The following is a 115,343-nucleotide window of genomic DNA, read 5'->3' on the forward strand; positions in this document are numbered from 1 at the left end:
GGAAGCAAATATCTTTTTTCCGTTACCTCTGACAGTTTACCCAGTTCAAAACCACCTTTCCCAAACGGATAGGTATCCAAAGAGCATTTCTTTTCCTTTATAGCCTTATTTAGTATCACACTTAAAGGTTTCAAATAAATCCTTCGGGTATTGCCACAACACCCCCGTTTTTCCAATGCCGCATTAAAAGCACTGACATACTTAAAGTCTATTTCTGCACATGTCCGTTCTTTAATTTTCTTATCATACTTTTCCAGCATCCTAAGAGTACCCTCAAACCTTTTGGCATTTCCTATATGATTGGTACTTTTCAGGAGCTCTATATGTTCAATTATAATATCATATAATTTATTTTCCCTATTTTTACAACAGAACGTTTCTTCAAATTGAATTAATGACCAATTTTGCTGTTTTTCCGCAAACATCAACAAAATTTTCCCCGCACGCTCCTCGCAGGAGTTCAGAAACAAATTATCCCTCTCATAATTGGGACATACACGCTTATCTTTCTTAAAACGGTCGGCATCGTCATTCCACTGCACCCCTTGCGCTGATAGCCCCAAACTGATATATTTCCGTTTTCCATCCTTAGAAATACGCAAACACACAGGGTAACTTCCGTCTCTCTTTTGGTTGCTCTTATAGAGCATAATTTTCATATTTTTCATATTCTATTTTTATTTAGTTATGTAGTATATACGCACATTGCAAAAGTGAACTCGTGCATTTTTGACGATTTTCGACGACTAAATTTACATTTTTCGCACCACCCCACAATGAAAAGTAATCATATTTCTTATATTAAGAAAGTTTAACTATTAATTACCAAGACATACAGCACTACTTCATCGATTACATAATCATTACTTATTCATTACACGTTTTATCCAAATTACTACAACCAAAAGCAAATTATAGAGGTAAATAAATACTAATAGAAATTATAAGGGTGGGGAAACACTCTCTCTTCCAGCCCCATTATCGGAATAATAAAGCACAAATAATCATACACGCACTTCACTATAAATCAAACGATTAGTAAAACAATCCATTTAATAAGGAAACAAATTTCACACTATTTATTTGCTAATTAAAAATTAATCTGTACTTTTGCATCCGCAATTCGGGGTGTAGCTCAGCCCGGTTAGAGTACGCGTCTGGGGGGCGTGTGGTCGCTGGTTCGAATCCAGTCACCCCGACTGGTTAAAGAGGTTAGAAACCGAATGGGTTCTAACCTCTTTTTATTTTAGAAAACAATGAAAGAAGATCCTAGACATATCCATATCAGTGAATACAGTTATCCTCTTTTGGATGAACGTATTGCTAAATTCCCGTTGCCTACCCGCGACCAGTCCAAACTCTTAATATACCGTCGTGGAGAAGTTAGTGAAGATGTTTTCACGTCTTTGCCGGAATATCTGCCGCAAGGCAGCCTGATGATATTCAATAATACAAAAGTCATTCAGGCACGCCTCCATTTTCGAAAAGAGACGGGAGCACTGATCGAAGTGTTTTGTCTTGAACCGATTCAGCCAAACGATTATGTCTTGAATTTCCAACAGACAGTACATGCCGCCTGGCTTTGCATGATCGGCAATCTGAAGAAATGGAAAGACGGACAGTTGAAACGCGAAATGACCGTCAAAGGATTCCCTATTACCCTGACCGCTACCCGAGGAAAATGTAAAGGAACCAGCCATTGGGTAGATTTTGCATGGGATAATCCAGAAGTGACGTTTGCCGATATCCTTGAAGTATTCGGAGAACTTCCTATTCCTCCTTACTTAAACCGGGATACGGAAGAAAGTGACAAGGAGACTTATCAGACTGTTTATTCTAAGATTAAAGGTTCGGTAGCTGCGCCTACGGCGGGATTACATTTTACTCCACGAGTATTGGATGCACTTCAAGAGAAAGGGATTGATCTTGAAGAATTAACTCTACATGTAGGAGCAGGCACATTCAAACCTGTAAAAAGTGAAGAAATCGAAGGTCACGAGATGCACACGGAATATATATCGGTCAATCGGAGTACCATCAAAAAACTGATTGACCACGACGGTTGTGCTATTGCAGTAGGGACTACTTCTGTACGGACTCTGGAAAGCCTGTATCACATTGGAGTTACATTGGCTGAAAATCCGTATGCTACGGAAGAAGAACTACGTGTCAAACAATGGCAGCCTTATGAAAAGTACGACCAGATTCCTCCCGTTGTTGCGCTGCAAAAGATATTAGGATATCTCGACAGGAATGGTTTGGAAACCCTTCACACCAGTACACAGATTATCATAGCACCGGGATACAATTATAAAATAGTGAAAGCGATGGTTACTAATTTCCATCAGCCGCAAAGTACCTTGCTGCTTTTGGTTTCAGCTTTTGTAAAAGGGAATTGGCGCACTATTTATGATTATGCACTGGCGCATGATTTCCGGTTCCTAAGTTATGGAGATTCTTCTTTATTAATACCATAAGATATTCTCCTCTCCGAAAGATTTTACGCAATATAAAAGACACTATGCCAAGCGATAATAACCAAGAAATGTTCCCTATCGTAGACGAACAGGGAAATATCACCGGAGCCGCCACTCGCGGAGAATGTCACAGCGGTAGCAAACTGCTTCATCCGGTAGTTCACCTTCACGTATTCAATGCCCAAGGAGACATCTATTTACAGAAACGCCCCGAATGGAAAGACATTCAACCGGGAAAATGGGATACGGCTGTGGGCGGACATATTGATTTGGGCGAAAGCGTAGAAATCGCCCTAAAGAGAGAAGTCCGTGAAGAATTAGGCATCACAGACTTCACTCCGGAGCTTCTCACCAGTTATATTTTTGAATCCAGCCGTGAAAAAGAGCTTGTTTTTGTCCACAAAACCGTTTATGAGGAAGAAATCCATCCCAGCGACGAACTGGACGGTGGACGATTTTGGAAGATCGAAGAAATAAAAGAAAATCTGGGTAAAGGAATCTTCACTCCCAACTTCGAAGAAGAGCTGAAAAAAGTCTCTCTTATTCCTTCTCTATCCAAGTAATAATCTTTTCAGAGAACGGACTTTCTTTCGGAGACACAACTCCCGCCCAATGTCCGTTCTCATCAATCATAAACTTCTGAAAGTTCCACTGAACCGGTGCACTTTCTTTTCCATTCTGTTTTTTCTCCGTCAACCATTGGTAAAGAGGAGCCATATCTTTTCCTTTAACGGAAATCTTAGCCATCATCGGAAAAGTAACATCATAGTTCAAAGAACAGAACTTGGCTATTTCCTCATTACTACCCGGTTCTTGTCCCATAAAGTTATTCGCCGGAAAACCGATAACAACAAAGTCTTTTTCTTTATATTTCTCATATAGTTTCTCCAGTTGAGCATACTGGGGCGTCAGCCCACACTTAGATGCCACGTTGACTACCAGCACTTTCTTACCTTTCAGTGAAGAAAGAGGAAAGTCCTTACCATCAATTGTTTTCACTGTAAAATCATAAAAAGACTTGTTTTGCGCTTCCGAAGAAATTGCAAACAACAGGCTTACCATCATCAAGACGAATGTTTTCATGCTGAATATACATTTAGTTTGTTTTTATATTAAACGAGTAAACTGAAAGAAATGTTTGTTCAGCAGTGAAACAAGAACTATGATTTTACATCTTTCAATTCCCCAATCCGTCACTTCACCCCACAATCTTTCCGCTTCATTTATTCTTAGTGATAACGGATGAAGATAGGCAGTAATTTTGTACTGTGAAATAATAATACAACGAAAATCATGTTTACAGCTATTGTACGTTTTTCAATCAAGAAGAAACTATTTGTAGGACTCACTACTCTCTTCCTGTTTATCGGAGGTATCTATGCGATGCTGACACTACCTATCGATGCCGTGCCCGACATTACCAATAATCAGGTACAAATAGTGACCGTATCCCCTACACTCGCACCACAAGAGGTGGAACAACTCATTACTATGCCTATCGAAATAGCGATGAGCAATATTATGAATGTCGAAGATATCCGTTCTGTCAGCCGCTTCGGGCTATCGGTCGTAACGGTCGTTTTTAAAGAAAGTGTCCCCACACTCGATGCACGGCAGCTGATAAATGAACAAATACAAAGCGTAACAAGCGAAATTCCCTCCGAGCTCGGAACACCGGAGATGATGCCCATCACTACCGGTCTGGGAGAGATTTACCAGTATATATTGAAGGTAGCTCCCGGATATGAGAAGAAATATGACGCAATGGAGCTCCGCACCATTCAAGATTGGATGGTGAAACGTCAGTTGTCCGGTATACCCGGTATAGTAGAAATCAATAGTTTCGGCGGTTACTTGAAACAATATGAAGTAGCCGTCGATCCGGACGCCCTGTTCTCTTTGAATATCACTATCGGCGAGGTGTTCGAAGCACTTAGCAGCAACAACCAAAATACCGGCGGAAGCTACATTGAGAAGATAAAGAACGCCTACTATATCCGGTCTGAAGGTATGATTACCCGCATCAAGGATATTGAACAGATTGTAGTGACCAACCGGAATGGGATTCCGGTACATATCAGTGATGTAGGAGTTGTCCGCTTCGGTTCTCCAAAGCGTTTCGGTGCCATGACAAAGGATGGTGAGGGCGAGTGTGTCGGCGGAATTGCCATGATGCTGAAAGGTGCCAACGCAAATGTAGTGACTCAAGAACTCGAAAAACGGGTAGAAAAAATACAGCAGCTATTACCCGAAGGAGTCAGTATAGAACCTTACTTGAACCGTTCGGAACTGGTAAACCGGAACATCTCTACGGTTGTCAACAACCTGATTGAAGGAGCGGTTATCGTCTTCCTTGTACTCATCCTCTTCCTCGGCAACCTCCGTGCCGGACTGATTGTCGCATCCGTCATCCCGCTGGCAATGCTTTTCGCTTTTATCATGATGCGTGTATTCAATGTCACCGCCAATCTAATGAGTCTCGGTGCCATTGACTTTGGTATTGTAGTAGATGGCTCTATCGTTATATTGGAAGGTATCCTCGCCCACATTTACGGAAAACAATTCCGAGGCCGCACACTGACCCGCAAAGAGATGGACAAAGAAGTGGAAAAAGGAGCTTCCGGCGTTGCACGTTCGGCCACTTTTGCAGTGTTGATTATCCTTATCGTCTTCTTCCCCATCCTTACATTGAACGGGATTGAAGGGAAATACTTCACCCCCATGGCCAAAACACTTGTGTTCTGCATTATCGGAGCCTTAATTCTTTCACTGACTTATGTTCCTATGATGGCCTCCCTCTTTCTGAAGCATACCATTGTTGTGAAACCCACCCTTGCCGACCGCTTCTTCGAGAAACTGAACAAGATCTACCAGCACACCCTGCGCGCCTGTCTTCGTTACAAATGGCGTACCGTCATCATAGCCTTCTCCGCGCTGATCGGTTCACTTTTTCTCTTTACCCGCCTGGGAGCAGAGTTCATTCCCACTTTGGACGAAGGTGATTTTGCCATGCAAATGACACTACCCGCAGGAAGTTCGCTGACCGAAAGTATCGAAGTATCCCGCTTAGCAGAGAAAGCATTAATGGATAAATTCCCTGAAATCAAACATGTTGTAGCCAAAATAGGAACGGCGGAAGTTCCCACTGACCCGATGGCGGTGGAAGACGCCGATGTGATGATTATCATGAAACCATTCAAAGAATGGACAAGTGCCGGAAGCCGTGCAGAAATGGTGGATAAAATGAAAGATGCACTTGCTCCGCTCTCCGAACGTGCCGAATTCAACTTCTCGCAACCGATACAGCTTCGCTTCAACGAGCTGATGACGGGAGCGAAAGCAGATATTGCCATCAAATTATATGGAGAAGACACGCACGAATTATATGAAAGAGCCAAAGAAGCAGCTACTTTTGTAGAAAAAGTGCCGGGAGCAGCAGATGTCATCGTTGAGCAGACGATGGGATTACCTCAATTGGTAGTGAAATACAACCGTGGCAAAATAGCCCGTTACGGCATCAACATACAAGAGCTTAACACCATTATCCGAACTGCCTATGCCGGAGAGTCAACAGGTGTAATCTTTGAAAACGAACGGAGATTCGATCTCGTGGTCCGGCTTGACCAAGAGAAAGTGGCCGACTTGAATCTTGATAAGTTGTTTGTACGCACTTCGGAAGGAATTCAAATCCCTGTTGGAGAGGTAGCAAGCATCGACCTTGTCAGTGGGCCACTGCAAATCAACCGGGATGCAACCAAACGGCGCATCGTCATCGGTGTCAATGTGCGTGACGCAGATATCCAGCAAGTTGTCGCCAATATTCAAGAGACACTGAACAAGAACATCAAACTGAAGCCGGGATATTACTTCGAATACGGCGGCCAGTTCGAGAACTTGCAAAATGCCATCAATACCTTACTGGTAGTCATCCCCGTGGCATTAATGCTCATTCTATTGATTCTGTTCTTCGCATTCAAGAACATCACCTATACCCTGATGGTATTCTCAACCGTCCCCCTATCGCTCATCGGTGGTATCGCCGCACTTTGGCTACGCGGACTTCCGTTTAGCATATCGGCCGGAGTAGGATTCATCGCTTTGTTCGGGGTAGCAGTATTGAATGGTATCCTGATGGTAAATCACTTCAACGAACTTCGTAAACAAAATACCTATTCCATGACTACAAACCAGATTATCAAAAGAGGGACTCCACACTTGCTCCGTCCTGTATTCCTGACAGGACTGGTTGCATCTTTGGGATTCGTCCCGATGGCAATAGCCACTTCAGCCGGCGCAGAAGTACAACGTCCGTTGGCAACAGTGGTCATCGGTGGCTTGATTATTTCTACCGTACTGACTTTACTCATCATTCCGGTGTTTTACAAAATTGTAAATTCATTTGCTACTTGGAGACGTCCGGGAATCAAACTACGCTGGCCTTTCGGGGGATTGTGTCTCCTGTTCTTGTTTCTTCCCGCGTTCGTTTCCGCTCAACAGACACAAACAGTCAGTCTCGAACAGGCGATAGAAATAGCCAAACAAAATCATCCTCGCCTGAAAATAGCCAATAATGCTATTCAACAAGCCAAAGCCACTCGCGGAGAAGTGATAGAAGCAACGCCTACCTCGTTCAGCTATTCCTGGGGTCAACTTAACGGAGAAAACAAAAAAGACAAGGAACTGGCTTTCGAGCAAAGCCTGGGCTCTCTTCTAACGCCATTCTACAAGAATGCGTTAGTCAACCGTCAGGTAAAAACGAACACCTATTATCGGCAGATGGTAGAGAAAGAAATCACAGCAGAAGTGAAAAGGGCGTGGGCCTACTACCAATATGCCACTAATCTCTGTTCAATGTATCGGGATCAGGATAAAATGGCAGAAGAACTGCAGCGCATCGGAGAATTACGATACCAACAAGGAGAGATTACCTTGCTAGAGAAAAATATGATGACCACCATAGCTGCCGATCTGCATAACCGCTGGTTCCAAGCAAAAGAAGAAGAGAAAATGGCATTGGCAGGTTTCCAATGGAGTTGCTACTCCAACGATCCCATTGTTCCGGCGGATTCCACTTTATCCTTATTCTATACCGGCATTTTGGATGGAAACCTGTCGGGAGCACATACTGCCTACTTTCAAAGCCAGGCAGATGAAGCGAAAGCAATGCTCCGTGTAGAGCAGAGCCATTTCTTTCCTGAAATCAGTGTGGGGTATACACGTCAGGACATTCTCCCACTTAAGAATCTGAATGCCTGGATGATCGGGGTTTCTTTCCCCATCTACTTCCTGCCACAAAAGAGCAAAGTGAAGCAGGCACGGCTAACTGCCACTTCAGCGCAAATACAGGCAGATGCCAACATCCGGGAGTTAAGAAATAAAACACTCGAACTGGAAGCATCCCTCCGCAGAAATAATGAGAGTTTACGATATTATACCTCTTCTGCCCTGAAAGAAGCGGACGAACTGACAAAGGCAGCCAACCTGCAATTGCAGCAGAGCGAAACAGGCATTGCCGAATATATACAGTCGATTACCACCGCCAGAGAGATCCGCAGAGGCTATATTGAAACAGTCTACCAATACAATATTGCTGCACTGGAATATGAACTTTTCAAGTAGGTGGAAAATCGAGACATTGAATGACATACATCACCCAGAATAATTATTATAAAACATAAGATATGAAAAAGATAGTTTATCCCATCCTTTTACTAGTTCTAACGGCTTGCAAAGGAAACCAGCAAACTACAAATAACGAATTCGCCGCAATTCCCGTTGCCGAAACGATAGCAGATACCATCGCACAACCCGAAGTGGATGCCATCACTTCAGCTACCTCAAAGCCTAATCAGGTTTCGTTCAACGGACGAATCGTTCTTCCTCCTCAACGTCAGGCAACCATTGCTTTGACCATGGGAGGCATTGTAAAAAAGGCTTCTCTGCTCCCAGGGCAATGGGTGGCTGCAAACAGTGTAATCGCCACGTTAGAGAATCCGGAGTTCATCACCCTGCAACAAACTTATCTGGACAGTCACGCACAGACCGAATATCTCTTAGCTGAATACGAACGGCAAAAAAATCTGTCTGCCGAACAAGCAGCTTCTCAAAAGAAATTCCAGCAAAGTAAAGCGGACTTTCTCTCCATGAAGAGTCGCCAGGACGCCGCTGCTGCACAACTTTCTCTTTTAGGCGTTCAAACGGAGGCATTACTTAAGAACGGAATACAACCGCTACTGGAAGTCAAAGCCCCCATTAGTGGTTATGCCGCTAATGTAGCGATAAATATCGGCAAATATATCAATCCGGGAGAAGCACTTTGCGAACTTATCGATAAAAGCAGCCCGATGCTTTGCCTGACTACTTACGAGAAAGATCTTGCAGACATACAAGTCGGCAGCCCGGTACAGTTTCGTGTAAACGGAATGGGGACACAAACCTTTCACGGTATCGTGATTTCCATCGGACAAAAAGTAGACGAAACCAATCGTTCGCTCGAGGTATATGCTTCCATCAAGGAGGAAAATGTACAATTCCGCCCCGGTATGTATGTCACGGCACACATTCAGAAATAATAATTGACCAACTGTGACAACAGCATTGACATTTTATAACCGGTAACTCATAATTTACCACTATCTTTGTTGTATGATAGCCAAAGCAATAAAAAAAGATAAATATATACTTTCCACAGTCATCATCTCCTTTGCGGTTGCTGTACTGATTCATTTTCCTGAATCAGTATCTCTTTTCGACCGTTTCGAAAGTCATTCCTTATTCCCAGGGATGAAGTTTATAGATGTGGCAAACGAAATACTGTTTACCTTTCTGTCGCTATTGTTACTTTTTGCCATCAATACCCGTTTGTTTCATTTCAACTAGGCTTCCATTAAAATTACAGGGACAAAGATTTTGCTTTCCTTTATCGTGACATGGATATTGAGTAACTTGTCAGGACAGTTTTTTGTTTTCCTTCACAGAACGTTTGATATTCCGGCCATCGATGCCATGGTACATCATTATTTGCATCCATTGCGGGATTTTATTGTGGCATGTCTCGTCACCAGTAGTTGCTGTATCATTCATCTTATATTCAAGCAGCAACTGGTACTTATTGAGAACGAACAGCTTCAGGCAGAGAATCTCCGCAATCAGTATGAAGTACTGAAGAATCAGCTGAACCCACACATGCTGTTCAACTCGCTGAATACCCTGCGTTCGCTGGTACGCGAAAATCAGGATAAAGCGCAGGATTACATTCAGGAACTCTCCCGGGTACTAAGGTATACTTTGCAAAGTAATGAGTCACAATGTGTCAGTCTCCGGGAAGAAATGGAATTTGTTTCCGCTTATATATTTCTATTAAAGATGCGTTTTGAGAACAATCTACAATTCGACATACAGATAAGCAATGCCTACGAAGAATATCTCCTCCCTCCAATGGCGGTGCAAGTGTTGATTGAGAATGCAGTAAAGCACAACGAAATCAGCAACCGGAAGCCGTTGACCATTCATATCACGACGGACGATAACGGCAATTTGTCTATCAGCAACGACATTCAGCCCAAATGGACTGCAACTTCCGGAACCGGTATCGGACTTGCCAACCTTGCCAAGCGATACAGGCTCTTGTTTAAACGGGATATACAAATAACGGAGGACAAAGAGTTTACTGTTTGTATTCCTTTGATTGAAAAATCACAACTAGAACAATAATCACCATGAAGATTGTCATTATAGAAGACGAAAAAGCAGCAGTACGAAACCTGACTTCACTGCTTAATGAGATAAAACCGAATGGAGAAATCGTGACCATACTGGATAGTATCAGTTCCACTATCGAATGGTTCAGTTCTCATCCGATGCCGGAACTGGTATTCATGGATATTCACCTGGCAGATGGTTCCGCCTTCGAGATATTCAATCATATCAATATTACTTGTCCGATTATCTTTACAACTGCCTATGATGAATATGCATTACGCGCATTTAAAGTAAACAGCATCGACTACTTATTAAAACCCATCGGTAAGGAAGACATAGAACACGCTTTCGATAAGCTGCAAAGTTTACAGGATGCTGCTGACAAACACCAGTTTCCTTTTCCACAACAGGAGAATGAGCTACTGAAACTGATACATTCACTCCAAAAGCAGGAAAACTATAAAAGTCATTTCCTTATTCCTAGCAAAGGAGACAAACTATTGCCCGTTTCTGTAGATATGATACAATTGTTTTATATTAAGGACTGTCAGGTCAAAGTAGTCTTAACCGATGAAACCGAATACTGTTTTTCTCAAACATTAGATGAACTTACGGAGTGTCTCAATCCTTCTCTTTTCTTTCGGGCTAACCGCCAATATCTTATTTCGCGAGAAGCTATTAAAGATATTGATTTATGGTTCAACAGCCGCCTGTCCATTAACTTGTATTATTCAGGAATCAAAGAAAAAATACTTGTCAGTAAAGCCCGAGTAGCAGAGTTTAAAGAGTGGTTCTCTAAGAGAAAACGTTGATTCCGAAGCATTGCCTTCTTAGAACAAATAGCAAAACAAAGTGTTTCGTACCGTGAAACGATTGGTTTCAACGCTTGAAACAAACAGTTTCAAGCGGTAAAACACTTTGTTTCAAGCCGTGAAACCAAAAGTATCCCCTGTTGAAACTTCTATTTACATACCAGTTTATGTTTATATGCAGGCATGTTCATTTCAGACGGTGATAGATGAATGATTAGGTGATAGGTGGAGAACAATCTATCACCGCCCTGAAAGCTCGATGAACAAGGTGTTTCAGAAGGATGGTGATAGATTGAAAGATGATTTCCATTTTTATGTATGGAAAGTTAGAATATGTGCCATCATTCAATGACAGCTGCAAAGCCACCGTTTCTAACCATCTTTATAGTTAGCTGCTCCCCGGCTTTCACCTGGGATGACTTGCAACGATAATCCATCGCCTGACGTCCTGCGTTGATACCATCCTCAAAAGATGTCATTTGATAAGAACGATCTTTATTCAAGAAATCTAACTTTATGGTAAACTCACGTTCCTTTTCACCATTGTTAGTCATTCCTCCTATAAACCACTTATCGCCTTTCCGTTTTGCTACAATGACGTATTCACCCGCTTTAGCTTCCAATGCCACAGTCTCGTCCCATGTTACGGGAACTTGTGTAATGAAACGGGTACAATCTTCATTACGATAATAAAGAGTAGGATTATCCGCCAACATCTGCAGACCACTCTCAAAAACCACAAAGAGTGCCAACTGATAAGCACGTGTTCCGATACTTGCAGCATTAGGACGTTCCGACCGATACACATTAGGCTGCATACTAATCATCGCTCCGGGAGTATAATCCATCGGACCGACAGCATTACGCATAAATGGTAAATACAAACTATTATCCGGATAACAACCGCCCATTTGTTCCATGCCACGCACTCCTTCGTAAGACAGTACATTCGGATATTTATATTCCAGCCCAGCAGGTTTGAAAGAACCATGAAAATCGACAAACAAATGATGTTTGGCTGCTTCCCGGGCTACCCGTTCGTAATAGTTGACCATCCACTGATCGCTTCTGTCCATAAAATCAATCTTTAGTCCTTTTACTCCCCATTCATTGAAAGTCTTAAAGAGATCAAAATTGTTTTCTACAGTCAACCATGTCAACCAAAGCACAATCCCTACATTTTTTTCTTTGCCATAACGAATCAACTCGTGCAAGTCTACTTTGGGATTAGGCGTATAAGGATCACGCGTACTTTTAGCCCAGCCTTCATCCATAATGATATATGGAATACCAAATTTAGAAGCAAAATCAATGTAATACTTATAAGTATCCAAGTTATAACCGGAAACAAAATCCACATCCGGTCCGTAAGGAGAAGCGTCATTCCACCATTCCCAGCTTACCTGTCCCGGCTTAATCCATGAAACATCCTGCAGTTGATTCTTTTCAGCCAGTTTATAAGTCATTGTGTTCTCAATCAACTGCTTATCATTTTTACTTATCACAAAGTAACGCCAAGGATAATTTCTCGTACCTTTTGTTTTAGCAATGTAATCAGCTTCTTGAGTAATCTTCACACTACGATCACTGTTTTCGGCAAACGCAAGCGGAGCTTTAGGAAAAACAGAAATTGCTCCGTTCGTGCCCGTTCCTTTGAGAAACATACATGGATAATCAGCCAAATCCGACTCGCTGATTAATATTTTATAGTCTTTTTGTGTGTCAATCAATACCGGCAAAACAGCTATCCGTTCTTCAGGCTTCCACGCATTACTTTGAACATGTGTGTAAGGTTCCTCATAAGCTGTATGGAAACTTCCCGGTTGTTGCAAGTGAAGAAGATAATCCGACGGGAAGTTGATAGCAAACTCTTCGTTCATTACTTCAACATCACCTTTTTGTGAGGTAATAAACCGGTAAGCAACTCCATCGTCAAAAGCACGGAATTCTACTGAATAATCTTTAAAGGTCAGTAGCAATTGATTATAACGATTATTGACTTTCGAATATTTCAAAGGAACAATAGGAGTTAATTGCTCGTCGACACTCCATTGCTTCTGACGACGCAACTTAGGGTTCTGTCCCAACACTTGATTTTTCAGAACCAACAAAAGAGAATTGTCTTTCAACAATACATCTCCGTTATAATCTATACTATAATAGATTTTATCCGAGAGATTCAAGGACACTTTCAGCTCTCCATTGGGAGAAACCAACTCTAACCGGTTCTGCGCATGAAGTAGTGAAACTAAGCACAAACACACAACTAACAGAATATATCTTCTCATGATTTAGATATTTAATTAATAATCGTTTTACATTGGCAAATGTAATAAAAACATCACTTCGTACTATCAAGCGGACTGGGTAATACTCCTTCAAAAGTCATTTTCACTGGTTTAATATACCCGTTTTCATCAAAATACATTCGATCAATACAAGTTGCACGACTATTTGCTGCTGTTTCACCTAACGGACGACGATGATAAACAATATACCATTCATCTTCTCCGGCTCCTTTTATCACCGAATGATGTCCTGCTCCGGTAGCTACCGAAAGATCCTGTTCCAGGATTTTACCAACCCTTTTGAACGGACCAAAGGGAGAATCTGAAATGGAATATGCTACACTATAGTTCGGGAGTCCCCAGCCACCTTCCGACCACATGAAATAATATTTTCCATTACGTTTCAACATAAATGGTCCTTCTACATAGTTTTCCGGAGTGACTTCCTTATACATCGTTCCGTCCTCAAAAGGAACAATACTCAATAAGTCAGGAGCCATTTTCACCATATTACAATGTCCCCAGCCACCATAATACATGTAATATTGCCCGTCATCATCCTTGAATACAAACTGATCGATAGGTTGAGCCCCATGAACGATCTTATCAATCAGCGGCTTACCCAAAGCATCCTTAAAAGGTCCGGCAGGACTATCTGACGTAGCAACACCAATCCCTCCTACTTCATTATTATTCTGAATATCATTAGCTCCGAAAAACAAATAATACTTATCATTCGCTGAAAGCACCGCTGGCGCCCAAAGAGCACGACGAAGCCAACTGATATTCTCTTTTGATATGACTTTCGGATGCTTTGTCCAGTTCACCAAGTCTTTAGACGAAAAGGCATCCATAAAGGTTTGTTCATCATAAGGTGCCGAATACGTAGGATAGATCCAATATTCATCTCCAAACACGACTCCTTCGGGATCGGCATACCAACCTTTAAAAACAGGATTACCACTCTTTTTCTTTTCTGAAAAATTTGCCTGATATTTCATTGTCTTTCCAGGCAACGACAAAGAAGGAGCTACCGCTTCATCCGATACCGCACGCTTATAGTTCGGTTTACTGCTCATGACAAAACGTAGTTTCACGCCATCACGTATATCCTCATATTTCAAATAAGACTTGTCATACTTCTTGCCGTTCACATACAATTCCTTTACATACACATTCTTCGGCGACCAATTATCTGCTACCATTTCAATCACCTTTCCGTTACTCATCCGAACAGTTATTGCCTCAACGCAAGGAGAACCGATGTTATACATATTGCTTGAAGGAGCCACCGGGTAAAAGCCTATGCAATTGAACATATACCAAGCCGACATCTGTCCGCAATCGTCATTGCCACTTAATGCATCCGGAGTATCGCCATAGAAACGGTCAGCAATCGTCCGTACCCACTTCTGACATTTCCAAGGTTCTTTCAAGTAATTATAAAGATACGCTACATGATGGCAAGGTTCATTTCCATGCCAATAGGCTCCGATACGGCCTTGAATATCATGTGCTCCCGGAATGTCATCCGGCAACTCTACTGTGAACAGTTCGTCCAACCGGTTGCGGAACCAGTTTTCGCCAGCTTCGTTGATATATCCTTGTACATCTTGTGGTACGTACCAGGTATATTGTACAGTAAAGCCTTCCGTAATATCCCCCCATCCATTTACAGATCCGGGGCCCTGATAAGCTACCGGAGTAAACGGTGTACGCCAGTTTCCCTGACTGTCCTTGCCACGCATATACTTCGTTTCCGGATCAATCAAAGTCTGATAAGAGAGTGCACGATTCAAGAAATAACGATAATCATCCTCTTTACCCAAAGCCTTGGCAGCCTGTGCCATACAATAATCATCATACGCATATTCCAATGTTTTAGATACTGATTCCGCCTCTTTATCGAAAGGCACATATCCCATCATACGATACTCCGGCAAACAGTCATAATTCGGATTCATCGCCGTGGTCTTCATAGCCTCATACGCACGTTCGTAATCGAACCCTTTTACTCCCTTCACAATCATGTCAGCCAATACGGAAACTGCATGATAACCAATCATACACCAAGTCTCATTTCCATAAAACGACCAGACAGGCAGCATTTTCTCCACACTTTTATCATAATGAGCCAACATGGAATTGGCAATATCGACATTCACTTCCTGCTGCACCAGATTGAACCAGGGATGCAAAGCCCGGTAGGTATCCCAAAGAGAGAATACCGTATAGTTGGTAAATCCTTCGGCTTTCTCTATATTTTTATCTAATCCTCGAAACTGCCCGTCTACATCCTGAAAGATGAACGGATGCAAAGCCGCATGATAAGCCGACGTATAGAATGTTCTTTTCGTTTTACGGTCGGCAGTAAGGGTATATTTTCCAAGTTCTTTTTCCCACAGTGCTTCTCCTTTAGCTTTCAGTTCATCGAAAGCGAGTCCGGCAAGTTCCGCCATATTGTTCTTTGCCCCGTTTGTGCTGACCGATGAAATAGCAGTTTTTACAATCACTTCCTCTCCGGCTTTCGTATCAAAAGAGATGCAAGCCATCAAATTCTTTCCCCAGGCTTCATAGCTGCTACGAAACCGGGAGGTATTGTAAATCACCGGTTTCTTATTCTGCATAAAGCGCAAACCAGTCAACTTTTTAGAGAAAGTAGCCGTGAAATAAATATGCCGTTCCGGTCCCCAGCCTTTTACCAGTTTATATCCGGTGATGGTGGAATCATTTTCCATGCGCAGATTCGCCCATTCACAAGATTGCCATAAAGTATGGTTCATATCGATCATAATAAAAGCTTTATCCGATTGAGGATAGGTGAAGCGAAACATACCACTACGTACTCCTGACGTCATTTCAGCCTTTACTCCATAATCTGACAGCTCCACCGCATAATAATTAGGTGATGCCCATTCCTTCTCATGAGAATAACGTGAACGGTATCCCTTTTCCGGCTCCTCACGTGTCCCTGGATCCAGTTTCATCTCTCCTGTTCCGGGAATAAACAGAAAGTCTCCCAAATCAGGTATACCAGTCCCGCTTAAATGAGTCAGGCTGAATCCCAACAAGGTGGAATGATTATATTTATAACCAGAAGCCGCATCATAGTATTTACTATCTGTGTCCGGACTCATCTGAATTCCTCCGAAAGGAATCTGCGCACCCGGATACACATTACCATAACCATCTGTTCCCACAAATGGATTCACATAATCAATCAGTTTCTCGGTTTGAGCCATGCCCGGCAAAATACTCACCAGACACGACCAAACCAAAAACAATCTCTTTTTACCCAATCTACTAGCCATATTTATTCTTATTGTGCTTGTACATCTCCTACCGCAACTTGATATTCGTGCCACAGTTCATCAATATTATATTCATTCCCTAAAATATGTTTGATAGCACCATCAAACGACCAAGGCACCACCTCCAACGTACTGCGATTGAACTTACGCAAGAATTCAGGGTCTTTGTTATCACGCAGCCAGACAAAGAAATAACCGGCCGTACGATAACCGTCCATATAGTTCCCACCTTTTGGACGGGCATTAGGACCATCGAAACCACCGTTTGCCACACGTACAGCATCGGCCATACCTTCAATAAATGCCCAGAAAACACGGTTAGTCCCATAAGAACCAATTCCTTGCGGTTCCAGCTGATAGGCATGTGTCAGTTCGTGCAGCAATACTCCGCGCGTTTCGAAAAACAGCTTTGCCGTATCATTCTTCGCAAATGATTTCTCAATATGCCGCGTGCTATAGAAGATTGTGACATCACCATTACCGCCACCTTTAGCTGAAACTCCTTCAATATCTTCCAACGTATAATGTATCTTGTTCACTGTCGGAATACTATCATCCGGAGAATTATAAAGGGTGGCCAATACCTCACGTGCCTGGGCCTTGATATACGATTCCGCATCGGGAATAATCCGGTGATAGACATCAGAACCTTTCGTTTCCGGTGCTTTATCTTCAAACAGGATAGTGCCCACATTATATTTTCCCCATGTGTCAGTCACAACTTCAGCCTGATTCTTTGAAGTTGCAGAACAAGCTCCCATAGCGATTAGCATACAGGTAACATAGATCAAGTTTCTCTTTTTCATATCTTTATTTTATTATTTATTGATTCCGTCGGTTAACGAGTAAGGTTTGTCTTCTTTCGTCAGGCCACGACGCTTGTTGGGCGATGCTGACATCTTAAACTCCAATACTCCACCTTTCAATATATCCTCATGCGTAATATACATCTTATCATATACTTTCCCGTTCAGTTTCAGAGACTGAACATAACGCTTCTTGTCACTGACGCCCGGTGCTTTGATTTCCAATGTATTGCCATTGAGAAGTTTCAGCTTCAGATAAGGCAAATACGGGGCTCCCAGTACATACTCGTCTGTTCCGGGACAAACCGGATAGAAACCCATTACGGAGAAAAGATACCAAGCAGACATCTGTCCGCAGTCGTCATTGCCACCCAGTCCGTTGATGTCATTACGATACATCTTATTCAGGATTTCACGCAACCAGTACTGTGTTTTCCAAGGTTCAGAGGTCCATGCATAGAGATAAGGAATATGATGGCTGGGTTCATTGCCATGCACATATCCGCCAACCAGGCATTCTTCCGTTATATCCTCGTTGTGTTCATAGTACTTTTCCGGCAGATGCATAGAGAACAGCTTATCCAGTTTGTCTACAAACACTCTCTCCCCTCCCATCAGGTCCATCATGCCAAATACGTCATGAGGCACATGGAAAGAGAAGTTCCAGGAATTTCCCTCAATGAACCCCTCACCATAGGTCTGCAACACATCAAAGTCCTTCTTGAATGAACCGTCACTAAATCGGGGACGGGCAAAACCAATCATCGTGTCATAGATATTACGGTAGTTCAAAGCACGCTTCCGATACGTTTCGGCAATCTCTTTCTTTCCGGATTTTAAGGCAGTCTGATAGATGGTCCAGTCATCATACGCATATTCCAACGTGGAGGAAGCTGCCGTACCGCTTTTGTCCAACGGGATATAGCCCAGTTTCATATAGTCCGCCACTCCTTCGTAATAAGGTACAGTAGAAGTACTGACCATTGCGTCCAAAGCCTCGTCTACATTGGAAAAAATTCCTTTAGTTATGGCATCCGCCAACACCGATACGGCATGGTAGCCACTCATACACCAGTTCTCATTACCCATCAGACTCCAGACAGGCAACATCCTGTGCACACTTTGCTGTTCATGCTTAATCATTGACTCCACCATGTCCACACTACGTTCCGGCTTCACTAGATTCAGGAACGGATGTTCCGCACGGTAGGTATCCCAGAGTGAAAATATCGTGTAGTTGGTGAAGCCTTTTGCCTGATGGATATTGTGATCCAAGCCACGATAAGATCCGTCTACGTCCATATAGACCGATGGATTAATCATCGTATGATAAAGCGAAGTGTAGAGCATTGCTTTCTGGTCTGCAGTTCCTTCCGCCTCAAAATGATCGAGTTCATTGTTCCAGTCCGTTCGGGCGGCTTCTGCCAGTTCTTCAAAGCTTTTTCTGGAAGCTTCGGCATGTAGATTCTTGATAGCTCCCTCGGTACTGACAGCCGACAATGCCACCTTTACGACCAGTTCGGATTCTTTGACTGTATCAAAGTTGAAGTAAGCCACAATCTTGCGTCCTGTAATCTCCGGAAAATTCTTTTCCATATTGAAACGACGCCAGAAGCCATTATAACGCACTTTTTCTTTGTCCTTATACCCATATTCCCTTATAGGTTGTGAAAGAGAAATTGCAAAATAAGTATAGTTGGTTCTTGCCCATCCGTTTGTTATGCGATAGCCCGTAAGCAAGGTATCATTTTCAACCCGCAGGTTTGCCCATAGTACCTTACCGTCATAATTATAGATACCATGTACCAAGTCCAGAATCAGATGACCGTCTTTTCCTTTCGGGAAGGTATATTTATGTATACCCACACGTTGCGTTGCAGTCAACTGCGCCTTAATGCCATAATCATCCAGCATCACTTCATAATATCCGGGAGCAGCTTTTTCCGTGGCATGGCTGAAACGGGAACGGTATCCTTCGTCCGGGTAATCCGCCCTGCCGGGATTCAGTTTCAGTTCACCTACGGCAGGCATCAGTAAAATATCGCCCAGGTCCGAATGTCCGGTTCCGCTAAGGTGTGTATGGCTAAAACCCACAATTGTCTTATCACGATATTGATAACCGGCGCAATACTCATAGGCGTTCTTCTGATAGGCTCCGTTTACGTTATGTGGAATTGTGTCTGTATCCGGGCTCAACTGTACCCATCCGAAAGGTGTGCAAGCACCGGGAAAGGTATGCCCCATACCATTAGTACCAATTATCGGATTCACATAATCCACTGGTTGTTGAGCCATGGCGGACGATACTGTAACCGCCGCCATAGCCATTATCCCTAATCTCTTCTTTATACCCATATCCAGTTAGTTTTAGTCGCGAGAGAAAGAATACGGATAATCTGATTCATTCACACCTCTTCCCATATTGGGTTTATTATCCATATTAAATAGCAGTCGCCCGCCCTTTAATAAATCAAAATGGTTCAAATAGTTCTTCGTATAGTTCTTGCCATTATAGTTCAATGAACGGATATAACGGTTTTCATCACTGTTCTTGGGAGCAGAGATTTCCAGCTTCTTCCCGTTTTCCAATGTAATAGTTGTCTTTTTGAAATAGGGAGCTCCCAGCACATATTCATTGCTGCCCGGACATACCGGATAGAAACCTAATGCCGTAAAGACATACCAGGCTGAAGTCTGTCCGTTATCCTCATCACCGCAATAACCATCCGGGGTAGCAAAGTACAGGCGAGTCATAACCTCACGCAACCAGTATTGTGCTTTCCAAGGTTCACCGGCATAATTATACAGGTAAATCATGTGTTGGATCGGTTGATTACCATGCGCGTAATTCCCCATATTGGCAATTTCCATTTCGCGGATTTCATGGATGACTCCACCGTAGTAACTGTCATCGAATACCGGTGGAAGACTGAATACGGAATCAAGCATACTGACAAACACCTTCTTGCCCCCCATCAGGTCGACCAATCCTTGTACGTCATGGAACACCGACCAGGTATAGTGCCAGCTATTTCCTTCGGTAAAAGCATCTCCCCATTTAAAGGGATTAAAAGGAGACTGGAACGTACCGTCGGCATTCTTTCCACGCATCAGTTTCGTTTCCGGATCAAACAGGTTGCGATAGTTCTGACTTCTTTTTTTATAAACGTCCAGTTCCTCGGCAGGACGTCCCAGTTTCTCGCCCATACGATAGATACACCAGTCATCATAAGCATATTCCAGCGTACGTGCAGCACTCTCATTGATCTTTACATCGTATGGTACGTAACCCATTTTATTATAATATTCATATCCACGACGTCCGGTAGTGGAAACTCGCGGATGTACACTGTTGGCACCTTTCAGTAAGCCTTCGTACATTTTTTCTGCATCCGCTTTGGTTACATTCTTCATAAAGGCATCCGCCACTACTGAAGCAGAGTTGTTGCCAACCATACACCCTCTGTGTCCCGGACTAGCCCATTCGGGAAAAAAGCCGCTTTCCTGATAAGTATTCAACAAACCTTCCTGCATTTTTTCTCCCATGGAAGGATATACAAGGTTCACAAACGGAAACAGGCAACGGAAGGTATCCCAGAATCCGGTATCGGTAAACATATAGCCCGGACGGACTTCGCCGTTGTAAGGACTGTAATGAACTGTTTCGCCCTGCGCATTTACTTCATAGAACATACGGGGGAAAAGCACGGAACGATACAGACAGGAGTAGAATGTACGCATACGGTTTTCATCATTGTCTTCTATCTTGATGCGTCCCAGCACGTCGTTCCAAGCCTTACGCCCTGCTTCCTTCGTCTGCTCGAAGGTTTTCTTGCCGATTTCCTTCAAGTTCAGTTCTGCCTGTTCGGGGCTGATGAACGAGGAAGCGACCTTGGCATGCACCTGTTCGCCTTTCTTCGTGGAAAAACCGATAGCTGCTCCCACATGATTGGACTGCAACTCCAGATGTTTTTCTACCGTATGATAGTCTGCCCAGACTTTATTGAACGTGAAAGGTTTGTCGAACTCTATCACGAAATAGTTCTTAAAGTTCCGTGGAACGCCGCCGCTGTTGCGTGTCGTATATCCCACGATTTTGTTTTCTTCGGGGATCACCTTCACATACGAACCGCGATCAAAAGCATCTATCACGATATACGCATCTTTCGTTTCGGGAAAAGTGAACCGGAAATAAGCACAACGTTCTGTCGGAGCAATTTCCGTTGTCAGATTATATTCTGACAAATAAACACTATAATAATAAGGAGTTGCCTTCTCTGCCTTATGCGAGAACCAGCAGGCACGCTGCTCCTGATCAATTCTCAATCGTCCCGTCATTGGCATGATTGAAAACTGTCCGTAGTCATTGATCCAGGGACTAGGCTGGTGGGTTTGCTTGAAGCCACGGATTTTATCCGAAGCGTAAGTATATGCCCAGCCATCACCCATTTTGCCAGTCTGCGGCATCCAGAAATTCATCCCCCACGGCAATGCGATAGCAGGATATGTATTCCCATTGGATAACGAGATTTTAGAGTCGGTTCCCATCAAAGGATTCACGTAGTCGACAGGTTGTTTCTGCGCGAAAAGGAAATAAGTGCCCAATAACAGGGCACCTCCGAGAGACAAGAGTTTCTTTTTATTCATGGTTTGTGAATTAAGTATAATATTATATATTACTTTATTCGGTGATATTCATAAGCGAGCACGAAAAGAAATCTATTTATTGTTCATATTTAATCAACTGTAAGAACCATTTCACCTCATCCTCATTTAGTTTTTGAACATCTTTCAACAGGGCAGGCAAGTTTTTATAACTCTTCCAAAACTCAGCAGACAAATCATCCAAATTCTCTGGTGTGTAACGTATAGCCTCCTTGATGCTGCCCAATTTGCAAAAGTCCGGTTGAAAAACAATATAAGAATTACGATATTTCAATTTCTCCATCGCCTTAGCTACACGTTTGGCAGCACCAAATAATCCATCCAAATTGACTTCGGAAACAGGATATTCAATTGCAACCACTTTTTCTCTATTACAATCTTTCTGCGGAATATCTACCAACAGAGCGAATTCTTCATTCAGGTAAACGAAATCTTGTTTCTGTCCGTCTACTGTCACACTTTCAGGTATAGCCGAAGCAAGAACCTTTACCTGATAAGAACGTTGTGCAGGCATTTCCTTATAAGAACCTTTACGCGGACTAATAGTTAGCGTCAGTTTTGAGCCCGTCTTTTCAGAGTGAATAGCAGTCGTAGCAAATTCCTTCTGATAATTTTTATCATCGCCATTGTCCTCGTACAATGTAAATTCAGAAGAAGTCTTACCCGGAATAACATTCAAAACAATCGTTTCATCCTTACCGTTCAGATTCATCACTTTATCGTTGTACATCGGCAGTACCGCACCTGCTTTAATATAAATGGGGTATTCGTCAAGAGCGAAATAACGAGTCAATACTTGTCCCCCTTGCAACGTCTTTCCGGAAGCAAATTCATACCATTGTCCCTCCGGAAGCCATACTTTCACTTCGGTATAACCATCCTTCATAGGTGAAGTTGCAGGAGCTACCATTACATCATTACCAAACATATATTGATTGCGGTAATCATAAGCTTCTTGCGTTTCCGGATAATCATAATACATTGGGCGACAGAGTGACAGTCCTGTTTCATAAGCCTCACGAGCCATTGTGTAAATATAAGGTACCATATTATAACGCTGGCGAATGATGCCACGCAAAATATCAGATACCTCATTACTAAATACCCAAGGCTCTTTTGTCAAACCAGCAATCTTCGTACTATGTGAACGTAAAATAGGACTAAAAGCGCCAAATTGCATCCAACGAACATACAATTCCGGATCAATATGGTCTACACCCTGGTGACCTCCTATATCATGACTCCAATAACCATAAAGTACATTACTGGCAGTAGAGTTGAAGTAAGTCTGGTAATCGAGACTAGCCCAGGAAATAAATGTATCACCCGAAAAGCCCACCTGATAACGATGATTTCCAAGTCCTCCCCAACGATGATAAATCAATGGACGCGTCTGACGTTCACGCTCCATTTGGGAGAAAAATATATAATTCAGCCACCAAGTATTACTTAGATTTTTCACTTCTTTATCAAATGGTTCCTGCTGCCAATCCAGCCACCAAAAATCTATTCCGGCATTGTTCATAGGCATTAGAACATTCTTGAACATACTTTTTATGAAACTCTTTTTTGAAGATATCCAAGGTATTTCCTGTTTAGTAGCCGGATCCACTCCATTATCACGCGCCACAGCTTCATATTGTTCTTCGTAACTACGGACTCCTTCTGCAGGATGCAGGTTAAGGGTAACACGTAGTCCATTGTCAGCTTTCAAATCTTTAAGGAGTTTACGATAATCAGGAAACAACTCTTTGTTCCATGTCCATCCGGTCCAACTCCCCCGTCCCTTATCTGTATAATGCCAGTCCATATCTATTACAAGCACATCCAAAGGAATATTATAGTTTTCAAAATTCTTGCATAATTCTCGCAATTCATGATCACTATACATCCAATAACGACTCCACCAATAACCGAAAGCATAACGGGGAGGAAGAGGCATACGGCCGGCAAAAAGAGTATAGTCTTTCAATGCAGCTTTATAATCATGTCCATAAGCCATAAAATACCAGTCTTGAGCCCCCTCAACATGTTCACGAGTCTTCACCCAATTCCAGTTATCCGCATCACCATCGAAAAGAAAATTGTTGGAGTCATCTAAGCAAGTCCACCCGTCTTTAGCAAGAAGCCCATCTTCCAAATCCGCTTTGTGCCCCCAACACTTATCCCCGTCCCATCCGTCAAGTGTACGAGTCGTGCCTTTCAGATTATACTGTTGCTTCATACCTGGCTTCCAAACGAAAGCAGGTGTCAACCCTTTCATCGAAGAAATCTGAAGATTCTCGGCAGTGAAAGCACCACTATTTTTTTTATAACGCAGTTTCATTTTAGAGGTAGAAAGCTCAATCCATGCACCTTTCTTTAGTTTGAATTTAACTGCCGGATAATTACGTTCTACAGCCAAGAAAGAGTGTTGATTAATGAATTTACCATCAGGAGCATACTCCATACGAATTGTACCGTCAGAAATGACTGTAAAACGTACATTCGTATCCTCATAGGCAACGTTATTCGATTTTTCTTGTGCACCCAAGGAAATTGAAAAGAAAGTTATCAAAAAGAACAAGTAAAAGTTCTTCATCTGCTTGAATTTTGAATAATGAATAATTGGTTTGGTTTAGAATATTAAGGCATCTCTTCCACTTTTCATGCAAAAATACAAAAAAAGAAAGAAGAGATGTTTGAATTTACACAGAATCAATCTCTGGTAACATGAATGACAGCCGTTTTCACACTGCCTTCTTCGGCTAAAGCAGTAGAAATAGACAGATCAATAGGAGTTGCAGTGATGCTAATAACAACATCATAGGTACCTGTTTGTGTAAAGCCAGCTTTTGTCAAGTAGTCTTTTAATTGAACTTTACTTATGGTCATACTCAACACATTAAGTTCTTCTTCAACTGTCACCTCGTTGTTCAAGACTTCTGTGACAATATTCTCTGTATCAGAATCACTGGCTTTAGTAAATGCTACCGTATAAGTGGCATTACCTACATCTACCCAACGGAAAGCTATAAATTGAGGAGTGGTAAGATCTGTCATGTCCAACGTATACTCATCGGCCTCTATAATTAAACTTTTAGGTGAAGGAACACCGGCCCCATCTTCGTCAACGCAAGACTGAAAGCCCACAAATAGTAGTAAAGATACTACCAAACGATATAAATGTTTCATTGTAATCAAGATTTATAGTATTCAAGTTTTGAAGCCGGAATTCTTCCGGCTTCCATTCTTTTATTAGTTTGCAGGAACAAACTCTGTATGCATATCTTTCACATCCAAACAGAAAGTAAACTTGTAACGACCACTTACAGTAGGAACCCACTTGAGGTCACCGCCATCTTTTTCCAGACGATACTTTGTCAAGTCATGATTTGTTAACGGATCGGTAGCGGCCTCCGGAGCAAAGAAGAACGGATCTTCACCCCAACTTGAACCTCCAAGACTGATTTTTATTTCACCGCCAGCATTGAACTCACCTGTCCAAGAATACAGGTGTGGATTACGAGCATTCTCTATTTTGAAAAGACCATCACCACTATTAAGAGTCCAACCAACAGAACAACCATTACCTACCATATACATTGTTTCAGGAACAGGTAGTTCTAAAATTTCCATCATACGGCAATCATTATAATCGTTATTAGTGTCCACAATGAAAGTGCGACGTCCTGTTTCTGTATTAGTAAATTCTGTAATTTCACCCTCATTCAAATAGACCATATGAAGACCATCTCCACTATTACCGTAGGCAGGATAATCTCCACCTGCTACTGTAATAAAATGATACGCACAAGGAGTCACATCAAATGTACCCTCATAAATACCGGTTCCCATGTTGCGTTGTCCTAGCCGTTGAGTTGAGACTTTACCCTCATTATCTGTCATGTGAATGTAAATATAAGTAGGATACTTCTCATAACCCGACACAGTAAATTCTACCGTGGACGATTCCGGCTTTATGTATTTGTCCGCATTATGAACGGTACAAACGACTTGTGCAGTAACTTTAACCTCTTGCCCCGGCAACACCCAAGTACCAATAATAGCATTAAGTTCATCATGCGTGAAACTCTTTTTCCGATCAGTATCCAATTCATAAAAATCGGTATTATTTGCACTTTTATTTGCCGTAGCATACAAACGTAACGAGTAGGTCACTAAGTCAGTCTCATTGACCGGACTACTAGCGGCATCCCAAGTAAAGGTTATCGCAGTTTCGTCTTCCTTTCCTTTATCCAACACCAGCTTATCGGTAGAAGCTACAATATGCATCTCGTCAGGCTGTTCGTCCAGCGTGAAGTACTCTGGATCTTCATTACAGGCTGTCGCCACTCCTAATATGCTGCACAACCCCATTATTTGATAGAATATCTTCTTCATAATTTTTTACTTCATTAAATAATTGATTGTTATTCACTATTCGAGCCAGAACGGAGTTTGCACCAAATTCGGGTTCTTCTCATATTCATCAATAAAGACTGGCATCCAATAGTAACATCTTTTCCATACACGAGTCTGATAAACGGTACGTTTGAAGAAAGTCTCATTGGTAGTTCCCTCTGAATTCATACCATAATCATCACCAATCATTTCCGGTGTATTTTCCACATCTTTCCAACGACGAAGATCGTACCAGCGATTGTTCTCCAAACAAAGTTCTACACGACGTTCAGCTTTGACAACTTTACGCACAGCTGCTTGCGTGTTCTCTATATGTATAAAATTCTCATCCAAGTCAGAGACAGCGTCAAATGTGTACTGACGCACACCTGCCCGTTCTCTTACCTTATTTAAATATTTTAAGCACAATTCACGGGCAGCACTTGTATCATAGGCCTCATTATTAGCTTCGGCATAATCCAAATAAGTGAAAGCCAACCGATAAGTGAAACCTTGACGACTAGTATATACACCTGTTTTTTTGTTATCGGTCATACAAAGACTCTTACGAACCAAATAACCATTTTGAGGAGCATCATGAGGCGAGCTGGTACGAATATTGTCTTTTCCGTTGTAGAAGAAGTCATACGGACGCTTCGCACATTCTTGCCAAGATCCATGGAAAGAAACAGCATTATAAAAACGAGGTTCGCGGTTGCAATACATCTTATAGATTCCGGCAGCAGTTATTTCTCCCTCTTTACCGGTACCATAAGACCAGCTAGTATTACGTTTATCTACATTTTCCGAGAATCCCTTTTCTGAATAAGATTCATCCTCAAGAATAGGTAATCCCCTTCTTGTGAAAAATGCATCAACCAATCCTTGATAGACTCCTTGACCACCACCGCCACTGAATTCACGTGTGGAAGCTCCATAAAGGAAAAAATCAAAGTAACCGTTTCCTTTTGTTACCGGGAAAGTAATTTCTCGGTTTCCTTCACTCCATTTCTTGATATGGACATTATAGGTAGACATGAATGGATCGTTCTCACCGGTAGGACCTGTTTCAACATACAGTTTGTATCCTGCTTTTTCCGCTTCATCAATACAAAGCTTGCAAGCCTCGGCTGCTTTTACCCATTTGTTGGGATCGTAAGTCGGATTGAATACCAGTTCCCCCGCTTTATTACGATAATCTTTGTACCATTCATTACCATTAACCAGAGGGCTAGCAGCAAACAATAACATACGAGAACGAACAGTCAGTGCCATAATCTTATTGATACGACCATATTTAGAAGGATCATCGTAGATAGCAGGCAGTGCATTTGCGGCCTCCAACATTTGTTGATCACAATAATCTACTACTTCATCAAAAGGACTTTGTCCAATCATCAAATCAGACAAGGTGAAATCACTAGGGGTGATATAATCCGGTTTAAAAGGAATAGCACCATAGTTTTCAGCCAACTGCCACCAAGCATAAGCAGTTAGGAACTTAACTTCCATCTTCATATTATCTATTTCACTCTGTGGCAAATCACTATCCGGCAAAGCATAGGCACGTTGTTGAAAAATATATCCGTGACGGATATATTGCGGCATCATACGCCAAAAATCGCCATCCCATGTCGAATTGACAGTCCATTCACCAAAGATTTTAGGAATGGTGGTTTTACCATCCCATTGCTCCCAGCGCTTTGAAGGAGTCAGGTCATCAGCAAACACTTCGTAACCATCTTTCCAGATACGCCATTTATCAGGCTCATGAATTGTGTTGTACACAAAAGCCAACCATTGATACACCTTATCTCTATTGGAAAACACCATTTCGATGTCCAGTTCCGTGTCAGGTTCTTTATCAAGATAATCTGCACACGAAGTATTTGTCGTAAGCAGCGAAGCCGCCATAAGACCCGCTACCATATATTTTGAAAAATTGAGATGTCTCATAAAATTGTTTTTGAGGTTTAGTTTAGAAATTAATATCAATACCAAACAAAATAGAACGGTTCATCGGATATTTCAAACCATTATTAGTACCAAGTTCCGGATCCCACAATTTGAAAGGAGAGAAACATAAGAGGTTGTTACCGCTGACAAATACGCGCGCCCCCTTAGAGTAAATTTTTTCCATCCATTTCTTCGGGAAAGTATATCCGATTTCTACAGTTTTCAAACGTAAGAAACTCATATCCTTCTTCCACCAAGTAGAAGCACGATAGTTGTTCTTGTTAGGACCATATGTAAGGCGAGGCCAAAAAGCATACGGATCTTGATTATCATCCGTCCAACGATCATCCAGATTTTCAGAATAAGCATTCCCCTGCACAGTTGTACCACTACCTGGCAAGAAGATGGTTGAATTACCAATCACACGATGAGCGTCGGCAGTACCTTGAAAGAAGAAATTAAAATCTATGTTCTTATAAGCTATAACACCGCCAAAACCGTAAACGATACGCGGATCTTCCGTTCCGCCAATATAACCTTCGTCTTCTTCAGTAATTTTACCGTCTCCATTCATATCAACATATTTAATGTCACCCGGATAAAGTTTGTCAGCACCCACCTCTTGTTTTGGAATACCGAATTTCAATGAACCATCAGACTCAAAATCGTCTGCAGTGAACAAACGTTCAGCGGTAAGCCCCCAAAGTTCATTCATAGAGCGCCCTGTCTGTCCGCGATAAGTACCAATTTTAGAAGGAGCCTCGTCATACTCGTCTACACGATTCTTGGCAAAAGTAAAATTCCCATAGAAAGATGTAAACCAGTCTTTATTAAGTTGCTTGTGCAAATTAATCGAAACCTCCATACCGCCATTCGTTACTTTTCCATAGTTAGCCCAAGGATTTGTGATAAAACCTGTTTGTGTAGGAATAATACGACGTTGCATAAAGATATTCTTACGTTTTTCACGGAAAACATCTACTGTAATATCCAACGCGTTCCACAAACCAACTTCCAGACCAAGATTTGATTTAGTAGCTGTTTCCCAAGTCAGATTTGTCACACCAATCTCGCCTTCTGTAATACCTTTATCGTAGTTCTTTTGTCCTGTAGTCCCCCAAGTATATCCGCTGGCATCTGTTTTTAGTGTAGTCAAATAAGCAAAACGACGACCACCAATATTATCGTTACCTGCTTGTCCCATACTAGCACGGAATTTAATCTTATCAAAAGTGTTTTTCAAAGGCTCCATCCACGGTTCTTCACTCATCAACCAACCTAATGCTACGGAAGGAAAGAAACCGAAACGATGACCTTTGGCGAAATTTTCCGAACCATTATAACCGAAGTTGAATTCAGCTACATAACGGCTATCGTATGTATAAGACAAACGTCCTGCAAACCCTTGTTTACGATAATCCTGAATAGAACCGTCGTCATAAGCCTGTTGATTATAAAGAAGCAAAGCATCAATATCGTTCTTTCCGAACTTACGGCTATAATTCAAGTTAAACTCAAAATAAACATTGGTATTACCATATTCAGTGCCGGTTTCACTACCCATTGATTCATCGCCCACATCATACGACGTATACACCAAATTACCTTCTGCATCACGCCCTGTCGCCGGATGTACGGTAGGAGTATTGCTGGTACGCGACCTCCTGCTACTGTTCCAACGGTCGAAACTGAAGATACCTTTAGCTTTCAATCCCGGCGTAATCTGTCTCAAGTCTTGTTCTACAGAAAATAAAGTCTGAATCTTGGACGAGGTAGTGAAGTCATACCCTCCCTGCGTCGCAGTCCTCCACGGGTTAGCTCTATTCATTTCACGAGGAATGGAACCGTCGCTATAACGTGCCGGGTGCACAAAAGGTAAAGTCTCGAAAGCTTCGGAAAAAGCTTGGTCTGTGCTGCAACGTTGTTTCCTGAAACGATTCAGAAAACCACCAATATTTACACGCATCAAGGTAGTTTTGGTTACGTTCATATCAATATTCGAACGCATATTGAACTGATTATTGTCCGTAGAATTATCTACCGGCAATGTTTTATCTTGTTGCAGAATACCCGACTCATTAAAATATGAAGCTACGATACAGTAACGCAAGAAATCAGAACCACCACTTACCTCCAAATTACCTTTGGTTGTGTAAGCATAATCTTTTGTAATTGCATCAATCCAGTTTACGTTCGGATAAAGATCGGGATCATATCCGCTACGGGTACGATCAATACGCGTTTGATCAAAAGGTAATATCGCTCCATCCTGTGCAGCCAGTTGGTTGAGTAACGTCATATAATCCGGTGCATCCAAAAAATCTGGGAATTTGGTAGGTTGATTAATAGAATGTTCTACGTGTACTCTTACCTGGGGTGCACCAATTTGACCGTGTTTCGTTGTGATGACGATTACACCATTAGCACCACGTACACCATACATGGCACTAGCCGACGCATCTTTCAAAATAGAAAAACTTTCAATCTCGGCTACATCTACGTTATTAAGATCTCGTGCAATACCATCCACCAAGATCAATGGAGAATTACTGCCCGAAAAAGAACTAATACCACGAATCCAGAAGTTAGAATCATCATACCCCGGTTCACCACTACGCTGAATAGCAATTACACCACTTAACTTACCCGCTAAGTTGTTACTTAATGTACGACTTGTACCAAATTGCAGTTGCTGTGGTTGAATCGTCTCAATAGAACCGATGATAGACGCTTTCTTCTGGCTACCATAACCGGTAATTACAACTTCCTCCAACTCCGAAGCGTCTTCCTCCAGAACTACATTGAGTAACTTCGATCCATTTAACGAAACAGATTTCTTCTTAAATCCAATATAAGAAAACTCCAATGTAGAATTTTTGGCCGGAACGGTTATTTGAAACAAACCGTCAACATCTGTCACTGCCCCCGAAGGGTTTGCAACATTAGCTACAACAATCGTTACTCCCGGCAATGGATTCTTATCCTTATCAGTAACCATTCCCGTTACACGAACTCCTTTCTGCTGTTGCACTTCCAAAGTACTCTCTACGGAAGCTTCCCGCAAAGATGCAGCCATACCATCAGTTGGCAAACTCCAAACCGGGACAGCTAGAGAAGCAAAAAAGAATGTTCCCAAAATGCTTTGAATTACATTTTTCATACTTTAATGTATAATTAAGGTTAATATTAATTTTAAGTTTAACATATAAATAAGATCTTTTGAGTCCTGCGTTTTACAGGATATGAGTATATTCAAATATTAAATCAAACTACCTTCCAGTTCTTAATAAATGAGGAGCGATGCGCATTGGCATCGGAGTATAAGAAGGCGGTGTATAAGGAGATAAATTTCCTCCTACTCCAAATTCTTCTGCTGCTCCCGGTTCCATTATACGGAGATCGATAAGCGGCGGAACCGTATTATCATCCTTGATGAACAACATGCCGTCGCCCGTCCCGTCATGTCCACCACTAATAGTAGGCACTGCACCCCATGGATTACGCATGACGAAAAGCATCGTATCATCCACAGGCAAAGACACGGTATAAGCATGTGCAGAAACAGTTTTATACTTACCGTCGACAGGAACATCGCTTTTAGTGAATCCTCCTACCACCAGTTTTCCTCTCTTCAGTGAAACCGACACGGCACGTTGCAGCTCGGCAGGAGTTAATTTTTCCGGAGCAAAAGCAAAACTGGAGCCATTACCGGTGATGATAGCTGCTGCATATTCCGAACCGATACCGCCAATGTCCGACGTGTTTCTAAACGCTTGAAACCACTTGATGACTGCCTTTTCAAGAACTGTAGACCATGTGGGCTGACCGCTCTTGCCGGAACTTGCGCCCAAACTTCCACTCGTACCCACGAACAGATTACTTACTCCGACTTCGATCTGCTGTCCTTTCGGATCGTACAGCTTCACCGTAAATGTCTGGTTGCCATTATTCTTAATAATATTCTTGATAAATCCCGGATAAACGTAAGACAAAGAACCCATCACCGCACACAAACAGCAGTCACCAATGGAATGTTGGTTTACATCTGCCGGACAAGGTTCGCCAAAAGGATAAAGATTGGAGACTTGGAAACCAGCCCAACTCAATCCGGCAAAAGGATCCGGTTCTTTATTCGGATCTTTCAACCACAGCAATTTTTCCTGCGTAACGGACAAATCCGACTCGGCATGCTGAGTACCCATCACATTATCCGGACTATACGTACTTCCGGAAGATTTCGACATCAAATCATCAATGTCTCCAACGAAAGCAGATGCTGCCAATGACAACTCTGCGAGTTGAGTAGAACTTGCCCCATGATTACTTTGTATGCTCAATCTATAATATCTATATTCTTCTTCATTTTCTACAGCATACGTTTTCGTCTGTTTTCGTTCTGCGAAAGTCTGATCTTTCTGAGTGTCCAGTACTACCCATTTTTGATTGTCAGAAGAACCGGATAATGTCCACGATTTCGGATCTGCTTCCGGAGAATCAGCTGCCGATGTAAGTGAATAGGATTTTACTGAGACACTACTGTTTCCATTCCAATTTATATTCACATTACTATGATAAGTAACGTACTTTGTGTCTAAATCATTATCTACTAACTTTCCAACTTCCGACCCAACAGGTGCATCCGAATATTGAGTCCAAAGAGTTCCGCCACAAGGCATACTGGAATTATTGGCATCTAATGCCCAATAAGTCTGAAAGAAAGCTCTTCCTTTTCCTTGTTCATCATCATCTGAACAGCTAGCAGCACAAAACGACAATAATAAAATTGAAAATAGAAATCCACTCTTCATAAGAAAAGAATCGGTGTTCATCTTCCACCGCAACGATTTCGCGTGATGTTTTTTCATTCTAAATACATTCATTTTACTTGTTTATTAAGGTTACTAAATACATTTGTATTCTTAACTATGCATATATTTTTCTTGTTAACGAAAGCAAAATAAGTTCTTTTTCACCTATTACATATACTCTGGCGTGACAAAATGAAGACAAAATTTCGTTGACAAAGAAGCGCACAACAAGCACAATAAGAGCACAAAATAAAGTCCTCATATTCAACACATTAAGCACCACTAAGCAGAATAAGAGAACAATAAGAGAACACAAGAGAAAAGTATTAATTCAAATCTGTATTCTCTTTTCAAACCCGAACAAAATGGGGTAAGGTACCGACTCCACTATTAATAGACGTAAAAAGACTAGCTATAATAATAAACGACTTGCCTAAGAATATATAACTTGCCGGCAGATATTTTTCCAAATACCTGCCGACGAGAAAATCAATTCTGTTTTTTTTCCCATACAGCTAAACGAGCATACAGTTCTACAAGTGCACCCTGATGTAGAATCTGCCATTTATTGCCACCGTCTTCTGTCGGAATATCTCCACTTAAACCACTCAAATCCTCATTATTAATCAATCCATTATTATGATGTGCTTTGCCAAACCAGGCGTGTAACATCGTACTATGTATATCTTCCAAATACAATGAGTTCTTGTCAATGGAGTAGAGTTCGAAAAATCCACGACACATAATAGTATTAAACCATGCGTGTCCGGGCGACAGGACTTTAAAATCACGTTTCAAAATATCCGAATGAAACTGTTTAAACCACTTATTGTGACAAGCTTCCGCTATTTGTTTTGCTAAATTCAAATAAGAATTCTCTTGCGTTATTTTATAAAGAAGACAAGCCAACTGCAAAGGCTGACCAGAATTATAAGAATACTTATTCTTCTCTATGTTACCTACCTGAGTGGGATCATCATCTTTAGGAGAAGCGTTATCATAATACAAATGATCACTAGGATCATACATATAAGTCTGCAACCAGTTAAAACACTCTTTTGCTTTATCCAAATAAATTTGTTTGTTAGTTAACTGATATAAAATACAACTCAATACCCCTGTCGGAGCTGTAGAACAAGTATTCTTCGACCTACTAGGTTCGTTCAATTCTCTCCAATGTACTCCGCCACCACAAGTTTCATCCCACCCATACTGTGCCAAATAATTCCACACAGCCTCAGCCTGAGTCAAATAACGTTTATCTCTAGTAATAATATACCATTCCGCCATATCAAGTCCAATCCATACATTATCATCATAAAAACGCTCGTTGCCAGCTGCCGGATACACACTATATGCAGTACGTCCACGATCTGCTATCCAAAAAGCCTGAATACCACTGAACATATCATTGTCCAAAGACTCATAGTGCCGTTCCTGCCCCGTACCAAGAGAAGCTTCTCTCATTGCCACAAACGCAGACAATCCACTACCTTGTCCCCATACAAGTGCGTCTCCATCCCAATAACCGTCAGCCTTAGGATACCATGTCTGCCAACACGTCCGAGGCCCCTTGTGATAATAATACTCTATAACCTTTGTCATCAAGGTATGAGCACAATCAAACATTTTCATTTGTGCATATTCAAAGGTTGCCGCTTCCTGACTTTTACTCTCCGACCGCAAACCATTGACTCCCACTAAAGTGACCGCTACCTCATACGTTCCCTCTGAAGGTACTTGTAGCAAATAATTTGCTCCGTTTTTGTATTTGACATCATTACCATTTAATAAAACAATGCTCCATTCCTGCGTCTTTCCGGTGTCTATCCTCCGATAAGCTATTTCTATCTGGAGATCTTTCACATAGGTTTTCCTCACAAAATTCACAACCAGCTCTTTCTCCCTATTTGTATTCAACACTTCCAGTTGCTCCACCGGATCAATTTTTTGGAGAAAGTTTTCCTCTTCTTTACTATCTTCACTACACGACTGCATGGTAGTCCCAACCACAAATAGAACTATCAATATACCAATTATCTTTTCCATATATTTTTTCATTTATTATTTCCCAACGAGGTGGTAGCCTGTTTACAATCCGACTTCAATACCTTCTGTCAGATTACCACTAGCCAGTCGAATACCTTGTTTAGTTATCACCTTGACAATTGCCATCCCTTTATTCTCCAGTTCTCTTTTTCCTGTTTTTCCAACCAGTTTCACCATGACTTTGTTACCATTACGTTCTGCTGTAAACTGTTGTAAACTATAATCACCTTTTTGGTATGACCAGCCGTCTCCAGCATCCCAATACATACTTCCGGAAGCCTTGCCTTGCTCATCCAAACAGACCAAAAGCATCAAAGGATCCAGTGAATTTTCAGTGGTATTCTGTATTATCTTGCCGGTAGGAATGATAGAACCACCACGAATCTTTAATTTTGCCTGATATTTACCATCCTTATCCCCGTCTACTAGTGACAAATCCTCCCATATTCCTTTAGGAAGCGCCGTTTTTTTAGCAAATGAAGGGATTACCAACAGGTCATCACCAACCAGAAATGCTTTTTCTTCCGCTCTTAACGAAAGATCTTTTGGATCAGCAAAGAATATCGGACGCATGATAGGCATACCTGTTGTGGAAGCCTCATGCAAAAGAGTATAATAATAAGGTAGCAAAATATATCTGCGTTCCAAAGCAATACGGGAAACCTCTTCTATTTCTTTTCCAAAAGCCCAAGGCTCTTTATTGTTGGTTCCGGCACAAGCATGACCGCGAGAAAAAGGGTAAAAAGCTCCCAGTGCAATCCAATTCCCAAACAAATCGGCATCTGCATGGAACAAGAAGCCACCAATGTCAGCGCCACTCATAGGTTGTCCCGACAGTCCCAATGTTAACGACATAGGTACAGACATCTCCATATGCTCGCGACTGGAACCATTGTCACCTGTCCATGTTGCGGCATAACGCTGCCCTCCCAAAAAATTAGAACGAGTCAGAATAAAAGGACGTTTCTTAGGTTGCGCGGCTAACATTCCTTCTCTTGATGACTTAACCATTAAGAACCCGTAAACATTATGATATTGCAAATGAGTTCCGGCAGGAATTCCATTTCCACCTCTATGCAAATTATCTTCCGGCATCGTTCCGGTAGGTGTATTACTCACTTGCGGTTCGTTCACATCGTTCCAAACCCCATCTACGCCTTGCGCCATAAAGTCTTTATAAAGTCCGCCCCACCACTGGCAAACTTTAGGATCTGTGAAATCCGGCCATGCCACTTTCCCCGGCCATGCATCACCGTTATATTCTTTTCCATCTACAGTTTTTACCCAAACATCATTTGCTGTTCCCGAATCATAGACAGAATAACCTGTTTCAGCTTTAGCTCCCGGATCAATCATCCATACCGAATGGAACCCACGCAGATGCAAGTCTCGATTTACAGCTTTTGGATCAGGAAAACCTTGCGGGTTAAATGTGAATATACGATAACCATCCATATAATCAATGTCCATCCAAATTGCATCACACGGAATACGCTTGTAACGAAGCGTATCGGCTATTTCTATTACACGACTGTCAGGCGTATAAGAAAAACGGCATTGCTGATAGCCTAAAGCCCAGCGCGGAACCATCGGCATAGTACCGGTTAGTTCGGATAATCCTCGAACAACAGCCTGCGGTGATTCTCTGTCAATGATAAATACACGAAAAAGCTCCCCTTCACTTCTTAACTCTATTTTCTCATCTGTACTGCTTAATTCAGCTTTCCAAGTAGTATCAAACAAAATACCAAAGGCGGTTCCATCCTTCCTGACTCCCATCATCCATGGATGTGACTGATACAAACGCGTTCCATTATCAACTCCGTATGCTCCGGAATCGGTATTCCACAGTTTTATGGTTTTTCCGTTTCTTAAAAGAGATCCGGTAACTTCTCCGCCTCCGTAGATACTCGTACCTTCCGGTATGATTAATGATGCATTCGCTTTACCGTCAGTCAGTGAAAAATCGGGAACCAGCTCCCACCCGGAAGAAAGCGCTCCCTGTTCGCGAGGTTCTTTTTCAATTGCAAAAGAAGGTACTTTCTTGGCATCAAAGCCATCAGGTACAAATTTGGCAATTCCATTTCCTACCATAACGCTACGCGCGACATTTACCTTCCTCGTAGAGGCATTAGTTGACAAAGACAATGTTACGAGCAAACTAATTGCTACAGTTTTAATGCAGTTTTGTTTCATGATTTCTTAATTAATGATTCTGTTGAATACTTATCCTTCAATGGCTAAGTACAAAGCGAATTAAACACTTTTTCACTCATTAATCATCCTCTGAAATGACAAAATGCTGGCAAAATCACATTGGTCAAAAGACACATAACATGTACAATGGGAGCACATTATAAACAAGACATTTACAATGTGTTACAATATATTGTGTATAATGAGCGCACAATATAAAGTACAAGAAAACTACGGATTCTTATGCTGTTCTCGATAATCCTTAGGTGTCATACCGAATTTTCTAGCAAATTCTTTGTAAAAATAGGAACGACTTGATATCCCCACATCAGCAATAACGTCCTGAATAGAAAGATCTTCCTCTCTTAAAAGGCGCGCAGCTTTCTCCATCCGATAGTTTTTAATCAGATCGCTAGGAGCAATGGGAGATATTTCCTTAAACTTACGATAAAACTGGCGCGGACTCATTGCCATACGATCGGCTATCAATGTTGAACCCAATTCTTCCTCTTCAAGATTCTGTTCAATCACTTGTAAAAGTTTACGGATAAAATCAGCCTGTTCTGCTGTAGTACACACTATTTGCCCTGCCAATTCACCCAAATCTTCCAAATAAATTTGTTTGGCTTCCCGCTTACCATAAATAGCTTTATGAACATCTTCTTTCAGAAAGAGAATATCATAGGGTAGTACAATATAGGAATCGGACCATTTAATCAATTCGCGTTGAATAACCGAACTTGCTTTCCATGTCAGCAAAGGAATAAAAGCTGTTTTCGATAAAGCCGAGCGATTCTTTCCAACATATTCCATAAACGTACTTTCCTCTTCCGCATACATAGCCATATCAACTAAAAAAACAGCAGGAACCGAACGATGAATTTCCTCAAATGCCACCTGTACACTTTTCACCGAATGTATCAAATATTCTTCAGAAAGTAATCCTGTTATCAACCAAACCATTTCTTCACGATCTTCTAATAAAAGAATCGTTTTCTTTTCACTCGATTGATTTTCAATTAATGTGGCGGGATCGAAAGTAAGCATCAGGCTATGTTGGCCACTGTCAGATTCTACATAACGAACAACTGTATGAAGTTGCTCTAAAGCTGATTGCACAAAACAAAGCATCAACTGAATACCGAAAAACCGATCAATATCTTCTTTATTAAACACAGAGGAAGGAGTTCCGGTCAGTTGTTGTTGTAGTTCTTTAAGCACCTCAACCGTACCAGATATTATTAACGACATCTTGCCGTTTTCTTCCTGCACACTAACCGTAATTCTGCCTGACGATGTTTTCTGACAAACAAACTGATAACAATAATAAAGAATACAACGTAAAGCATTTTTATAGACCGGAAAAGTAAAATTCGCAGGAATCAGAGATTGTACCAAAGTAACATCTACTCCTTCTGACTTCAACGTGCGAAGTACTTCCATAGATAACTCCTGTATACACATACGGGCAGACAAAACAAAGGTAGTAGGATAAAAATGCTTCAGTTTCTCTGAATAAAGCGTCTCTGGCCGGAAAAGAGCACTCATCGCTGTTTCACGTATTAACTCCACTTGCTTACGACGTTGTTCATAAGAGGTGTTTTCTGCACGTAGCTGATCGCAAGCATGGTAAATGAGGGTAAAACTATCCAATAAGTCACGATTATAACTACTACTTTCCAGCACCTTTTTATTATTTTCCGTATTGAGCAACCGTTTCAGTATACGTTCATGAAGGATATATTTACGAAGTAAATGAAACAAATAAACCACAAAGAGCACTATTAATAAAATATAAAGGAGATAAGCCCATAGCGACTGATACCACGGTGGAAGAATATGTATGGGAATGGAAAAGAATTTATACTCCGTATCGAACACGTCTTTCTTATAACGGACTTTAAAAATATAATCACCCGCAGGCACATCAGTATATGAAGCCTCATTGATGCTGCTGAATGAAGTCCATTGGTTATCATATCCTTCCAGGATGAATGAATATTCCACTTCTTTCCCGGTCAAATAATCAGGTACGGTAAAAGAAAGAGAGAAAGAAGTTTCCGCTCCTTCCAATTGCAGACTTTTTCCATCTTCCGTATAATAATCACCTAAATTTACTGCTGTCCGCCCAAGCCACAACCGACGTAACACAATATCCGGATAAAACTCAGGGGCAGCCGCCACTTTACGATCCAGATAAAGCAGTCCATCAATTCCTCCAAAGAAAAGACTGCCTGTATAAGGACACTGATAATAGGCATCATCACTAAACTCTCCTATTTGCACACCGGCACTGTAATAATAATCATGCGACGAGCCATTTTTCGGATTATATTTGATGAGTCCGCGATTGGTACCCAGCCAAAGGAAGCCATTGCCATCTTCCTGTATACCATGTATCATATCATTAAGAAGTCCCTGCTCCCTACCGATATAAGTAGCTTCTATCTTCTTTCCACAAAATGAAAGACAAACCAAACCAGAAGTTGTTCCTACATACATTTTACCATCTTCAGTGCGGTACAAACTTAATATATCGTCTACCGACTTGCGCAGCTTTTCTTTCAAAGAGATGACTTGATATTCTTCCGTTCGTTTATCGAAACGAACAAGTCCTTTTTCACGACTACCTAACCATAAGATAGAATCCCCTTCCGCCAACATGGGATAAAACATCATAATCTCCCGTTGCTCATGAAAAAAATGATAACGTTTTTGCTGACGTACATTAATAGTCCCTCCTTTCTTTTCAAGCACCATTTTATAAAAACCATCCACCGCCGTTACAGCATATAACACACTATCATTTTCTTCATAAATATCATGTATCTCAATAACAGGTCGACCGGAAGAATATTCTACCGAATGCACAGCATCATCTCTGAATGAATAATAAAATAATCCCGGATTTCCTGCCCCTATCCAGAAGCCATCCATATAGCGACTTTGGGCCAGTTTATAAACGTGAAACTCATGATTCCATTTAATATATGATGACATTACCTGTTTCTCTCCAGGAGAATAAACCATAGCCCTCCCAAGAGGATTTCCTACTGCTTCATGATAATCAGGCAAATGTAAAAGCCCATCTCCCTTTGTTCCAAACCATAATCCTCCATATTCATCTGTCAGTATCGAACGTACTTGTCTACTCAAATTAGGTGACATACGATTCAACATCAAATTGGTAGCGATCGAATATTTTTTGGCGTACATCACAGCTCCCTGCCCGTCCGATGCAATCCAAAGCAACCCTTGACGCGGTTCCCTATAAATTCCATAGATTCGGATATTACGATTGACGATCTCTTCTTCATACTTTTTAGAAGTACGTAAACGAATCAATCCATTAGCACGAAATCCAATGATAATATCTTCATAAAAGGGAACAATCCCTGTTATTACTCCATATTTCTGAACGAGTGATGAAAGATTACGAATATAAATCTTGGATTTACGAGAGATATCATACATATATAAATCTCTGTCACAATCTACGAAACAAAAAATACCATTCTGATAGAAAATATCTTCAATTGCTTTCGAATGGAACTTGTTTGTTGAGATAGATAATTTCACCGACAAACTATCCGTATCAAACCTATTGAGTGAGTAATTAAGAATTTGTCCCGTACTAGGTGGAAATACCCAAAGCCCCCCATCATCGGTCACAAATGCACGTCGTTCCATACTATCCACTGGTAAAACAGAAGTTTGTACCCGGATAAAACGTTGATGATGCGTATTATAATAGTAAATTCCGTCTCCGGTAAGTATCCAAGTGTTTCCCTGATTATTAGAATGAACATAATAATCACCTGAAAAATCATAGTTGGCTACCACTTGCCTCGCCTTTTGCGAGAAGCGGTTTACTCCCAAATGGGTAGAAATCCATAAGCAACTGTTATCTGCCTGCGAAATGGAATGAATCACGTTATTGCTCAACGTTTTGCTTTCTGAAAAATCAGAGCGAAACACTTCCATCGTCTTTCCATCCCAACAGTTCACTCCATCATACGTGCCAAACCACATCAGCCCCACATTATCTTGAAAAAGACAAAGCACTGCACTATTGGATAAGCCTTGTTGATAATCTACTTTTGAAAAGAAATAAGTATCATTGTCAGCTATAGCAGCCAATGATCTCATCATTATAAATAATGCTATCAGTTTTATTTTCATGTCGTACGTTTATCAATAAGCTGTTCAAAACCTGTTAGGCCTCTTGCTGATACTGTTACGGACATTAGTAACATTACTGGCAACACTTGTACCGTTTGCATGTTTTTCAATTTGTTAGTTCCTTCCTAGTCTCAACAGAAGTGTATACACAAAAGAAGCGCGAGACCGCTAAACTTATATCCAAGTGCAGGTTCTGGACTACCTCTGTGTTGAATACAAGCAAAAACAGCTCACGCCCTTGACTGTATATCAGCACCTAGGTGCAACATACAAACCAAAGGGAGAACGTTTTGTTTATTTCCTCAACACAGCTCGAATTGTCCAGATTCGCACTTGAGAAAAAGCACTAAACGCTTCCTTATAATAAAAACGTCCTAAAGGACAGTACAAATATACTACAATTTTCCTTTAATTATCCTTTTCACATATCAAATCTACATATATAAGCCGTTTATTTATCATTGATTATAAGATCTATAAACCTTTGTATATCACTAACCTCCTTATACTATATCTATTCTAACGAAGTAGAGAAGTAAGCTATATAGATTAGTTTCCTCTCAATACTGCTTACTTCTCATGTAATCTATTAATAGAAAAGTTGCTCTTGATTAAGTCCAAACTTTCTTTTTATTAACAGTAAAGTTGCTTTTCATCCCTTCCAATCTATAAATGCAAGCTTCATTTATAAAAACAAAGGTTCCGTTTTTAAAAACAAAACTTGCATTTATAAAAATGAAGCTTGCATTTTAAGTTTGTAAATAACAAAAGAGAAGTTTACTATTGGACGAAAGGAAGTTTAGACTTAATCAAAAGAAACTTTATTGTTAATACTCAAGGAGAAGAGTAACTATCATTATTCAGTGGATATCATCCTAATAAAAAGTCTCGTATATCAATGAGACAACTTATTCAGTTATCTTTATGATATACGAGACTCAAATGTTATAAATAAAATCCTATTTTACAGGATATTATTTTGCTAATTCATTAATCACATCCATTATCTTCTGACCGATTTCCTCGGCAGCTTCCATAGTAGAAGCTTCACTATACACACGGATGATCGGTTCTGTATTACTCTTGCGCAAATGCACCCATTTGTCGGCAAAGTCTATTTTCACACCGTCGATATCGTTGATTTCTTCGTTCTTATAGATTTCCTTCACTTTGGCAAGGATAGCATCTACATCGATTTCCGGAGTCAAGTCTACACGGTTTTTAGCAATGAAGTAAGGAGGATAAGTAGCACGGAGCTCGCTAACCTTTTTTCCTTCGTGAGCCAGATGGCTAAGGAATAATGCGATGCCTACCAATGCATCACGTCCGTAGTGACTAGCAGGATAAATTACTCCACCATTTCCCTCACCGCCGATAACGGCATTGGTTGCTTTCATCTTCGTTACAACATTTACTTCGCCTACGGCAGAAGCGCTGTATTCCATTCCATACTTGCGAGTTACATCACGCAAAGCACGAGTAGAGCTCAAATTAGAAACAGTGTTACCGGGGGTATGTTTCAGTACATAGTCGGCAACAGTAACCAGTGTATATTCTTCACCGTACATTACGCCATTCTCGCAGATCATTGCCAGACGGTCAACATCGGGGTCTACAACAAAAGCTACATCGGCCTTTCCACCTTTCATTAAGTTCATGATGTCACCGAGGTTCTTTTCAAGCGGTTCGGGGTTGTGCTGGAAGTTTCCGGTAGGTTCACAGTAGAGTTTCTCTACATGTTTCACACCTAAACGTTCAAGAAGTTCGGGAAGAATGATACCGCCTACCGAGTTTACACAGTCAATAGCTACCCGGAAATCAGCTTTTTTGATAGCTTCTACATCTACCAAGTCGAGAGCCAATACACTGTCGATATGTTTCTGATTATAAGTCAGGTCTTTGCGGTAAGAACCCAAGTGATCTACGTCGGCATAGTCAAATTCTTCTGCTTCAGCAATACGAAGCACTTCGTTGCCTTCAGCTGCATTCAGAAATTCGCCATGTTCATTCAGTAACTTCAGTGCGTTCCACTGCTTAGGGTTATGAGAAGCTGTCAGGATGATACCACCACAAGCGCCTTCCATAGTTACAGCAAGCTCTGTGGTCGGAGTAGAAGCAAGATCAATATCTACTACATCCCAGCCCATTCCCATTAATGTGCCGACCACTACGTTTTTTACCATTTCACCGGAAATGCGGGCATCACGTCCCACAACAATCTTATTACTCTTTGCCTTGCAGGTTCTACGAATCAAAGTAGCATAAGCCGAGGTGAATTTTACAATGTCAAGCGGGTTCAGTCCTTCTCCCGCTCCTCCGCCAATAGTTCCGCGGATTCCAGAGATAGATTTGATTAGAGTCATAGGTTCTTTAGTTAAAGATTTGATTTATCTAATGTTAGTGCTTTAGCTTTTTGCTTTCTCGAACTTCCGGATATCATAGAAATAAGGATTGACATATTGTTGTGCAGTTGTATGTCCCATCTTAGAAGGTACAATTAGGCGTACATGGGCATTATTACGCAAATATGGTAAAGCAATCAGCCATCCGGATGGAATTGCAGTTCCATAACCATTAGCAACTGTCCACAAATAGTCATAATCAAAATCACCAGATAAAACGATTCCATAAACAGTAGATGAGTTTTGCACATAACGGAATGTTAATGGAGACTTATAATATTCAGAAATATCCATCCATTTTTCCAAAGGAACATTGAAACATGTAGTATCTCCTGTCATCATATCCTGTTCTACATAGCGGGTACAAATGACATTATTGTTAGCAAAAGTATCTACCTCATTAATAACTTCAACTCCATTCTTATCCTCTTTTCCTCCACGATCTACGATCTGCATATATACGCCATTGGAGAAAGCAACGTATTCGTCATATCCATTCCCCGCTTCTTTAGAAGCTGTAATCGTATCCCGTTCAAACTCTTCCAGTGAAATGACACGGATATCATTATCTTTGATGAACTTATTCACCGCATTTTTCTCGTCTTCCAGCATTTCTGCATAAGTCTTCGAATTGTCGCATGCCTGGAACAGACTTCCGGCGGTTAACAAAGAGAGAAATAAAAATACAAGTTTCTTCATTATCTGTTATTTAGCTATATTCCGCACAAATGTATCTCAAAATCATTAAAAGTTGAAAGGGGGAAGTTGAAAGTTCGTATCTTTTAACCTTTCCATATTCACTTTTAACCTTCCATCTTTAGCTTTTCGCTGTTAGTAAAGGTTTATATTTCTCAAGCGCTTTCTCAAAGACCGCTTTTGCCTCTTCCATCGTTCCGAAAAATTCACCGCCCGAAGCATTCAAGTGGCCTCCTCCATGGAAGAATTCGGCAGCTAACTGATTGCATGGGAAGGTTCCTACTGAACGAAGGGATATTTTAATCATCGGTTTCTCGGTATCTTCCCTCAAGAAGCAAGAGAAACAGACATTTTTAATGGAAAGGGGAATATTAACAAAGCCTTCGCTATCGCCTTTTATATAGTTAAATTTGCTTTGCTCTGCTTTTGTCAGGGTGATTAGAGCCGAATTAGATTCCGAATACACAGTCATGTTCGATAATACATATCCCATCAAACGTAAACGGCTCTCCGAATAGGTGTTGTACACCTTACGATAAATATCATCTTTATCGATTCCTTTAGAAAGGAGTTCGCTAATGATAAAATAAATCTCCCGGTTGTTCGAGTTATAGGTGAACCCACCGGTATCTGTCATCATCCCTGTGTAGATACATTCTGCGCCTTCCTTAGAGATATCACTGAAATATCCCATACGGCAGATGAGACGGAATATCAGTTCGGAAGTAGAAGATATTTTGGGATAGGACATTACTATCTTACAGAAATCTTCGGGATATAAATGATGATCGATCATTATTTTACGTGCCGGAGAAGCGGCCACAGCATCTGCCATATCGTCGATACGCTTCAGTGCATTGAAATCGAGGCAACAGATGACATCTGCTTCGGCGATCAATTTATCTGCAAAGTCTTTGTAACGGTCATACAACAGGATATCCTTACTGCCCGGCATCCACCGCAGAAAATCGGGAAAAGCATTCGGCACAATTACGTTTACTGTTTTCTCTTGTGAATCTAAAAAATGATATAATCCCAATGAAGAACCGATAGCATCGCCGTCAGGAGAAACATGAGATACAATTACTATTTTGTCAGCTCGTTCAAACCATTTAGTAAAATGGTCTATTTTGGCTTGTTCAATTACTTTCGTCAACATACTCTTATACTTTATCAAGGTGCAAATGTACGATAAATCTTTGTACTTAGAGCAAAAAGCGGACAGAACCTTCGTCGGATAGCGAGATAAACCGCAGACCGGATTGCTTGCATTCGCTTTCAAGGAGGTGTCTGCGGTATTCCGAGAGAGATGCGTCCAATATGACGTAAGAGAAAGAAAAGATTCGGGTGAGCTCTTCCAGATGTCCGTCATATCCTTTGCATAAGTAAAGATACTGAATATATAACGGAGAAACGGTGGTTTTGTTCCGCCAATGGTTATCATTTATTACACAAATATGACAGCCATGATAGGATATAATCTGCTGCTGACGATTAAGTTCCATATACCGGCAATCGGCAGTTATTTCTTTGGGAGGCAGAAGATGATGATGCTTCCAATAGTTAGCAGCCATGCGCTTCAGACGTTTTTCATTGGAGATAGTATCTACATAGTTTATCCAGGAACGTCCATCGCTCTCAATGCAATGTACTGCAGGGCAACCGCGCACGTTATAAAAGACCAGGCTTGTCCGGGGACGATCTAGCCAATATAATGTTGAATGATAAGTCCCCAGTAATAAGATAGAAAAAAGACAAATCAATAAATTCCGGTATCGACGGTTCATGAAATAATAGGTTAACAAAAAGCCAACGATATAGATACCCAATATTTCTGACTGATAAAGCCAGATTCCATCTATAGAAGCGTAAGGAAGCTGTTCCACCCATCGGACGAAGAAATTAAGTCCTTCCAATAGTTTCTTAACACCTTCGGCCACTACGATCTGAAGCCACGAAAGAGGAGTCAGAAGAAGCATAATGACAGCAGCATACAGGATAATCGTAATGAAAGGAATAACAACCAAGTTCGTCAATAGAAAATGTACAGAGAACCGGGAAAAATAAAACATGACAAGCGGAGCCGTTCCTATTTGTGCAGCAACAGACACACTCATCAGTCCCCAAATATATTTTCCTATTCTACCTTTCACCGTAATCAGGTGATAGATTGGTTTTTGAATCAATAGGATGGAAGCAACAGCAAGGAAAGAGAGCTGGAAACCAACATCAAACAACCATGCCGGATTACAGAATAGCATCAACCATGCAGCTGCCGCCAATGTATTTAGAGATAGCGGTTGGCGACCAACCATATCTGCCATTGCTAAAATTGAAAACATACTGACCGAGCGTACTACCGAAGGAGAAAGTCCTGTGAAAAAGGCAAAAGCCCATAATAGGATAAGAAGAAGAACAGAACGTATAGCTCTACCTATATTTCCTCTTCGGGCAATAGGTTTCAGTATGAAAAAGAGCAGTGTATATAAAAGCCCGATATGCAAACCGGATAGAGCTAGAATATGACTTGCACCGGCCACCGAATAACTCTCACGAACCGAATCACTTAATTCCGTTTTGTCTCCTATGGTCAGTGCTGAAAGTACAGCCAGTTCATCGCCGGAAAATCCCAGTTTCTGATAAAGTGAGATCATCCTTCTTCGGCAAGAGCTGGCTATACTTTTGAGATCAAGGTTATTCATCCCGTCCTGTTTTGTCCATTTCCCGGATGCAACATATCCTGTTCCACTGATTCCTTTCCACATCAGGAAGTGGGCATAATCAAATTCATCAAAGTTCCGATTGTTGAGAGGGGGAGAAATACGGGCAGAAATCAGCAGTTCATCTCCACTTTTCAACCGGGTGACGGCCGAATCTTGCTGTAGATAAAGGATTGCAGTACGTTCTATCGGATATGTGCCGGCAGTATCACGACGTTCCTTTAATAATGTCTGGCAGAGGTAGGTATGTTCTTTCGCTTGAGGTGCATCCGTTATTAAAACCCGATACACTGTTTCTTCTTCCGGAAAAGAGTAGACAGCGTGTTGTAATTGCCAAGTTATTCCAAGCCATCCTCCTATAAAACAAAGGATAGAGACTGCTAATCCAAAACACCATCGCAAAGAATGGCGTTTCAGGAAATAAAGCACAAATAATAAAGCAATACAAAGTCCAAGGGCTAGAATACTCCAAAAAAGTTCCCATGAACGGTCAAAAAAATGATCTCCACAAAAAACGCCTGTTATCCAAGGGATAATCAGGCGTATATAGGGATATCGATGGATGTAAAAAGTACTCAACTGATGAGTTACAGTTCGTGCAACTGACTAATCATCGCTTCCGGATCGGGTGCCGCAAAGACAGCATTTCCAGCCACCAGCGCATCGGCTCCCGCCTCAACCAAGCGGGCACCTGTTTCCAGATTCACCCCACCGTCTACTTCAATGAGCGCTTTCGAACCTGTCCGTTCAATCAGGGCACGCAGCTCACGAACTTTTTCTACTGAATGTTCGATAAACTTCTGTCCGCCAAATCCCGGATTCACGCTCATGATAAGCACCATATATACATCCCGGATAATATCTTGTAAAAGAGCTACAGGAGTGGCTGGATTGATAGTTACAGCAGGCTGCATCCCAGCTTCTCTGATTTGTTGAATCACCCGATGCAGATGCGGGCAAGCTTCATAATGTACATTCATCGTATGAGCGCCCAACGCTTTTACCTCCGGAATAAACTTTTCCGGATTCACAATCATCAAATGCACATCCAGCGGTTTCTGGCTTAACTTCGCCACATATTTCAGTACCGGAAAGCCAAATGAAATGTTCGGAACAAATACTCCGTCCATAATATCAATATGTACCCACTCCGCTTCACTGCGGTTTACCATTTCAATGTCCTTTGCCAAATATCCAAAATCGGCAGAAAGAATGGAAGGAGCGATAATCGGTTTCATAATTCTTTTATTTTAGGTTCTAGCCGTCTCTTATTCGGGACGTTTTATTCTATTTATAATCTAATGGCTTGCTCGTTTTATTCTGCTCATCCGATTAATTACTTCATCAGACAACCATCTTCCAGGTGATATCCACGAAGCAATTCATCTATTTTCAGACGTTTTTTACCGGGAAGCTGTAAAGAAAGAATAGATACAAATCCATCCGGTACAGCTACTTTCATGAATTTTTTTCCATCGGTCACAATTGTTCCTGTAGCTAATTGATGTGATTCATAAATCTTCTCGCTTTCAAATATCTTCACGACCACTGCTGCTCCTTCTTCAGAAGTAATCAGTTCACTCCAGGCAGCAGGATAAGGTGATAATCCACGGATAAAATCATATATCTTCTTCACCGGCTGATTCCAGTCAATCCGACAGGTTTCTTTAAAGATCTTCGGAGCAGGACGAAGTTCACCGACAACCGCCATTTCTTCTTGAGGAATCGGTTTTACCGTTCCATTCAATATAGCGTCTACCGTTTCAAGAACCAGTTTTCCTCCCAGTACCATCAACTTATCATGTACCACTTCCACATTATCCGTATCTGCAATAGGTACATGTACTTGCTGAATGACTTCTCCGGTGTCTATCTCGTGTTTCAAAAAGAAAGTAGTAATTCCTGTTTCCGTATCACCATTGATAACCGCCCAATTAATGGGCGCAGCTCCACGGTATTGAGGAAGCAAAGAAGCATGAAGATTGAACGTACCCAGTCGTGGCATATTCCATACCACTTCCGGCAACATACGAAAAGCAACTACAATCTGCAAGTCCGCCTTCCATTCACGCAATGCTTCTACAAAAACCTCATCTTTTAACCTTTCCGGTTGAAGTAACGGTAAATTTTGTTCAAGCGCATATTGCTTTACAGGAGAATACTGAATCTTATGTCCGCGTCCGGCAGGCTTATCGGGCATTGTAATCACACCCACTACATTATAACCGCCTTCTACTAATTGACGCAGGGCCTCTACCGCAAAATCGGGAGTCCCCATATATACTATTCTTAAATCTTCTTTTTTCATAATCGTCTTATAATCTGCATAGCAACCTGTTATCTGCATAACCCCGGCTCCGGCATCTTGCCGATTGTCGGTTAGTCTTCAGAGAAATGTACCAAAACTTGCCGGTATGAATTAAATATCTTCGATTTAGAAACAAATCCCTGATATCGCCCTTCTTCATCCACTACCGGAAGATTCCAGGCTTTCGTATCATCAAACGTCTGCATCACCTGCTCCATTCCATCCGTATCGAATATCTTGGCAGGGGCAGATGTCATTAATTTATTAACAGTGAAACGGTGATAAAGTTCTTGCCGGAACATAATGTTACGAATGTCGTCAAGAAGTACAATACCTAACAATTCACCTGTTTTTTTATCTGTCACCGGGAAGACATTTCGATGGGAAGCAGCAATTGCTTTCACTAATTCGCCCAAATCCATTTCCGGATGTACGACAACGAAATCTTTCTCCACCACATTCTCCATCTTCATCAACGTCAACACAGCTTTATCCTTATGGTGTGTAAGCAACTGTCCCTTCTTAGCTAAACGCATCGAATAGATACTATGAGGTTCGAAAGCTATAATGGTCAGATATGAACTTACAGATACAATCATCAACGGAAGAAATAAATCATATCCCCCTGTCAATTCAGCGATCAGGAACACTCCTGTCAACGGAGCATGCATAACGCCACTCATCACTCCCGCCATCCCCATCAATGCAAAATTCTTTTCCGGCAAATAAGCGGAGAAAGCAAAGTCATTGCTAAAATGAGAAAAGACAAACCCGGCGATACATCCCAGATAAAGCGAAGGTGCAAAGATACCACCACAACCACCGCCACCATTCGTTGCACTGGAAGCAAAGACCTTCAGCAGAATAATCAGCATCAGATAAACCAGCAGCAAATTGCCATAACCATAAAACATAGAATTGTTCATGACCGTATCCCACTCTGCCGCAGACGTTCCATTCAGCAAAAGATTAATGGTATCATATCCTTCACCATAAAGAGGCGGGAAAAGGAAGATCAATATACTCAACATCACACCACCGAAAGCCAGTTTCTTATAAGGGTTGTTGAGTTTACCAAAGACACCTTCCACCGAATTCATGGCACGCGTAAAGTACAATGAAATCAGTCCGCAAAAAATTCCCAGTAAAATAACGAAAGGAATACGTTCCAGTTCGAATGCCTGATCTAAATGAAACTTAAACATAGCCTCCGTACCGGTGATTATATATGAAACGGTTGCCGCTGTCACGGCAGAAATCAGCAGGGGAAGTAAAGAGGACATGGTCAAGTCGATCATCAAGACTTCCAATGTAAATACCAATCCCGCAATCGGAGCTTTAAAAATGCCGGCAATCGCACCTGCCGCGCCACAGCCGACGAGCAACATCAGCGTGCGGTGCTCCATCTTGAATACACTCCCTAAATTGGAACCGATTGCCGAACCTGTCAGTACAATCGGCGCCTCTGCTCCAACCGATCCACCAAACCCGATGGTGATCGCACTGGCAATGGTAGAGGACCAGATATTATGTCGCTTGATACGTCCCTGTCTACGGGAAATAGCATATAGAATTTTGGTGACTCCATGACTGATGTCATCCTTAACAATGTTACGAACAAACCAACCTGCAAGAAAAATCCCGACTACCGGATATACCAAATACAGGTAGTTAGCTTCCGTTGCATTAAAATTATCAGTTAGGAAATTCTGTATCTGATGGATAAAGAATTTCAATATTAATGCGGCAAACGCTGTGAAAATTCCGACCAGGAAACTTAATATCAGAATAAATTGCTTCTCCTTTATATTCGCTTCCCGCCATTTGATGCAACGCTGTAATAAACTAAGTTTTTCTCCCTTCATTTATTCGCGAATTATCTTTATCACTCCACCTTTTTCCAACTTAATAATACTTGAGGGTCTCGGCCGGCTCATATCGTCCTGGCGAAAGCCAACGATATAATCTACCGCCGATTTGATTTCATCACTGATTTCGCTAAAATTAGCCGCACCCGGCTGCCCGCTGACATTAGCCGAAGTAGAAACGATTGCTTTACGGAACTGCTGACAGAGTCGTCTGGAAAAATCTTCATTCGTCACCCGAATCCCTACACTACCATCCTCGGCCAGCAAATTCGATGCTAAGTTACGTGCTCCGGAATAAATAATCGTCAACGGCTTGTCGGCAACTTCAATCAAATCCCATGCAACATCAGGCACATCCTGTACATAAAAATCTACTTTAACCGGAGAGTCTACCAAGACCAGCATAGCCTTGCTGTCAGCGCGCTTCTTAATCTCATACACGCGGCGTACAGCCTCTTCATTAGTCGCATCACAGCCTATACCCCATACGGTATCGGTGGGATAAAGGATCACTCCTCCTTCATTCATCACCTGACAGGCTTTTTTAATATCTTCTATCATTTCTTGATTAATTTCCGTTAAGAACAAGATGCAAAAATAACACTTTTATTCCATTTAGTGAAATCTAGCCCGACGTTTTTAAATTCCCCTTTCAAATCAGCTATTCGCACACAAGACAAGAGTTTAACTATCGAACAATGATATAGGTTGATACCACAAGCCATACAAAAAGAAAGAACGATGTAATCCATTGTGAGAATCTACATCGTTCTATAAAAAACAGATCATTCAATAAGTCATACTAAATACTGTCAGTTTTTCCAACTGTTATCCAGGTTCGGATTTAAAATCACGTCTTCATAAGGATAAGGAACATACATCTTACTGTCATCCCAAGTTCCTGTGACTGCTACAGCTTCTTTCCTGAAAACATCGTGCGCCACCTCAATAGGCTCATTTAGCTTACGGGATTCAAAATGATCCTTATAACGGTACATTCTAAACATATCCCTAGCTCTGCTGGCGATTCCTCCCCAATAGTATCCCGCCATTTCCCAGCCATGTTCATCGTAAGCCGCTTCCGCCAGTTTATCAGGAGACATATCCGTCGTATATTTATCAGTATCTTCACCATCTGCCCTGTTGCGTACCTCGTTTAGAACTTTGACCGCCTGATCATTGATCTCTCCCGCACGCCCTGTCGCTTCGGCATACCAGCAATATACTTGCGAAAGACGTAACAACTGGAATGTTTTCTCACCCGACGCATTGACTACGGTAGGATTTGTATAATCAAATTCTGTTCCACGCACCGCTCCTTCTGCAGTTTTCATAAAGACGGGGGCGACTACTTCACGAGAAGCAGGATCGGTATCATACCACCAATCATATAGTTTCCCGTCGCTAAACATGATTTTAGGGAAATACGTAGCATCTTTACGAGGGCCTTCAGGAAAGTTCTTCCAAAATTTGATTTCCCCATTCGTATCTCCCCAACCGGCCTGTTTCATATCCTGAAGGAAATCAGTTAAAGGAGCGGCCTGCCCCATCGCATCCCTGTTATAGTAGATACCTAACAGCAGCTCCGTATTCTTATTATTGTACTCCCACGAATATACCTGACTATATTCCGGTAGCAGTTTATAATAATAAGTGCCATTATCTGCACCGTCTATCACTTCTTTGGCTTTAGCGGCAGCCAGTTTATAATATTCAACTCCTTTATTAAGCGGCCACCCCGCCATACACATATAAACATAAGCCATTGTTGCTTTCACAGCTCCTTCACTTACGGCAATATTCATTCCGTTTCTGGCATAAGGTTCTTTTGTATACATTGCGGGACAACCGGTTTCGGCTATTTTCAGGTCAGACAGGATCAGTTCGTACACTTCTTCCTCTGTCTTTAAGGGAGCATTATAATCTATTTCTTCTTTCAGCATAATGGGAACTCGTCCCCAAGTCGTCACCAGATAAAAATAAGAGTAGGCTCTCCAATAATGCGCCTGTGCAATAGCCACCTTAATATCCTCTTTCGACACCTCCGGCGTACGCTCCGCATTATTAATGATAAAATTAGCGGCCTTGATAACTTTGAAACGCTGTTCCCACATACTGGACAACCACGAGTTATTGTCTTTCACATCAAACTGATCATGCTCACGGAGAGGCTGCTTATTACTTGAAGGATGAGTGGAAATATCGTCTCCCACCAAGAAGTTCGTACCACAAAGGTTATTACTAGCCTGTGAACTTGCTATCACGGAATAGAGAGCCGTCAGTGAAGCATCCAAATCTTCCTTGTTGCTGAAATAGGTATCCGAAGGCAATTGTCCTTTCGGATCTTCTTCCAGGAAATCACTACACGAAGTCCAACACAAAGCTGCCAGAAGAGCAGGCAAAACTTTCATTATAAAGGTATATGTTATTTTCATACGGTTATTGTCTTAATAGGTGGTTTAAAATCTGATTTTAGCACCGAAAGTAATCGTCCGCGGAATCGGATAAGCGCCATAGTCCAGTCCGTCATAACTGGTATACACTTCGGGATCCATTCCTTTATAGCGGGTGATCGTAAAGAGATCCTGTGCGCTGACAGACAATTGTACACTTGCAAACTTTAATACACGGCGAGGAATGCGGTACGAGAGACTGATATTCTTCAACTTAATAAAAGAAGCATCTTCAAGCCAAAAATCTGAATTGGCATAACTCTTGTTATCGGTGTTAGTGAGACTCGGATAAAGGGCGTCAGCTTTGTTAGCAACATGATCCCAGCCTTTGAAGTAGGCATCGCGCAAGGTAATAAAACGAGAGACTCCAGTCATGGATGCCGCCATAAAACGACTGATATTCAGCCGGTCATATCCTGTGGCAGCATTGAAAAAGACATTCAGCGTCCAGTTTTTCCAAGTAACAGTGTTATTCCAACCTACTGTCCATTTGGGACTTGCCTGTCCTTTCACGACCAGATCATCGGAAGTCGGATTCGTTGTCAGACTACCATCTGCTTTCTGATAAAGATTGGCGCCTTTATCATCGAATCCTTTCCACTGATAAACATAGAAAGATCCCATAGGATAACCGGGCTTCATAATCTGCAGAGGACCTCCCAAATCGCTATAGTTAGCAGTGAGTACAAAGTCATCTCCTGCGAGGTCTGCTACTTCATTCTTCACATAAGAAGCATTCAGACTGGTTTCCCATGTCACGGCGCCCTTCACAGGGAAAGTAGTGAGAGACATTTCGACTCCTGTATTGTTAAGTTTCCCCTGATTAACCCAATAGGTACCACCTCCGTTATATTTGGGTACTTGTTTCTGAAAGAGCAGATCTTTCGTTTGCTTCTTAAACCAGTCCACTGTTATATTAAAACCTCCGAGACTCAAGTCCAATCCCAAATCATATTGATAAGTCTTTTCCCACGTAATGTCAGGTGTAGCAAACTGATTCCCCCAATATCCCGTAGAAGAAGTGGAAGTTCCCCAACCGTAAGAGGCACCCGACAACATACCCAGCGTACTATAAGCAGCAATATCCTGGTTTCCTGTAACTCCGAAACTGGCACGTAACTTCAATTGGTCAAGTACATGCTGATTACTCATGAAAGATTCCTGTGCAATATCCCAAGCTATAGCTGCGGAAGGGAAATATCCCCATTTGTTGTCTCCCTGGAATTTAGAAGAACCGTCGGCTCTCAATGCGGCAGTAATGAAATAGCGTTTTTTATAATCGTAATTAGCGCGTACGATACCGGAAGCCAAAGAGAATTCCGTATAAGAATTGCTCGCATCTCTTATAGCGGCATTGCCGAGATTCCAGTACCCTACACTTTCATTGTTCAGATTAGAACCAGTTCCTTTCAGTTGCGAATCCCACGAGCGGCTTATCTCCCATACTGCCATAGCGGTGAAACTATGATCGCCAAACTGCTTTTGCCAGGTCAGGTTGTTTGTGTTTTGCCAATAATTGTGCAGCGCACTGGTATTACTCGCACTATTGATGGCACCCGGTGAATCCAGTTTCGACCTGAAAGAATAAGAAGGACTATTGTCATAATCGTAACCTCCCTGAACGGAAAGCGTCAGTCCTTTCATGATCTTAAACAGCAATGTAAGGTTCGCATTTAAATTATAGCTATAGCTGTCACTATCGTTCACTACTATTTCACCATAAGGGTTGGAGCCGACCATGTTATATGGGTCTGTATTATACACACCGGTTTCGGGGTCTTTCAGTTCCATAGTAGGCGAAAAGTTAGTGACGTGTAACCAGTTAGCCCCACCTTCATTGTGTTTGTGAAGACTGGATGCGTTTAATTTTGCAGAGATTGTCAACCACGGTTTCACTTCCGAGTCGATGTTTGCCCGAATCCCATAGCGTTTATAGTCGGACATGATCGTGATGGCTTCCTGATCAAGCACATTTCCCGAAATAAGGTATTTCACTTTTTCGTTTCCTCCGGATATGGCGAGCCGATAATCCTGGGTGATACCTGTACGAGTCAGAAGATCAGTCCAGTTGATTCCTTTCGTTCCATTTTTATAAGCCTCAAGGTCTTCGGCAGAGATAGTGGACGATCCGCGAATATCATTCAGTGCAGTTGCATATTCATAGGCGTTCAGCAGGTCATACTGTTTTCTGACAGTCGAAAGCCCGACCGATGCATCGAATGTTACCTGTGCTTTTCCCTCACTACCCTGTTTGGTGGTTATCAGAATAACGCCATTCGAACCGCGGGAACCGTAAATGGCAGTAGAGGAAGCGTCTTTCAATATTTCCATCGACTGAATATCAGAAGGGTTGATACCGTCCAAGCCACTGGAAGAAATGATACCATCAATCACATATAAAGGATCGCTGCTTTTATTAATAGAAGTAGTTCCACGAACGCGCACCTTCATACTTGCTCCGGGCATACCACTCGTAGCAGTGACTTCTACACCGGGAGTACGACCCTGGAGTATATTTTCAACCCGTTGTACTGGTTGATTTTTGTATTGTCTGTTGGATACACCGGACACAGCACCCGTAAGGTCACTCTTTTTGACAGTTCCGTATCCTACCACTACCACTTCATCCAATAACTGATTGTCTTCTTTCAACACAACACGAAGAAGAGATCTCTTTCTGACTTTCACTTCCTGCGTATGATAGCCGATGTAAGAGATCACTAAAATCGCTCCTTCCGGAGCTTCGAGAGTAAACCTACCATCCATATCACTAGTAGTTCCGGTGTCTTCACCTTTGATAATGACGGAAGCACCAATGATTGTCTCTCCCTGTTCGTCGTTAATCACTCCTTTGATTGTCTTTCCAGCATCCCCGTCGGTAGTAGTATCGCTGTTTGTCGTAACTTCTTTATTATTTTCCGGGGCTTCCTGTGCTTCTGTCTTCTGTTCTTCAAGAGGAGGAGCCACCTGCGCGAATAATCCGAAAGGCAGAAACAGCATTAAAAGAATGCATAATAGCCATTTGTTTTTCATTATTACTTCCATTATTGTTCTAAAATTAGAATAGTTATTAGGATAGATTACCATCAATATTGGGCAATTTATGTGCCAAAAGCATAACAAAAGACTGATACAACGAGACTTTCCAAGTTTAATCAAAGAGATTATATCACTCATTTTCAAATACATAAGCAATTTACAATAAAGAAAAAAAGCATTAATAACCAGATTAAGTTTCAAGTACGATCCTGTGCAAAAATTCCACAGAAATGTGGACATATTCCACAAGATAATAAGTTAAGAATAATCCGTATTTAAAAGTTTCTTTCCATCCTTCTGATTGTTTCCACATATCAGAAGTCAGAATAAACGTTCCAAAACTCCAGTTTAAACGATTATTAACTAATTTCTCCCCCGTCTCCGAGAACAGAATCATCAGAAATATCTATCTTTGCCCCAATTTCAAGCAAGAAAGCAAAAGTGCTATTTTTGTGTCGAATTTAAAACGTTTAAGAGAAAACAATGGAAGAAATCGTATTTCATCACACATTACCTATCCAATTGCGATTCAATGATGTAGACAAATTTGGTCACGTCAACAACACGGTTTACTTCTCCTTTTACGACTTGGGAAAGACTGAATACTTCGGTTCAGTATGCCCGGGAGTAGATTGGGAAAAGATTGGCATTGTCGTTGTTCATATTGAAGCGAATTTCGTTAAGCAAATTTTCGCATCCGACCACATCGCTGTACAAACCGCCGTCTCTAAGATAGGTACCAAAAGCTTTCATCTGGTTCAACAAGTCATTGACACGAAAACCAATGAAGTGAAATGCGTTTGCAAATCCATCATGGTTACTTTCGATCTTGAAAGACATGAGTCCATGCCACTGACCAAAGAATGGATAGAAGCGATCTGCAAGTATGAAGGACGGGATTTGCAAAAAGCATAGATTGATTCCCCCCCACCGATGAAGACACCCTCCGGCACCAATGAAAGCATCGAGCGGTACCGGGGAACAAATCTCCCACGAATAAGAAACAAAACAAGCAAAACCAATTCCTTAGAAAAAGTTTTATCCTGATTCATGTCCGCTATATAACAGAAATTGCCTATTTTTGCACCTTATTATTAAGGCATAAAATATCTAGTACAGAAAATGATAGCTGACAAAAGTATAAATTTAGATACCCTTCATAAAGTATTGTTTGATAATGAGAAGCTGGAACTCTCTGAAGAATGTATTCGAAAAGTAGAGGAAAGCTTCGATTTTCTGCAATCCTTTTCCAGCGATAAGATTATTTATGGTATCAATACGGGGTTCGGCCCAATGGCACAATACAGAATAGAAGATCAGTCATTGATCGACCTTCAGTATAATATCATCCGAAGCCATTCCACCGGTGCCGGCAAACCGCTTCCCGAACTTTATGTAAAAGCAGCTATGATTGCCCGTTTGTACACTTTTCTACAAGGGAAGTCAGGAGTGCATCTGGAACTGGTTTCTCTCCTCTGTGAATTTATCAACCGCGGAATTTATCCGTTCATACCCGAACACGGAAGTGTAGGTGCCAGCGGCGATCTCGTACAACTGGCCCATATCGCCCTGACGTTAATAGGGGAAGGGGAAGTTTTTTATCAGGGTAAATTGTGTAACGCAGCTACGGTGCTTCAGGAAAACGGCCTGAAACCTTTTTCCATGCGTATTCGTGAAGGTTTATCCGTTACAAACGGTACTTCTGTAATGACAGGCATCGGTATTGTCAATCTGATTTATGCAAAAAAACTACTCCGTTGGTCGGTGGCTGCCTCTGTAATGATGAATGAGATTGCCGCCTCTTATGATGATTTTATGGCACAGTCATTAAACGAGGCCAAGCATCATAAAGGTCAACAAGAGATAGCTGCTATGATGAGAGAATGGGTGGCAGGCAGTAAATGCGTGCTTCAAAGAGAGAACGAGCTATACAACCAGGTGCATAAAGAGAAAATCTTCGAACACAAAGTACAGCCCTATTATTCCTTGCGATGTGTTCCGCAAATACTCGGTCCTATTTACGATGAACTGGAGAATGCGGAAGAAGTATTAATAAACGAAATAAATTCCGCCTGTGACAATCCGATTGTCGATCCGGATACACAAAATATTTATCATGGCGGCAACTTCCACGGAGATTACATTTCTTTCGAAATGGACAAGTTGAAAATTGCCGTGACCAAGCTGACTATGCTTTGCGAAAGACAGATTAACTATCTGTTCCACGACCGTATCAATGGCATCCTGCCTCCGTTTGTAAATTTGGGAGTGCTTGGATTGAACTATGGTTTACAGGCTTCACAATTCACTGCAACCTCCACCACAGCGGAATGTCAGACATTATCAAATCCGATGTATGTACACAGTATCCCCAACAACAATGATAATCAGGATATTGTCAGCATGGGAACCAACTCGGCTCTATTAGCAAAAACAGTCATTGAGAATTCTTATCAGGTGATGGCTATCCAGTTTATGGGAATGGCACAAGCTATCGACTACCTGAAAATACAGGATCGCCTAAGTTCCAAAAGCAGGCAGGTTTATGAAGAAATACGCAGTTTCTTCCCTGTATTTACCAATGACACACCTAAATATAAAGAGATAGAAATGATGATAGACTATCTCAAAAAAGAAGATAAATAAAACGAAATATGCATTAGTAACCGGAGGAAGCCGAGGTATCGGCCGTGCTGTCAGTTGTAAACTGGCGGAAATGGGCTACTTTATACTGATAAATTATCAGAATAATGACGCAGAAGCGGAGAAAACGTTGCAGTTAGTACAGGAAAAAGGAAGTAATGGCGAGTTGATGAAGTTCGATGTGACCGACCCTGCCGCTATCACCCTTGCTTTGGGCAACTGGGCTTCCCAACACCCTGACGAATATATCGAGGTACTGATAAACAATGCAGGTATCCGCAAAGACAACCTGATGCTCTGGATGACAGGAGAAGAATGGAGCAAAGTGCTCGATATCAGCCTGAACGGATTCTTCAACGTGACACAGCCTTTATTGAAGAATATGCTGGTCAAACGTTATGGACGTATCGTAAATATCGTGTCATTGTCGGGCATTCAGGGAATGCCCGGCCAAGCCAATTACTCCGCAGCCAAAGGTGGCGTAATAGCTGCTACCAAAGCACTGGCACAGGAAGTTGCCAAGAAGAAAGTAACAGTCAATGCAGTAGCTCCGGGATTCATCCGTACGGATATGACGGAAGGAATTGATGAGAACGAATGGAAGAAACATATTCCCGCGGGACGTTTCGGCACTCCGGAAGAGGTTGCCGACCTGGTCGGTTTCCTGGCATCTCCAGCCTCATCCTACATCACAGGAGAAGTGATTTCCATCAACGGAGGACTATATACTTAAAATAAAAGCATAGAATAGACAAAATAATGAAAAGAGTTGTTATCACGGGAATGGGGATTTACTCTTGCATCGGCAAGAATCTGGATGAAGTAAAAGACTCACTATATAATGGGAAATCGGGAATTGGCATAGACCCAGTACGGAAAGAATTGGGTTATTTTTCTGCATTAACGGGGATATTGGAACGTCCCGACTTGAAGAAGTTGTTGGACCGCCGTAAACGTCTCTGTCTACCGGAGCAGGGAGAATATGCTTATCTCGCTACATTAGAAGCTTTCCGTAATGCCGGTATTAATGAGGATTTTCTCGAAGCCAATGAAGTGGGTATTTTGTATGGCAATGATAGTAGTGCCGCTCCTGTTATTAATGCAGTGGACATCATTCGTGAAAAGAAAAACACTGCACTGGTAGGTTCCGGTTCTATTTTCCAGTCGATGAATTCCACCGTGACAATGAACCTGTCAGTTATTTTCAAACTAAGAGGGGTCAACTTCACCATTGCCGGAGCCTGTGCAAGCGGTTCTCACGCTATTGGTATGGGTTACCTGCTTATAAAATCGGGATTACAGGATTGTATTCTTTGCGGTGGCGCACAAGAAGTCAATCCTTATGCAGTAGGAAGTTTCGACGGACTAAGCGCATTTTCCACCCAGGAAGCAGCCCCCGAGAAAGCCTCGAAACCTTTTGATAAACGACGTGACGGACTGATTCCGAGTGGAGGAGCCGCCAGTCTGGTATTAGAGAGTTATGAATCGGCTGTAAAAAGAGGAGCTCCCATTTTGGCCGAAGTCATCGGTTACGGTTTTTCATCCAATGGAGATCACATCTCCGTGCCTAATGTGGACGGTCCGAAACGTTCTCTTCAAATGGCTATCAAAGATGCAGGGATTGCACTCGAACAGATCAATTATATCAATGCACACGCCACTTCAACTCCGGTAGGTGACTTGAACGAAGCGAAAGCCATTGCGGAAGTATTTGAAGGGCATCACCCGTATGTGACCTCCACAAAGTCTATGACAGGACATGAAATGTGGATGGCCGGTGCCAGTGAAGTGATCTATTCCACCCTCATGATGAACAACGGTTTCATCGCTCCCAACCTCAATTTCGAGGAACCGGACGAGGCCTCTGCACAATTAAATATACCTACCCAACGGGTAAACCTGGAATTTGATACGTTCCTTTCCAACTCATTCGGATTCGGAGGAACCAATTCCACGCTAATCATACGTAAAATCAATCCATAATTTACTAAAGAAATCAGATATATGACAAATGAAGAAATCATCGAGAAGATAAGAACCACTCTGGCAGAAGAGTTTGAAGTAGACATCGACGTCATCCAGCCGGATGCACCGTTAATGGAAACTCTTGAACTGGACAGCCTGGACTTGGTCGATATGGTGGTACTGGTAGAAAAGAACTTCGGCTTCAACGTAACCGGACAAGATTTTGCGGGTATCAAAACCTTCCAGGACTTCTACGATCTCGTTATCACCCGTATGCAGGAAGCCAAGTAAATATGTCGACGTGGAAAGGCAAAACCCGGGGAGGAACATTCGGATACTTATTCTTTATTTACCTGATTAAGTATCTGGGCATTACTGCCACTTATATATTTCTAAGTCTGGTAGTATTGTACTTCGTACCGTTTGCTCCGAAAGCCACTAAAAGCACCTGGTTTTATGCCCGCCACATCCTGAAATACAACCGAATACGCTCTTTGGTTATGTTGCTGCGCAACTATTACCGATTAGGGCAAATCCTGATTGACAAGGTAGCCATTGGCAACGGAAAAGTCAGTCAATATCGGTTCGAATTCGAACAGTATCCGGAGTTTCTGCAATTACTGAACAGTGAACAGGGAGTGATTATGATTGGCGCCCATGTGGGAAACTGGGAAATAGGCGTTCCTTTCTTCGACGATTATGGAAAGAAAATCAATATCGTGATGTATGATGCCGAACATCGTAGAATCAAAGAGATATTGGAGAAAAATGGTCAGGATAAGGATTTTAAGATTATCCCCGTCAACGAAGATAACCTGACACACGTTTTCCGTATTACCGAGGCGTTAAACAAGAAAGAGTATGTATGCTTCCAGGGCGACCGTTATCTGAATAAAGAGAAACTGCTGACAGGAACACTCCTGGGACAGAAAGCTCCTTTCCCTGCCGGCCCTTTCCTGCTTGGTTCGCGAATGAAAGTTCCAGTGGTATTCTACTTTGCCATGAGAGAGCCGGGCAGAACCTACCGTTTTCATTTTATAAGGACGGAACCAGTCATACGAACCAAAGAAAAGAAAGCAGAGATCGCTCTGCTCGAACAATATACGGCCGCTTTGGACCAAATACTGAAACGCTATCCGGAACAATGGTTCAACTATTACTCATTCTGGAAAACCACGAGTGACGGTTCGCCCTCCAAAGGATTGAAATAAAGATATAACAAAATAAAGATGCAACAGAATCAATATGATAAGGAACCGTTGACCGCGGTAGAGGCACAACGCTTGGCACAAGAAATAGCTTTCGGGCCCATCGTGTTTCAGGTATCACGCCTTATGCTCAAATTCGGTATTTTCCAGTTACTAGCCGACGAACGTGCAGGCATGACACAAGAAGAAATCAGCAAGGCTTGTGGCCTGTCTTCTTATGCAACACAAGTTTTGCTGGAAGCCTCATTAACGATCGGTACCGTATTGCGGCACGAAAACCTTTACCGCCTTGCCAAAGCCGGATGGTTCCTGCTCAACGACAGGATGGTACGTGTCAATATGGATTTCAACCACGATGTCAACTATCTGGGAATGTTCCATCTCGAAGAGGCTCTCACCAACGGACGTCCCGGAGGGCTGAAAGTATTCGGCGAATGGAGCACTATCTATGAAGGGCTGTCAAGCTTGCCCTCACAGGTACAAAAGAGCTGGTTCGGTTTCGATCATTATTACTCGGATTGCTCGTTTGACGAAGCTTTGGCAATTGTTTTCGCCCGTCATCCCAAGACTTTACTGGATGTGGGAGGTAATACCGGTCGATGGGCGACCAAATGCGTAAGCTATGACGATGCAGTGGAAGTAACTATTATGGACCTTCCGCAACAATTGGAGATGATGCGTCAACAAACTAAAGACCTACCCGGAGCAATGCGTATTCACGGGTATGGCGCCAATCTGCTCGATCCCGAAGTACCTTTCCCGACAGGGTTCGATGCTATCTGGATGAGCCAGTTCCTTGATTGTTTCTCGGAAGAAGAAGTAACCAGCATACTGACCCGTGCAGCCCGTTCTATGAGTGGGGAGAGTCGCCTCTATATCATGGAAACTTTCTGGAACCGGCAAAAGTTTGACACAGCCGCTTATTGCCTGACACAAATCAGTCTTTATTTCACAGCCATGGCAAATGGTAACAGCAAAATGTATCATTCGGATGATATGGAACGGTGCATCAAAGCAGCGGGATTGGAAGTTGAAAAGATAGATGACCATTTAGGAATGGGACACAGCATTGTACAATGCAGATTGAAATGAACAACAGGGAAGTTATCATACAAGGAGAAGGAATACTCAATTTGATTCCACAGCGTCCGCCCATCGTGATGGTGGACAGTTTCTTTGGTATCGAAAAGAATCATTCTTATTCCGGACTGACTGTTACTGCTGATAATATTTTCTACGAAACCGGAAAACTGCAAGAGGCAGGAATTATTGAACACATCGCTCAATCAGCAGCAGCACGTATCGGATTTCTTTATACCCGGCAGGGTGAAAAAGTACCGTTAGGGTTTATCGGCTCGGTAGACAAACTTAAAATCTACGATTTGCCAAAGAACGGGATGAAACTATTTACGGAGATTACCGTTGTACAGGAGGTATTCGACATTACATTGATTTCTGCACAAGTGAAAGTGGAAGACAAGCTGATAGCTGAATGCAGGATGAAAATATTTATAAAAAAAGAATGAAACGGAAAACGAATCAACAGGTTGCAGCTTTGACTAACCGGACTACCTTCAGAGTGCGGTTCAGCGAAATAGACTCCATGCAGATTGTATGGCATGGTGAGTATGTGCGCTATTTTGAAGATGGAAGAGAAGCTTTTGGCAAACAGTATGGTTTGGATTATATGAGTATTTACCGGGAGGGATACATGGTTCCTATCGTGGATTTAACCTGTCAGTTCAAACAATCACTATCTTTTGGTGAAGAAGCGATTGTCGAAACGCGCTATATTGCCTGTGAAGCAGCCAAGATAAAATTTGAATACATTATCTACCGGGCTACCGACCAGAGTATAGTAGCCACCGGAAGCACCATACAAGTGTTCCTGAACCTGAATAAAGAATTGGAGCTTATGAATCCTCCGTTTTATCTGGAATGGAAAAAGAAATGGAATATCCTTTAAATATATACATCACAGCCCATACGCTGATTAGTTCGTTAGGTTTCGGCATCCCGGAAAACCTGGAGGCCATCCATAACTACCGAAGCGGAATCCGTATGCAAGAAGCCGGCCTAATTTCCGATCATCCCCTATTGGCGGGAATGATTGATTCTGTGGAATTGGAAAAACGGGCGAAGCTGATGCAGATTACGGATTATACCCGAATGGAGCAATTATTCATACTGGCTATCCAAGAGGTTATTTCTCAATCGGGAGCCGACTTGCGGGAGCCGGATTGTACCTTGTTATTATCTACCACTAAAGGAAATATAGATTTATTGAGTGAATTACCTGCTGACAGTCCGGTTTTTCTTTGGAAAATGGCGGAACGAATCGGAGATTTCTTTGGAGCGACAAATCAGGTAGAGGTCATCTCCAATGCCTGTATATCAGGAGTCTCGGCACTAATCGTCGCTAAGAGATGGATAGAATCAGGACGTTACAAACGAGTGATTGTGGCAGGTGGGGATATTCTTTCTCATTTCATTACCAGCGGCTTTCTATCGTTTCGATCTGTCAGCGCACACCTTTGCCGACCATACGATATACAACGGGATGGATTAAGTCTGGGCGAAGCCTGTGGAGCTGTTCTTTTAGAAACTCAAGGAAACGCGAATCATATTATTCTCTCCGGAGGAGCAATCAGCAATGACGCCAACCATATATCCGGTCCTTCCCGAACAGGGGACGGTTTAGCTCTAGCCATTAATCAGGCAATGGAAGAAGCCGGAGCACTCCCCGAAGACATTAGCTTTATCAATGCACACGGAACAGCTACGGTTTACAATGATGAAATGGAATCCAAAGCCATACATCTGGCGGGATTAGCTGCAGTTCCGGTGAATAGCCTCAAGCCCTATTTCGGTCATACATTAGGAGCTTCGGGCATTATCGAAACCATACTTTGCATAGAGCAACTAAAAGAAGGAAGATACTACGGAACTTTAGGGTATGAAACACTCGGTGTTCCCATGCCTATCACTGTCTATACCACTCATCAGCCGATGCCGATGAAATGCTGCATCAAAACCGCTTCCGGTTTCGGAGGCTGTAATGCCGCACTGGTATTATCCCTCCCCGATGCTCACCTGAAACAGAAAGTAAACTTGCAGGCAACCGACAAAGCGAGTGCTCCGTCAGTTTGCAAAGCAGTGGTGGAATCGGGCAACATGGTCACAATCAGGCCAGGAGCAGTAGAAAGTAAAGGAACAACTGTATTCAGCTCTTCGGAAACTGACTTTGCACCGTTCATCCGGGAAGCATACAAGCATCTGGGAGAAAACAATATGAAGTTCTATAAGATGGACAACCTCTGTAAGCTGGGATATGTAGCTGCCGAATATTTACTGAAAAATACACACCACCGTCCGGAAGAGATTGGAATCATTCTTGCCAATGCTTCTTCCTCTCTGGATACGGACTGCAAACATCAGGCAATCATCAGTAAAGAAGGGGACAAAGCAGCCAGTCCTGCCGTGTTTGTCTACACTCTCCCCAATGTAGTATTGGGAGAAATCTGTATCCGGCACAAGATTCAGGGAGAGAATACATTCTTTGTCCGTCGGCAATCCGATGCTGCCTCATTAGAGGATTATGCAAGGATTGTGATGGCAAAAGGTAAGTTACGCACCTGTATCATAGGCTGGTGCGAACTACTGGACGGACATTATCAAGCAGAATTTAAACAACTTAATAATATATCAACGATTTATGGATAATTTAGATCAAACCAAAAGAGAACTGATGGACGAAGTGAAAGGGAAACTAATCGAAGAGTTGAACCTTGAAGAAATCACTCCGGAAGATATTGACAATGAAGCCCCTCTGTTTGGCGACGAAGGTCTTGGCCTCGACTCCATTGACGCACTCGAAATCATCCTGATTCTGGAACGCGAATACGGTATAAAGATAGAGAACCCCAGTGAAGGAAAACAAATCTTCTACTCGGTACGTACACTGGCAGACTACATCATTGCTAATCGCAAAGCTTAACCGATGAAGATATACGTCACCGGATTGGGAGTTGTTTCGGGCATCGGTATCGGAGTTTCCGAAAATATAGAAGCGTTGAGACAAAGAAAGCATGGCATCGGAAAAGTAACTCTTTTTCCGACTGCTCTCGATGTGCCCGTATCCGAAGTGAAACGTAGCAATGAGGAACTAAAGCAACTGATCTCTTTACCTCCGCAACGCACTGTATCACGTACGGCCTTGTTGGGAATGATAGCAGCCAAAGAAGCAATGAAAGATGCGGGACTCACACCACCATTACGTATCGGTTTTATTTCCGCCACTTCCGTTGGCGGCATGGATTTGAGCGAGCACTTCTATGAATCTTTCAAGAAAAACCCGGGACAGGGACGGTTACGGGAAGTAATTTCACACGACTGCGGAGCCAGTACAGAATTGATTGCTTCGTATTTGGGTATCAATGATTTTATAACCACCATCAGTACAGCCTGCTCGTCAGCAGCCAATGCCATCATGCTGGGAGCAAGAATGATTAAACACGGGCTACTGGATGCTGCTATCGTGGGAGGTACGGATGCACTTTGCCGGTTTACGCTCAATGGATTCAACTCCCTGATGATTTTGGACAAAACACATTGCCGTCCCTTTGACCGCTCACGTACCGGATTAAATCTGGGAGAAGGTGCCGGTTACTTAGTGCTTCAATCGGAAAGTTCACTCCAAAGAACTCCTTATTGCGAACTTAGCGGTTACGCCAATACGAATGAGGCTTATCATCAAACAGGAAGTTCTCCTGAAGGGGACGGTGCCTTTCTGTCAATGAGTGAAGCTATCGCTTCCAGTGGTATTTCCCTTGAAGAAATCGATTATATCAATGTACATGGAACAGGTACTCCCGGCAATGATGCGTCAGAAGGCATGGCGCTCCGAAGAATCTTTGGAGAACACGTTCCGCCATTTAGTTCGGTAAAAGCTTTTATCGGACATACCTTAGGAGCTTCCGAAGGAATTGAAGCTGTTTACTCCGTTCTTTCAATAGATAAAGGGCTGATTTATCCCAACCTGAACTTTACGGATGCGATGCCGGAAACAGGACTGATACCGGAAACCTCTTTTCAAGAAGGAATCCCCATCCGACATGTGTTATCCAACTCTTTCGGTTTCGGAGGAAACGATTCATCGCTCCTCTTTTCCGCAACGAATTTTCCAGCATAAACGCACCTTTAAGTATTTAAGCCTATGCAGCCAGTTTATATTCAACGCATCGCTTCCATTCATCCGCCAAAGGATCATTCACCAGGAAATAATCGCCCTTATCTTCAGGCTTGCGAACCCGATTATAAGGATATTATCACCAATGCGACCTTGCGCAGACGCATGAGCCGTATCGTAAAAATGGGGGTGGCTTGCGGATTGGAATGTATGGGTGAACTATCTCCTGAAAAGATACAAGGAATCATCACAGCAACAGGATTGGGCTGCTTGACAGATACGGAAAAATTCCTGAACAACCTATTGGATAATGAAGAGCGGATGCTGAATCCTACTCCTTTTATCCAGTCGACATTCAATACAATCGGTGCACAAATAGCTCTGATTCATCAAATACATGCCTACAACATGACTTATGTCCACCGTGGTCTTAGTTTTGAAAGTGCTTTATTGGACGCTATGATGAAAATAGGAGAAGGAAGCGAGAATATACTTGTGGGAGCCATCGATGAAATGACAGAAACCAGTTACACGATTCAGCAACGGCTGGGAGTGCTGAAAGGGATAGCAGCCGGAGAAGGTGCTCAATTCTTCCTGTTAAGTCGGGAAGCCGGAGAGCATCCGTTGGCTGAAATACAGGGAATCGAAACTTTCATAGGGAAACAGACTACAGAAGAAATCAGCTCCCGAATCATCCGTTTTTTGCAACGAAATGGTTTAGAATGTCAGGATATTCAGTGGTTGGTTACCGGGAAAAACAAGAAGCCACACAATCAAGATGACTCTCACGAGCAAACTGTTGACAATGGCAACTCTATTTATGAAGAGCTTGAAACAAACCTTTTCCCGGAAAGTGTTCATCTTAGTTTTAAGAATGAATGTGGTGAATATCCTACCGCAACATCGTATGCGGTATGGAAAGCAGTGAACGAATCGGCCAACGGCACTACCTCGACCCATATATTGATTTATAATCATCACCACTCCATCAATCATTCATTGATTCTAATCCGGAAAAGCGTATGATAATCGTTTGCCTCCTTCTTTGCTTGCTCTTGCTCCTGTCTTTTCTCGTTTATGCCTCTTATAGCATTCAATCGGGAATTTACCTCCGGTCATTTTGCAAAAAGCATACTGCGGAAAAGATTGTCGCCCTGACTTTTGATGACGGCCCCGACTCCCTACAGACCCCCAAAGTTCTGCAGGTACTAAAAGAATATCAGGTAACCGCCTGTTTCTTCTGTATCGGTCATAAGGTAAAAGGGAATGAAGCAATCTTGCAAAAAATGGTGGCAGAAGGTCATCTGATTGGAAATCATTCGCATACCCATTCCGGTTTATTCCCGCTATACGGGCTCTCCAAGATGAAAAAAGACTTGCAAACTTGTCAGTGTGAACTAGAACGAGTAACTTCGCAGCCGGTTAGTTTGTTTCGTCCGCCGTTCGGTGTCACTAATCCAACGATTGCGAAAGCCGTTCGACAGTTAGGATATACCCCTATAGGATGGAGCATCCGTACACTGGATACACAACAAGCACCGGATAAAGTCCTTGCCAGGATTCGGAAACATCTTGAACCGGGAGCCATTATTCTGTTGCACGACCGGATGCCTGACAGCGACCAGCTAGTGAAACAAATCTTGGATTTGCTGAAAGAACAAGGATATACCGTTGTCCGTCCGGACAAACTATTGGCATAAAATAAAAAAAGGTATGAGAACTTTATTAATATATTTATCGCTTTTCTTCTTGTCAATAGCCTCTATCCATGCCCAGAGCATGAAAAAGATGGCGCAAAAGACAGAGTTTGAAAGCCGCCTGGCAAAGGAGGCGCAAACCGTAGAGTCCATCGAAAGCGATTTCACCCAAGTGAAATATCTCGATGTATTCGATGAGAAGGTTACTTCCAAAGGGAAGTTCTACTACCAGAAGACCCATAAAATCTGCATGGAATATTTCCGCCCGATGGATTATCTCATCGTGATAAACGGCAGTAAGCTCAAAATCGTTTCGGATGGCAAGAAAAGTATCATGAATCTTAGTTCGAACAAAATGATGGCACAGATGCAGGATATGCTGACCGCGTGTATGATAGGCGACCTGTCTAAAATGTCGTCCAACTACCTGCTGGAGTATTTTGAAGACGCACGATACTATCTGGTTAAAATAAAACCGACCAACAAAGCGGTACAAGCCTATATTGCCGGTATAGAAATCTATCTGGACAAGAAAGATATGTCGGTACACAAACTCCGTCTGTCCGAAACAGCCACAAACTATACAGAATACGAATTCTATAATAAAAAGTTCAACTCCCTGAAGAATGAGACGAAGTTTGCGATTCGTTAGTCTGATGGTTCTGCTGTTCTTATGGATACAGATCCAGACTTCCTGCTCTCCACGGATGAGCGGGGAAGGAAGTACTGTGCTCCCCGCTATCGAACTAACACAAGGAGAAAGCTCGCAAAAATACAATATCCAACTGGATTTCATGAAACATCACATGAGCGGTATGCTAATAGTACGCCGTATGCCTGATAACGAAATCCGGATCGTAGCGTCTACCTACTTCGGACTAAGCCTTTTCGATTTTTCTCTTCGCAACGATCAGTTTACTGTCAACAGTTGCATTGAACCCATGAAAAAGGAAAAGGTGCTGAAACTTCTGGAGATGGATTTCAGACGTCTGTTCTTAAGTGGGAAAGATATTCGTGTGAAAACGACTAAAGACAGTGCTACTGAAAAAAGAACCAGTGGAAAAGGCTTTGGAAAGTCAGTGGTCTACATCACTGGCAATACTCCGGGCGATCCCGCACAAATAAAAATCAAACATCCGTGGATTCGGTTAACGATCCGTCTGGACAAACTATCTAAAGAGATTTAATATATGCTACTTGATAACTTCTATACCATCCTTTCCTCCGAATCATCGGACTCAACGATCTGGACTATCCAAGTAAAGTTGAATCCCGGGCATCCTGTTTATCAGGGACATTTCCCCGGACATCCGGTAGTTCCGGGAGTTTGCCTGTTACAACTTATCAAGGAATGTGTAGAAGACATTCGCCAGCAAAAATTGCAAGTAACACAAGTGTCTTCCTGCAAGTTTCTTTCGGCTATCAATCCTATAGAAACACCGCACATTTCGGTGGCACTGACTTTTAAAGAGACAGAAGAAAGTACACTTCAGCTGCAAGCGGAAGGGACTGTAAAGAAGGATGCTGTAAAAAAGAGTACAGTGAAAGAGAGCACTGTAGAAGAAAATACCGTAAAGAACGAATGTTTCATCAAACTAAAAGCTGCACTTACCCCGACAGTATGAAGGAACAAATAAGTACAGCCTATTGGCACGAGAAGTTGAAACAATTAGGGATCATCGTTATCATCCCAAGTTACAACAATGGAAAGACACTGGCGGACGTCATAGAAAGTGTACGTTTCTACGCCCCCGATATCCTTGTTGTCAACGACGGTTCTACAGATGAAACTGCCGAAATACTTAGCCGGGAATCTAACTTACATACCATCACCCACCCTGTCAATCAAGGAAAAGGAGTAGCTTTGAGACATGGACTATCCTTTGCCAAAAAGCAAGGATTCCGGTATGCTATCACCATTGATTCTGACGGACAGCATTTCGCTTCGGATATCCCTGCATTGATCGAAGCCATAGAAAAAGAACCGGACACATTATTGGTAGGTGCCCGTAACCTCGCCTCGGACAATATGCCGGGAAAGAATACATTTGCCAATAAGTTTTCCAACTTCTGGTTTACCCTCGAAACAGGTATCAAACTGCAAGATACTCAATCCGGCTACCGCCTGTACCCCATCCAACGAATGAATGTGGACAAGTGGTATTACACCGCCAAATACGAATTTGAGCTGGAAGCACTTGTCTTTGCAGCCTGGGGAGGCATTACCGTTAAAAACATTCCGGTACATGTTTATTATCCGCCACAGGAAGAGCGAGTTTCTCATTTCCGACCGTTCCGCGATTTCACTCGTATCAGTATCCTGAACACAGTACTGGTGCTCGTCACTTTCCTTTGGATCATCCCCCGGAACTTCTTCCGTAAACTGACCTGGAAGAACTGCAAGCAGTTTTTCTCGGATCATGTCACCCACTCCCCCGAATCTAATCTGCGGATCACGGCTGCCATCACACTCGGCGTATTCATGGGGATCGTTCCGGTATGGGGATATCAAATGCTAATCACGTTATTTCTGGCACATTTGTTCAGACTGAATAAGGTCATAGCTATTGTAGCAGCCAATATCAGTATCCCTCCGATGATTCCATTTTTGCTGTACGGCAGTTACGTAACCGGTTGCAAAGTGCTGGGAGATCCTGTCAATCTGCATTTAAACGAACTTTCTTTTGAAAATGTAAAATCAGTCATAGAGCAATATTTAATAGGAAGTGTTATCTTTGCAGTCGGTTGCAGCATACTGGCAGGAACCATCGCGTTCATTCTGCTCACGGCGTGTAGGAAAAAAAAGATATGACCCAGTTTTTTATCGGACTATATGATTATTTCGAGAGGCACAAGATTCTGTTCTATTTGTCACTCATCAGTTGTGTCCTGTTAATGGGATTCTTTGCCCTGCAAGTAAGGTTCGAAGAGAACATCACACAATTTTTCCCCGACACTAAAGATTCCCAGAACACAATCAAAGTGTTCGACAATCTCAAGATTAAGGATAAGATTATCATTATGTTATCCTCGGCAGATACCTGCCACCGCGTAGAACCCGACTCCCTGATAGAAGCAGCCGGACAACTGCAACAAACCCTGACTGAAAAAGCCGGAGGAAAACTGATTAAAGGAATTTTCGCACAGGTAGACCAAAGCCTCATCCAAGGAGCCACAGACTTCGTTTATGAACATCTTCCGCTTTTCCTGACAGATACGGACTATCAACGCTTCGATTCCTTACTGACGGATAAAGGGATACAGGCTGTCATGCAAAAGAATTATACCAATCTCCTCTCTCCTGCCGGAATTGCATTAAGAAGCTATATTCTCCGGGACCCGCTCGGACTGGGAAGCGAAACCCTGAAACATTTGCAAGATTTCCAGTTGGAAGCCAACTACGAGATTTATGACGAACATATCTTCTCCAAAGACGGTTCCACCTTACTTATGTTCATTACCCCGGTATTCAGTACAGGCAGCACCGGAAAGAACGACGAACTGATAAAGATACTCGAAGAAGAGCTCAAGCACGTACAGGGAGAATCTCCTACCATTCGAGCTGAATATTTCGGCGGTCCCTCCGTGGGAGTCTACAACGCCCGTCAGATTAAGAAAGATACCATCCTGACTTCCTCTCTGGCACTGCTTATCATCATTGTATTTATCTCACTCGTTTTTAAACGAAAGAGATCGATACCGTTGATTATTACTCCGGTACTGTTCGGAGGATTATTCGCCCTGTTTCTCATTTTCTTTATCAAAGGAAGTATCTCCGCCATTGCAGTGGGAGCCGGTTCGGCAGTGATGGGCATTGCACTAAGCTATTCCATTCACATGCTGGCACACCAGAACCATGTTTCCACCGTTCAACAACTTATTAAAGAGATAGCCTATCCGCTTACGGTAGGTAGTTTCACCACCATCGGCGCATTTCTGGGATTGATATTCACCAGTTCCGATCTGTTACGCGACTTCGGATTGTTTGCCTCTCTGGCATTGGTGGGCACTACCCTCTTCTGCCTCATTTACCTGCCTCATTTTCTGAAAGGACAGGCAGACGTCAAACAGGGACGCATACTACGCATCATCGAGAAAATAAACGCTTATTCTTACGAAAAGAATAAATGGCTGGTAGGCGGCATCCTCCTCATTACAGTAATCTGTTTGTTTACTTCGCAAAAGGTGGGCTTCAACAACGATATGATGAGTCTCAACTATGAGCCCCGCCATCTCCAACAATCAGAAGAAAAATTACTGCAACTCTTCGACAACGACGAAAAGACCGTGCTTTTTGTCAGTGTGGGAAAAGACATGAATCAGGCTACCGAAACTTATGCAACAACCAATCAGAAGTTATCGGCACTGAAAGAGCAGGGACTCATCAAAGAGTATGCCTCCGCCTCACAGTTTCTGATCTCTCCGCAAGAGCAGCAAAAACGCCTGAAGAAATGGAAAGATTACTGGACGGATGAAAAACAGCAACAAGTCCGTGAACAGTTGGAAACAGTTGCCGCCGAATATCGTTTCCGCCCGGGAAGCTTCGAACCTTTTTATCAATGGATGAACCAGCCTTTCGGTGAATATCATTACACCGCGCAAGGAGACGATTTATCCGGCAAGCTATTAAATGAATGGCAAACCTCTGCCGATTCCATCACCATGCTTATCAGCCAGATACGGATCAGCGAACCGAATAAGGAAGCTGTGTACCAGAACTTTAATAAAGACCCGAATGTAGTCATCTTCGACCGTTCCTATTTTGCCAACAAATGGGTATCGGCCATCAATGACGACTTTTACCTGATTCTGTACATCTCTTCTTTCCTCATATTCTTTGCACTATGGTTCTCCTACGGACGTATCGAACTTACCCTGATGAGCTTTCTCCCGATGCTAATCAGCTGGGTAATCATCTTGGGATTGATGGGAATTCTGGGGATTGAGTTCAATATTATCAACATCATCCTGTCCACCTTTATCTTTGGCATTGGAGATGACTTCAGTATCTTCATTATGGACGGGCTACAAAACAAATACCGTACAGGTCAGAAGGTGTTGAATTCCCATAAAACGGCTATCTTCTTCTCCGCCTTCACCACAGTGGTCGGTATGGGAGCACTTGTGTTTGCCAAACACCCGGCTTTGCAATCCATTTCCCTGATTTCCATTCTGGGTATGATAGCAGTAGTACTGGTGGCCTATACCATTCAGCCACTCATTTTCCGGTTCTTCATCGCAGGCCCCGCTTCCAAAGGATTACCGCCTTATACACTTATCGGATTGATACGTACCGTGTTGCTCTTCCTGCTTTTCTTTATCGGCTGCATCGTCCTCCGTATATTGATTATTCTGCTTTATCCGGTGCCTGTGCGCAAAAGCAGCAAGCAGCGTTTGGTGTGCCGCCTGATACAAATCACCTGCAAAGGAATTCTGCTACTGGCCACCGCCGTCAAAAAAGAGCACATCAACAAAACCAACGAACGCTTTGAGCAGCCGGCAATTATTATTGCTAACCACCAGTCGTTCATCGATATTCTGGTATTGCTGTCTCTGTCGTCCAAAATCCTGATGGTGACTAACCACTGGGTATGGCATTCCCCTTTCTTTGGGGCAATCATCCGTTATGTTGATTTCTATTATATAGGCGAAGGATACGAGCAATACATGGAACGAATGCGGAAAAAAGTGAAGGAGGGCTACTCCATCGCCATTTTCCCGGAAGGCACACGTACCTATAACGGAAAGATGAAACGTTTCCACAAAGGAGCATTCTATCTGGCAGAAGCATTGAAACTGGATATTCTCCCGATCCTGCTTTACGGTAATAACAAAATCATTGCCAAAGCACAACCTTTCAATATCCGGAAAGGAATCATCTATACGGAAATACTTCCCCGTATACCATTAGACGAACTGTCTTTCGGAAATACTTACCAGGAGCGTACCAAACGCATATCCGCTTACATGAAAGAAGTTTATGCCCGTATCTGCCGTGAACAGAACACGACGAACAATCCTGCATTCTACGAAGCTCTTATCCAAAACTATATCTATAAAGGTCCCGTCATAGAATGGTATATCCGTATCAAAGTAAAAATGGAAAAGAATTACCGGCTATTCAACCGGTTGATTCCCGTCCAAGGGCAAATCACAGACATCGGTTGCGGCTTCGGCCCGTTATGCTATATGCTGTCTCTGCTTTCCGAGGACCGGGAAATCCTGGGTATTGATTACGATGAAGACAAGATAGGGCTGGCGCAGCACGGATGGTTACGCAACGAGCATCTCCAGTTCAAGCATGGCAATGCATTGGAATATCCTCTGCCGGAAAGTGATGTCTTTATCCTGAACGACATGCTTCACTATATGAGCTACGAACATCAACAAACCCTATTGTTGAAATGTGCCGGTCGCTTACGTTCACAAGGAATGATTATCATACGCGACGGAAATTCAGCCAACGCTTCCAAGCACCGGTTAACCCGGTTCACGGAATTGCTATCCACCCGTATTTTCAACTTCAACCGGACGACCGGAGAGCTGTATTTCACCACTGAAACCCAATTACGGGAAATAGCAGTCGCCTGTGGAATGGCTGTCGAAATCATTCCTAATGACAAATATACATCAAACACCATTTACATATTTAGAAAACCGAACTAGTATGAGCAAATATGACATCATCATTATCGGCAGCGGCCTTGGCGGACTGGAATGCGGAGCGATTCTTAGCAAAGAGGGATTCAACGTATGCGTAGTAGAAAAAAATGCGCAATTCGGCGGATGCTTCCAGACTTACCAACGAAAAGGGCATCTGTTGGATACGGGTATTCATTATGTAGGAAGCCTGGATGAGGGTCAAGTGATGAACCAGTATTTCCGCTATTTCGGTATCATGGACAAGCTGAAAATAAAACGCTTGGACGATGCTGCTTTTGATACGATCTACTATAAAGGAAAAACATACGATTATGCAATGGGATACCCGCAGTTTATTGAAACCATCTGCCGTTCCTTCCCGCATGAGAAAGAAAACTTGAAATGCTATGCCGAACAGCTTCAAGCTGTCGGAAACCTGATTAGCGTAGACCACCTGAAACAAGGCACACTCGCTTTGGAGGGTATGAAATACTTTTGTACCTCTGCCGCCCACCTGATTGCGGATATCACTCCGGACCCCGCCTTACGAAATGTACTGGCAGGTTCAGCTTTACTCTACGGAGGTTTGAAAGATGTCTCCACTTTCTACCAGCATGCCATGATTAATCACTCCTATATTGAAGGCGCCTACCGTTTTGTAGACGGAAGTATGCAAGTCAGTCTGGAGCTAATCAATGTAATCCGGGCAAATGGAGGGACCGTGCTCAATAACAGTGAAGTCACCCGCATCATCGTTGAAAACGAAAAGGTACAAGGGGTTATCATCAACGGGGAAGAGCGACTGGAAAGCGACTTCGTCATCTCCAATATGCATCCCCAACGGACATTGGAGATACTGGATAAAAACCGTAGCATCAAGAATGCCTATATTTCCCGCATCCGTTCGTTGGAAAACACCTACGGCATCTTTACGCTCTACCTGATAATGAAGAAAAGAAGCACTCCCTATCAGAACCGCAACCTGTATCTGCATGCGAACAATAAAGTGTGGTATGACAAACTGCTCTATCCGGGACGGACCACCAACTGTATGATTTCCATGCAAGCGTCTTCCGAGGACAGTCAATATGCCAGTGTCATTTCCATCCTGACACCGATGTATATAGATGAACTGTCCGCCTGGAAGGACACGACTCCCGAACATCGGGGAGAAGACTATCAATCCTTCAAAAAGGAGAAAGCAAAACAGATTCTCCGCTTCATCCGGGGACATGGCATTGATCTTTCAGAAAACATAGAAGAGATGTATGCCACTACTCCATTAAGCTATCGGGACTATACAGGAACAGTGGATGGTTCCGCGTATGGGATCATCAAAGATTATAAATGTCCGCAAATTGGTTTCGTATCTACAAGAAGCCGCTTGGGAAATCTCTTTCTCACCGGTCAAAACCTGAATGTGCATGGTGCATTAGGGGTAACACTAACTGCCATGCTGACTTGTGCGGAGTTTGTAGGACAAGAATATCTGGCTAAAAAAGTAGGAAATGCATAGAATAGTCAAAAAGACACTCCAATACACGGGCTTCCTTTTCCTGTCGCTCATCGTTCTATTGATAGCCGGAATCAGCTATCTCTACTTTTCTGCAGATATGCAAACGCCCAAACATGAGCAAAGCATGACCACAGACAAAGTGATTGATATAGACAGTCTCCACCTCCGGTATTATGGAGATAACTTTCTCCGGCACAGCGACAGCGGCTTATGGGAATTATTTGTGAAAGGGGATGCTTTCCAGAGAGGAGAAGCTATCGGGAAACTGTCTTCCGACCTGCTCCACTATCAAGAGAAAGTGTTCGTGGATCAGATTCGTGAGATTGTTCCTTCAGACAGTTATCTGAAATTCCTCCGGTTCTTCATTGTATTATTCAACCGTAATCTGGGTGAGAACGTCCTCGAAGAATACCGCGACGAGATCTACGGAATCTCGCTATCATGTACGCATGAATACGACTTCATCGGCACTCCTTACGAACGCCAGTTGAATTACCATTCGGCACACGACCTGGGACATGCCATGCAAGATTATATGTTAGTGGGATGCAGTTCGTTCGCCACTTGGGGAACACAAAGTGCAGATTCATCCCTGCTGATTGGACGTAACTTCGATTTCTACGTTGGAGATGCCTTCGCAGAGAACAAGCAGGTGGCTTTTTATGTACCGGAGCAAGGATACAGGTTTGCTTCTGTGGGATGGCCGGGTATGATAGGAGTGTTATCCGGCATGAACGAGACAGGTCTTACCGTGACAATTAATGCTGCCAAATCTGCTGTCCCGACAGGTTCCGCCACCCCCATTTCCATCCTGACCAGAGAGATTCTGCAATATGCAGCCACTATTGATGAAGCCTTTGCCATCGCCAAAAAACGGGAAACATTCGTCTCCGAATCCATATTGATAGGTTCTGCCAAAGATGGCAAAGCCGCGATTATCGAGAAATCTCCGGAGAAAACTGTGCTTTTCACCGGAAAAGAAGCCAATCGGCTCATCTGCACCAACCATTACCAATCGGAAGAATTCAGCAAGGACGAACGAAACATGGAAAATATCCGCACTTCCGACAGCCCATACCGTTTTGCACGATTAACGGAACTCATTAATGAGGATCTTCCGATCGATGTCTCCAAAGCCGCCTCTATCCTGCGTGACCACAAAGGCCTGCAAAACACAGACCTGGGACTGGCCAACGAAATGGCCATCAATCAGTTTATTGCCCATCATTCCGTCATCTTCCAACCGGAGAAACGGCTGATGTGGGTATCGACCTCTCCCTGGCAATGTGGGAAATACGTAACCTATGACCTGAATAAGATATTCAAAGACACGATTGATTGGCAACACGAAATATACAGTTCCGACCTGACCATTCCGGAAGATAAATTCATCGACACACCGGAGTTCCAGCATCTTCTCACGTATAAGAAACTGACTCCGCTTTTATTGAAGAAAATCAGAAAAAAGGAACAGATAGAGGAATCTGTTTTAAAAACATACCAAGCCTCCAATCCTTCCCTATACTATGTATATGAAGTAATAGGAGATTACTACGAGGCCATGCAGCAATCTAAACAGGCCATTGCATACTGGCAACAGGCATTGAAGAAATCCATTCCCAAGTTGCAAGAGAAAGAACGTATCCAACAGAAAATTCAAAAACAATCCAAAGATGGAAAAGAATCCTGAAATTCAGTTCCGCTCACCGGAAGATATCAAAAGCTATCAGGAAGAACAGTTAGCCAAAGTGTTAGCCTACCTGCAAGCACATTCCAAGTTCTATCAACAGATGTTTGCCGAACATCACATTGATATCAATCAAATAAAGACGATTGAAGACTTGCAACAGATCCCCGTCACTACCAAGACGGACCTGCAACTCCATAACGATGATTTCATCTGCGTAGACAAAGAGGAAATTATCGACTATGTGACGACTTCGGGCACATTGGGAGATCCGGTCACTTTCGTTCTCACCTCTGAAGACCTGGACCGTCTTTCTTACAACGAATACTTATCTTTCACCACCACCGGATGCACCAAGCAAGATATTCTTCAATTGATGACTACCATCGACCGCCGTTTCATGGCAGGCTTGGCATATTATATGGGAGCCCGCGAACTGGGTATGGGAGTGATCCGTGTAGGCAACGGCATCCCGGAACTGCAATGGGACACGATTCGACGGATACATCCGACTTGTGGAATGGTAGTCCCCTCTTTCCTTATCAAACTGATAGAGTTTGCCGAAAAGAACCATATCGACCATAATACCTGTTCCATGCAGAAGTGCATCTGCATCGGAGAAGCATTGCGCAATCAGGAATTCCAGTTGAATACGCTCGGACAGAAGATACACGATAAATGGCCTGCCTTGCAGTTGTATTCCACTTATGCCTCCACCGAAATGCAGTCGTCCTTTACCGAGTGTAATGAATTCCACGGAGGACATTTGCAACCGGAACTTATCATTGTAGAGTTTCTGGATGATAATAATCGTCCTGTGGAAGAGGGAGAAGCAGGGGAAGTGACGATCACGACGCTCGGAGTCAAAGGTATGCCGTTGCTCCGTTTCAAAACAGGCGATATTTGCTACCACCACACCGATCCCTGTGGTTGCGGGAGAAATACCATCCGCCTAAGCTCCATCCTCGGCCGGAAAGGACAAATGATTAAATACAAAGGAACGACGTTGTATCCGCCTGCATTATTCGACATTCTGGATAATATACCTTCGGTAAAAAACTATATCATTGAAGTTTATACCAATGAATTGGGAACGGATGAGATTCTGATTCGTATCGGAAGCGAGAACCGTAGCGAAGCCTTTGCCAAAGAGATTAAAGATCTGTTCCGTTCGAAAGTCAGAGTGGCGCCAAGCATCAATTTTGAATCGGCAGAGTACATTGCCAAGATACAAATGCCTCCAATGAGTCGAAAAACGATAAAATTCATTGATTTACGATAATTATTTTCTACTTTTGGAAGTTAGTAACCAACTATATCACTTTAACATTAACGTATATGAAAAAACTTATTCTATTCTTATTCTTGAGCACGAGCCTGTTCTGTTTCGGACAAGGCAAGAGTGCATTGAAAGACATTCAGTCTATTAAGTTCTATGGGGTAGACTACTCCCAAGTAAAAATTTTCGGTGCAGATGAATCACCGGCACAATTCAAAGATGCTTTCAGACGTATCAATGAACTGTTCATCACAGAAGCTAAGAAGTATAACGTAGGAAAACAATTGAAAAAAGAAGTGACAGAGATTTCACTGGATGCCGTTAATCAGGTGAACGAAAACATCGACCTGACCGAGCTAATGACTGCTAAAAGAGAATATACTCTTAGTAAAGAGCAAATCAAAGCAGCCATCAACGCATTGCCTATCCAGAAAACACCCGGAGTAGGTATGGTGTTTATCGCACAGTTCCTGGACAAATCAAACAATAGAGGAACGTATGAAGTCGTATTCTTCAATACCGAAACAAAGGAAATCATTGAAGAATGGATTACCGACGGCAAGGCACGTGGTTTCGGATTGCGCAACTATTGGGCAGGCTCTATCTATAGCGCACTCAAGAAACTATAAACAATAAAAATACAAGTATGAGAAAACTACTATTAGTACTGACCTTATTATTAAGTATCAGTACGTATGTCGCAGCACAGAATTACACAGAAGTAGTGTATTTAAAGAATGGCAGCATTATTAAAGGAGTAATCATTGAACAAGTGCCCAATGTCTCTTTAAAAATCAAAACAGGTGATGGCAGCCTCATCATCTGTCAGATGAGTGATGTGACTAAAATCACAAAAGAAGAGCGGTACACAAGAGATTATCGTAAGGATACCAACGACCGCAAAGCCGCAAGAAATACATTAAAAGGCTATAAGGGTTTCGTAGACTTTGCATATATTGGCGATGTGAGCGACTACAATGCCTCTAAAATTGAATTATCAACCACACATGGTTATCAATTCAACAATTATTTCTTTGTAGGTGGTGGCGTTGCTTTCAACTACTATACCGATGCAGATCTTTATGCAGCCCCCATCTATGCTAACTTCAGAGCTAACTTCATCAACAAAAAAGTGACTCCGTTCGCCGACGTAAAAGCCGGATATGCTGTAGGAGACATAGAAGGAGCGTATGCTTCAATAGGAGTAGGAGTACGTTTTTCTTTAAAAGGGAAAAAGGCCTTGAATTTAGCTTTGATGTATAACTTCCAAGATTATGACACCACAACGGATTATAGTTACAGCTATGGAGGGCATTATTATCATAACAGTTGGAATGATACATGGGAGTTACATGGAGTAGGAGCTAGATTCGGATTTGAATTCTAAGCCTGTTTGCAATACAGATAAATTTCTTACCCTACTATTGCTTTTCACTAATTAATTTTGTATCTTTAGTAATTTTCATCCTTTTGAGGATAGCTAGTCACCTTATAGAATGATAAATGTCACCCTATAAGGTGACATTCGTCTTTTTATAAAGTGCCCATTGTCCCGTTACAACAGGGCAACCACCCGACTGCATAAAAAGTCACTAGTTTCTGCACTGAAAAGTCTTAATCTATGCACTGAAAGACCTTAAATACAATGAAGAATAATGGAAACGTTATTGATGCGTTATATAAAGAATATTAGGAACTTTCCGTTCTCCGGCATGGTCAAACCGCCCATTGTCACAAGGATAATTAACGACTCCATTATCTGATGCACCGGACAACCAAAGAGTAGTAGATCCACCTCCATCCAAATTTAATGCATCCTCACCCCCTAAAACCCGGATCAGATGTGCCAATTCCGGGATATTCACTCCTCCTGCTTGTTCAGGAAAACGCCCGTCTACCGTTATCAACAGTATTTTTCCATCCTTAGTAGTAGCAACAGCACTACGAGGGTGCTTCGTCCGGATAAAATTCGGTTCACACGAGTTCCAATCACAAACCTGTCCGTCTTTCAACATTAACGGACCGGAAGCTAGTATCGTACCTGCTTTGCCTTTATAATTCTTTTCTATCTGTTTGTTCCAAGGAATTAATTTCATTCCCCTTTTGCGCACACTAATGGCTCCTGTGACACGCTGTTTAAACTCACTCTGCAGCGTTGTATCAATAACTTGGCGATCCGTCTTCAGGAAACAGACCGAGTTTCCCCGTTTCATGTCAAAATAGGAGCCATTAATGGCTGCAATGGCGTTATATTCAGAAGCAATCTTACTTGTTTCTTTCATTTTATCCGAAACGGCAACATCAACTTTCAAGCCTGCACCGGGATCAACTTCTATCAGACTAACAGACTGGGGTCCCTGATACAATCGGGGGATAGAAGCATACTTATAAATGAGTCCTTTTTGAGGACTTTCCACCTTCCATTGGGCAGATACGATTGCCAAAGAATCGGATGCGGTTTGCCCTTTCAATGTTCCGATAGAACATAAAATCAAGATAGCAATTAACAAGTTTCTTTTTATCATAGATAGAGAAATGAATCATTTAGGCCGCTAAAGCTAGTTAATAATCGCCATTCATCCAAAAATCCCTGTAACTTTCCGCTCGCTCCATTTTCTCTACCTCCCTTTTTTACTATCCAGATAATCCATATCTTCTGACTGCATCTAATTCAGAGTGAGCAACAGAGCTTTAAGTCAACTTTTAATAGCTTCTTATTTTTGATATTGCAGAGTTTTTCCTATCTTTGTTTTCGGAAGGTAATACAAATGAAGAAAGGAGAACCATGATGTCTCGCATAGAGAAAAACAAATTGAATTTTACTGTAGCTTTAATCGCAGAGTTCGCAGCGACTTATCAAATCAAGCAAAAACAGGCATTCAACTATTTGAATCGTTTTAAAGGCCTTGTTTTTTTACAAAAACACTATGAAGTAATGCACACACAATCTTTCGAAGATTCTATTGAAGCTTTATCAATGGTATGCCGTAGAAATGGAGGACAACTGTAATGAAGCTATACCATGGTTCAAATATGGAAATAGACAAGCCGGACCTATCTCGTTCAAAGCCCTTCAAAGACTTTGGCCAAGGATTTTATCTTTCTCCCGGTTATGAACAGGCACATGCCTTAGCCAAACAAAAAACCGATCAATTACAATCCGGAGAGCCATGTGTGACCATCTTCGAACTGGAAGATCAAATAATAAAGACTTCAGATCTGCAAATAAAAATATTCGATGATTACTGTGAAGAATGGGCACAGTTCGTTTTACTCAACCGCGACCGTAGCCATACACATCCTGCACACACTTACGATATAGTCATTGGTCCTATTGCCGACGACGGAGTAACCTATCAGTTACGTCGTTACAGCATGGGAGACATTTCAATGAGCAGATTGATTGAAGAACTAAAATATGCCAACGGGTTGACCATACAATATTACTTCGGCACTGAACATGCCCTTTCATACCTAAAGAAACTATGAAGCTGACGAATACACAAATAGAATGTATGATTGAAGATTTAAGTAGTGAAATCATACGGATACTCATGGAGGAATGGCAGTATAATATGACGCAAGCAATGGAAATCTACTACAATTCCGACACCTTTGAGCGTTTGAGTGATCCGACTACGGGACTTTATTACCAAAGTGCCGGTTACGTGTACGACTTTCTAAAAAAAGAACTGACCACAGGACAAGTTAGTTAGAATAGAGTTTCACACTTGCTTGTCAGCATCCCATATCTTTCACAAGTAAAAAAGCTACCTTTATCAAACCTCTGTTTTCTACAGCCTTGAAATATTTTCGTCTTATCTACTATACACTTCCGCTTTTTTTCGTACTTTTACCCCTTGTTGGAAAGAAGTGCCTTTTCAACCCTTGAGAACAGAAAAAGAAAAAACAATATATAAAATGAATCACAAATGGAATTATCGACCCATTACACCCGAACAGGCAGAGACAAGCCAGACATTGGCCCAGGAACTAGGGATTAGCCCGATACTTGGACAACTTTTGGTGCAGCGGGGAATTACAAAGGCAGCAGATGCCAAGAAGTTTTTCCGCCCGCAATTGCCCGACCTGCATGATCCGTTCCTGATGAAGGATATGGATATTGCAGTAGAACGTCTGAACAGGGCGATGGGAAAGAAAGAACGTATTCTAATTTATGGAGATTATGACGTAGACGGTACTACTGCCGTAGCATTGGTCTACAAGTTTATTCAACAGTTCTATTCGAACCTTGATTATTACATACCCGACCGATACAATGAAGGGTATGGCATTTCTAAAAAAGGAGTGGACTACGCCGCAGAAACCGGTGTAGGACTGATTATTGTACTCGATTGTGGAATTAAAGCAGTAGAAGAAATCACTTATGCCAAAGAGAAAGGGATTGATTTCATCATCTGCGATCATCATGTACCGGATGATGTGCTTCCGCCTGCCGTAGCTATTCTGAACGCCAAACGCCTGGACAATACGTACCCGTACACTCACCTTTCTGGTTGTGGAGTCGGTTTCAAGTTTATGCAGGCATTCGCTATCAGTAACGGTATCGAGTTCCACCACCTGATTCCTTTGCTGGATATTGTAGCTGTGAGTATTGCATCGGACATCGTTCCGATTATGGGTGAAAACCGTATCCTCGCCTACCACGGTCTGAAGCAACTGAACAGTAACCCGAGCATTGGTATGAAGGCTATTATCGACGTATGCGGACTTTCTGAAAAGGAAATCACCGTCAGTGATATTGTGTTTAAAATCGGACCGCGCATCAATGCATCAGGACGTATTCAAAACGGAAAAGAAGCCGTAGACCTGCTGACGGAAAAAGATTTCTCGATAGCGCTTGAGAAAGCCGGACAAATCAACCAGTACAACGAAACCCGGAAAGACCTCGACAAGAGTATGACGGAAGAGGCAAACAACATCGTTGCCAATCTGGAAGGATTAGCCGATCGCCGCTCCATCGTGCTCTACAACGAAGAATGGCACAAAGGAGTGATTGGTATCGTAGCTTCCCGTCTGACAGAAGTGTACTACCGCCCTGCCGTGGTACTGACCCGGACGGATGATATGGCAACAGGTTCCGCACGTTCAGTTTCCGGCTTCGACGTATATAAAGCAATCGAGCATTGCCGCGACCTGCTGGAAAACTTCGGGGGACATACATACGCCGCCGGACTGTCGATGAAAGTGGAAAACGTGAATGCCTTTACCAAACGATTCGAAGAATACGTTTCACAGCATATCTTACCGGAACAAACCAGTGCCGTTATCGAGATTGATGCTGAAATAGATTTCAGGGATATTTCATCCAAGTTCTTCAGCGACCTGAAAAAGTTTAATCCTTTCGGTCCTGATAACACGAAACCTATTTTCTGCACTCATCATGTTTATGATTACGGAACAAGTAAAGTGGTGGGACGCGATCAGGAACATATCAAACTCGAACTGGTCGATAATAAATCGAATAATGTAATGAACGGTATTGCGTTCGGACAGAGTTCGCACGTGCGCTATATCAAAACGAAACGTTCGTTCGACATCTGTTACACCATTGAAGAAAACACGCACAAGCGTGGTGAAGTACAACTTCAAATCGAGGATATAAAGCCGATTGAATAAGTATCAGGAGATATTAAAGCAATATTGGGGATATGACTCCTTCCGCGACTTGCAGGAGGAGATCATCACCAGTATCGGCGAAGGCAAAGATACACTGGGACTTATGCCGACCGGAGGCGGTAAGTCCATCACTTTTCAAGTGCCTGCTCTCGCCCAGGAAGGGATTTGCATTGTCATTACTCCTCTCATCGCCCTGATGAAAGATCAGGTGCAAAACCTGCGTAAACGCGGCATCAAGGCGCTTGCCATCTATTCAGGCATGACACGGCAGGAGATTCTCACTGCTCTTGAGAATTGCATCTTCGGTAATTATAAATTCCTCTATATTTCTCCGGAACGTCTGGACACGGACATATTCCGTACCAAACTGCGATCAATGAAAGTCTCCATGATTACGGTCGACGAAAGTCACTGTATCTCACAATGGGGATATGACTTCCGTCCTGCTTACCTGAAAATTGCCGAAATACGGACATTGCTACCGGGAATTCCGGTACTGGCACTTACGGCGACCGCCACTCCGGAAGTAGTGAAGGATATTCAAGCTCGCCTGGATTTCCGTGAAGAGAATGTTTTCCGCATGAGCTTCGAACGGAAAAACCTGGCGTATATCGTCCGGCAAACGGATAACAAAACTCAAGAGCTGTTGCATATCTTACGAAAGATACCCGGCAGCGCCATTATCTATGTCCGCAACAGACGACGCACCAAAGAAATCACCGAGTTACTGGTAAACGAAGATATTACCGCCGACTTCTATCACGCCGGACTGGATAATGCCGTAAAAGACCTCAGACAAAAACGCTGGCAAAGCGGAGAAGTTCGTGTAATGGTAGCTACAAACGCCTTTGGAATGGGGATTGATAAACCCGACGTGCGTATCGTATTGCATCTCGATCTCCCCGACTCTCTCGAAGCTTATTTCCAGGAGGCCGGTCGTGCAGGAAGGGATGGTGAAAAAGCGTATGCTGTAATCTTATACACCAAAACGGACAGAACGACGCTGCACAGGCGCGTTGTGGATACTTTCCCCGACAAGGAGTATATTCTCAATGTCTACGAACATTTGCAGTATTACTATCAGATGGCAATGGGCGACGGTTTCCAATGTGTCCGCGAGTTTAATCTGGAAGAGTTTTGCCGGAAGTTCAAATACTTCCCGGTTCCGGTAGACAGTGCACTGAAAATATTGACTCAAGCCGGCTATCTGGAATATACGGACGAACAGGATAATGCCTCTCGTATTCTTTTCACGATTCGCCGGGACGAACTATACAAATTGCGAGAAATGGGAACGGAAGCCGAAGCACTGATACAGACGATTCTCCGCTCTTACACCGGAGTATTCACCGACTATGCCTATATCAGCGAAGCAACCCTGTCCATACGTACCGGACTGACCCGCGAACAAATTTATAATATACTGGTCACGCTTACCAAACGTCGTATCGTGGATTACATTCCGCACAAAAAGACACCTTATATTATATACACCCGCGAACGGCAGGAACTTCGTTTTGTGCATATTCCTCCTTCCGTCTACGAAGAACGCAAAGCCCGGTATGAAGCCCGCATCAAAGCGATGGAAGAGTATGTCACTTCGGAGAATGTGTGCCGGAGCCGGATGCTGCTCCGTTACTTCGGAGAGAAGAACGAGCACAACTGCGGACAATGCGATGTTTGTCTTAGTCACCGTGCAACCGATGCCCTGACCGAGAATTCTTTCGATTTCGAGGAACTGAAAAAGAAAATATCAGAATTACTCACCCAGAAACCGCTGACACCAGTAGAAATAGCCGATAAGATAGAAGCGGAAAAAGAGAGCATCAGCGAAGTCATCCAATATTTATTGGAGGAAGGTGAATGGAAGATGCAGGATGGAATGATACATATTTCAAAATAAGTTACTACCTTTGCAAAGAGTAACTCAAAAATAACACACCATGCCGAACTTTTTTAAATCTTTCTTCTCCGGTAAGTCGGAAACTCCGGAAAGTGAAAAACAGAAAAACGATCAGAAAAATTTCGAGATTTTCAAATACGACGGTTTACGTGCGCAACGCATGGGACGTCCGGATTATGCAGTAAAATGTTTTATCGAAGCTCTTGCCATCAAGGAAGAGTTTGAAACAATGGGCTATCTTAGCCAACTCTACATCCAGATGGGGGAAACGGCAAAGGCCCGCGAGCTATTGGAAAAGATGGCTGCTATGGAACCTGACGTCACAAGCACTTTCCTGACACTGGCCAATGTATGCTTCATCCAGGAAGATTATCAGGCTATGGAAGAAGCTGCCAATAAAGCGATTGCCATCGAAGAAGGAAATGCCGTGGCTCATTATCTATTAGGGAAAGCCCGTAAGGGACAGGATGACGACCTGATGACTATTGCCCATCTCACCAAAGCAATCACTTTGAAAGATGATTTCATTGAAGCTCGCCTATTACGCGCGGAAGCATTGATGAACCTGAAACAGTATAAAGATATGATGGAAGATATAGATGCTGTGCTCGCCCAGAATCCGGAAGAAGAGACAGCCATGCTCCTGCGCGGAAAAGTGAAAGAAGCAGACGGCAAGGACGAAGAGGCAGAAGAAGATTACAAACTGGTGACGGAAATAAACCCGTTCAACGAACAGGCATACCTTTATTTAGGGCAACTTTATATCAACCAGAAAAAACTGACGGAAGCCATCGGCCTGTTTGATGAAGCCATCGAGCTGAATCCGAACTTTGCGGAAGCCTACAAAGAACGCGGACGTGCTAAATTACTGAATGGTGATAAGGACGGTTCGGTAGAGGACATGAAGAAATCTCTGGAATTGAATCCGAAAGAGGAAGCTGGTCTGAACGGAGAATTCAAGAACCTGGGACCAAAGCCTGAAGCACTTCCCGGCATCTTTTAAGTATCCTTTTCATCTATTTTAGGCAAGAAAACAAAAAAAGTATCGTTTTTTGTTTGCATCTAACAGAAAATTATTACTTTTGCCCCAGAATTAAAAACCAAAGCAAAAAAGATAGATTCTAATGAAATCATTTACTTATGCATATTACTTCTTTTTTTACTTTTACTTTAGCAACAAAGTAGAGCGGGAGTTTGTATGTATCAAGTGACAGTGATGCTTAAGGACTGAATAGAGAAATCAATCATATGAATCCCGCTCCAATATGGACGCGGGATTTTTTTATATAATATATTTAGAACAATGAAAAAGATAGCAATTCAAGGAACACTCGGCTCATATCATGATATCGCCGCACACAAGTACTTCGAGGGAGAAGAAATAGAGTTAATCTGTTGTGCCAACTTCGAAGATGTGTTTACTTCGATACGGAAAGACAGCCAGGTTATCGGAATGCTAGCCATCGAGAATACGATTGCGGGAAGTTTGTTGCACAACAATGAATTGTTGAGACAAAGCGGCACACAGATTATCGGTGAATACAAACTGCGCATCTCGCACAGTTTTGTCTGTCTCCCCGATGAGAACTGGGAAGATCTGACAGAAGTCAACTCCCACCCTATCGCCCTGATGCAGTGTCGCGAATTTCTGAATCAACATCCGCAGTTGAAAGTGGTGGAAGGTGAAGATACGGCCCGCAGCGCAGAAATCATCAAGAATGAAAATCTGAAAGGACACGCTGCCATCTGCTCCAAAGCAGCAGCTGAACGTTACGGTATGAAAGTCCTTCAGGAAGGTATTGAAACAAACAAGCACAACTTCACCCGTTTTCTGGTTGTTGCCGATCCCTGGCAAGTAGACGAACTCCGTCAACATCATGCCAATGCAACCAACAAGGCAAGTATCGTATTCACTCTTCCACATACGGAAGGCAGCCTGTCACAGGTTTTATCCATTCTATCGTTCTATAATATCAATCTGACAAAAATTCAATCGTTGCCTATCATCGGACGGGAATGGGAATACCAGTTTTACGTAGATGTAGCTTTCAACGATTATCTAAGATACAAGCAGTCTATTGCTGCAATCACTCCATTAACCAAAGAACTTAAATTATTAGGCGAATATGCAGAAGGAAAGTCAAACGTATAAAATCGCTCCTGCCGACAGATTGGCAAGTGTTAGCGAATACTACTTCTCAAAGAAGCTAAAAGAGGTAGCACAGATGAATGCAGAGGGAAAGGATGTTATCAGCCTCGGTATCGGAAGCCCTGATATGCCTCCCTCAAGGGAAACCATCGAAACATTGTGCAACAATGCTCATGATCCCAACGGACACGGTTATCAACCGTATGTAGGTATCCCTGAACTGCGCAAAGGCTTCGCTGCCTGGTATCAACGCTGGTATGGAGTGGAACTGAATCCGAATACGGAGATACAGCCTTTAATCGGCTCTAAAGAAGGAATTCTCCATGTTACGCTGGCATTCGTCAATCCGGGTGAGCAGGTGCTAGTCCCGAATCCGGGATACCCTACCTATACTTCTTTGAGTAAAATACTCGGAGCGGAAGTTATCAACTACGACCTGAAAGAAGAAGATGGCTGGATGCCTGACTTCAAGACACTGGAAAAAATGGATCTTAGTCGCGTAAAACTGATGTGGACCAACTATCCCAACATGCCGACGGGAGCCAATGCAACTCCGGAAATCTATGAACGTCTCGTTGACTTTGCCCGTCGCAAGAATATCGTAATTGTGAATGATAATCCGTACAGCTTTATCCTGAACGAAAAACCTATCAGTATTCTAAGTGTACCGGGAGCCAAAGACTGTTGCATCGAGTTCAATTCTATGAGCAAGAGCCACAATATGCCCGGCTGGCGTATCGGCATGCTAGCGTCAAACGCGGAATTCGTACAATGGATATTGAAAGTGAAAAGCAATATCGACAGCGGTATGTTCCGTGCCATGCAACTGGCTGCAGCTACCGCCCTTGAGGCTGAAACAGACTGGTATGAAGGTAATAATAAGAATTACCGCAACCGTCGTCACCTTGCCGGTGAGATCATGAAAGCATTGGGATGCACCTACGATGAGAAACAAGTAGGCATGTTCCTCTGGGGAAAGATTCCTGCTTCCTGCAAGGATGTAGAGGAACTGACAGAAAAGGTGCTGCATGAAGCAAGAGTGTTTATCACTCCGGGATTTATCTTCGGCAGTAACGGAGCAAGGTATATTCGTATCTCACTTTGTTGCAAGGACAATAAGCTGGCAGAAGCTCTGGAAAGAATTAAAAGAATCTAACCTCTTACAAAGAGAGAACGACAGCAGAATGAGACAACAGAACAATTTCAATGAAAACAAGTTATTAAAAGAATAAAAACAAATAAGAATATGGAACTCGAATCAATTTTATTACCGGGCGTTGAAGCTAAAAGACCGATTGTCATTGCCGGCCCGTGTAGCGCAGAAACAGAAGAACAAGTAATGGATACAGCCAAACAACTGGCTGCTAAAGGACAAAAAATATATCGTGCCGGAATCTGGAAGCCGCGTACCAAACCGGGAGGTTTCGAAGGTATCGGTGTAGAAGGTCTTGCCTGGTTGAAAGAGGTGAAGAAAGAAACTGGAATGTATGTTTCTACAGAGGTAGCAACAGCCAAACACGTTTACGAATGTCTGAAAGCGGGAATCGATATTCTTTGGGTAGGTGCACGCACCACTGCTAATCCTTTCGCCGTACAGGAAATCGCTGACGCACTGAAAGGGGTTGATATCCCTGTATTGGTTAAGAACCCGGTGAACCCGGATCTCGAATTATGGATCGGAGCACTGGAACGTATCAACAACGCTGGTTTGAAGCGTCTGGGTGCTATCCACCGAGGTTTCAGCAGTTATGACAAAAAGATCTATCGGAATCTTCCCCAATGGCATATTCCTATCGAACTGCGCCGCCGCATCCCTAATCTTCCGATTTTCTGTGATCCGAGCCATATCGGTGGAAAACGTGAGTTGGTTGCACCGCTTTGCCAACAGGCTATGGACTTGAATTTCGACGGTCTGATTGTAGAAAGCCACTGCAACCCGGATTGCGCATGGAGCGATGCTTCTCAACAAGTTACTCCGGACGTACTCGACTATATCCTCAATCTGTTGGTAATCCGTACGGAAACACAGTCTACCGAAAGTCTGGCACAACTCCGTAAACAGATTGATGAATGTGACGACAATATCATTCAGGAATTAGCAAAAAGAATGCGTGTGGCCCGTGAAATCGGTACTTACAAAAAGGAGCACGGAATCACAGTTCTTCAAGCCGGACGTTACAATGAGATTCTGGAAAAACGTGGCGCGCAGGGCGAACAATGCGGTATGGACAGCGAGTTTATGAAGAAGATTTTCGAAGCCATCCACGAAGAATCAGTTCGTCAACAGATGGAAATTATTAATAAGTAGTTAGAGTGAAGGTGTGTCATAATGAATAATAAAACGCAGATTAACGCAAATTATCGCAGAAATAATTTTATAAGTCGTTGATTAATATATCAATATAGTTGAAATAATCTGCGATAATTTGTGTTTTGACACACTCTCACTAAATAATAAACATTATGAGAATATTAATCCTTGGAGCCGGTAAAATGGGCTCCTTCTTTACTGATATTTTGAGCTTTCAACACGAGACGGCCGTGTTCGACGTCAACCCGCACCAGTTGCGTTTCGTCTATAACACGTATCGTTTCACTACATTGGAGGAGATTAAGGAATTTGAACCGGAACTGGTTATTAATGCTGTTACAGTGAAGTACACGTTGGATGCCTTTCGCAAAATACTGCCTGTATTACCGAAAGACTGTATCATTAGTGACATTGCCTCTGTAAAAACAGGATTGAAGAAGTTCTACGAAGAAAGTGGTTTCCGCTACGTTTCCAGTCACCCTATGTTTGGCCCGACTTTCGCAAGTCTTAGCAATCTAAGCAGCGAAAATGCCATCATCATCAGTGAAGGCGACCACCTGGGAAAAATATTCTTCAAAGACCTCTACCAGACATTACGGTTGAACATCTTCGAATATACATTTGATGAGCACGACGAAACAGTAGCCTACTCGCTTTCTATTCCGTTCGTATCGACGTTCGTATTTGCTGCCGTAATGAAACATCAGGAAGCCCCGGGAACTACGTTCAAAAAGCACATGGCAATCGCCAAAGGGCTGCTAAGCGAAGATGATTACCTGCTTCAGGAAATACTGTTCAACCCACGCACTCCGGGACAAGTGACTAATATCCGGACAGAGTTGAAAAACCTTCTCGAAATAATCGAAAACAAGGATGCGGAAGGTATGAAAAAGTATCTGACGAAGATCCGGGAAAAGATTAAATAATCAATACCGGTGCCAAGATTTAACGATCCCCTGCAAAAAAGTTCTTTGCAGGGGATTTTTTTATGTGTACCTTTGTATCCGCAAAAACGGATTCACAGGAGAAAGAATGATAGATCAAATTACCATAGACCGGATATTGGACGCGGCACAAATTATGGATGTCGTTTCGGATTTTGTCACCCTGCGCAAACGTGGTGTCAATTATGTCGGTTTATGTCCGTTCCACAGTGATAAAACCCCTTCTTTTTATGTCTCTCCCGCCAAAGGATTATGCAAATGTTTTGCTTGTGGAAAAGGTGGAAATGCCGTGCATTTCATTATGGAACACGAGCAGATGTCTTATCCGGAAGCATTGAAGTACCTTGCCAAGAAATATAATATTGAAATCAAGGAGCGGGAATTAAGCGATGAAGAGAAGTTTGTGCAAAGCGAACGCGAAAGTCTGTTTATCGTTAATAACTTTGCACGCGACTATTTCCAGAACATACTAAAAAATCATGTAGACGGGCGTAGCATCGGTATGGCCTATTTCCGCAACCGTGGCTTTCGCGACGACATCATTGAGAAATTCCAATTAGGTTACTGCACTGAAGCCCACGATGCATTCGCCAAAGAAGCAATCCAAAAAGGATATAAGAAAGAGTACTTGGTAAAAACAGGACTTTGCTACGAAACGGACGACCACCGGTTACGGGATCGTTTTTGGGGACGTGTTATTTTCCCTGTACATACGCTTTCCGGCAAAGTGGTGGCTTTTGGCGGACGTGTACTTGCCAGTGCAACGAAAGGGGTTAAAGTCAAATACGTCAATTCGCCCGAATCGGAAATTTACCACAAAAGTAACGAGTTATACGGTATATATTTTGCCAAACAGGCTATTGTAAAACAAGACCGTTGCTTTTTGGTTGAAGGCTACACGGACGTAATCTCCATGCATCAATCCGGCATAGAGAATGTGGTTGCTTCCTCGGGAACAGCCCTTACACCGGGACAAATCCGTATGATTCACCGGTTCACCAACAACATGACTGTGCTTTACGACGGCGACGCAGCAGGTATCAAGGCTTCTATCCGGGGAATTGACATGTTATTGGAGGAAGGTATGAATATCAAAGTCTGTCTTCTTCCCGATGGGGACGACCCGGACTCTTTTGCCCGCAAGCACAACTCAACGGAATTTCAGACTTTTATCTCGGAACATGAAACGGACTTTATCCGCTTCAAAACGAACTTGCTACTGGAAGATGCGGGAAAAGACCCCATCAAGCGTGCGGAACTGATTGGTAATCTGGTGCAAAGTATTTCTGTCATCCCTGAAGCAATTGTCAGAGACGTCTATATCAAAGAATGCGCGCAGCTACTTCATGTAGAAGATAAACTGCTAGTATCAGAAGTTGCCAAAAGACGGGAAACTCAAGCAGAGAAGCGAGCTGAACAAACGGAACGGGAACGCCGGATGGCTGAAAGAACGGCTATGATGTCACAGGGCAGCACACCTCCTGAAGATGTTCCAATACCTAATGGAGATATTCCGTTACCTCCTGAAGTGGATGGCGGATATACAGATGTTCCTCCTGCTCTGCAGGAAGACAGTTATGCTTCCTTTATTCCGCAGGAAGGAAAGGAAGGGCAGGAATTCTACAAATTCGAGCGACTGATATTACAGGCGGTAGTTCGTTATGGAGAGAAAATCATGTGTAACCTGACTGATGAAGAAGGAAACGAAATTCCGGTAACCGTCATAGAATATGTGGTTAATGATTTGAAAGAGGACGAGTTAGCCTTCCATAATCCGCTGCACCGCCAAATGTTATCGGAAGCTGCTGCACACATGCACGATTCCAACTTCATTGCCGAACGTTATTTCCTGGCACATCCTGATCCGGTAATCAGTAAATTGAGTGTAGACTTGATTAATGTGCGTTATCAGCTTAGTAAGTATCACTCCAAGTCCCAAAAGATTGTGACGGATGAAGAGCGGCTCTATGAAATGGTTCCGATGTTAATGATTAACTTCAAGTATGCAATCGTAACAGAGGAATTGAAGCACATGCTTTATGCTCTCCAAGATCCTGCTCTTGCCCATGATAATGAGAAATGCGACTCACTTATGCAACGCTATAATGAGTTGAGAACCGTACAAAGCATCATGGCAAAGCGGTTGGGAGATCGCGTCGTTTTACGATAAACTTATTTGTTTAGTGAGCAGAAAATAGATTATACTCTTCCGTGTTGAATCAGATTCATAAACTCTTCACGAGTCTTTGCCTGATTGAAAGCTCCGGTAAAGTCAGAAGTAGTAGTAATAGAGTTTTGTTTTTCTACCCCACGCATCTGCATACACATGTGTTTGGCTTCCACCACCACCATTACTCCCAGTGGATTCAGCGTTTCCTGAATGCACTCTTTGATTTGCAGTGTCATGCGTTCCTGCACTTGCAGACGATGAGAGAATATATCGACTACACGGGCAATCTTACTCAACCCTGTGATATAGCCATTAGGAATATAAGCCACGTGCGCCTTTCCGTAGAACGGCAACATGTGATGTTCGCAAAGAGAGAAGAAATCGATATCTTTCACAATCACCATCTGGCTATATTCTTCCTGGAATTTAGCGGAGCGAAGCACTTCGTGAGGGTCCATGTGATACCCTTTCGTCAAGCTTAACATCGCCTTAGCCACCCGTTCCGGAGTTTTCAATAACCCTTCCCTTTCGGCATCTTCACCCAACAAAGTTATAATACTACGATAATGACTCTTTAACTCCTCCAGATTCGGAGAAACAATTTCTTCTTTTTCTAACATGATACAATTATAAAGGAATATTGATCTGGTCTCTTACAATAGAAACCTCTTTAAACACACCGGTAGCTTTCAACCGACGCATCATTGCGTCCGCTTCTTCAATGCTACGGAAATCACCTACACGACAAAGCCAACGAGGCGGATTGAACGAAGTATATACCGTCAATTCAGGAAAATACTCTTTCACACGCGATGCTACATGATAAGCATCATTCTTCGCCTGACGAGTATTGTTACCGGCATACGCCTGGATTCTGAATCCGGAAGTCTTTATTACTTTCTGTTCACCTGTTGCAGGACGTTCCATACCTATCAGAGCCTCGATGCGGGGATCTTGATGGATAGTCACCTTTCCTTGCCCCGGAATGTTACGTTCCAGACTCTTGATAATACTTTGCGCTTGCGCAAAAGTAGCTGTCAAAACAAACAATAGGGTAAGTAAAACTTTCATTATTAAACAGTTGATTGTTGATAAATGATAAATGACAGTTAGAGAATGACAGTCGGAAAATGATAGTTGAAAAGATAAACGATAGTCGATAGCAGGCTATAGTACATAGCAACTATCAACTATCATTTATCAACTATCATTTATCAACTATCATTTATCAACTATCATTTAATTGAAGGCATCAATGATACCTTTGAAATCAGATACTTTCAAAGCAGCACCACCAATCAAACCACCATCAACGTCCGGGTTAGCGAACAGTTCTTTAGCGTTAGAAGGTTTGCAACTACCACCGTAAAGGATAGAAGTATTGTCTGCGATTTCTTTACCATACTTGTTAGCTACGATAGAACGGATGAAAGCATGGATTTCCTGTGCTTGTTCAGGAGAAGCAGTTTTACCTGTACCGATAGCCCAAACCGGTTCGTAAGCCAATACAATCTTAGAGAAGTCTTCAGCAGACAGAGAGAATACAGATTCCATCTGTGCAGCTACCACTTCGTTCTGCTTGTTAGCTTCGCGTTCTTCCAACACTTCACCGATACAGAAAATCGGAGTCAGACCGTTAGCCAAAGCCAATTTTACTTTTTCTTCCAGGATAGCAACTGTTTCACCGTAGTATGCACGACGTTCAGAGTGTCCCAGAATTACATATTTTGCACCTGTAGAAGCAACCATTTCAGCTGAAACTTCACCTGTATATGCACCTGAAGCTTTGTCTGCACAGTTTTCAGCACCTACACCGATCTTTGCAGCGTCTACCAACGGAGTAACAGAAGCCAGGTGGATAAACGGAGTACAGATGATTACATCACAGTTAGGCTTTTCGTTAGCCAATGCTTCGTTCAATTCTTTAGCCAAAGCGATACCCTCTTGAAGGGTTTTGTTCATTTTCCAGTTTCCTGCAACAATGTTCTTTCTCATTTTGTTTTTTATTTTAAAGGGTTAATAAATTTACGATTTCACGATTGACAATTGAACGATCGGAATTAGCGTTCGTTACAGAGGCCGCTCGTTATCATTTATTTTTTTTATTCTTGTTCTTCTATTTTCGGATTCTCCGTTTTTAATTCTTTGCTTTTCATCTCTTCCTCTTGTTGCTTCCGCTTCGCGTTTTTCCGTTCTCTGCGGCGAACGACCAAAACATCCACCCCAAGCACTAACAACAATGGAATAACAAACCATAAGAATACATATCCTACCGTATGAGTGTCACTGCTCACCTTCTGCTTTCCTAACGGCAGATTTTCCAGTTTGTCCGTCAGCACATATTCATCCGGTATATCCTCATCGCTCCATTTATTCAAAATTGTTCCGTTCTTAATCAGTATCAATCCCGGATTGGAACGAACCATCGTCTTTAATGTAATATCATCCATCTGACAGAAAGGATATTCGGCTCCCGTCTTGTCCTTCCACAATTCGATCTGTTCTTCCGGTGAAGAAGTGAGGCAATAAAACTTATAGCCATGCTCCACCGAATAGTCATATATCTCATTAATCAAATCAATGTTACTATCATCCGCCTCTTCAATCCGATGGGCAACCAACAGGAAGGTGTATCCTATATCCGTCAATACATCGTCTGTTATATCTTCGCCCGTATTCAGATCAATCATAGAGAAATCGTGAATAGCCGGTTCATATCCTTTTTCCTTCAGGATTGTCCGTGTGTCGACAAATGTCCAGGTACTATCCGGATAGTTATCCAACGTAAATTCTTTCTTCTCTCCGTTCTTTTCCAGAATAAAGATGCTTTCATATACACTCGGTTTCGCTCCTTCGGGCATTGTCATTCCTTCCAGAATATTCTTTCCGATCTTGTAAGGACGAAAGTCTAAAACAGGCAGACGGTCCAGACAATAGAACGACAAAGTAAATACAAAGAACAACGTATAGAGAGAAACTAGCCACTCCATTTTCACACTGATAAAACGAACCAGCATCCTTCTGTGACGGAAAGCCATCATTGCTGCAAACAGCAGAACTATATTCTTACCGAATGTCTCCCAGTTCGTCAACACCCAGGCATCTCCAAAACAGCCACAGTCCGAAACCGGATCAAAGATGGCAAGATACAAGGTCAGTGGTGTCATGAAAATCATCAGCATCAAAGCCAACGAAGTAGCCAATGTTCTTCTGGTAGCAAAAAATAAGGAGATACCGATAAAAAACTCAACGGCTGACAAGATGATGCCTCCCAATAAAGGGAAGAATGAAGGGAACCAGGAAGCCATTCCGAATGCGGTCAGATAATCCTGGATCTTATACTGGAACCCCAGTGGATCAACTGCCTTTACAAATCCGGAAAAGATGAACGATGCCGCCAAAAGAAAGCGACACGTATTCGCCACTACCTCCTGAATGATATGTAAGTTCTTATCCTTCAAATTCTATCTTAATCAGTCCGAAAACAGAGTAATTAATCATATCCATATAATTGGCATCAATTCCCTCTGACACCAATGTGTTGCCGGCCAGGCTCTCAATCTGCTTGGTACGGTAAATCTTCATCAAGATCAAGTCTGTGTAAGAGCTGACACGCATGCTCCGCCAGGCTTCATCATAATCATGGTTTTTGGCAAGCATCAGGTCTAATGCCTCTTTTGCATACTTATCGTATAAAGCCATCGCTTCTTCATTGCTGATGTCGGCAGACTCGGCATAACCCAGTTCCAACTGGATGAGCCCGACAATGCCATAATTGACAATCGCAATAAATTCAGCACGGATTCCCTCATCAATCAAGGTCACTCCTTTGGTTTCAATACTACGAATCCGATTGGCTTTAATAAAAATCTGGTCAGTCACCGAAGCCGGACGCAGGATACGCCATGCAGGCCCGTAATCGTGCAGCTTCTTGGAAAATAAGTCACGGCACAAAGCGATGACATGTTCAAATTGTTGCTTGGTATCTTTCATCTTCTTCCAAATAGTGCGCAAAGGTAACAATAATTAAGTAAAAACAGAAAGAGGGCACTCTAAATTATATTAAAGTGCCCTCTCCTAAAGATATTGTATTACTGTTTTATAAGCTATATTTTTTATGAACAACGCAAAACCTGTCCGATACGCAAAGTAGTGGTCGGTTTGATACGGTTCAGTTTGCAAAGCGTGCTGACTGATACGCCACGCAATTTAGCAATGCGGGACAATGTATCGCCACTCTTCACCTTATGATAACGGATAGTACCGTCAGCCACTTGGGTATCATGAGAGCCTGCACGTTTCACACCTTTTGTTTTGCGGAACGTATAAGTATCGGAAACGATATCCTGTTTTGGAAAGTCAAACATATAAATCGGATTAATTGCAATTCCCAGGAAGCGGGTTTCGAAATGAAGATGCGAACCTGTAGAACGTCCGGTGTTACCACCCAACCCGATCGGTTCACCAGCTTTTACCAACTGATTTTCTTCAACCAACTGCTTAGACAAGTGTCCATATATAGTTTCCAATCCATTATCGTGACGAATGACTACATATTTACCGTACCCTCTGCGTTCATATTTCACAATACGTACCTTACCATCAAAAGCAGAAACAATCGTATCACCGATATTAACTTTTAAATCAAGGCCATTATGCATTCTTCTCCAACGCGGGCCAAAAGGCGAAGTTATTTTTGTACTCGGAGTCGGCATACGAAAACCCGTCAGGTCAATTGTATATGTTTCCGGAATAATCGCATTTCCATAAGAATGCGCATATTGATTATTCCAATTCGGATAAAGACTTAAAGCGGGATATTCGGATTGTTCGGCACGGATTTGCTTCTGCAATGCCAAAGAATCTACTGATTTTAATTTTTTGTCTATCGGTGCCTGGCGGGCAATCAGGTCTTGTGAGAAAGAGCTCAAGCTGACCATAGCCGCAACAGCGACCAATCCTGTTTTAATAATGCAATTGAAATTCATTCCTTTTTTATCAATTCTATTTAATATTCGTCATTTGCATACAGGTAGTTAAATGTCGCCTGCTTGTAATCGAATATTTCTTCCGGTTTAAAAAATCTCTTTAATTCAATAGCCGCAGTCTCCGGAGAATCAGAAGCATGAACTATATTTTCCTGAAAGCTCATGCTGTAATCCCCACGAATGGTACCCGGGGCAGCCAGACGTCCATTAGTTGGTCCCGCCAACGTACGGACTGTTTGAATAGCATCCACACCTTCGAAACAACAAACAATGACAGGAGCTGTCATCATCGAATCTTTCACACGCTGAAAGAAGGATTTGCCGCTAAGGTGGGCATAATGTTCGCTCAACAATTCATCAGTCAGTTGCATCATCTTCATGCCAGCCAACCGTAATCCTTTACGCTCAAAGCGATGAGTAATCTCACCAACCAATCCCCGTTGAAGGGTACACGGTTTTAAAATGACCAGCGTTTTTTCAAGCATAATACTCGACTTTGCAAATGGTTAAACAATACATTTACTAAAAAAATTCTTCCAAAGATAGTGTTTTCCTACGAAATGGCAAGGAAGTTATTAACTATTTTTCAGAAGCTTAGAACGAAAAGGAAGAGGAATCAGGTCGTTAAACTCCTATAAATAGGGAGAATAGAACCGAAATATGTTTTGCAACACATTTACGCAAATAAACTGCATGTTTAACCGTTTTTCAGCTTATGGCAGCCCAGTTAACATTCGTTTTCCGTAAGGCTTTAAGCTGTCGCCATAAGATTTCGTTCTCCGGACTTTGTGCTGCAGGGTCTTGTTCTACAATACTTTCAGCTATAGCACGAACGTATTGCAACAGTTGACCGTCGCGGACAATATCCGCGATCTTCAAATCGAAAGCGATACCGCTTTGCTGTGTACCTTCAAGATCACCGGGACCACGCAGTTTCAAATCGGCCTCCGCTATTTCAAAACCATCATTGGTGCGCACCATGATTTCCAATCGTTTCCGGGTATCCTCCGTCAACTTGTAATTCGTCACCAGAATACAATAAGACTGTTCTGCTCCACGCCCTACTCGACCGCGCAACTGATGTAACTGTGATAACCCGAAACGTTCTGCATTTTCAATAATCATCACCGAAGCATTCGGAACATTCACTCCCACTTCAATGACGGTAGTAGCCACCATGATCTGCGCTTTCCCCGAGACAAAAAGCTGCATTTGTTCATCTTTCTCGGCAGGTTTCATTTTGCCATGCACTTTACAAACCGTACACTTCGGAAACTCTTCCAGAATATGCTGATACCCTTCTTCAAGATTCTTCAAATCAATCTTTTCGCTCTCTTTAATCAGCGGATAGACAATATAAACCTGGCGTCCTTCGTCGATCTGCTTACGTACCGAACGATACATGCTTTCCCGGCGATTGTCGAATTGATGGATGGTAGTAATCGGTTTTCTTCCGGGTGGAAGTTCATCGATAACAGACACGTCCAAGTCACCGTACAAAGTCATCGCCAACGTACGGGGAATGGGAGTGGCAGTCATTACAAGTACATGCGGAGGTTGAACATTCTTACTCCAAAGACGGGCACGTTGAGCCACGCCAAAACGATGTTGTTCGTCAATCACAACGAAGCCTAAAGAAGAGAAATTGACAGTATCTTCAATAACGGCATGTGTGCCTATTAATATCTTCACATCTCCGGTCAACAATCCTGTCAGAATCGCTTCTCTCCTTTTTCCTTTAATCGAACCTGTCAGTAGCTCAACACGAATGTCCATGCCAAAAAGCAGTTCCTTGATGGTTTCGTAGTGCTGGTTTGCCAGGATTTCGGTAGGTGCCATCATACAAGCCTGATAGCCATTATCCAATGCCAGCAACATACTCATCAAGGCAACCAGTGTTTTTCCGCTTCCTACATCTCCCTGCAAAAGGCGATTCATCTGTCTGCCACTGCCGACATCGTTCCGTATCTCTTTCAACACCCGTTTCTGCGCACCCGTCAGTTGGAAAGGAAGATTCTTTGTATAAAATGTATTGAACACATCTCCCACTTTTTCAAAGATGTATCCACGATACCTTTTCTGCCTGTCTTTGGCATATCGGAGAATGTTTAACTGAACATAAAACAGTTCTTCAAATTTAAGACGGTATTGTGCCCGACGGAGGACGTCAGGATTGGTTGGGAAGTGGATATTCCGGAGCGCTTCCGTCAAAGGCATCAAATGATGCTCCGTCAGCAACTTGGGAGAAAGTGTTTCAGGTAGAGGCTCCTGTATCTGCTGAATCACCGTTGCCATCATCTTCTCAATCGCGTGAGAGTTGAGGAAACTGCGTTTCATCTTCTCCGTCGTACTATAATAAGGTTGCAGCCCCACCGAGGAAAGTTTCAAATCATCCGGTTTGTCTACATCAGGATGCGCCACATTGATACGTCCGTTGAAAACAGTAGGTTTGCCGAAAATAATATATTCCTCGTGAAGTTTATACTTTCCCAAGATGTACTTTATACCTTGAAACCACACCAAATCCACGACTCCTGTACCATCCGAAAAATGCGCTGTCAAACGGCGCTGCCGTCCTTCACCAATGGTCTCGAAACCGAGGATTTCTCCTTTCAACTGGATATACGGCATATTGCCATCTATTTCATGAATGTAATAGATGCGGCTCCGGTCAATATATTTATAAGGGAAATAATAAATTAAATCGTGCAAGGAATAGATTTCCAACTCCTTATTTAATACAGCGGCTTTTTGAGGGCCTACACCGGAGATAAATTTTATGTCGCGTGTGGCTAAATCGAACATTTATAAAAGAGCACTCCCTACTTTTAAATCGAAAGGAGTTGTTATTTTTATATTTTCACGGTTGCCTTCTGCCAGATAAACGGGCATTCCCATCGCTTCCACAACGGAAGCATCATCTGTAAAGAAGGGGGTAAATTCCTGGGCATAGGCTTGTTGCAGCAACTCTACATCAAACACTTGCGGCGTTTGCACCAGTTTATAATCAATCCGGCTGACTGTTTCACTTCCGGCATCTGTCAAATGGCGAAGCGTCTCTACTACATCCACCACAGGAATCACTGCTTTTTGCACCTCTGCCAACTCATAACAACGGCGAATCACTTCTACTGATACAAACGGGCGTACTCCATCATGCACTCCCACCAATCCCGGCTCTTGCACCAGTGCCAGCCCGTTCTTTACGGAATGGAAACGTGTTTCACCTCCTTCTGCAAGGACATGTTTTACCGTAAAATGATGTTCATCGCAAAGTTGCTTCCAGAAACTTTGTTGCTCCTGCGGAAGCACCAATATGATTTGAAGTGCCTCGTCATATCTCCTGAAGACTTCCAGGGTATGCATCAACACAGGTTTATCACCCATGGGAAGGAATTGTTTGGGAAGATCACTTCCCATTCGCAAGCCCTTTCCACCGGCGACAATGATTACATATTTCTTCATGGACGGTTTAGCGTTTAACGCACATCGCTTCTACCAGTTCGTCTACTTTTTCTTTACCTACCAACAGGTCAACGATTGTCAAGGCAAATTCCATAGCAGCACCTGGTCCCATACCCGTAATGATGTTTCCATCACGTACGACATGTGCATTTACACATTCGGCACCATCCAGATATTGTTCGAAACTCGGATAACAGGTAGCCTTCTTTCCTTTCAGCAGTCCCAGTTTACCCAACACCATCGGAGCAGCACAAATGGCAGCAATAGGTTTACCTTTTGCAGCAAAATCAAGGATCAATTTGCGCAATCCTTCGTGCTTGTCAAGTGTAGCAGCTCCCGGCATTCCTCCCGGCAACAACAAAAGTTCAGCATCAAAGAAATCACAATTCTCGAAATTAATATCGCAAAGAACGGATACATCATGTGCTCCTACTACAATTTCATCCGGTGTAACGGATACGATTTCTACATTCAGTCCGGCACGTCTCAACGTGTCAATAGCAGTAAAGGCTTCAATTTCTTCAAAACCATCTGCAAAAAAAGCGTATACAGTTCCCATAATGCTTAATATATTTGGTTAATGATACTATCTCAAGTTAAAATAATAGGTGATTGTCCCTGTCTGGTTATTCACTCCATCGATCGTATTAAAACGGGCTTTCTTAGCTGCATCCTCCGCCGCCTTACGCAAAGCGGAATTTACAGTGTTCGTTTGAGGGCTAATGCTGGTCGATATCACTTGCCCTGCAGGATTCACGGTGATATTCACCACTACACGTCCTTCTTCCTGCACATTATATACAGGCTTCGGCAAACTGCCCGTACCTAAAGAACGTCCGCCAAGGTCAAATGTTCCATAACCTCCGGTTCCGGTCTTCGCTCCGGTAGAAGAGTTACCCTCCTTGCTACCTTCGGTTCCCGTGCCACTAGCCGCTGTTCCTTTATTTCCTGTCATTTGCGCTCCTTTTCCAAACGCACCGGACACCCTCTTTCTGGCAGCTTCTTCGGCAGCCTTACGTTCACGTTCCGCTTTTTCTTCTGCCAGTCGTTTCGCTTCTGCAGCTTTTTCCGCTTCCGTTTTTTCCGGCTTCTTCACCGGTTCTTTCGGCTTGACCACCTCTTTAGGTTTCACCGTCTCTTTTTTCGGTTCTTCCGTCTTAGGCTTCAAAGTGACCGTTTCCTCTTCAGTCTGTGTCAGTAAATCCTGTTCAGAAGGGAGTTGCGGTTCTGTTTCCGCAGGCGGTGCTGCCGCATCTTCATCCATAATATCCACATCTACCAGAGAAGGATCATCAAAGCCGCTCGCTGTATCCACATTCCCCAGCATCACAGGCACTCCGCCTGCATCTTCATCCGGTTGGGGGACAGTAAAGCTCACCAGAATCAAAAGAGCAATCACTGCCACATGCACCAACAGTGCACCGAGCGCTCCTATGTATTCACCCTTTTTTCTTCTGTCCATTGTTTCTTATTTATTTTCAGGCGGGCGGGTAGCCAGCACCATCTTAAAATGATTCTCGTTTGCAATGTTCAATACCCTTACAATCTCACGATAAGGTACCGATTCATCTGCATACAATGCCACATACATTTCCGGTTCCTTCTCTGCACAACTCTGCAAAAATGAAGTCAGATCGTTCAGCGCCACCGGCTGCTCTTTTTCATTGCCGAAAGCGGCATAGAAATTCAAGTCCTTATCGATAACCACTCTTGTCAGCGGCTTGGCCGAAGTCTGCTGCTTGCCTTGAGGCAACAATACCTTTATGGCATTGGGCGACACCACCGTAGAGGTTATCATAAAGAATATCAGCAGCAGGAAGATGACGTCCGTCATGGAGGCCATGCTGAAATTGGGCGATACTCTATTTCTTCTTTTTAATCCCATCTGCCAATTATTTTGCAGGCTCGTTCAACAGGTCCATGAACTCCATTGTACGAGATTCCATTTTATTTACCACACGGTCTACCAGCATCACCAGATAATTATAGGCAAACATAGCGATGATACCGACAATCAGACCACCGACCGTTGTAATCATAGCTTCATAGATACCTCCCGAAAGCAAAGTGATATCAATGTTTCCACTTCCGGCATTCGCCATTTCGTAGAATGCGCGTACCATACCGGTCACCGTACCGAGAAACCCGAGCATTGGAGCACCTCCGGAAATAGTTGCCATCACAGTTAGTCCTTTTTCCAACTTTGCAACTTCAATGTTACCCACATTCTCAATAGCTACCTGCACATCGTTAATAGGACGTCCCAGACGGCTGATTCCTTTTTCTATCATACGTGCCGAAGGGGTATTCATCGTACGGCAATAGTTAATAGCCGCTTTGATCTCTCCACTATGAATATAGTCTTTAATCCGTTCCATAAACATGGGGTCCTCTTTTCCTGCTTTGCGAATCATGTAGTTACGTTCAAACAGGATATAGAAACAGATAACCGACAGTACGCCCAATACAATCATAATCCATCCACCCTTGACAGCCATATCAAGCATGTTCATTTCCGGAGCGTTTACCTCCGTCAGCACGGGGTTGGCAGTAGCCAGTGAGTCGGCCATATTCATAGCCCCTTGGGCTAACAAGATCATTGCATTCATGAGCGTAAACAGTTTTTATATTCCTGAATGGTACGTTCGAGTCCCAGATACAGTGCATCGCTAATCAACGCATGTCCGATAGACACTTCATCCACCCAAGGAATGTTTTTATAGAAATAATTTAAATTCACCAGACTTAAATCATGACCGGCGTTCAATCCGATACCCAGTTTACGGGCAGTCTTTGCAGCTTCGATAAAAGGAGCGATAGCTGCTTCCGGATTCTTCGGATAGTCCGTCGCATAAGGTTCAGTATACAGTTCGACGCGATCCGCCCCTGCTTTTGCCGCATATTCCACCATTTCAGGATCGGCTGCCACAAAAACGGAAGTACGAATGCCGGCACTGTTAAACTGATCGAGAACTTCCGTCAGGAATTCCTGATTTGCTTTCGTATCCCAACCTGAATTGGAGGTGATCTGTGAAGGATCATCGGGTACTAAAGTAACCTGATGAGGTTTTACTTTCAACACCAAGTCAATAAATTCCGGAGACGGATAACCTTCAATATTAAATTCAGTCCGCAACAGAGGACGCAAATCATATACATCAGAACGACGAATGTGACGCTCGTCAGGACGGGGATGAACGGTGATACCATCAGCCCCAAAAGATTCACAATCAAGCGCTACCTTTATTACATCGGGGACATTTCCTCCGCGAGCATTTCTTAGTGTAGCAATCTTGTTTATGTTTACACTTAATTTAGTCATAGTTCTACGTTATATTTGCCGCAAAAATACAAATATTATTATTAGTTGCCTAATAATACGAAACGCATTCTCTACTCTTTTTTGGTTATTTAAAGTAGAAATCCAAGAAAAAATGCCAAATTTGCATCCTGAACTAATGATGTTGCTTATGAAATTTGCCATTTTTGGAAATACTTATCAGGCTAAAAAGTCTTCTCATGCTGTCACCTTGTTTAAACTTTTAAAGAAACAAGGAGCAGAGATTGGTATGTGCAGGGAATTTTATCAATTCCTAGTTTCTGAAAATATGGATATTGAAGCAGATCAATTATTTGATGGTGATGATTTTACTGCCGATATGGTAATCAGCATCGGAGGCGACGGAACGTTTCTGAAAGCTGCCCGCCGCGTAGGAAGAAAAGGGATCCCTATTTTGGGAATTAACACAGGACGTTTAGGATTTCTGGCAGATATTTCACCGGAAGAAATGGAGGAAACATTTGATGAAATCCAAAACGGCAGATATAGTGTGGAGGAACGGAGCGTACTTCAGTTAATCTGCAACGACAAACATCTCCAAGATTCTCCTTATGCCCTCAACGAAATAGCTATTCTCAAACGGGACAGCTCCTCTATGATTAGTATCCGGACAGCTATTAATGGCGCGTATCTGAATACTTATCAAGCTGACGGGTTAGTAATTGCCACTCCAACAGGTTCCACAGCCTACTCTTTGAGTGTAGGAGGCCCGATCATCGTTCCTCATTCCAACACTATTGCCATCACTCCGGTGGCTCCACATAGTCTCAACGTCCGCCCTATCGTTATTCGGGATGACTGGGAGATTACATTAGATGTAGAAAGCAGAAGTCACAACTTCCTCGTCGCCATTGACGGGAGGAGCGAAACTTGCAAAGAAACGACTCAACTAACCATTCGCCGGGCAGATTACAGCGTAAAGGTAGTGAAACGTTTTAATCACATTTTTTTCGATACACTCCGCAGCAAGATGATGTGGGGAGCTGACGGAAGACGGTAAGCAGTTCACATTATGCACCGTTATTCCTCATCGCCTAATTCAACTATACGGTACTTAAAAATAGAACTTCTAAAAAAAGGGATATTCAAACTGGTGAGAATGCAACAATTTTGGGTATAGATTCCAACTAAAGACAAAAAGGGCTGGGATTTACAATCTTCAGAAATCAGATTAACATTATTTTCCCCTATATTTACTCAATAAGATTAAAATATACTGATTACACTTGCAAATCATTCTTTTATAGACAACAGTCATTCATTTTATCAGTTTCTCCTTACCTTTATTTATATATAAACTAGAGAAAAAAATAGCTTCTAATCATTCCTATATGAGTTCCTCGCCGAGAAATGAGATGTCCCTCACCGAGGAACTTATCCTTCCTCGGTGAGGGACATCTCGTTGGTTTTAATCCAACGAAGGCTCCCATGATTAAAAAGCCGCATATTGTCTGCAAATTCATGCTACGCTCGCCCTATTTTCTGTATATTATTGCAATTATTTATGCAGTTCTTTCCCCAGTTCATCCATAAAAGAACAACTGTTGCCCGAAGAAATATTAAAAACAGACCATCGGGTTAGCTAATATAGAAGAAAATAGAATATCGGTAGAGAAAAAGAATACCCCGATATTAATCTAACATAAAGGTCTGCGAACCAATCAGATTACCACCTTCGAAGATATCAACACGGTAGTTTCCGGCATACAAGAATTCTTCTACATCCCAAAACACATTGATATTCTGTTCTTCTCCGTTATATTCAATATACTTCTTAATTGAATAAACCAATGTACGGTTTTCATAAGGGAAAGTATTGGATGCACTCTTGGTCAGTACATCATTATCGGGTTTGGTTATACGTACATAGATGGTACGTTCACCGTTTTCGGCGGTTATATTCTTCACGACCGTGAAACTGATGGCTAACTTCACCACGTCTTTCACTTTCTTCGCCACTTTACCACGTTTATTGCGTGGTTCGATACGAATATTAGTTGCATCGAGTTGTGCGGCTAGCGTCACCTTCTTATTCAGATTCTTCTTTTCTTCAGAAAGGTTATCGATCTGTCGTGAAGCCTGATTATACTTTTGAGTCACTTCAGCTATGACCTGTTTCTGCTGTGCAGTCAGTTTATTCAGAGAGTCGATCTGATTAATATACCCAATCATTACCTTACGCAAAGTAGCCAACTCATTCTTTAAACGACGGATCTCTGTAGCATTCGTGCTCTTCACTGTACGAAGTTCTTCCAAGAGACGTTGAGTTTTCAATTGTTCCTGTTCCAGTAATTGAGATAAAGAGTCATTAGAAATCGTCATCTTTAACTCATCATATTGTTGTGCAAAACGGGTATATTCGTTTTCCAGATCTTCCTTATCTAATTGGAATTCCTGCACTAACTCCCGGTTAGCTTGTTTTTCGGTAAACAATAAATAAGTAATACCAATAATAGCTATCACCAAGATAGCCACGGCCGCAATAAGAAGGCTTTTTTTACTCATAGTTTCAGTTGTGAATTGATAACGTGCGCAAAAGTAATCATTTCGCAACAGAAGTCAAGCAGAAAAGCAGAGAGTTTTTTTATAACTCCCTGCTAATCCATATAATTTTAACTAATTAGTTTATCAACCCAGTCAAGTTAAGAGACATAATAAAGTCTATAGAGATTGAATCACACATTCCCCCCATCCTTTTATCAAAGAGACTGAAAGATTAATCCCTGCACATCTTCTACCAATTGCTTGAGATCATCCAAATCCAAATATAAAGCATTTTCGCACAATTCCTTATATCTCCGAACTCCAATCTGTTCTACTATATTCTGCACGACTTCTTCACAAGGAGAATTTATCCCATCGGATAAGTTCCACAATTCTTCCACCTTATCTTTGCGCTTAGTAACAAACCGAAATCCCCTTTTCTTCAATTCCTGTACCAACTCTTCTTTCCCGATACGTGCATTCACATGTACGGTTTTATTCTCCAAGAGAACACCTTTTTCATAAGTATCCACCACTTTCTGTATATCACGTTTTATCCTGTCGATCGTTGATACAGGAGGAACAAACTGCCAAAACAATAATGGAATATATCCTTGAGTCAACTCATACAAAGGTTGTGATATTAAATATTCATTTAAATAAGTCCCCTGTACGGAAACCTTTGTTTGCTCCCGATTCTTATACATAAAATACATACCCATATTTGCACCGAGATTATACATATCCATCATATCATGAGTAGCAATCAAAGAATAAACTTGTGCCGGAGTATGTTCATAAATACCTTTTGATATATTATCAATCTGCCTGTTGACAACACCGCTCTCCCAATCGGCCAAGTCCTTACCTTTTTCAAGAGATAACGTATCATAGTCCACGACATTTCTTGATATCGTTTTGATGTCATGCTCTGAACCGGATTGGGTATATAAAATATAAAGAGAGCCGTCTGCATACTCCTGACCATCCACTCCGGTTTTACTAAGTTTCCGACAATAAGATTCACTTTTCACGTCTTCCCCTATGCCTGCGATAATTACATTTTCTACTTCATGTTCTATTATAAACTTCCGATATTCATCAGGCAAAGCCAATAATTTTATCCAGGCAACTCCGACATCATCCATGGAAGCATCATATCCCAATGTCGCATAACAAGGTACTCCAGCTTGCGAGGAATATTCTAATATGGAAGAAATTTCTTTGGTAGAATTGACAGAAACCAAAAAATGTAATGGCAATACAGGAGCCTCCATAGCTGCAGAAAGATAAGGTACCGTCGGTACTCCCGTAGCTATTATCACAGTTTTAAGTTTCTTCGACTTACCCAAATACTCATTATATAAATCTACTGTATGCTGAACGGATTGTTGAAGGAAATCAGGTGTCCCCCATACCGGTTTGGGACCTCCTCCCGGACCAATCTGCCATGTATGGCTCACACCTGCCGTCAGATTAGCTAAAGATTTTTGGACAGCATATTCCGCACTCATCCCACCATCGAGCATAAACACATTCAAACCTTTATATTCCTCTTTAGCGATCTGATAGGTAGTCAACATTCCGGGAATTACCACCCTAAAATAAGAAGAATATGTCAACTGTCCCTCCTCTTTTTGATAAACACCTACGGCTGCAGGCGTAAATTCTGAAGGAACTTCCCAAACAAATGGTTCTCCACCAATCTCCGCAAGAACCGGTTCTCCTTTCTTGGAGAGATATTTCAGTATAATCGTTTTACCTTCTGACTTCCCATCAAAAGTAAACACAACCTTCTCCCCTTGTGAATAAACGAATTTATCCGTCAGCACACGAGCTCCAATCTCTCCTCCTACCAATAGTGCAATGAAGAAAGTTACCATCAATTGTTTTATATTCATTTCGTTAGTTTAAATCTTAAATCCGATGTTATATCAATGTTCTACTAATCTCATATTTCCAACCTGTGCACAAATAGTACGAAGCTCCTCCAATGTCAGGTACTCCATCGACTTAACCGTATTCCGATACTTCTGCACTCCAATACGTTCAATTATATCATAAGCAAATTCTTCAGCCGAACCTATTTTATGATTAATGCGTCCCAAATACTCTTCCGTTTCTCCATCATCTTCCGGATTCCATTTATCTACACTCTGCCTAATTCTAATATTCTCCGAAGTGACACCTCTTGCTATCAGCTCGTCATAAAACTCATAGCGTCTCATATTAGAATTCAGATAGAAAGATCCCTCATACAGATGATCGACAACATCAGGAAAATACCCGGCAATAGCTGGCTTCAGATAACCATCAATACGTTCTACTGTAGAAGCCGCCGAATTAAATTGCCAATATAATAAAGGTACATATCCAACAAACGCTTCATATTGAGGGTGATTCGTAAGATACTCGTTAAAAATAACTCCATTCACAAAAGGTGCCTGCAACTTGCTTTGATTCTTTTTTATATATTGAAGCGTCAGGAAAGAAGATATATTGTACAAAGCCATCATATCATCAGTCTCAATCGTATAAGCTTTCACATTTGCCATCGCTTGCGCAGAGCCGGATATATTGGTTATCTGATCATCAACAATTCCGCTTTCCCAATCAGATATATACTGTCCTTCACCCAATTTTAACTGATTATAGTCATACAACCGATGTTTCAGTGCGTCAATATCGGCATCCGAACCAAAGTTAGTATACAATATATATAAAGAACCAGGTGCATATTCATCGGTAATTGTATTCTGCGTCAAAACCCTTCGGGAATAAGACTCTCCATGTCCTTCCTGACCTACTCCATAAATATAAACTTCTTCCACCTGATGGTCTTTTATAAATTGCTTATATTCTTCCGGCAAATCCAATAATTTTATCCAGGCAACTCCCACTCCAGGCATAGAACCGTCATAACCCAATGTGGCATAAGAGGCATATCCATTTTGATTGGAATAATCGAGTATAGCTTGTACTTCGGAAGCAGAATTAGCCGATACCAGATAATGAATAGGTAAATAGGCTGCCCCCATCATTGTTGCAAAGTAAGAAACAGATGCGATCCCCGTTCCAACCACCACTCTCTTTATCTTTGTGGCAGCTCCGATCTCCGAATTGTAAAGCTCAACAGTTTTGCGAACGGAACGTTGCAAAAACTCCGGAGTAGGCGCAACCGGATAAGTACCACCCTGCGGAGCCTCCTCCATGGTGGCAGCTATTCCCTGGTCGAAAGCAACTATCGTTTTTAATACACCGAACCCGGCACTCATATCTCCTATCTGACGATAAACAGGAAGTCCCTGATAATCTAACTTTTGAATATCGTAAGTCAACAGCGACTGCTCGTTGACAGCTCTGAAATATGTTCCGTCAATTGTAGTGGTTATCCCATCTTCAAAATCTAACAGGAACCTGACAGCACAAAAGGAAGAAGGCTTTAATGCAGCTGGAAGGGTATACAGTGTCCCGGCATCCACAGGAACAGATTGTCCCGGTTCTATTTGAATATGGGAAGCAACAGACTTTTCTATCAATACACACCCTCCATCATCCAAGTTCTGAATCACCACTTTTACTTCACGAATATCCATCGGATAGTTCGTTTCATTTTTCAAGGTAAAAGAGCAATTTACAGGATCTCCCGGCCAATAGGCAACTTTATTTAATTTCACATCAGAGGCTTTAGCCATTGTTGTACGAAAGCCGTCATCAACAACTTCCGAATCTTTGCATCCGCTCATAATAGCCAATGCAAAAAAAGTGATGATTATACTTGAAATATAACTAATTATTCTCATTGTGTTTTTCTTTTAAAATTGAATCCTTGTATTTATTCATCAATAAAGTAGCAATCTCAACAGCATTACCAACCGGTTCGGAAGGATAACGTTCATGTGACTTGACCCAGTCAATTTCAAACTGCGTCACTCTTTGATGAAAAGCATCAGCATTAAACGGCTGCTTGTTAGAAACAGAGCGAATAACTTCATCTATAAACATTTCCCAACGAGGCGCATAATATCCCGATACCAAACCTCCCCAAGTACGATTTGCATAATCGTTTAAACTTTGATCTTTATCTCCCCAGGTTGAAACGATAGTACGGGCATTTTCTTCGTAATAATTTTTAGAGGCTTCGTCTATACCTAATGAACGGGCATCTTCAATCCATTTTCCCAGTAAAAAAGAAGATTGTGTACTTAATAAAGTATTAACATCACGCAGTAGTTGTTTCATTTCAGCTCCTTTTTGTTTTAATAGCGGTAATTGCTTCCGGGAATAAGTTTCCGCAAATTCATCGCGAAGCTTCCCGAAATAATTCCCCAGCACTTGCCTTCCTATATTAACAACATCATATTCATAAGTAGAATGTCGATGTTCTCCGGCTTTCAACAACATCTCCCATACCTCAAACAAAGTTTCATTGGAATACGCTACCGTAGGCGTAGTCGTCCAATTGCCATTTCCTTTTAAACAAGGACGCGCATTCATCAATGTCCCCTGTCCCAAAGCAGCTGGTGCTGTATAAATACTGTCATAAAGCAATTTCCATGCCCGACACATTTGTTGGTTTCTCAAGCCAATTCGCCTGTCTGCCAGTTGTTCTATCCATACAGAGTCCGGCAGATTACAATCCCATGCTTTACTGAAAACATATTCATACATGAAAGGATTTACATCAAACCCCTCCAAAGTAGAACCCAGTCCCGAAAAGTTTTCTCCACCATTGGTATATACATTTTCGATTCGTTTCCCCACTTCTTTGGTGTTTCCGGCAAGCATTGTATTTCCTCCGAAATTTCCTAAATAGCACCATAAATATGGTTGCCCGAAATACCGATCTGTCTGCTTCCAAACTTCAGTATTCTCACAATAATAGTCCAGTAGCAACAGTTTATTTTGAGGGACTGCTTTCAAGAAAGCTTCTACCCGTTCGTTTGTCCATAAATGTCGGTCAATATAGAATAACCATGTCATTTGTAACCAAGTAGCATCCGG

Annotated in this window: 86 protein-coding genes, 1 tRNA gene and 1 pseudogene (2 of these 88 cut by a window edge); 43 read left to right on the plus strand and 45 right to left on the minus strand. The window is 42.4% G+C overall.

Annotated features, from left to right (window positions below):
* Window positions 1–668 carry the 5' portion of a site-specific integrase gene (locus AB5217_RS05205; RefSeq protein ID WP_008776750.1) on the minus strand. The gene continues 580 nt to the left of window position 1, outside the view, so 668 of the gene's 1,248 nt are visible here — the first part of the coding sequence; its start codon is at window positions 666–668; the stop codon falls past the left edge of the window.
* Window positions 669–1,124: 456 nt separating this feature from the next.
* On the opposite strand from AB5217_RS05205, the gene AB5217_RS05210 reads away from it, so the two are divergent.
* The 3 genes from AB5217_RS05210 (at window position 1,125) to AB5217_RS05220 (ending at window position 3,040) form a co-directional block, all read left to right on the plus strand.
* Window positions 1,125–1,199, plus strand: a tRNA-Pro gene (locus tag AB5217_RS05210).
* A 57-nt stretch (window positions 1,200–1,256) separates the two neighbouring features.
* The gene (locus AB5217_RS05215; RefSeq protein WP_032844393.1) at window positions 1,257–2,477 is read left to right on the plus strand and encodes an S-adenosylmethionine:tRNA ribosyltransferase-isomerase; all 1,221 of its coding nucleotides are present in this window, start codon (window positions 1,257–1,259) and stop codon (window positions 2,475–2,477) included.
* A gap of 44 nt (window positions 2,478–2,521) precedes the next feature.
* Window positions 2,522–3,040 carry an NUDIX hydrolase gene (locus AB5217_RS05220; protein ID WP_004301145.1) on the plus strand — a complete coding sequence of 173 codons (519 nt, stop codon included), beginning with the start codon at window positions 2,522–2,524 and terminating at the stop codon, window positions 3,038–3,040.
* On the opposite strand, the gene AB5217_RS05225 is transcribed toward AB5217_RS05220, so the two are convergent.
* On the minus strand, window positions 3,018–3,560 hold the full coding sequence (locus AB5217_RS05225) for a glutathione peroxidase (protein ID WP_032844391.1): 543 nt from the start codon (window positions 3,558–3,560) through the stop codon (window positions 3,018–3,020). The genes AB5217_RS05220 and AB5217_RS05225 overlap by 23 nt on opposite strands.
* Window positions 3,561–3,770: 210 nt before the next feature.
* On the opposite strand from AB5217_RS05225, the gene AB5217_RS05230 reads away from it, so the two are divergent.
* The 4 genes and pseudogenes from AB5217_RS05230 to AB5217_RS05245 all read left to right on the plus strand — a co-directional run bounded on the left by AB5217_RS05230 (window position 3,771) and on the right by AB5217_RS05245 (window position 10,990).
* Window positions 3,771–8,096 (plus strand): CusA/CzcA family heavy metal efflux RND transporter, encoded by a 4,326-nt coding sequence (locus tag AB5217_RS05230; RefSeq protein WP_004324763.1) that lies wholly within the window; start codon window positions 3,771–3,773, stop codon window positions 8,094–8,096.
* Between the two features lie 62 nt (window positions 8,097–8,158).
* Window positions 8,159–9,049 (plus strand): efflux RND transporter periplasmic adaptor subunit, encoded by an 891-nt coding sequence (locus tag AB5217_RS05235; protein WP_004324762.1) that lies wholly within the window; start codon window positions 8,159–8,161, stop codon window positions 9,047–9,049.
* Window positions 9,050–9,122: 73 nt separating this feature from the next.
* Window positions 9,123–10,190: pseudogene (locus tag AB5217_RS05240) on the plus strand (sensor histidine kinase).
* Between the two features lie 5 nt (window positions 10,191–10,195).
* Window positions 10,196–10,990 carry a LytR/AlgR family response regulator transcription factor gene (locus tag AB5217_RS05245; protein WP_004324760.1) on the plus strand — a complete coding sequence of 265 codons (795 nt, stop codon included), beginning with the start codon at window positions 10,196–10,198 and terminating at the stop codon, window positions 10,988–10,990.
* A 341-nt stretch (window positions 10,991–11,331) separates the two neighbouring features.
* On the opposite strand, the gene AB5217_RS05250 is transcribed toward AB5217_RS05245, so the two are convergent.
* The 24 genes from AB5217_RS05250 to AB5217_RS05365 form a co-directional block, all read right to left on the minus strand.
* Window positions 11,332–13,278 carry a glycoside hydrolase family 97 protein gene (locus tag AB5217_RS05250; protein WP_004324759.1) on the minus strand — a complete coding sequence of 649 codons (1,947 nt, stop codon included), beginning with the start codon at window positions 13,276–13,278 and terminating at the stop codon, window positions 11,332–11,334.
* 53 nt (window positions 13,279–13,331) lie between these two features.
* Window positions 13,332–16,589, minus strand: coding sequence for a GH92 family glycosyl hydrolase (locus AB5217_RS05255; protein WP_004324758.1), 3,258 nt, complete (start codon window positions 16,587–16,589; stop codon window positions 13,332–13,334).
* An 8-nt stretch (window positions 16,590–16,597) separates the two neighbouring features.
* Window positions 16,598–17,395, minus strand: a complete 798-nt coding sequence (locus tag AB5217_RS05260) for a basic secretory family protein (RefSeq protein ID WP_004323619.1) — start codon at window positions 17,393–17,395, stop codon at window positions 16,598–16,600.
* Window positions 17,396–17,407: 12 nt separating this feature from the next.
* Window positions 17,408–19,750 (minus strand): GH92 family glycosyl hydrolase, encoded by a 2,343-nt coding sequence (locus AB5217_RS05265; RefSeq protein WP_410521115.1) that lies wholly within the window; start codon window positions 19,748–19,750, stop codon window positions 17,408–17,410.
* A 12-nt stretch (window positions 19,751–19,762) separates the two neighbouring features.
* Complete coding sequence (locus tag AB5217_RS05270) at window positions 19,763–22,042, minus strand: GH92 family glycosyl hydrolase (RefSeq protein ID WP_004324756.1); 2,280 nt, start codon at window positions 22,040–22,042, stop codon at window positions 19,763–19,765.
* A gap of 76 nt (window positions 22,043–22,118) precedes the next feature.
* Window positions 22,119–24,641, minus strand: coding sequence for a glycoside hydrolase family 31 protein (locus AB5217_RS05275; protein ID WP_004297323.1), 2,523 nt, complete (start codon window positions 24,639–24,641; stop codon window positions 22,119–22,121).
* A 116-nt stretch (window positions 24,642–24,757) separates the two neighbouring features.
* Window positions 24,758–25,216 carry a hypothetical protein gene (locus tag AB5217_RS05280; protein WP_230595735.1) on the minus strand — a complete coding sequence of 153 codons (459 nt, stop codon included), beginning with the start codon at window positions 25,214–25,216 and terminating at the stop codon, window positions 24,758–24,760.
* A gap of 81 nt (window positions 25,217–25,297) precedes the next feature.
* Window positions 25,298–26,443 (minus strand): SusE domain-containing protein, encoded by a 1,146-nt coding sequence (locus AB5217_RS05285; RefSeq protein ID WP_004297320.1) that lies wholly within the window; start codon window positions 26,441–26,443, stop codon window positions 25,298–25,300.
* A gap of 36 nt (window positions 26,444–26,479) precedes the next feature.
* Window positions 26,480–28,399, minus strand: coding sequence for a RagB/SusD family nutrient uptake outer membrane protein (locus tag AB5217_RS05290; RefSeq protein WP_004323617.1), 1,920 nt, complete (start codon window positions 28,397–28,399; stop codon window positions 26,480–26,482).
* 22 nt (window positions 28,400–28,421) lie between these two features.
* Window positions 28,422–31,559, minus strand: coding sequence for a SusC/RagA family TonB-linked outer membrane protein (locus AB5217_RS05295; RefSeq protein WP_004297318.1), 3,138 nt, complete (start codon window positions 31,557–31,559; stop codon window positions 28,422–28,424).
* Window positions 31,560–31,668: 109 nt separating this feature from the next.
* Window positions 31,669–33,264, minus strand: a complete 1,596-nt coding sequence (locus tag AB5217_RS05300) for a C2 family cysteine protease (RefSeq protein ID WP_224440820.1) — start codon at window positions 33,262–33,264, stop codon at window positions 31,669–31,671.
* 432 nt (window positions 33,265–33,696) lie between these two features.
* Window positions 33,697–35,256, minus strand: coding sequence for a glycoside hydrolase family 76 protein (locus AB5217_RS05305; RefSeq protein ID WP_004324754.1), 1,560 nt, complete (start codon window positions 35,254–35,256; stop codon window positions 33,697–33,699).
* Between the two features lie 42 nt (window positions 35,257–35,298).
* Window positions 35,299–37,452 (minus strand): TIM-barrel domain-containing protein, encoded by a 2,154-nt coding sequence (locus AB5217_RS05310; protein WP_004297315.1) that lies wholly within the window; start codon window positions 37,450–37,452, stop codon window positions 35,299–35,301.
* A 231-nt stretch (window positions 37,453–37,683) separates the two neighbouring features.
* Window positions 37,684–41,634 (minus strand): helix-turn-helix domain-containing protein, encoded by a 3,951-nt coding sequence (locus tag AB5217_RS05315; RefSeq protein WP_004297314.1) that lies wholly within the window; start codon window positions 41,632–41,634, stop codon window positions 37,684–37,686.
* A 974-nt stretch (window positions 41,635–42,608) separates the two neighbouring features.
* The gene (gene glmM / locus AB5217_RS05320) at window positions 42,609–43,997 is read right to left on the minus strand and encodes a phosphoglucosamine mutase (protein ID WP_004324753.1); all 1,389 of its coding nucleotides are present in this window, start codon (window positions 43,995–43,997) and stop codon (window positions 42,609–42,611) included.
* Between the two features lie 42 nt (window positions 43,998–44,039).
* Window positions 44,040–44,735 (minus strand): DUF4827 domain-containing protein, encoded by a 696-nt coding sequence (locus tag AB5217_RS05325; protein WP_004297311.1) that lies wholly within the window; start codon window positions 44,733–44,735, stop codon window positions 44,040–44,042.
* Between the two features lie 118 nt (window positions 44,736–44,853).
* Window positions 44,854–45,891 carry a DHH family phosphoesterase gene (locus tag AB5217_RS05330; protein WP_004297310.1) on the minus strand — a complete coding sequence of 346 codons (1,038 nt, stop codon included), beginning with the start codon at window positions 45,889–45,891 and terminating at the stop codon, window positions 44,854–44,856.
* A 46-nt stretch (window positions 45,892–45,937) separates the two neighbouring features.
* Window positions 45,938–48,031 carry a ComEC/Rec2 family competence protein gene (locus AB5217_RS05335; protein WP_368112685.1) on the minus strand — a complete coding sequence of 698 codons (2,094 nt, stop codon included), beginning with the start codon at window positions 48,029–48,031 and terminating at the stop codon, window positions 45,938–45,940.
* 8 nt (window positions 48,032–48,039) lie between these two features.
* On the minus strand, window positions 48,040–48,690 hold the full coding sequence (gene rpe / locus AB5217_RS05340) for a ribulose-phosphate 3-epimerase (protein ID WP_004311036.1): 651 nt from the start codon (window positions 48,688–48,690) through the stop codon (window positions 48,040–48,042).
* 98 nt (window positions 48,691–48,788) lie between these two features.
* A complete protein-coding gene (gene fmt / locus AB5217_RS05345) occupies window positions 48,789–49,760 on the minus strand; it encodes a methionyl-tRNA formyltransferase (protein WP_008776731.1) in 972 nt (323 codons plus the stop codon).
* Between the two features lie 71 nt (window positions 49,761–49,831).
* On the minus strand, window positions 49,832–51,625 hold the full coding sequence (locus AB5217_RS05350) for a chloride channel protein (protein ID WP_004297305.1): 1,794 nt from the start codon (window positions 51,623–51,625) through the stop codon (window positions 49,832–49,834).
* On the minus strand, window positions 51,626–52,189 hold the full coding sequence (locus tag AB5217_RS05355) for an L-threonylcarbamoyladenylate synthase (protein ID WP_004297304.1): 564 nt from the start codon (window positions 52,187–52,189) through the stop codon (window positions 51,626–51,628). It abuts the gene before it with no gap.
* Window positions 52,190–52,440: 251 nt separating this feature from the next.
* Window positions 52,441–54,063 carry a RagB/SusD family nutrient uptake outer membrane protein gene (locus AB5217_RS05360; RefSeq protein ID WP_004305446.1) on the minus strand — a complete coding sequence of 541 codons (1,623 nt, stop codon included), beginning with the start codon at window positions 54,061–54,063 and terminating at the stop codon, window positions 52,441–52,443.
* Between the two features lie 24 nt (window positions 54,064–54,087).
* A complete protein-coding gene (locus AB5217_RS05365; RefSeq protein WP_229115769.1) occupies window positions 54,088–57,114 on the minus strand; it encodes a SusC/RagA family TonB-linked outer membrane protein in 3,027 nt (1,008 codons plus the stop codon).
* Between the two features lie 489 nt (window positions 57,115–57,603).
* Between AB5217_RS05365 and AB5217_RS05370 the strand changes: the two genes are divergently transcribed.
* From AB5217_RS05370 to AB5217_RS05485, 24 genes are all read left to right on the plus strand, one after another.
* Complete coding sequence (locus tag AB5217_RS05370; protein ID WP_004324741.1) at window positions 57,604–58,035, plus strand: acyl-CoA thioesterase; 432 nt, start codon at window positions 57,604–57,606, stop codon at window positions 58,033–58,035.
* Between the two features lie 207 nt (window positions 58,036–58,242).
* Window positions 58,243–59,766 carry a histidine ammonia-lyase gene (gene hutH / locus AB5217_RS05375; RefSeq protein WP_004305448.1) on the plus strand — a complete coding sequence of 508 codons (1,524 nt, stop codon included), beginning with the start codon at window positions 58,243–58,245 and terminating at the stop codon, window positions 59,764–59,766.
* On the plus strand, window positions 59,759–60,496 hold the full coding sequence (gene fabG / locus AB5217_RS05380; protein ID WP_368112687.1) for a 3-oxoacyl-ACP reductase FabG: 738 nt from the start codon (window positions 59,759–59,761) through the stop codon (window positions 60,494–60,496). Before hutH ends, fabG begins: the two co-directional genes overlap by 8 nt.
* 26 nt (window positions 60,497–60,522) lie before the next feature.
* Entirely contained in the window at window positions 60,523–61,746 is a 1,224-nt protein-coding gene (locus tag AB5217_RS05385) for a beta-ketoacyl-[acyl-carrier-protein] synthase family protein (protein WP_004305449.1), read from the plus strand.
* A 21-nt stretch (window positions 61,747–61,767) separates the two neighbouring features.
* A complete protein-coding gene (locus AB5217_RS05390; RefSeq protein WP_004305450.1) occupies window positions 61,768–62,019 on the plus strand; it encodes an acyl carrier protein in 252 nt (83 codons plus the stop codon).
* A gap of 2 nt (window positions 62,020–62,021) precedes the next feature.
* The gene (locus tag AB5217_RS05395; RefSeq protein WP_042994482.1) at window positions 62,022–62,939 is read left to right on the plus strand and encodes an acyltransferase; all 918 of its coding nucleotides are present in this window, start codon (window positions 62,022–62,024) and stop codon (window positions 62,937–62,939) included.
* A gap of 18 nt (window positions 62,940–62,957) precedes the next feature.
* The gene (locus tag AB5217_RS05400) at window positions 62,958–64,028 is read left to right on the plus strand and encodes a class I SAM-dependent methyltransferase (protein ID WP_004311039.1); all 1,071 of its coding nucleotides are present in this window, start codon (window positions 62,958–62,960) and stop codon (window positions 64,026–64,028) included.
* Entirely contained in the window at window positions 64,025–64,462 is a 438-nt protein-coding gene (locus AB5217_RS05405) for a hypothetical protein (protein WP_004305453.1), read from the plus strand. Before AB5217_RS05400 ends, AB5217_RS05405 begins: the two co-directional genes overlap by 4 nt.
* The gene (locus AB5217_RS05410) at window positions 64,459–64,902 is read left to right on the plus strand and encodes an acyl-CoA thioesterase (protein WP_004324733.1); all 444 of its coding nucleotides are present in this window, start codon (window positions 64,459–64,461) and stop codon (window positions 64,900–64,902) included. The genes AB5217_RS05405 and AB5217_RS05410 overlap by 4 nt, the downstream gene beginning before the upstream one ends.
* Entirely contained in the window at window positions 64,887–66,659 is a 1,773-nt protein-coding gene (locus AB5217_RS05415; protein WP_004311041.1) for a beta-ketoacyl-[acyl-carrier-protein] synthase family protein, read from the plus strand. The genes AB5217_RS05410 and AB5217_RS05415 overlap by 16 nt, the downstream gene beginning before the upstream one ends.
* Window positions 66,652–66,933 carry a phosphopantetheine-binding protein gene (locus AB5217_RS05420; RefSeq protein WP_004297289.1) on the plus strand — a complete coding sequence of 94 codons (282 nt, stop codon included), beginning with the start codon at window positions 66,652–66,654 and terminating at the stop codon, window positions 66,931–66,933. The genes AB5217_RS05415 and AB5217_RS05420 overlap by 8 nt, the downstream gene beginning before the upstream one ends.
* A gap of 3 nt (window positions 66,934–66,936) precedes the next feature.
* Window positions 66,937–68,127: a beta-ketoacyl-[acyl-carrier-protein] synthase family protein gene (locus AB5217_RS05425; RefSeq protein WP_004297288.1), complete on the plus strand. Its 1,191-nt coding sequence runs from the start codon at window positions 66,937–66,939 to the stop codon at window positions 68,125–68,127.
* Window positions 68,128–68,151: 24 nt separating this feature from the next.
* Window positions 68,152–69,150, plus strand: coding sequence for a beta-ketoacyl synthase chain length factor (locus tag AB5217_RS05430; RefSeq protein WP_032844035.1), 999 nt, complete (start codon window positions 68,152–68,154; stop codon window positions 69,148–69,150).
* The gene (locus AB5217_RS05435; protein ID WP_004297286.1) at window positions 69,147–69,824 is read left to right on the plus strand and encodes a polysaccharide deacetylase family protein; all 678 of its coding nucleotides are present in this window, start codon (window positions 69,147–69,149) and stop codon (window positions 69,822–69,824) included. The genes AB5217_RS05430 and AB5217_RS05435 overlap by 4 nt, the downstream gene beginning before the upstream one ends.
* A gap of 13 nt (window positions 69,825–69,837) precedes the next feature.
* Window positions 69,838–70,473 (plus strand): LolA family protein, encoded by a 636-nt coding sequence (locus AB5217_RS05440; RefSeq protein WP_004323602.1) that lies wholly within the window; start codon window positions 69,838–69,840, stop codon window positions 70,471–70,473.
* Complete coding sequence (locus AB5217_RS05445) at window positions 70,448–71,008, plus strand: hypothetical protein (protein WP_070782607.1); 561 nt, start codon at window positions 70,448–70,450, stop codon at window positions 71,006–71,008. The genes AB5217_RS05440 and AB5217_RS05445 overlap by 26 nt, the downstream gene beginning before the upstream one ends.
* Before the next feature lie 3 nt (window positions 71,009–71,011).
* Window positions 71,012–71,446 (plus strand): 3-hydroxylacyl-ACP dehydratase, encoded by a 435-nt coding sequence (locus tag AB5217_RS05450; protein WP_032844038.1) that lies wholly within the window; start codon window positions 71,012–71,014, stop codon window positions 71,444–71,446.
* Window positions 71,443–72,633: a DUF2062 domain-containing protein gene (locus AB5217_RS05455; protein ID WP_008776725.1), complete on the plus strand. Its 1,191-nt coding sequence runs from the start codon at window positions 71,443–71,445 to the stop codon at window positions 72,631–72,633. The genes AB5217_RS05450 and AB5217_RS05455 overlap by 4 nt, the downstream gene beginning before the upstream one ends.
* Window positions 72,630–76,487 carry a trifunctional MMPL family transporter/lysophospholipid acyltransferase/class I SAM-dependent methyltransferase gene (locus AB5217_RS05460; RefSeq protein WP_032844040.1) on the plus strand — a complete coding sequence of 1,286 codons (3,858 nt, stop codon included), beginning with the start codon at window positions 72,630–72,632 and terminating at the stop codon, window positions 76,485–76,487. The genes AB5217_RS05455 and AB5217_RS05460 overlap by 4 nt, the downstream gene beginning before the upstream one ends.
* Window position 76,488: 1 nt before the next feature.
* The gene (locus tag AB5217_RS05465; protein ID WP_032844042.1) at window positions 76,489–77,979 is read left to right on the plus strand and encodes a phytoene desaturase family protein; all 1,491 of its coding nucleotides are present in this window, start codon (window positions 76,489–76,491) and stop codon (window positions 77,977–77,979) included.
* The gene (locus tag AB5217_RS05470; RefSeq protein WP_032844043.1) at window positions 77,972–79,669 is read left to right on the plus strand and encodes a C45 family autoproteolytic acyltransferase/hydolase; all 1,698 of its coding nucleotides are present in this window, start codon (window positions 77,972–77,974) and stop codon (window positions 79,667–79,669) included. Before AB5217_RS05465 ends, AB5217_RS05470 begins: the two co-directional genes overlap by 8 nt.
* Window positions 79,653–80,948, plus strand: coding sequence for a phenylacetate--CoA ligase family protein (locus tag AB5217_RS05475; RefSeq protein WP_032844045.1), 1,296 nt, complete (start codon window positions 79,653–79,655; stop codon window positions 80,946–80,948). Before AB5217_RS05470 ends, AB5217_RS05475 begins: the two co-directional genes overlap by 17 nt.
* Before the next feature lie 56 nt (window positions 80,949–81,004).
* Window positions 81,005–81,574, plus strand: coding sequence for a hypothetical protein (locus AB5217_RS05480; RefSeq protein ID WP_004311052.1), 570 nt, complete (start codon window positions 81,005–81,007; stop codon window positions 81,572–81,574).
* Between the two features lie 17 nt (window positions 81,575–81,591).
* Window positions 81,592–82,332 carry a hypothetical protein gene (locus AB5217_RS05485; RefSeq protein WP_032844047.1) on the plus strand — a complete coding sequence of 247 codons (741 nt, stop codon included), beginning with the start codon at window positions 81,592–81,594 and terminating at the stop codon, window positions 82,330–82,332.
* A 277-nt stretch (window positions 82,333–82,609) separates the two neighbouring features.
* Here AB5217_RS05485 and AB5217_RS05490 read toward each other — a convergent pair whose 3' ends face one another.
* Entirely contained in the window at window positions 82,610–83,470 is an 861-nt protein-coding gene (locus AB5217_RS05490; RefSeq protein WP_004297274.1) for a phosphodiester glycosidase family protein, read from the minus strand.
* Between the two features lie 263 nt (window positions 83,471–83,733).
* Here AB5217_RS05490 and AB5217_RS05495 point away from each other — a divergent pair, with 263 nt between their 5' ends.
* The 11 genes from AB5217_RS05495 to dnaG all read left to right on the plus strand — a co-directional run bounded on the left by AB5217_RS05495 (window position 83,734) and on the right by dnaG (window position 96,062).
* On the plus strand, window positions 83,734–83,955 hold the full coding sequence (locus tag AB5217_RS05495; RefSeq protein ID WP_004305471.1) for a DUF3791 domain-containing protein: 222 nt from the start codon (window positions 83,734–83,736) through the stop codon (window positions 83,953–83,955).
* Window positions 83,955–84,434, plus strand: a complete 480-nt coding sequence (locus AB5217_RS05500; protein WP_004323594.1) for a DUF3990 domain-containing protein — start codon at window positions 83,955–83,957, stop codon at window positions 84,432–84,434. The genes AB5217_RS05495 and AB5217_RS05500 overlap by 1 nt, the downstream gene beginning before the upstream one ends.
* A complete protein-coding gene (locus tag AB5217_RS05505) occupies window positions 84,431–84,661 on the plus strand; it encodes a hypothetical protein (RefSeq protein WP_004297270.1) in 231 nt (76 codons plus the stop codon). Before AB5217_RS05500 ends, AB5217_RS05505 begins: the two co-directional genes overlap by 4 nt.
* Before the next feature lie 205 nt (window positions 84,662–84,866).
* Entirely contained in the window at window positions 84,867–86,585 is a 1,719-nt protein-coding gene (gene recJ / locus AB5217_RS05510) for a single-stranded-DNA-specific exonuclease RecJ (protein WP_004305474.1), read from the plus strand.
* Window positions 86,578–88,488, plus strand: a complete 1,911-nt coding sequence (locus AB5217_RS05515) for an ATP-dependent DNA helicase RecQ (protein ID WP_004324713.1) — start codon at window positions 86,578–86,580, stop codon at window positions 88,486–88,488. Before recJ ends, AB5217_RS05515 begins: the two co-directional genes overlap by 8 nt.
* A 40-nt stretch (window positions 88,489–88,528) precedes the next feature.
* Window positions 88,529–89,491: a tetratricopeptide repeat protein gene (locus tag AB5217_RS05520; RefSeq protein WP_004297267.1), complete on the plus strand. Its 963-nt coding sequence runs from the start codon at window positions 88,529–88,531 to the stop codon at window positions 89,489–89,491.
* Between the two features lie 300 nt (window positions 89,492–89,791).
* Window positions 89,792–90,640 (plus strand): prephenate dehydratase, encoded by an 849-nt coding sequence (locus AB5217_RS05525; protein ID WP_004297266.1) that lies wholly within the window; start codon window positions 89,792–89,794, stop codon window positions 90,638–90,640.
* The gene (locus AB5217_RS05530; RefSeq protein ID WP_032844052.1) at window positions 90,615–91,793 is read left to right on the plus strand and encodes a pyridoxal phosphate-dependent aminotransferase; all 1,179 of its coding nucleotides are present in this window, start codon (window positions 90,615–90,617) and stop codon (window positions 91,791–91,793) included. The genes AB5217_RS05525 and AB5217_RS05530 overlap by 26 nt, the downstream gene beginning before the upstream one ends.
* 90 nt (window positions 91,794–91,883) lie before the next feature.
* Window positions 91,884–92,945, plus strand: a complete 1,062-nt coding sequence (locus AB5217_RS05535; RefSeq protein WP_004297264.1) for a bifunctional 3-deoxy-7-phosphoheptulonate synthase/chorismate mutase type II — start codon at window positions 91,884–91,886, stop codon at window positions 92,943–92,945.
* A 155-nt stretch (window positions 92,946–93,100) separates the two neighbouring features.
* The gene (locus tag AB5217_RS05540) at window positions 93,101–93,874 is read left to right on the plus strand and encodes a prephenate dehydrogenase (RefSeq protein WP_004297263.1); all 774 of its coding nucleotides are present in this window, start codon (window positions 93,101–93,103) and stop codon (window positions 93,872–93,874) included.
* Between the two features lie 106 nt (window positions 93,875–93,980).
* Entirely contained in the window at window positions 93,981–96,062 is a 2,082-nt protein-coding gene (gene dnaG, locus AB5217_RS05545; RefSeq protein WP_004305478.1) for a DNA primase, read from the plus strand.
* A gap of 29 nt (window positions 96,063–96,091) precedes the next feature.
* Here the strand turns inward: dnaG and folE are convergent, their stop codons facing one another.
* From folE to AB5217_RS05615, 14 genes are all read right to left on the minus strand, one after another.
* Window positions 96,092–96,682, minus strand: coding sequence for a GTP cyclohydrolase I FolE (folE, locus tag AB5217_RS05550; RefSeq protein ID WP_004297261.1), 591 nt, complete (start codon window positions 96,680–96,682; stop codon window positions 96,092–96,094).
* A gap of 7 nt (window positions 96,683–96,689) precedes the next feature.
* The gene (locus AB5217_RS05555; protein WP_004297260.1) at window positions 96,690–97,133 is read right to left on the minus strand and encodes an SPOR domain-containing protein; all 444 of its coding nucleotides are present in this window, start codon (window positions 97,131–97,133) and stop codon (window positions 96,690–96,692) included.
* Between the two features lie 168 nt (window positions 97,134–97,301).
* A complete protein-coding gene (gene tpiA / locus AB5217_RS05560) occupies window positions 97,302–98,057 on the minus strand; it encodes a triose-phosphate isomerase (protein ID WP_004297259.1) in 756 nt (251 codons plus the stop codon).
* Between the two features lie 107 nt (window positions 98,058–98,164).
* Entirely contained in the window at window positions 98,165–99,523 is a 1,359-nt protein-coding gene (locus tag AB5217_RS05565) for a BT_3928 family protein (protein ID WP_004315468.1), read from the minus strand.
* Window positions 99,513–100,055 (minus strand): DUF1599 domain-containing protein, encoded by a 543-nt coding sequence (locus AB5217_RS05570; protein ID WP_004297257.1) that lies wholly within the window; start codon window positions 100,053–100,055, stop codon window positions 99,513–99,515. The genes AB5217_RS05565 and AB5217_RS05570 overlap by 11 nt, the downstream gene beginning before the upstream one ends.
* Window positions 100,056–100,177: 122 nt before the next feature.
* Window positions 100,178–101,050 (minus strand): peptidoglycan DD-metalloendopeptidase family protein, encoded by an 873-nt coding sequence (locus AB5217_RS05575; RefSeq protein WP_032844058.1) that lies wholly within the window; start codon window positions 101,048–101,050, stop codon window positions 100,178–100,180.
* Between the two features lie 20 nt (window positions 101,051–101,070).
* Window positions 101,071–101,535: a nucleoside-diphosphate kinase gene (gene ndk / locus AB5217_RS05580; RefSeq protein WP_004305483.1), complete on the minus strand. Its 465-nt coding sequence runs from the start codon at window positions 101,533–101,535 to the stop codon at window positions 101,071–101,073.
* Window positions 101,536–101,758: 223 nt separating this feature from the next.
* On the minus strand, window positions 101,759–103,855 hold the full coding sequence (gene recG, locus AB5217_RS05585) for an ATP-dependent DNA helicase RecG (RefSeq protein ID WP_032844062.1): 2,097 nt from the start codon (window positions 103,853–103,855) through the stop codon (window positions 101,759–101,761).
* Entirely contained in the window at window positions 103,856–104,515 is a 660-nt protein-coding gene (locus AB5217_RS05590; protein ID WP_004297252.1) for a 2-C-methyl-D-erythritol 4-phosphate cytidylyltransferase, read from the minus strand. It abuts the gene before it with no gap.
* Window positions 104,516–104,522: 7 nt separating this feature from the next.
* Window positions 104,523–105,074, minus strand: coding sequence for a DJ-1 family glyoxalase III (locus tag AB5217_RS05595; RefSeq protein ID WP_004297251.1), 552 nt, complete (start codon window positions 105,072–105,074; stop codon window positions 104,523–104,525).
* Window positions 105,075–105,101: 27 nt separating this feature from the next.
* Window positions 105,102–105,977: a cell envelope integrity protein TolA gene (locus tag AB5217_RS05600; RefSeq protein WP_009000282.1), complete on the minus strand. Its 876-nt coding sequence runs from the start codon at window positions 105,975–105,977 to the stop codon at window positions 105,102–105,104.
* 6 nt (window positions 105,978–105,983) lie between these two features.
* A complete protein-coding gene (locus tag AB5217_RS05605; protein ID WP_004305499.1) occupies window positions 105,984–106,400 on the minus strand; it encodes an ExbD/TolR family protein in 417 nt (138 codons plus the stop codon).
* A 7-nt stretch (window positions 106,401–106,407) separates the two neighbouring features.
* Window positions 106,408–107,124: a MotA/TolQ/ExbB proton channel family protein gene (locus AB5217_RS05610; RefSeq protein ID WP_004297248.1), complete on the minus strand. Its 717-nt coding sequence runs from the start codon at window positions 107,122–107,124 to the stop codon at window positions 106,408–106,410.
* Complete coding sequence (locus AB5217_RS05615; RefSeq protein ID WP_032844066.1) at window positions 107,121–107,837, minus strand: pyridoxine 5'-phosphate synthase; 717 nt, start codon at window positions 107,835–107,837, stop codon at window positions 107,121–107,123. Before AB5217_RS05615 ends, AB5217_RS05610 begins: the two co-directional genes overlap by 4 nt.
* A 148-nt stretch (window positions 107,838–107,985) precedes the next feature.
* On the opposite strand from AB5217_RS05615, the gene AB5217_RS05620 reads away from it, so the two are divergent.
* Entirely contained in the window at window positions 107,986–108,855 is an 870-nt protein-coding gene (locus AB5217_RS05620; protein WP_004305502.1) for an NAD kinase, read from the plus strand.
* A 632-nt stretch (window positions 108,856–109,487) separates the two neighbouring features.
* On the opposite strand, the gene AB5217_RS05625 is transcribed toward AB5217_RS05620, so the two are convergent.
* From AB5217_RS05625 to AB5217_RS05640, 4 genes are all read right to left on the minus strand, one after another.
* Complete coding sequence (locus AB5217_RS05625) at window positions 109,488–110,360, minus strand: hypothetical protein (RefSeq protein ID WP_004297244.1); 873 nt, start codon at window positions 110,358–110,360, stop codon at window positions 109,488–109,490.
* A 194-nt stretch (window positions 110,361–110,554) separates the two neighbouring features.
* Window positions 110,555–112,240 carry a hypothetical protein gene (locus AB5217_RS05630; RefSeq protein WP_070782606.1) on the minus strand — a complete coding sequence of 562 codons (1,686 nt, stop codon included), beginning with the start codon at window positions 112,238–112,240 and terminating at the stop codon, window positions 110,555–110,557.
* A 33-nt stretch (window positions 112,241–112,273) separates the two neighbouring features.
* On the minus strand, window positions 112,274–114,142 hold the full coding sequence (locus tag AB5217_RS05635) for a hypothetical protein (protein WP_004297242.1): 1,869 nt from the start codon (window positions 114,140–114,142) through the stop codon (window positions 112,274–112,276).
* On the minus strand, window positions 114,129–115,343 hold the 3' portion of the coding sequence (locus AB5217_RS05640) for an alpha-N-acetylglucosaminidase (RefSeq protein ID WP_368112883.1). It continues 999 nt past the right edge of the window; 1,215 of the gene's 2,214 nt are visible here — the last part of the coding sequence; its start codon lies off the right edge, out of view; its stop codon occupies window positions 114,129–114,131. The genes AB5217_RS05635 and AB5217_RS05640 overlap by 14 nt, the downstream gene beginning before the upstream one ends.

The sequence above is a fragment of the Bacteroides sp. MSSM.1001136sp1_RTP21357st2_D2_RTP21359_211015 genome, assembly GCF_040913205.1.
GTDB classification, from domain to species: domain Bacteria; phylum Bacteroidota; class Bacteroidia; order Bacteroidales; family Bacteroidaceae; genus Bacteroides; species Bacteroides ovatus.

Coding starts and splice junctions, on each gene's coding strand:
- AB5217_RS05215 (WP_032844393.1), top strand. CDS start 1,257: ATGAAAGAAGATCCTAGACATATCCATATCAGTGAATACAGTTATCCT.
- AB5217_RS05220 (WP_004301145.1), top strand. CDS start 2,522: ATGCCAAGCGATAATAACCAAGAAATGTTCCCTATCGTAGACGAACAG.
- AB5217_RS05225 (WP_032844391.1), bottom strand. CDS start 3,560: ATGAAAACATTCGTCTTGATGATGGTAAGCCTGTTGTTTGCAATTTCT.
- AB5217_RS05230 (WP_004324763.1), top strand. CDS start 3,771: ATGTTTACAGCTATTGTACGTTTTTCAATCAAGAAGAAACTATTTGTA.
- AB5217_RS05235 (WP_004324762.1), top strand. CDS start 8,159: ATGAAAAAGATAGTTTATCCCATCCTTTTACTAGTTCTAACGGCTTGC.
- AB5217_RS05245 (WP_004324760.1), top strand. CDS start 10,196: ATGAAGATTGTCATTATAGAAGACGAAAAAGCAGCAGTACGAAACCTG.
- AB5217_RS05250 (WP_004324759.1), bottom strand. CDS start 13,278: ATGAGAAGATATATTCTGTTAGTTGTGTGTTTGTGCTTAGTTTCACTA.
- AB5217_RS05255 (WP_004324758.1), bottom strand. CDS start 16,589: ATGGCTAGTAGATTGGGTAAAAAGAGATTGTTTTTGGTTTGGTCGTGT.
- AB5217_RS05260 (WP_004323619.1), bottom strand. CDS start 17,395: ATGAAAAAGAGAAACTTGATCTATGTTACCTGTATGCTAATCGCTATG.
- AB5217_RS05265 (WP_410521115.1), bottom strand. CDS start 19,750: ATGGGTATAAAGAAGAGATTAGGGATAATGGCTATGGCGGCGGTTACA.
- AB5217_RS05270 (WP_004324756.1), bottom strand. CDS start 22,042: ATGAATAAAAAGAAACTCTTGTCTCTCGGAGGTGCCCTGTTATTGGGC.
- AB5217_RS05275 (WP_004297323.1), bottom strand. CDS start 24,641: ATGAAGAACTTTTACTTGTTCTTTTTGATAACTTTCTTTTCAATTTCC.
- AB5217_RS05285 (WP_004297320.1), bottom strand. CDS start 26,443: ATGAAGAAGATATTCTATCAAATAATGGGGTTGTGCAGCATATTAGGA.
- AB5217_RS05290 (WP_004323617.1), bottom strand. CDS start 28,399: ATGAGACATCTCAATTTTTCAAAATATATGGTAGCGGGTCTTATGGCG.
- AB5217_RS05295 (WP_004297318.1), bottom strand. CDS start 31,559: ATGAAAAATGTAATTCAAAGCATTTTGGGAACATTCTTTTTTGCTTCT.
- AB5217_RS05300 (WP_224440820.1), bottom strand. CDS start 33,264: ATGAAAAAACATCACGCGAAATCGTTGCGGTGGAAGATGAACACCGAT.
- AB5217_RS05305 (WP_004324754.1), bottom strand. CDS start 35,256: ATGGAAAAGATAATTGGTATATTGATAGTTCTATTTGTGGTTGGGACT.
- AB5217_RS05310 (WP_004297315.1), bottom strand. CDS start 37,452: ATGAAACAAAACTGCATTAAAACTGTAGCAATTAGTTTGCTCGTAACA.
- AB5217_RS05315 (WP_004297314.1), bottom strand. CDS start 41,634: ATGAAAATAAAACTGATAGCATTATTTATAATGATGAGATCATTGGCT.
- glmM (WP_004324753.1), bottom strand. CDS start 43,997: ATGACTCTAATCAAATCTATCTCTGGAATCCGCGGAACTATTGGCGGA.
- AB5217_RS05325 (WP_004297311.1), bottom strand. CDS start 44,735: ATGAAGAAACTTGTATTTTTATTTCTCTCTTTGTTAACCGCCGGAAGT.
- AB5217_RS05330 (WP_004297310.1), bottom strand. CDS start 45,891: ATGTTGACGAAAGTAATTGAACAAGCCAAAATAGACCATTTTACTAAA.
- rpe (WP_004311036.1), bottom strand. CDS start 48,690: ATGAAACCGATTATCGCTCCTTCCATTCTTTCTGCCGATTTTGGATAT.
- fmt (WP_008776731.1), bottom strand. CDS start 49,760: ATGAAAAAAGAAGATTTAAGAATAGTATATATGGGGACTCCCGATTTT.
- AB5217_RS05350 (WP_004297305.1), bottom strand. CDS start 51,625: ATGAAGGGAGAAAAACTTAGTTTATTACAGCGTTGCATCAAATGGCGG.
- AB5217_RS05355 (WP_004297304.1), bottom strand. CDS start 52,189: ATGATAGAAGATATTAAAAAAGCCTGTCAGGTGATGAATGAAGGAGGA.
- AB5217_RS05360 (WP_004305446.1), bottom strand. CDS start 54,063: ATGAAAATAACATATACCTTTATAATGAAAGTTTTGCCTGCTCTTCTG.
- AB5217_RS05365 (WP_229115769.1), bottom strand. CDS start 57,114: ATGAAAAACAAATGGCTATTATGCATTCTTTTAATGCTGTTTCTGCCT.
- AB5217_RS05370 (WP_004324741.1), top strand. CDS start 57,604: ATGGAAGAAATCGTATTTCATCACACATTACCTATCCAATTGCGATTC.
- hutH (WP_004305448.1), top strand. CDS start 58,243: ATGATAGCTGACAAAAGTATAAATTTAGATACCCTTCATAAAGTATTG.
- AB5217_RS05385 (WP_004305449.1), top strand. CDS start 60,523: ATGAAAAGAGTTGTTATCACGGGAATGGGGATTTACTCTTGCATCGGC.
- AB5217_RS05390 (WP_004305450.1), top strand. CDS start 61,768: ATGACAAATGAAGAAATCATCGAGAAGATAAGAACCACTCTGGCAGAA.
- AB5217_RS05395 (WP_042994482.1), top strand. CDS start 62,022: ATGTCGACGTGGAAAGGCAAAACCCGGGGAGGAACATTCGGATACTTA.
- AB5217_RS05400 (WP_004311039.1), top strand. CDS start 62,958: ATGCAACAGAATCAATATGATAAGGAACCGTTGACCGCGGTAGAGGCA.
- AB5217_RS05405 (WP_004305453.1), top strand. CDS start 64,025: ATGAACAACAGGGAAGTTATCATACAAGGAGAAGGAATACTCAATTTG.
- AB5217_RS05410 (WP_004324733.1), top strand. CDS start 64,459: ATGAAACGGAAAACGAATCAACAGGTTGCAGCTTTGACTAACCGGACT.
- AB5217_RS05415 (WP_004311041.1), top strand. CDS start 64,887: ATGGAATATCCTTTAAATATATACATCACAGCCCATACGCTGATTAGT.
- AB5217_RS05420 (WP_004297289.1), top strand. CDS start 66,652: ATGGATAATTTAGATCAAACCAAAAGAGAACTGATGGACGAAGTGAAA.
- AB5217_RS05425 (WP_004297288.1), top strand. CDS start 66,937: ATGAAGATATACGTCACCGGATTGGGAGTTGTTTCGGGCATCGGTATC.
- AB5217_RS05430 (WP_032844035.1), top strand. CDS start 68,152: ATGCAGCCAGTTTATATTCAACGCATCGCTTCCATTCATCCGCCAAAG.
- AB5217_RS05435 (WP_004297286.1), top strand. CDS start 69,147: ATGATAATCGTTTGCCTCCTTCTTTGCTTGCTCTTGCTCCTGTCTTTT.
- AB5217_RS05440 (WP_004323602.1), top strand. CDS start 69,838: ATGAGAACTTTATTAATATATTTATCGCTTTTCTTCTTGTCAATAGCC.
- AB5217_RS05445 (WP_070782607.1), top strand. CDS start 70,448: ATGAGACGAAGTTTGCGATTCGTTAGTCTGATGGTTCTGCTGTTCTTA.
- AB5217_RS05450 (WP_032844038.1), top strand. CDS start 71,012: ATGCTACTTGATAACTTCTATACCATCCTTTCCTCCGAATCATCGGAC.
- AB5217_RS05455 (WP_008776725.1), top strand. CDS start 71,443: ATGAAGGAACAAATAAGTACAGCCTATTGGCACGAGAAGTTGAAACAA.
- AB5217_RS05460 (WP_032844040.1), top strand. CDS start 72,630: ATGACCCAGTTTTTTATCGGACTATATGATTATTTCGAGAGGCACAAG.
- AB5217_RS05465 (WP_032844042.1), top strand. CDS start 76,489: ATGAGCAAATATGACATCATCATTATCGGCAGCGGCCTTGGCGGACTG.
- AB5217_RS05470 (WP_032844043.1), top strand. CDS start 77,972: ATGCATAGAATAGTCAAAAAGACACTCCAATACACGGGCTTCCTTTTC.
- AB5217_RS05475 (WP_032844045.1), top strand. CDS start 79,653: ATGGAAAAGAATCCTGAAATTCAGTTCCGCTCACCGGAAGATATCAAA.
- AB5217_RS05480 (WP_004311052.1), top strand. CDS start 81,005: ATGAAAAAACTTATTCTATTCTTATTCTTGAGCACGAGCCTGTTCTGT.
- AB5217_RS05485 (WP_032844047.1), top strand. CDS start 81,592: ATGAGAAAACTACTATTAGTACTGACCTTATTATTAAGTATCAGTACG.
- AB5217_RS05490 (WP_004297274.1), bottom strand. CDS start 83,470: ATGATAAAAAGAAACTTGTTAATTGCTATCTTGATTTTATGTTCTATC.
- AB5217_RS05495 (WP_004305471.1), top strand. CDS start 83,734: ATGTCTCGCATAGAGAAAAACAAATTGAATTTTACTGTAGCTTTAATC.
- AB5217_RS05500 (WP_004323594.1), top strand. CDS start 83,955: ATGAAGCTATACCATGGTTCAAATATGGAAATAGACAAGCCGGACCTA.
- AB5217_RS05505 (WP_004297270.1), top strand. CDS start 84,431: ATGAAGCTGACGAATACACAAATAGAATGTATGATTGAAGATTTAAGT.
- recJ (WP_004305474.1), top strand. CDS start 84,867: ATGAATCACAAATGGAATTATCGACCCATTACACCCGAACAGGCAGAG.
- AB5217_RS05520 (WP_004297267.1), top strand. CDS start 88,529: ATGCCGAACTTTTTTAAATCTTTCTTCTCCGGTAAGTCGGAAACTCCG.
- AB5217_RS05525 (WP_004297266.1), top strand. CDS start 89,792: ATGAAAAAGATAGCAATTCAAGGAACACTCGGCTCATATCATGATATC.
- AB5217_RS05530 (WP_032844052.1), top strand. CDS start 90,615: ATGCAGAAGGAAAGTCAAACGTATAAAATCGCTCCTGCCGACAGATTG.
- AB5217_RS05535 (WP_004297264.1), top strand. CDS start 91,884: ATGGAACTCGAATCAATTTTATTACCGGGCGTTGAAGCTAAAAGACCG.
- AB5217_RS05540 (WP_004297263.1), top strand. CDS start 93,101: ATGAGAATATTAATCCTTGGAGCCGGTAAAATGGGCTCCTTCTTTACT.
- dnaG (WP_004305478.1), top strand. CDS start 93,981: ATGATAGATCAAATTACCATAGACCGGATATTGGACGCGGCACAAATT.
- folE (WP_004297261.1), bottom strand. CDS start 96,682: ATGTTAGAAAAAGAAGAAATTGTTTCTCCGAATCTGGAGGAGTTAAAG.
- AB5217_RS05555 (WP_004297260.1), bottom strand. CDS start 97,133: ATGAAAGTTTTACTTACCCTATTGTTTGTTTTGACAGCTACTTTTGCG.
- tpiA (WP_004297259.1), bottom strand. CDS start 98,057: ATGAGAAAGAACATTGTTGCAGGAAACTGGAAAATGAACAAAACCCTT.
- AB5217_RS05570 (WP_004297257.1), bottom strand. CDS start 100,055: ATGAAAGATACCAAGCAACAATTTGAACATGTCATCGCTTTGTGCCGT.
- AB5217_RS05575 (WP_032844058.1), bottom strand. CDS start 101,050: ATGAATTTCAATTGCATTATTAAAACAGGATTGGTCGCTGTTGCGGCT.
- ndk (WP_004305483.1), bottom strand. CDS start 101,535: ATGCTTGAAAAAACGCTGGTCATTTTAAAACCGTGTACCCTTCAACGG.
- recG (WP_032844062.1), bottom strand. CDS start 103,855: ATGTTCGATTTAGCCACACGCGACATAAAATTTATCTCCGGTGTAGGC.
- AB5217_RS05590 (WP_004297252.1), bottom strand. CDS start 104,515: ATGAAGAAATATGTAATCATTGTCGCCGGTGGAAAGGGCTTGCGAATG.
- AB5217_RS05595 (WP_004297251.1), bottom strand. CDS start 105,074: ATGGGAACTGTATACGCTTTTTTTGCAGATGGTTTTGAAGAAATTGAA.
- AB5217_RS05600 (WP_009000282.1), bottom strand. CDS start 105,977: ATGGACAGAAGAAAAAAGGGTGAATACATAGGAGCGCTCGGTGCACTG.
- AB5217_RS05605 (WP_004305499.1), bottom strand. CDS start 106,400: ATGGGATTAAAAAGAAGAAATAGAGTATCGCCCAATTTCAGCATGGCC.
- AB5217_RS05610 (WP_004297248.1), bottom strand. CDS start 107,124: ATGAATGCAATGATCTTGTTAGCCCAAGGGGCTATGAATATGGCCGAC.
- AB5217_RS05615 (WP_032844066.1), bottom strand. CDS start 107,837: ATGACTAAATTAAGTGTAAACATAAACAAGATTGCTACACTAAGAAAT.
- AB5217_RS05620 (WP_004305502.1), top strand. CDS start 107,986: ATGAAATTTGCCATTTTTGGAAATACTTATCAGGCTAAAAAGTCTTCT.
- AB5217_RS05625 (WP_004297244.1), bottom strand. CDS start 110,360: ATGAGTAAAAAAAGCCTTCTTATTGCGGCCGTGGCTATCTTGGTGATA.
- AB5217_RS05630 (WP_070782606.1), bottom strand. CDS start 112,240: ATGAATATAAAACAATTGATGGTAACTTTCTTCATTGCACTATTGGTA.
- AB5217_RS05635 (WP_004297242.1), bottom strand. CDS start 114,142: ATGAGAATAATTAGTTATATTTCAAGTATAATCATCACTTTTTTTGCA.